Annotated in this window: 87 protein-coding genes (1 of these 87 only partly in view); 29 read left to right on the top strand and 58 right to left on the bottom strand. The window is 66.1% G+C overall.

Translation table 11 applies throughout. The annotated features are described in order from the left end of the window. Positions 1–2,340, bottom strand: a 2,340-nt coding sequence (locus C5O79_RS16535; RefSeq protein WP_131931478.1) for a glycosyltransferase, incomplete at its 3' end; no start/stop codon positions are given. Between the two features lie 89 nt (positions 2,341–2,429). Here C5O79_RS16535 and C5O79_RS16530 point away from each other — a divergent pair. Continuing rightward, on the top strand, positions 2,430–3,482 hold the full coding sequence (locus tag C5O79_RS16530; protein ID WP_122477367.1) for an RNA-guided endonuclease TnpB family protein: 1,053 nt from the start codon (positions 2,430–2,432) through the stop codon (positions 3,480–3,482). Positions 3,483–3,495: 13 nt separating this feature from the next. Here the strand turns inward: C5O79_RS16530 and C5O79_RS16525 are convergent, their stop codons facing one another. Beyond that, positions 3,496–4,962, bottom strand: a complete 1,467-nt coding sequence (locus C5O79_RS16525; protein WP_122475344.1) for an oligosaccharide flippase family protein — start codon at positions 4,960–4,962, stop codon at positions 3,496–3,498. A 26-nt stretch (positions 4,963–4,988) separates the two neighbouring features. Beyond that, positions 4,989–7,181 (bottom strand): hypothetical protein, encoded by a 2,193-nt coding sequence (locus C5O79_RS16520; RefSeq protein ID WP_163009050.1) that lies wholly within the window; start codon positions 7,179–7,181, stop codon positions 4,989–4,991. 499 nt (positions 7,182–7,680) lie between these two features. Here C5O79_RS16520 and C5O79_RS16515 point away from each other — a divergent pair, with 499 nt between their 5' ends. Genes C5O79_RS16515 through C5O79_RS16505 form a run of 3 tightly spaced genes read left to right on the top strand, consistent with a single transcriptional unit; the run spans position 7,681 to position 10,776 of the window. Continuing rightward, positions 7,681–8,745 carry an acyltransferase gene (locus C5O79_RS16515; protein ID WP_039358339.1) on the top strand — a complete coding sequence of 355 codons (1,065 nt, stop codon included), beginning with the start codon at positions 7,681–7,683 and terminating at the stop codon, positions 8,743–8,745. Positions 8,746–8,780: 35 nt separating this feature from the next. Further along, positions 8,781–9,827 (top strand): GDP-mannose 4,6-dehydratase, encoded by a 1,047-nt coding sequence (gmd, locus tag C5O79_RS16510; RefSeq protein WP_047850264.1) that lies wholly within the window; start codon positions 8,781–8,783, stop codon positions 9,825–9,827. Continuing rightward, the gene (locus C5O79_RS16505) at positions 9,814–10,776 is read left to right on the top strand and encodes an NAD-dependent epimerase/dehydratase family protein (protein WP_122475339.1); all 963 of its coding nucleotides are present in this window, start codon (positions 9,814–9,816) and stop codon (positions 10,774–10,776) included. The genes gmd and C5O79_RS16505 overlap by 14 nt, the downstream gene beginning before the upstream one ends. 96 nt (positions 10,777–10,872) lie before the next feature. Here C5O79_RS16505 and C5O79_RS16500 read toward each other — a convergent pair whose 3' ends face one another. From C5O79_RS16500 to C5O79_RS16445, 12 genes are all read right to left on the bottom strand, one after another. Beyond that, complete coding sequence (locus C5O79_RS16500; protein WP_039358331.1) at positions 10,873–12,063, bottom strand: O-succinylhomoserine sulfhydrylase; 1,191 nt, start codon at positions 12,061–12,063, stop codon at positions 10,873–10,875. Between the two features lie 245 nt (positions 12,064–12,308). Next, positions 12,309–13,841, bottom strand: a complete 1,533-nt coding sequence (gene purF, locus C5O79_RS16495; RefSeq protein WP_021158732.1) for an amidophosphoribosyltransferase — start codon at positions 13,839–13,841, stop codon at positions 12,309–12,311. Between the two features lie 51 nt (positions 13,842–13,892). Continuing rightward, positions 13,893–14,387 (bottom strand): CvpA family protein, encoded by a 495-nt coding sequence (locus C5O79_RS16490; protein ID WP_039358324.1) that lies wholly within the window; start codon positions 14,385–14,387, stop codon positions 13,893–13,895. A gap of 6 nt (positions 14,388–14,393) precedes the next feature. After that, the gene (locus tag C5O79_RS16485) at positions 14,394–15,239 is read right to left on the bottom strand and encodes an SPOR domain-containing protein (RefSeq protein WP_122475336.1); all 846 of its coding nucleotides are present in this window, start codon (positions 15,237–15,239) and stop codon (positions 14,394–14,396) included. A 29-nt stretch (positions 15,240–15,268) separates the two neighbouring features. Further along, on the bottom strand, positions 15,269–16,579 hold the full coding sequence (folC, locus tag C5O79_RS16480) for a bifunctional tetrahydrofolate synthase/dihydrofolate synthase (protein WP_039358319.1): 1,311 nt from the start codon (positions 16,577–16,579) through the stop codon (positions 15,269–15,271). 100 nt (positions 16,580–16,679) lie between these two features. Next, positions 16,680–17,552, bottom strand: coding sequence for an acetyl-CoA carboxylase, carboxyltransferase subunit beta (gene accD, locus C5O79_RS16475; RefSeq protein ID WP_039358317.1), 873 nt, complete (start codon positions 17,550–17,552; stop codon positions 16,680–16,682). Between the two features lie 64 nt (positions 17,553–17,616). Then, positions 17,617–18,432: a tryptophan synthase subunit alpha gene (trpA, locus tag C5O79_RS16470; RefSeq protein ID WP_122475334.1), complete on the bottom strand. Its 816-nt coding sequence runs from the start codon at positions 18,430–18,432 to the stop codon at positions 17,617–17,619. 89 nt (positions 18,433–18,521) lie between these two features. Further along, positions 18,522–19,373, bottom strand: a complete 852-nt coding sequence (locus C5O79_RS16465; protein ID WP_039358312.1) for a site-specific DNA-methyltransferase — start codon at positions 19,371–19,373, stop codon at positions 18,522–18,524. A 9-nt stretch (positions 19,374–19,382) separates the two neighbouring features. Continuing rightward, positions 19,383–20,576, bottom strand: a complete 1,194-nt coding sequence (gene trpB, locus C5O79_RS16460) for a tryptophan synthase subunit beta (RefSeq protein WP_046549894.1) — start codon at positions 20,574–20,576, stop codon at positions 19,383–19,385. Between the two features lie 55 nt (positions 20,577–20,631). Further along, on the bottom strand, positions 20,632–21,333 hold the full coding sequence (locus tag C5O79_RS16455; protein ID WP_046549895.1) for a phosphoribosylanthranilate isomerase: 702 nt from the start codon (positions 21,331–21,333) through the stop codon (positions 20,632–20,634). Further along, positions 21,330–22,142, bottom strand: a complete 813-nt coding sequence (truA, locus tag C5O79_RS16450) for a tRNA pseudouridine(38-40) synthase TruA (protein ID WP_039358302.1) — start codon at positions 22,140–22,142, stop codon at positions 21,330–21,332. The genes C5O79_RS16455 and truA overlap by 4 nt, the downstream gene beginning before the upstream one ends. Next, on the bottom strand, positions 22,142–24,340 hold the full coding sequence (locus C5O79_RS16445) for a FimV/HubP family polar landmark protein (protein WP_122475331.1): 2,199 nt from the start codon (positions 24,338–24,340) through the stop codon (positions 22,142–22,144). Before C5O79_RS16445 ends, truA begins: the two co-directional genes overlap by 1 nt. An 849-nt stretch (positions 24,341–25,189) precedes the next feature. Between C5O79_RS16445 and flgE the strand changes: the two genes are divergently transcribed. After that, complete coding sequence (gene flgE / locus C5O79_RS16440) at positions 25,190–26,434, top strand: flagellar hook protein FlgE (protein WP_046549897.1); 1,245 nt, start codon at positions 25,190–25,192, stop codon at positions 26,432–26,434. Between the two features lie 104 nt (positions 26,435–26,538). Here flgE and asd read toward each other — a convergent pair whose 3' ends face one another. From asd to C5O79_RS16400, 8 genes are all read right to left on the bottom strand, one after another. Next, on the bottom strand, positions 26,539–27,660 hold the full coding sequence (gene asd / locus C5O79_RS16435; protein WP_027791140.1) for an aspartate-semialdehyde dehydrogenase: 1,122 nt from the start codon (positions 27,658–27,660) through the stop codon (positions 26,539–26,541). 81 nt (positions 27,661–27,741) lie between these two features. Continuing rightward, positions 27,742–27,861, bottom strand: coding sequence for a hypothetical protein (locus C5O79_RS38935; RefSeq protein ID WP_047850271.1), 120 nt, complete (start codon positions 27,859–27,861; stop codon positions 27,742–27,744). A 98-nt stretch (positions 27,862–27,959) separates the two neighbouring features. After that, on the bottom strand, positions 27,960–29,027 hold the full coding sequence (leuB, locus tag C5O79_RS16425; protein WP_046549898.1) for a 3-isopropylmalate dehydrogenase: 1,068 nt from the start codon (positions 29,025–29,027) through the stop codon (positions 27,960–27,962). Between the two features lie 79 nt (positions 29,028–29,106). Further along, positions 29,107–29,757, bottom strand: coding sequence for a 3-isopropylmalate dehydratase small subunit (gene leuD, locus C5O79_RS16420; protein WP_047850272.1), 651 nt, complete (start codon positions 29,755–29,757; stop codon positions 29,107–29,109). Between the two features lie 67 nt (positions 29,758–29,824). Next, the gene (locus tag C5O79_RS16415) at positions 29,825–29,971 is read right to left on the bottom strand and encodes an entericidin A/B family lipoprotein (RefSeq protein ID WP_039358289.1); all 147 of its coding nucleotides are present in this window, start codon (positions 29,969–29,971) and stop codon (positions 29,825–29,827) included. A 3-nt stretch (positions 29,972–29,974) separates the two neighbouring features. Then, positions 29,975–31,384, bottom strand: a complete 1,410-nt coding sequence (gene leuC / locus C5O79_RS16410; RefSeq protein WP_039358286.1) for a 3-isopropylmalate dehydratase large subunit — start codon at positions 31,382–31,384, stop codon at positions 29,975–29,977. Positions 31,385–31,619: 235 nt separating this feature from the next. Further along, positions 31,620–32,378, bottom strand: coding sequence for a hypothetical protein (locus tag C5O79_RS16405; protein WP_047850273.1), 759 nt, complete (start codon positions 32,376–32,378; stop codon positions 31,620–31,622). A gap of 32 nt (positions 32,379–32,410) precedes the next feature. Next, complete coding sequence (locus C5O79_RS16400) at positions 32,411–33,232, bottom strand: hypothetical protein (protein WP_122475328.1); 822 nt, start codon at positions 33,230–33,232, stop codon at positions 32,411–32,413. Between the two features lie 411 nt (positions 33,233–33,643). Between C5O79_RS16400 and C5O79_RS16395 the strand changes: the two genes are divergently transcribed. Beyond that, complete coding sequence (locus C5O79_RS16395; protein WP_122475326.1) at positions 33,644–33,967, top strand: cupin domain-containing protein; 324 nt, start codon at positions 33,644–33,646, stop codon at positions 33,965–33,967. 128 nt (positions 33,968–34,095) lie between these two features. After that, positions 34,096–34,821, top strand: coding sequence for a glutathione S-transferase (locus C5O79_RS16390; protein WP_122477364.1), 726 nt, complete (start codon positions 34,096–34,098; stop codon positions 34,819–34,821). Between the two features lie 102 nt (positions 34,822–34,923). On the opposite strand, the gene C5O79_RS16385 is transcribed toward C5O79_RS16390, so the two are convergent. The 5 genes from C5O79_RS16385 to C5O79_RS16365 all read right to left on the bottom strand — a co-directional run bounded on the left by C5O79_RS16385 (position 34,924) and on the right by C5O79_RS16365 (position 39,840). After that, the gene (locus C5O79_RS16385) at positions 34,924–36,456 is read right to left on the bottom strand and encodes an amino acid permease (RefSeq protein ID WP_046549905.1); all 1,533 of its coding nucleotides are present in this window, start codon (positions 36,454–36,456) and stop codon (positions 34,924–34,926) included. A gap of 102 nt (positions 36,457–36,558) precedes the next feature. Further along, positions 36,559–37,023, bottom strand: coding sequence for an Lrp/AsnC family transcriptional regulator (locus C5O79_RS16380; RefSeq protein WP_071332888.1), 465 nt, complete (start codon positions 37,021–37,023; stop codon positions 36,559–36,561). A gap of 98 nt (positions 37,024–37,121) precedes the next feature. After that, entirely contained in the window at positions 37,122–37,880 is a 759-nt protein-coding gene (locus tag C5O79_RS16375; RefSeq protein WP_046549907.1) for an arginine deiminase family protein, read from the bottom strand. Positions 37,881–38,071: 191 nt separating this feature from the next. Then, complete coding sequence (locus tag C5O79_RS16370) at positions 38,072–39,340, bottom strand: DUF1479 domain-containing protein (RefSeq protein WP_122475323.1); 1,269 nt, start codon at positions 39,338–39,340, stop codon at positions 38,072–38,074. A 110-nt stretch (positions 39,341–39,450) separates the two neighbouring features. Continuing rightward, on the bottom strand, positions 39,451–39,840 hold the full coding sequence (locus tag C5O79_RS16365) for a VOC family protein (protein ID WP_046549909.1): 390 nt from the start codon (positions 39,838–39,840) through the stop codon (positions 39,451–39,453). A 71-nt stretch (positions 39,841–39,911) separates the two neighbouring features. Between C5O79_RS16365 and C5O79_RS16360 the strand changes: the two genes are divergently transcribed. Beyond that, a complete protein-coding gene (locus tag C5O79_RS16360; RefSeq protein WP_122477362.1) occupies positions 39,912–40,889 on the top strand; it encodes an AraC family transcriptional regulator in 978 nt (325 codons plus the stop codon). Between the two features lie 90 nt (positions 40,890–40,979). On the opposite strand, the gene gltA is transcribed toward C5O79_RS16360, so the two are convergent. The 7 genes from gltA to C5O79_RS16325 form a co-directional block, all read right to left on the bottom strand. Beyond that, positions 40,980–42,281 carry a citrate synthase gene (gltA, locus tag C5O79_RS16355; protein ID WP_011355741.1) on the bottom strand — a complete coding sequence of 434 codons (1,302 nt, stop codon included), beginning with the start codon at positions 42,279–42,281 and terminating at the stop codon, positions 40,980–40,982. 66 nt (positions 42,282–42,347) lie between these two features. After that, on the bottom strand, positions 42,348–42,617 hold the full coding sequence (locus C5O79_RS16350) for a succinate dehydrogenase assembly factor 2 (RefSeq protein ID WP_046549911.1): 270 nt from the start codon (positions 42,615–42,617) through the stop codon (positions 42,348–42,350). A 7-nt stretch (positions 42,618–42,624) separates the two neighbouring features. Then, entirely contained in the window at positions 42,625–43,326 is a 702-nt protein-coding gene (locus C5O79_RS16345; RefSeq protein WP_011355743.1) for a succinate dehydrogenase iron-sulfur subunit, read from the bottom strand. Positions 43,327–43,347: 21 nt separating this feature from the next. After that, the gene (gene sdhA / locus C5O79_RS16340; RefSeq protein WP_047850278.1) at positions 43,348–45,126 is read right to left on the bottom strand and encodes a succinate dehydrogenase flavoprotein subunit; all 1,779 of its coding nucleotides are present in this window, start codon (positions 45,124–45,126) and stop codon (positions 43,348–43,350) included. A 3-nt stretch (positions 45,127–45,129) separates the two neighbouring features. After that, complete coding sequence (sdhD, locus tag C5O79_RS16335; protein WP_011355745.1) at positions 45,130–45,498, bottom strand: succinate dehydrogenase, hydrophobic membrane anchor protein; 369 nt, start codon at positions 45,496–45,498, stop codon at positions 45,130–45,132. Between the two features lie 4 nt (positions 45,499–45,502). Continuing rightward, the gene (gene sdhC, locus C5O79_RS16330; RefSeq protein ID WP_034185792.1) at positions 45,503–45,919 is read right to left on the bottom strand and encodes a succinate dehydrogenase, cytochrome b556 subunit; all 417 of its coding nucleotides are present in this window, start codon (positions 45,917–45,919) and stop codon (positions 45,503–45,505) included. A 170-nt stretch (positions 45,920–46,089) separates the two neighbouring features. Then, on the bottom strand, positions 46,090–46,914 hold the full coding sequence (locus C5O79_RS16325; protein WP_039358249.1) for a GntR family transcriptional regulator: 825 nt from the start codon (positions 46,912–46,914) through the stop codon (positions 46,090–46,092). Between the two features lie 288 nt (positions 46,915–47,202). On the opposite strand from C5O79_RS16325, the gene C5O79_RS16320 reads away from it, so the two are divergent. The 5 genes from C5O79_RS16320 (at position 47,203) to acnA (ending at position 54,376) form a co-directional block, all read left to right on the top strand. Then, the gene (locus tag C5O79_RS16320; RefSeq protein WP_046549914.1) at positions 47,203–48,189 is read left to right on the top strand and encodes a malate dehydrogenase; all 987 of its coding nucleotides are present in this window, start codon (positions 47,203–47,205) and stop codon (positions 48,187–48,189) included. Positions 48,190–48,378: 189 nt separating this feature from the next. Beyond that, on the top strand, positions 48,379–49,386 hold the full coding sequence (locus tag C5O79_RS16315; RefSeq protein WP_046549915.1) for an aldolase/citrate lyase family protein: 1,008 nt from the start codon (positions 48,379–48,381) through the stop codon (positions 49,384–49,386). A 230-nt stretch (positions 49,387–49,616) separates the two neighbouring features. Further along, a complete protein-coding gene (locus C5O79_RS16310; RefSeq protein WP_046549916.1) occupies positions 49,617–50,132 on the top strand; it encodes a hypothetical protein in 516 nt (171 codons plus the stop codon). A gap of 22 nt (positions 50,133–50,154) precedes the next feature. Next, positions 50,155–51,606: a bifunctional 2-methylcitrate dehydratase/aconitate hydratase gene (locus C5O79_RS16305; RefSeq protein ID WP_122475320.1), complete on the top strand. Its 1,452-nt coding sequence runs from the start codon at positions 50,155–50,157 to the stop codon at positions 51,604–51,606. A gap of 52 nt (positions 51,607–51,658) precedes the next feature. Continuing rightward, positions 51,659–54,376 carry an aconitate hydratase AcnA gene (gene acnA / locus C5O79_RS16300; RefSeq protein ID WP_122475318.1) on the top strand — a complete coding sequence of 906 codons (2,718 nt, stop codon included), beginning with the start codon at positions 51,659–51,661 and terminating at the stop codon, positions 54,374–54,376. Between the two features lie 122 nt (positions 54,377–54,498). On the opposite strand, the gene C5O79_RS16295 is transcribed toward acnA, so the two are convergent. The 4 genes from C5O79_RS16295 to C5O79_RS38135 form a co-directional block, all read right to left on the bottom strand. Then, a complete protein-coding gene (locus tag C5O79_RS16295; RefSeq protein ID WP_122475316.1) occupies positions 54,499–54,936 on the bottom strand; it encodes a DUF1801 domain-containing protein in 438 nt (145 codons plus the stop codon). Further along, positions 54,933–55,364 carry an SRPBCC domain-containing protein gene (locus tag C5O79_RS16290; RefSeq protein ID WP_122475314.1) on the bottom strand — a complete coding sequence of 144 codons (432 nt, stop codon included), beginning with the start codon at positions 55,362–55,364 and terminating at the stop codon, positions 54,933–54,935. The genes C5O79_RS16295 and C5O79_RS16290 overlap by 4 nt, the downstream gene beginning before the upstream one ends. Continuing rightward, a complete protein-coding gene (locus C5O79_RS16285) occupies positions 55,364–55,687 on the bottom strand; it encodes a metalloregulator ArsR/SmtB family transcription factor (protein ID WP_034180131.1) in 324 nt (107 codons plus the stop codon). Before C5O79_RS16285 ends, C5O79_RS16290 begins: the two co-directional genes overlap by 1 nt. Before the next feature lie 74 nt (positions 55,688–55,761). Beyond that, complete coding sequence (locus C5O79_RS38135; RefSeq protein ID WP_163009019.1) at positions 55,762–56,349, bottom strand: hypothetical protein; 588 nt, start codon at positions 56,347–56,349, stop codon at positions 55,762–55,764. Between C5O79_RS38135 and C5O79_RS16275 the strand changes: the two genes are divergently transcribed. Further along, on the top strand, positions 56,336–58,069 hold the full coding sequence (locus tag C5O79_RS16275) for a S53 family peptidase (RefSeq protein WP_131931476.1): 1,734 nt from the start codon (positions 56,336–56,338) through the stop codon (positions 58,067–58,069). The two genes, C5O79_RS38135 and C5O79_RS16275, sit on opposite strands and share 14 nt — an antisense overlap. 55 nt (positions 58,070–58,124) lie before the next feature. Here C5O79_RS16275 and C5O79_RS16270 read toward each other — a convergent pair whose 3' ends face one another. From C5O79_RS16270 to C5O79_RS16250, 5 genes are all read right to left on the bottom strand, one after another. Beyond that, complete coding sequence (locus C5O79_RS16270; protein ID WP_174242135.1) at positions 58,125–59,543, bottom strand: MFS transporter; 1,419 nt, start codon at positions 59,541–59,543, stop codon at positions 58,125–58,127. A 222-nt stretch (positions 59,544–59,765) separates the two neighbouring features. Continuing rightward, complete coding sequence (locus C5O79_RS16265; RefSeq protein ID WP_027791109.1) at positions 59,766–60,602, bottom strand: ABC transporter permease; 837 nt, start codon at positions 60,600–60,602, stop codon at positions 59,766–59,768. Positions 60,603–60,639: 37 nt separating this feature from the next. Further along, positions 60,640–61,896, bottom strand: coding sequence for an ABC transporter permease (locus tag C5O79_RS16260; RefSeq protein WP_046550015.1), 1,257 nt, complete (start codon positions 61,894–61,896; stop codon positions 60,640–60,642). Between the two features lie 102 nt (positions 61,897–61,998). Beyond that, positions 61,999–63,045, bottom strand: a complete 1,047-nt coding sequence (locus C5O79_RS16255; protein ID WP_039358217.1) for an ABC transporter substrate-binding protein — start codon at positions 63,043–63,045, stop codon at positions 61,999–62,001. 78 nt (positions 63,046–63,123) lie between these two features. Continuing rightward, positions 63,124–64,230 (bottom strand): ABC transporter ATP-binding protein, encoded by a 1,107-nt coding sequence (locus C5O79_RS16250; protein WP_047850284.1) that lies wholly within the window; start codon positions 64,228–64,230, stop codon positions 63,124–63,126. Between the two features lie 108 nt (positions 64,231–64,338). Between C5O79_RS16250 and C5O79_RS16245 the strand changes: the two genes are divergently transcribed. Beyond that, positions 64,339–65,862, top strand: a complete 1,524-nt coding sequence (locus C5O79_RS16245; RefSeq protein WP_039358212.1) for a PLP-dependent aminotransferase family protein — start codon at positions 64,339–64,341, stop codon at positions 65,860–65,862. 27 nt (positions 65,863–65,889) lie between these two features. Here the strand turns inward: C5O79_RS16245 and C5O79_RS16240 are convergent, their stop codons facing one another. The 5 genes from C5O79_RS16240 to C5O79_RS16215 all read right to left on the bottom strand — a co-directional run bounded on the left by C5O79_RS16240 (position 65,890) and on the right by C5O79_RS16215 (position 71,527). Continuing rightward, the gene (locus tag C5O79_RS16240; protein WP_122475308.1) at positions 65,890–66,924 is read right to left on the bottom strand and encodes a lipase secretion chaperone; all 1,035 of its coding nucleotides are present in this window, start codon (positions 66,922–66,924) and stop codon (positions 65,890–65,892) included. Positions 66,925–66,927: 3 nt separating this feature from the next. Beyond that, positions 66,928–68,022: a triacylglycerol lipase gene (locus C5O79_RS16235; protein ID WP_047850286.1), complete on the bottom strand. Its 1,095-nt coding sequence runs from the start codon at positions 68,020–68,022 to the stop codon at positions 66,928–66,930. A 228-nt stretch (positions 68,023–68,250) separates the two neighbouring features. Then, a complete protein-coding gene (locus C5O79_RS16230; protein ID WP_122475305.1) occupies positions 68,251–70,383 on the bottom strand; it encodes a TonB-dependent copper receptor in 2,133 nt (710 codons plus the stop codon). An 82-nt stretch (positions 70,384–70,465) separates the two neighbouring features. Next, entirely contained in the window at positions 70,466–70,834 is a 369-nt protein-coding gene (locus C5O79_RS16220; RefSeq protein WP_122475303.1) for a DUF2946 domain-containing protein, read from the bottom strand. Between the two features lie 156 nt (positions 70,835–70,990). Next, on the bottom strand, positions 70,991–71,527 hold the full coding sequence (locus tag C5O79_RS16215) for a cytochrome b (RefSeq protein WP_046549930.1): 537 nt from the start codon (positions 71,525–71,527) through the stop codon (positions 70,991–70,993). A 225-nt stretch (positions 71,528–71,752) separates the two neighbouring features. On the opposite strand from C5O79_RS16215, the gene C5O79_RS16210 reads away from it, so the two are divergent. Further along, positions 71,753–72,391, top strand: coding sequence for a Pr6Pr family membrane protein (locus C5O79_RS16210; RefSeq protein WP_122477359.1), 639 nt, complete (start codon positions 71,753–71,755; stop codon positions 72,389–72,391). A gap of 48 nt (positions 72,392–72,439) precedes the next feature. On the opposite strand, the gene C5O79_RS16205 is transcribed toward C5O79_RS16210, so the two are convergent. Beyond that, positions 72,440–73,174 carry a peptidoglycan DD-metalloendopeptidase family protein gene (locus C5O79_RS16205; protein ID WP_122475300.1) on the bottom strand — a complete coding sequence of 245 codons (735 nt, stop codon included), beginning with the start codon at positions 73,172–73,174 and terminating at the stop codon, positions 72,440–72,442. A gap of 425 nt (positions 73,175–73,599) precedes the next feature. On the opposite strand from C5O79_RS16205, the gene C5O79_RS16200 reads away from it, so the two are divergent. Next, positions 73,600–73,920 (top strand): hypothetical protein, encoded by a 321-nt coding sequence (locus C5O79_RS16200; RefSeq protein ID WP_046549932.1) that lies wholly within the window; start codon positions 73,600–73,602, stop codon positions 73,918–73,920. Between the two features lie 118 nt (positions 73,921–74,038). Here C5O79_RS16200 and C5O79_RS16195 read toward each other — a convergent pair whose 3' ends face one another. The 4 genes from C5O79_RS16195 to C5O79_RS16180 all read right to left on the bottom strand — a co-directional run bounded on the left by C5O79_RS16195 (position 74,039) and on the right by C5O79_RS16180 (position 77,628). Then, complete coding sequence (locus C5O79_RS16195; protein WP_043177725.1) at positions 74,039–74,383, bottom strand: DUF4148 domain-containing protein; 345 nt, start codon at positions 74,381–74,383, stop codon at positions 74,039–74,041. A 200-nt stretch (positions 74,384–74,583) separates the two neighbouring features. Then, positions 74,584–75,996, bottom strand: coding sequence for an NADP-dependent phosphogluconate dehydrogenase (gndA, locus tag C5O79_RS16190; RefSeq protein ID WP_039358189.1), 1,413 nt, complete (start codon positions 75,994–75,996; stop codon positions 74,584–74,586). 97 nt (positions 75,997–76,093) lie between these two features. Continuing rightward, a complete protein-coding gene (locus C5O79_RS16185; RefSeq protein ID WP_046549933.1) occupies positions 76,094–76,735 on the bottom strand; it encodes a DUF938 domain-containing protein in 642 nt (213 codons plus the stop codon). Continuing rightward, a complete protein-coding gene (locus tag C5O79_RS16180; RefSeq protein WP_047850289.1) occupies positions 76,732–77,628 on the bottom strand; it encodes an NAD-dependent protein deacetylase in 897 nt (298 codons plus the stop codon). Before C5O79_RS16180 ends, C5O79_RS16185 begins: the two co-directional genes overlap by 4 nt. 1,046 nt (positions 77,629–78,674) lie before the next feature. On the opposite strand from C5O79_RS16180, the gene C5O79_RS16170 reads away from it, so the two are divergent. Then, positions 78,675–79,406 carry a GNAT family N-acetyltransferase gene (locus C5O79_RS16170; RefSeq protein WP_122475297.1) on the top strand — a complete coding sequence of 244 codons (732 nt, stop codon included), beginning with the start codon at positions 78,675–78,677 and terminating at the stop codon, positions 79,404–79,406. Positions 79,407–79,433: 27 nt separating this feature from the next. Here C5O79_RS16170 and C5O79_RS16165 read toward each other — a convergent pair whose 3' ends face one another. Beyond that, the gene (locus tag C5O79_RS16165; protein WP_053060233.1) at positions 79,434–79,832 is read right to left on the bottom strand and encodes a lysozyme inhibitor LprI family protein; all 399 of its coding nucleotides are present in this window, start codon (positions 79,830–79,832) and stop codon (positions 79,434–79,436) included. A gap of 185 nt (positions 79,833–80,017) precedes the next feature. Here C5O79_RS16165 and C5O79_RS16160 point away from each other — a divergent pair, with 185 nt between their 5' ends. Next, positions 80,018–80,977 (top strand): LLM class oxidoreductase, encoded by a 960-nt coding sequence (locus tag C5O79_RS16160; RefSeq protein ID WP_122475294.1) that lies wholly within the window; start codon positions 80,018–80,020, stop codon positions 80,975–80,977. A gap of 299 nt (positions 80,978–81,276) precedes the next feature. Beyond that, positions 81,277–83,748 (top strand): mechanosensitive ion channel domain-containing protein, encoded by a 2,472-nt coding sequence (locus C5O79_RS16155; protein ID WP_122475291.1) that lies wholly within the window; start codon positions 81,277–81,279, stop codon positions 83,746–83,748. A 27-nt stretch (positions 83,749–83,775) separates the two neighbouring features. Here the strand turns inward: C5O79_RS16155 and C5O79_RS16150 are convergent, their stop codons facing one another. Further along, positions 83,776–84,606 (bottom strand): CerR family C-terminal domain-containing protein, encoded by an 831-nt coding sequence (locus tag C5O79_RS16150; protein ID WP_122475288.1) that lies wholly within the window; start codon positions 84,604–84,606, stop codon positions 83,776–83,778. A gap of 92 nt (positions 84,607–84,698) precedes the next feature. Between C5O79_RS16150 and C5O79_RS16145 the strand changes: the two genes are divergently transcribed. The 8 genes from C5O79_RS16145 to C5O79_RS16100 all read left to right on the top strand — a co-directional run bounded on the left by C5O79_RS16145 (position 84,699) and on the right by C5O79_RS16100 (position 96,884). After that, positions 84,699–85,820, top strand: coding sequence for an HlyD family secretion protein (locus tag C5O79_RS16145; protein ID WP_122477357.1), 1,122 nt, complete (start codon positions 84,699–84,701; stop codon positions 85,818–85,820). Beyond that, entirely contained in the window at positions 85,813–87,399 is a 1,587-nt protein-coding gene (locus C5O79_RS16140) for an MDR family MFS transporter (RefSeq protein ID WP_047850294.1), read from the top strand. The genes C5O79_RS16145 and C5O79_RS16140 overlap by 8 nt, the downstream gene beginning before the upstream one ends. Positions 87,400–87,412: 13 nt before the next feature. Continuing rightward, the gene (locus tag C5O79_RS16135; protein ID WP_047850295.1) at positions 87,413–88,900 is read left to right on the top strand and encodes an efflux transporter outer membrane subunit; all 1,488 of its coding nucleotides are present in this window, start codon (positions 87,413–87,415) and stop codon (positions 88,898–88,900) included. 309 nt (positions 88,901–89,209) lie between these two features. Further along, entirely contained in the window at positions 89,210–90,745 is a 1,536-nt protein-coding gene (locus tag C5O79_RS16130; RefSeq protein WP_131931474.1) for a catalase, read from the top strand. Between the two features lie 75 nt (positions 90,746–90,820). Beyond that, positions 90,821–91,432 (top strand): ankyrin repeat domain-containing protein, encoded by a 612-nt coding sequence (locus C5O79_RS16125; RefSeq protein ID WP_046549942.1) that lies wholly within the window; start codon positions 90,821–90,823, stop codon positions 91,430–91,432. A gap of 79 nt (positions 91,433–91,511) precedes the next feature. Beyond that, on the top strand, positions 91,512–91,982 hold the full coding sequence (locus C5O79_RS16120) for a VirK family protein (RefSeq protein ID WP_122475283.1): 471 nt from the start codon (positions 91,512–91,514) through the stop codon (positions 91,980–91,982). A 977-nt stretch (positions 91,983–92,959) separates the two neighbouring features. Next, on the top strand, positions 92,960–94,792 hold the full coding sequence (locus C5O79_RS16105) for a S53 family peptidase (RefSeq protein ID WP_122475281.1): 1,833 nt from the start codon (positions 92,960–92,962) through the stop codon (positions 94,790–94,792). A 451-nt stretch (positions 94,793–95,243) separates the two neighbouring features. Next, positions 95,244–96,884, top strand: coding sequence for a DUF3300 domain-containing protein (locus C5O79_RS16100; protein ID WP_122475278.1), 1,641 nt, complete (start codon positions 95,244–95,246; stop codon positions 96,882–96,884). A 141-nt stretch (positions 96,885–97,025) separates the two neighbouring features. On the opposite strand, the gene C5O79_RS16095 is transcribed toward C5O79_RS16100, so the two are convergent. Continuing rightward, on the bottom strand, positions 97,026–97,676 hold the full coding sequence (locus C5O79_RS16095; protein ID WP_046549946.1) for a pyridoxamine 5'-phosphate oxidase family protein: 651 nt from the start codon (positions 97,674–97,676) through the stop codon (positions 97,026–97,028). Between the two features lie 314 nt (positions 97,677–97,990). On the opposite strand from C5O79_RS16095, the gene C5O79_RS16090 reads away from it, so the two are divergent. Then, positions 97,991–99,457 carry a PLP-dependent aminotransferase family protein gene (locus tag C5O79_RS16090; RefSeq protein WP_122475275.1) on the top strand — a complete coding sequence of 489 codons (1,467 nt, stop codon included), beginning with the start codon at positions 97,991–97,993 and terminating at the stop codon, positions 99,455–99,457. Positions 99,458–99,479: 22 nt separating this feature from the next. Here the strand turns inward: C5O79_RS16090 and C5O79_RS16085 are convergent, their stop codons facing one another. Beyond that, positions 99,480–100,937, bottom strand: partial view of a phospholipase D family protein gene (locus C5O79_RS16085; protein ID WP_122475271.1) — the 3' portion only. It continues 93 nt past the right edge of the window; only the last 1,458 of its 1,551 coding nucleotides appear in the window; the start codon falls outside the window, past its right edge; it ends in the stop codon at positions 99,480–99,482.

The raw sequence follows: 100,937 nt of genomic DNA, 5'->3' as shown, positions 1-100,937 counted from the left end.
GCGCTGGCCGTCGCGCTTCAGCGTATCCAGCGCGTCGGCCAGCGCGGCCGCATCGCCCGGCGCGCAGAGCAGCCCGTTGTCGCCGTCCTCGATGATCTCGACGACACCGCCCGCGCGGGCCGCGACGACCGGCCGGCGCGCGAGCATCCCCTCGACGATCACGCGCCCGAACGGCTCCGGCGTGATCGACGTATGCGCGACGACGTCGACCGCCGTCATGCAGGCCGCCACGTCGCGCTGGAACCCGAGGAAGTGCACGCGCTCGTCCATCCCGTGCCGCGCGACGTATTCGTGCAGCTGCGCCGCATATTCGTCCTCGCCGAACAGCGGCGCACCGACCAGCACCACGTGCATGTCGGGATGCCGCACGGCGGCTTCCAGCAGCACGTGCTGCCCCTTCCAGCGCGCGAGCCGGCTGAACGAACCGACGAGCCACGCGTTTTCGGGCAACCCGAGGCGCGTGCGCAGCGCGGCCTGGCTGACGCCTTCCAGCGCATCGAACGGTTCGGCCGAAATGCCGTTGAACACGACGTCGACGTGCTGCGGCGTGAATCCCGTCAGCGTGCGGAACGCCTGCGCGGATGCATCGGAATTCGCGATCACGCGCGTGACGCCGAGCCGCGAGCAATACTTGATCGCCAGCAACTGCTTGCTGCCGAAATGGTCGGTACTGACGATGTCGCGCAGGTGCCAGACCACCGGCTTGCGCGCGAGCCGCCCGGCCAGCGCGGCGACCACCATCGCGCGCTGCGTGTTCGCGTAGATCACTTCGGCACGGCGTGCGCGGCGCGCGACATCGCGCACCAGCCGCACGAGCTGCTTCACCGCGCCGAGCGACACGCCGCCCTGCTTGCGCACGCCCGCGAGCGCGCCCTGGTCGACCACGTCGACGCGCGCGCCGATCTCGTCGAGCGCCGCGCGGAACGGGCCGTCGTCGAACAGCAGCACGTCGGCGTTCGCGCGCATGTGCTTCATGATCTCGAGCAGCGACAGCTCGGCGCCGCCGAGCACGCCGCTCTGGTCGAGCACGAGCGTTGCCGGGCCGCGCGCGGCCGGCATCGGCGCGATGGCCGCACCGCGCTGCGCGGTCGAGCCGGGCAACGCGGCTTCCACATAGTCGAGAAAGCGCCGCCGGAACGTATCGGCGGAAAACCGCTCCGCATTCGTGCGGCAGGCAGTCGGCGTGAAGCGCTGCGGCGCACGCTCGAAATCGTCGACCGCCGCGACGATCGCGTGCGGCGTCTGTTCGTCGAAAAAGAGCCCGGTCGGATTCAGGTCCGATTGCGGGTCGAGCACGGTTTCGAGCGCGCCGCCCTTGCCGTACGCAATCACCGGCGTGCCGCACGCCTGCGCCTCGACCACCGAGATCCCGAAATCCTCCTCGGCCGCGAACACGAACGCCTTCGCGCGCCGCATCCGGTCGTGCAGCACCGCGAACGGCTGGTAGCCCATGATCTCGACGTTCGGGCCGGCCTTCGCGCGGATCTTCTGCATCTCGGGGCCGTCGCCGATCACGACGAGCTTGCGCTCGGGCGTCCGCGAGAACGCATCGACGATCAGGTCGATCTTCTTGTACGGCACCATCCGCGACGCGGTCAGGTAGAAATCCTCCTTCTCCGCATTCAGCGAAAACGCATCGACGTCGACCGGCGGGAAGATCACCGCCGCATCGCGGTGGTAGACCTTCTTGATACGCCGGGCGATGAACGCGGAGTTCGCGACGAAACCGTCCACCGCGTTCGCGGTGCGCGTGTCCCAGTTGCGGATGTAATGCAGGATCATCCGCGCGAGCAACGATTTCGGCCCGTGCGTGAGGTTCGACTGTTCCAGGTACTGGTGCTGCAGATCCCACGCATAGCGGATCGGCGAATGCACGTAGCTGATGTGCACCTGGTCCGGCCCCGTCAGCACGCCCTTCGCGACCGCGTGGCTGCTCGAGATCACCAGGTCGTACTCCGACACGTCGAGCTGCTCGATCGCGAGCGGCATCAGCGGCAGGTAGCTGCGGTACTTGGTGCGCGCGAACGGCAGCTTCTGGATGAACGACGTGGTCACCGGCTTGCCGCGCACGAACGCGCGATCGTCGAGGAAGTCGACGAGGCTGAACAGGTCCGCGTCGGGAAAGCACGCGACGATCTGCTCGAGCACGCGTTCGGCGCCCGCATAGGTGACGAGCCAGTCGTGGACGATCGCCACGCGCAGCGCCCGCGATGCATGGCGCGCGCCGGCACGTTCGGCCGGCACGGACCGGCGCAGCGCGGCGGCGTCGCCCGCTTCGGCCACGGCCGCATCGGCGGTGGCGAGATTCAATACGGCGTGTTCCGCCAGATCGCGATTCATCAGTCGCTCCAAGAAACGGTGCCATTGACGGCGGGGAGGACAGGTGTGTCCTTGACAGCCAGCTTGGTCTGCAGGCTAGGATGGCCGGCATGATCCTTGTCTATCGCTACCGGGTTAAGTCGCTCAACGGACTGCTTAACAAGCAAAGCCGTGCGGTGAACTACGTCTGGAACTTCTGCAACGACACGCAAAAGCACGCGCTCAAGTGGCGCAAGAAGTGGCCGACGGGTTTCGACCTGAACGTGTTGACGACCGGTAGCAGCAAGGAACTCGGCATCCACTCGGGCACCGTCAACGCAACGTGCGAGCAATACGCGAAGTCGCGCAGCCAACACCGTCGGCCTTACCTGCGTTATCGCGGCAAGAAATCGCTGGGCTGGGTGCCGCTGAAGGGCCGTGACCTGAAGCGTGAGGGTGACGCGTTCCGTTTCGCTGGCAACACGTTTCGCGTGTTCAACAGCCGGGCGCTTCCCGAAGGCAAGATCAAGGACGGGACCAACTTTGCGCAGGATGCGCGCGGCAACTGGTTTCTCAACATCGTGGTCGACATGCCCGATGTTCAGGCTCGCCCGATCCGGTCCGGCGTCGGTATCGATCTCGGACTGAAAGACTTCGTCACACTTTCGACCGGCGAGAAGCTGCCTAACGATCGGTTCGGTCGACGCGCGGCCGAGAAGCTCGCGAAAGCGCAACGGGCGCGAAAACACAAACGGCATATCGCGAAGCTGCACGCCAAGGTCGCGAATGCCCGTGCCGATTTCCAGAACAAGCTCGCGCTCGATCTGGTGCGGCGTTTCGATTACATCGCGGTCGGCAACGTGTCGGCTGCCAAGCTCGCCAGAACCAGGATGGCGAACAGCGTCTACGACGCGTCCTGGTCGTCCTTCCGAAACAAGCTCCGCGACAAGGCGATCGCGCACGGAGCCATGTTCGAGGAAGTCGACGAAAGCGGTTCTACCCAGTCCTGTTCGGCGTGCGGATCGAAAGACAGCACGACGCGGCCGAAAGGTATCGCGGGACTGCGAATAAGAGAGTGGGCCTGTAGTGACTGTGGTGTCTTGCATGATCGTGATACCAACGCTGCTTTGAACATTCTCCGATGCGGACGTGCATCGCCAGGTGTGGGAATCTCCCGCCGTTAGTCGGGGGAGGACGTCAAGCGGTTTTCCTCGCATTGAGACGGACAAACAGGTCGCGCACGAGCGCACGCAGCCCCGGCGTCATCGTGAGCGACCACGCGACGTTCAGCACCAGCACGATCGCGCACATGCCGATCGACTCGCCGAGCCCCGGCCACGTCTGCGCCAGAAACAGGCTCGCGAGCAGGAAGGCCAGGTGCGCGAGCATGTCGAGCACGATCGCGCGCATCCGGATCGCCGACAGGTACAGCAGCACGCCGTAGTCGACGAGCGCGCGCGCCGCGACGACCACCGCCGCGCCGATCAGCCCGAAGTGATGAATGCCGAACCACAGGCCGCCGACGAAGAACGGCATCTCGACGAGCCCGGCGAACGCCGCGCGGGCCGGGTTGACCTGCGACTGGATCAGGATTCGCGTGACGCTCGCCTGGCCGACGAGCCACACGCTGATCACCAGCACGCGGCCGACCGGCGCCGAATGCGCGGCGAGATCCGCGCCGACCCACAGCGTGAGAAACGGCGCGAGCGCGAAGATCGCGACGATGCCGACCGGCGTGAACACGCCGTTCAGGAATTCGAGCGACTGGCGCGCGAGCGTATCCGCATGGTCGCGGCCCACGGCCGACAGGCGCGGGAACAGCGTGCGCACGAGCGCGTTCGGCAGCATGTTCAGGCGCGTGACGAGGTTCTGCGGCACCGTGTAGTACGTGACGAACTTCGCGCCCATCCCGGCGCCGAGCATCACGCGGTCGAGCGTGTCGGCGATCATGCTCGTCGTGCTCGCGATCAGCATCCAGCCGCCGAAGTTGAACAGCCCTTTCGCGGTGCCCCACTGCGGCGGATCGATACGCCGGATCCCGAGCACCTTGATGCTGGCGTGGCCGAGCATCACCGCCGCGACCAGCCGTGCGACGACCGCCGCGGCGAGCACCGTCTGCAGGTTCGGCGCGATCCACCACGCGGCGCCGAGCGGCAGCAGCTGGAACAGGAACGTGCCGATCGTCTGGTTCGTGTTGAACACGCCGAACCGTTCGGCGCCATTGATCGCGCCGGCGAATACCCACGACACGTTCGCCAGCGGAATCGCGAGCGCGAGCCACGGCAGCGCGAGATACACCTCGTGCTGCATCGCCGCCGACACCTTCGTGAAGTACGCGGTGTAGACGAACGCGCCGAAATAGATCAGCAGCCCGCCGACGATGCCGGTGCCGAGATTCAGCCAGAACGCGCTCCAGAACACTCGCGCGCTCTCGTCGGCGTTGCCGCTCGCGAGCGCCTTCGAGATATGGTTCTGCGCGGCCATGCTCATCCCGAGATCGAGGATCCCGAAATAGCCGATCAGCGTCCACACGAGGCTGACGACGCCGTAGCGTTCGACGCCGAGCGCGTGGATATAGGCGGGCACCGTCACCAGCGACACGAAGGTCGGCAGGATCAGCCCGATGAAGTTGATCGAAACGTTCTTGAGTATGCCTTTGTCCATGCTTCTGCCTTGTGTGACGTCGCGCGTCACGGTTTCCAGCGATACATCAGCACCTTGCCGCGTGCGTCTTCCTCGACGAACACGAGGTACTCGCCGTTCTCGCGCCGGAACGCGCTGATGCCGAACGGCACGTCGACCCAGCCGGATGCCTTGCCGACCTCGGCGCCCGGGCTCATCACGCCGACTTCCTTGCCGGTTTCCTTGTCGTACACGTGGATCTTGCCGACCGGCTCCACCCCGAACAGGTAACGGCCCTCGGCCGTGAGCCCGATCAGGTCGAAGATCGGCTTCGCGTCGAGCTGCCACGGCAGCGCGACCTGATAGCGCACGACCGGCGAGCCCGTCGACCACTTGTCGAAGCGGATCAGCACGCGCCCCACTTCCTTGTTGATGCCCGGCTGCGGCGGTGCGTCGGCCGTGTAGCCGGTCACGTACAGCGTGTCGGTCTGCGGCTCGTAGATCGCGCGGCGCAGCTGCGTGAACGGCTGCGGCATCGGATAGGTCGTGACCTTGTCGTACGAGTAGATCGGGTTGCCGGCCTTGTCGACGCCGCCGTACTGGAAGCGGTGGATCCCGCGCACGTCGCTGGTGCGCCAGATGTCGCCCTTCGTGTCGACCCACCAGCCCCAGCCGCCCGCCCTCGCCTTGGCCGTCGTGTTGATCTCGGCCTCGTCGGCATCGATCCGGCCGTTGCCGTTCGCGTCGCGCCACAGCCAGTCGCCGCCCGGCGGCTTGTTCGGCACCTTGTCGACCGGTCGCGCACGCCCCGCGATCAGGCCGGACGGAATCGCGACCTCGCCGTCGCGCTTCGCGTCGAAGCGGTAGATCTTCAGGTGATCGGCGTACATGTCGGTCAGGTACAGGAACGTGCGGCCGTCGAGGCGCCGTGCGAACGGCATGCCGGGATACTGGTCCGTGTGGAACACGGGATCGTCCGGATACTTGAAGCGGTTCGACAGGAAGCCGACGTATTTCCAGTCCTGGCCCGGCGGCTTCGACAGGTCGAGCTCGAAGCGCTTGTTGCCCGTGTACACGCTGTTCGGCCGCGCCGGGTCGAGCCACGCGCCATCGACGAACAGGAGCCCCTGCACCTGCCAGCGCTGCTTGCCGTCCGGCGTGTAGCTTTCCAGCACCGCGCCGAGCCCTGCACCGATGGTGTCGTGTCGCGGCCCGATGCCGTTCATCGACACATAGATGTTGCCCGCACGGTCGACGCCGACGCCCGTCAGCCCGTTGAAACGCTGCGGCCCCGGCCGGCCCGGCACCGGGCCCGCGAAGATGCCGCCGCGCTCGCCGAGCGTGCCCGACTGCGCATAGCCCTTGCCGCCTTTCGAGAAGATCAGGATCTGCTGGCGCGGCCCGTTGTCCGCGACGAGCACGCGCCCTTTCGCGTCGACGGCCACGTCCACCGCGTCGGTGCCTTCCGGCAGCGCGGGCGCGTCGTCGAGCTTGCGGCCGTCCGCACGCACGTGCACGAGGTGCGCGGGCCCGTTGAGCGTATCCGTGAGCAGCCACAGCGTGCCGTCGCCCGCGAGCGCGATGCGGCCCGGCTCGTGCGCGCTCCACGTGCCCTTCTGCTGCATCGTCTCCGCGTCGTACACGTCCACCGCGTCGCGCGACGGATTCGTCGCGAACAGCGTCTTGTCGTCGGCCGCGAGGCCGCCGACTTCCGCTTTCTGCTCGCCCACTTCCGAGCGCGCGGGCGCCGCCACCTCGTTCATCACCATGAAGCTCGCGGCCATCCGCGCGCGGCCGGTGTCCGCGCGGCCGCCCGGCGCGACCTGCGGCGCCGCGCGGAACGGCGCGGGCTGCTTCAGGTCGCCGATCGTGCGACGCGAGATGCCGAACCACTGCTTGCCCTTGTCCGGCCAGATGCCGGGCGACTGCAGGTGGCCGCGCTCGTTGCCGACACCGATCGCGACGTATGCGTACTTGCTGTTCACGGCGATCGCGCTGCCGCCGAGGTTGCCCCAGCCGTGCGTGCCGCCGGCGAAGCCGAGCATCTTCCCGTCCTGGTAGACGCTGGCTTCGGCCCCGCTCTCGTCCCACGGCGCATTCGTATACACCTTGCCTTCAGGCGTCACCGCGATCGCGCGGATGTCGATCTGCGTCCAGCTGCCATCGCCATAGCCGAACGTATTGCCGATCCACGACGTCGTCGCGGGCAACACAGTTTCGGCCGGTGCGGCGCTCGTCAGCAGCATCGCGCATACCGTCATGCCTACCAGAATCAGACGTCGCAATACGCTTCTCCAGACTTGATGCAACAGCGACCGGGCCGCCGCAAGAACTGCCGCCAGCGCACCCTGTCGCCAAATGGGTTTCAAACGTCGCGATGCAGGTTACAAGCAAAAATAATCACAAGAAATTTGGAAATATTTGGGGATGTTTCCGCCTGAAATATCGAACCGGAACAGAGGCGAAAAGGCGCCCGAAAGCGGCAATAACGACCGCCTTTCGTTTTCCATCCCGTAGAAAATGCCGCCCTCCACCGCCTGACGGGGCCGTCCGGGCGCCGACCTTTCATCCCGCGACAGAAGTAATCGCCATTTGAATGTTTGTCGTCAGATAAATGACGCGCGTTTTTTTGCCGATTTCTTTTCCCTAGAATCGATTTCGATTCGATATTTCATTTAATGGCATGCATTACGTTCACGTTTACGCATCGGATGTGCGACACGCGCCGGCTCACGCCGCGCGTCGCGAAGGAGCGGCGCGATGACGGGCATCTCGCGACCTGCGGATCTCACCCCACCGCAACACGGCCGCATCGTGCAGCTCGACGGGCTGCGCGCGATCGCGGTGGGCGCCGTGTTCCTGCAGCACGCGCTGAAGGCGCCGCTCTGGATGGGCGTCGACCTGTTCTTCGTGCTGAGCGGGCTGCTGATCACCGGCATCCTGCTCGATCGCAAGGCACGCGGGCAGTCGTACTTCAGCCACTTCTACGCGCGCCGCGTGCGGCGCATCCTGCCGCCGTACGTGCTCCTGCTGGTGGTGTCGACGATCCTGTTCGGCGCGGGCTGGCTGCCGCACTGGCCGTGGTTCGCGTTCTTCTCGACCAACATCGGGCTGTCGCTCGGCAGCATCGGCCATGACAGCCTGAACGTGCTGTGGTCGCTCGCGGTCGAGGAGCAGTTCTATATCTTCTGGCCGTTCGTCGTGCTGTGGTGCTCGGAGCGCGCGCTGCTGTGGGTCGCCGCCGCGCTGATCGTCGCGGCCCCCGTGCTGCGCGCGATCGCGACGCCGTGGTTCGACTCGTTCTGGCCGATCTACTACCTGACGCCGTTCCGAATGGACCTGCTCGCCGCCGGCGCGCTGCTCGCGATCGTGCTGCGCCGCGACCGGCGCGCGCTCGAGCCGTTCTATCCGCTCGCGATCGTCGGCGCGCTCGTATCGCTCGCGATCCTCGGCTGGCTGCACCTGTCGTTCCCGCGCTTTCGCGCCGCCAACACGCCGCTGTCGAATGCGGCGCTCTACAGCATCTCGCTGCTGCTGTGCACGTCGATCGTCGTGATCGCCCTGCGCGGCCGCGGCCTCGTGCAGCGCGTGCTGACGAACCCGATGCTCGTCTACGTCGGCACCGTCAGCTACACCGTGTACCTGATTCACCTCAGCGTGCTGTACGCGCTGTGGCCGCTGCACCTGAACCGCTTCGTCACGGCCGCGCTGGCGCTCGCGATCACGCTCGCGTACGCGACCCTGAGCTGGTACGGCTTCGAACGGCGCCTGACGCGCGGCCCCGCACGCCGCGCGCTGCCGGCCGCGGCCGGCACGACCGCCTGAATTCCATCCTCCATCGTTTCTACCAGGACAACGTCATGAGCCAAACTCGCAAGAAGGCCATCATCACCGGGATCTCGGGGCAAGACGGCGCCTACCTGACCAAGCTGCTGCTCGACAAGGGCTACGAGGTCACCGGCACCTACCGCCGCACCAGCTCGGTGAATTTCTGGCGCATCGCCGAGCTCGGCGTCGACACGCACCCGAACCTCACGCTCGTCGAGCACGACCTGACCGACGCCGGCTCGAGCCTGCGCCTGCTCGAACGCACGCAGCCCGACGAGCTGTACAACCTCGCCGCGCAGAGCTTCGTCGGCGTGTCGTTCGACCAGCCGGCGACGACCGCCGAAGTGACGGGCCTGGGTCCGCTGAACCTGCTCGAGGCGATCCGCGTCGTGAGCCCGAAGACCCGCTTCTACCAGGCATCGACTTCCGAGATGTTCGGCAAGGTGCAGTCGATTCCGCAGACGGAAGCGACCTCGTTCTATCCGCGCAGCCCGTACGGTGTCGCAAAGCTTTACGCGCACTGGATGACGGTGAACTACCGCGAGTCTTACGGCCTGTTCGGCAGCAGCGGCATCCTGTTCAACCACGAATCGCCGCTGCGCGGCCGCGAGTTCGTCACGCGCAAGATCACCGACACCATCGCGAAGATCAAGCTCGGCAAGGCGACCCGCCTCGAGCTCGGCAACCTCGACGCGAAGCGCGACTGGGGCTTCGCGCTCGAGTACGTCGAAGGCATGTGGCGCATGCTGCAGGCCGACGAACCCGATACCTTTGTCCTGGCGACCAACCGCACCGAGACCGTACGCGACTTCGTGCGGATGGCGTTCGCGGCGGCCGGCTATCAGATCGAATGGACCGGCAAGGGTGAACAGGAACGCGGCCTCGACACGTCGACCGGCAACGTGCTCGTGGAAGTGAATCCGAAGTTCTACCGCCCTGCCGAGGTCGACCTGCTGATCGGTTGCGCGGACAAGGCCAAAGCCAAACTCGGCTGGGAACCGAAGACGACGCTCGAACAACTTTGCCAGATGATGGTCGAAGCGGATTTGACGCGGAATCAACACCATGACACGTTCTGAAGCCGGACGCCCGTCGCGCCGCGCATTCGTCACGGGCCTGACGGGCTTCACCGGCCGCTACATGGCCGAACGCCTGCAGGCGGCCGGCTATGAGGTCTGGGGCACGGTCGCGCCCGGTTCGCCGCCGTCCGACGATCCGGTATTCGCGAACTGCACGCTGCTGCCCGTCGACCTGCTCGATGCGGATGCGATGCGCGCGGCGGCGGCCGACGCGCGGCCCGACGCAGTCGTGCATCTCGCCGCCCGCGCGCACGTCGCGCAGGACGAGCCGTCGCAGACTTACGCGGTCAACATCGTCGGCACGCGCAACCTGCTGGCCGCGCTCGCGGGCCTCGACCACCGCCCGTCGGCCGTGCTGCTCGCCAGCAGCGCGAACATCTACGGCAATTCGACGGCCGGCGTGCTCGACGAAACCGTTGCCCCGGCCCCGACGAACGACTACGCGGTCAGCAAGCTCGCGATGGAATACGCGGCGAAGCTGTGGGCCGACCGTTTGCCGATCGTGATCGCGCGGCCGTTCAACTACACGGGCGTCGGCCAGTGCGATGCATACCTGCTGCCGAAGCTCGTCGCACACTACGCGCGCAGCGCACCGCGCATCTCGCTCGGCAATCTCGACGTGAGCCGCGATTTCTCCGACGTGCGCGACGTGACGGCCGCATACCTGAAGCTGGTCGAGGCCGCGCCGGCCGGCGAGACGTTCAACGTCTGCTCGGAGCGCGCGTATTCGCTGAAAGAAGTGCTGGCGATGCTGTCGCGCATCGCCGGTTACGTGATCGACGTCACGATCGATCCGCGTTTCGTGCGGCACAACGAGGTGAAGAGCCTGAGTGGGTCGCGCGACAAGCTGCGGCGCGCGGTGGGCGAGCTGCCCGTCACGCCGCTCGACGAAACGCTGCGATGGATGGTCGACGCGATGCGCGACACGCCGCACGGGCACGCCGGCTGATGCCGGCGCGCGCGTTCATCGCCAGCCTGAAAAGAAAAACGGGCCGCTCTGTCGAGCGGCCCGTCGTCATGTCGACCTTGAAAACGGCCGCCGCGCTCAGCCTTCGAGGCCGCGTGCGAGATCCTTGCGCAGGTCGCCCGCGTCTTCGAGGCCGACCGACAACCGGATCAGCCCTTCGCTGATCCCTGCTGCCGCGCGCGCTTCGGGCGTGATGCGGGCGTGCGTGGTCGTCGCCGGATGGGTAATGGTCGACCGCGTGTCGCCGAGGTTGCCGGTGATCGAGATCAGCTTCGTGTTGTCGATCACGCGCCATGCATTCGCGCGCTGCTGCTCAGGCGTATCGCCCTTCAGCTCGAACGACAGGATCGAACCGCCCGCCTTCTGCTGACGCTTCGCGAGTTCGTGCTGCGGGTGCGATTCGAGGCCCGGGTGAAACACGCGCGCGACGGCCGGATGCGAATCGAGCCAGCGCGCGATCTCCAGCGCGTTTGCCGACTGCTTCTCGACGCGCAGCGACAGCGTCTCCATCCCCTTCAGCAGCACCCACGCGTTGAACGCCGACAGCGTCGGGCCCGCGCTGCGCACGAACGGGAACACCTTGCCCATGATGAATTCCTTCGAGCCGACCAGTGCGCCGCCGAGCACGCGGCCCTGGCCGTCGAGGAATTTCGTCGCCGAGTGCATCACGACATCCGCGCCGAGCTTGAGCGGCTGCTGCAGCACCGGACTGCAGAAACAGTTGTCGACGACGAACAGCGCGTTCGATGCCTTCGCGATCTTGCCGATCGCCTCGATGTCGGCGAGTTCGGTCAGCGGATTCGACGGCGTCTCGAGGAAGAACATCTTCGTTTCCGGACGCACGGCTTCCTTCCATGCGTTCAGGTCGGTCGGGTCGACGAAGGTCGTCGTGATGCCGAACTTGCTGAAGATCTGCGAGAACATCCCGAGCGTCGAGCCGAACAGGCTGCGCGAGCTGACGAGGTGGTCGCCGGCTTGCAGCGCGGCCATCACGACCGACATGATCGCGGCCATGCCCGACGCCGTCGCGATGCAGGCTTCGCCGCCCTCGAGCGCCGCGAGACGCTCCTGGAACATGGTGACGGTCGGGTTCGTGAAGCGCGAATAGGTGAAGTAGTCTTCCGAATTCGCGAAGCGCTCGGCCGCATCGGCCGCGCTCTGGAAGCAGAAGCTCGACGTGAGGAACAGCGCTTCCGAGTGCTCGTTGAAGTCGCTGCGCAGCGTACCCGCGCGCACGGCAAGCGTGTCGAAGTTGAGGGAGTCGTCCATGTTCCGTTTTCCGTATTCGATGGCCGCGCGCATGGCGCGAGCCCAGTCAAAACCAGGCCAAAACAAAAAGCCCGCTATGCGTCGGCATCAGCGGGCTTCGGTGCGGTACGACAGCGATCGACTCGGGCCGGTTGCCACCGGCCTTCGCTTTAGCTGTTTTGGGAAGTCGCCCCGCGTCCGCAAGCTGATATCAAATCGACGCAAGGCCACATCCTATCACGCTTCGTCAAAAGCGTGAGCCGGTGTCACTCGACCGACAGCTGCAGATTCATCTGCGAGCGTTCGGTGTCGCCCGCCGTGTCGCGATCGGCCTGCGATGCCGGCGTGAGGCGCGCGCGCTCGATCGCATCGAGATACTCGGGCGTCACGTCACCGGTGATGTAGTTGCCGTCGAAGCACGACGCCTCGAAGCGCTCGAGCTTCGGGTTGATGTCGCGCACCGCGCGGCGCAGATCGTCGACGTCCTGATAGATCAGGTGGTCGGCGCCGATGATCTTCGCGACGTCTTCGTCGGTGCGGCCATGCGCGACCAGCTCGCCGCGCGTCGGCATGTCGATGCCGTACACGTTCGGGAACTTCACGGGCGGCGCAGCCGATGCAAAGATCACCGACTTCGCGCCCGCATCGCGCGCCATCTGCACGATTTCATGCGAGGTCGTGCCGCGCACGATCGAATCGTCGACGATCAGCACGTTCTTGTCCTTGAACTCGATGCTCATCGCATTGAGCTTCTGGCGCACCGACTTCTTGCGCACGGCCTGGCCCGGCATGATGAAGGTACGGCCGACGTAGCGGTTCTTGAAGAAGCCTTCGCGATACTCGACGCCGAGCTTCGCAGCGACCTGCATCGCGGCCGGGCGCGACGAATCGGGAATCGGCATCACGACGTCGATCGGCACGTTCGGCAGCTCGCGCTTGATCTTCTCGGCGAGATAGTCGCCCATGCGCAGGCGCACGTTGTAGACCGGCACGCCATCGAGGCACGAATCCGGACGCGCGAGGTATACGTATTCGAACATGCACGGATTCAGCGTCGGGTTCTCCGCGCACTGCTGGCTGTGGAAATTGCCGGCCTTGTCGATGAAGATCGCTTCGCCCGGCTCCAGGTCACGCACGAATTCGAAACCGATGCCTTCGACCGCCACCGACTCCGACGCGACCATCCATTCGGTGCCATGCTCGGTCTCGAGCTTGCCGATGCACAGCGGGCGAATGCCGAACGGATCGCGGAACGCGAGCAGGCCGTAGCCGGCGATCAGCGACACGATCGCGTACGAGCCCTGCAGGCGGCGATGCACGCCCGAGACAGCCTTGAACACCGAGGCCGGATCGAGCTCGAGGCCCGTGGTCGACAGTTGCAGCTCGTGTGCGAACACGTTGAGCAGCACTTCGCTGTCGGAATTGGTGTTGATGTGCCGGCGGTCGATCCGGAACATCTCGTCCTTCAGTTGCTGCCAGTTCGTCAGGTTGCCGTTGTGCGCGAGGATGATCCCGAACGGCGCGTTCACGTAGAACGGCTGCGCCTCGGCTTCGCTCGACGCCGAGCCGGCGGTCGGGTAGCGCACCTGGCCGATGCCGTAGGTGCCGGGCAGGCTGCGCATGTTGCGCGTGCGGAACACGTCGCGCACCATGCCGTTCGCCTTGTACATGTGGAAATTGCTGCCGTCCGCCGTCGCGATGCCCGCCGCGTCCTGACCGCGATGCTGCAGCAGCAACAGGCTGTCATAGATCAGCTGGTTGACGGGGGATTGGGAGATAACGCCTACGATGCCGCACATGGCATGTCCTTCAGAATGACAAAATCGGTTCCGTCCTGCCCGGCCGCGTCGTCACACGCGTACGTACTGGGCCATGCCGTCGGGCAGGAGCTGCTTCAGCTCGTGCACGCCCTGTTCGGCAAAAGGACGCAATAGCGCATTGCGCCAGAAATCCTGTTTGGGCAGTTCGGTCAGCCCGGCCGCCGCGACCAGCAGCACCACCAGCACGCAGCCGCGGACGAGCCCGAACATCATGCCCAGCGAGCGGTCGACGCCGCCCAGGCCACTCGCCTGCGCGATCCGCGACAGCAACGCATTCGCCACGCCGGCGACCAGCACCACGCCGATCACGACCAACGCGAAAGCGATCACCCACTGCGTCAGCGCACCGCCCGGCCAGTTCGCCGGGATATACGGCACGACCAGTCCGACGTAGCGGCCCGCGATCACGATCGCCGCGATCCAGCCGATCAGCCCGAAAATCTCGGACACGAAGCCGCGCCACGCGCCACGCAGCGCAGACAACGCGATCACCGCCAATACAGCGTAGTCGAAAGCCGTCAGCATCGTGCGTTACTGCGTCAGACCGGCTTCGCGCACCTTCGCGATCGCGGCGGAAGCCGCCGCACGATCCGCGAACGGGCCCGCACGCAACAGTGTAGCCGTGCTGCCGTCTGCCTGCTTGCGATGCTCGACATATGCGGGCACGCCCGCCGATTTCAACTTGGTGGCCCACGAACGGGCTGTCGCGTCGTCCTTGAACGACCCGAGCTGCACCGCGAAACGCGCACCGGCCGGCGACGACGGCGACGAAGCATCGCTGGTGTCCGGGCTGGCGGCGTCGGTATTCGCGACGGCTGCGGGCGCAGGCTTCGGCGCAGCCGGCTTCGCCACGGGGGCTGCCGGTTTCGGCGCGGGCTTCGGCGGCGTCACGCCTGCCGTGGTCGTGGTATCGGGCTTCGCGGCCGGCTTGTCGGCCTCCTTCGGCGCGGGTGCGGGTGCCGGTGCAGCCGCAACGGCCGCATCGGATGCCGGCGGTTCGTCGTGCGCGACGCCTGCCTGTACGTCGGAGGCGTCATCGTCACGCGATGCGACCGCCTGGTGCGCGGGCCGGTTCGGAATGTCGATTGCGATGTCGTCCGTGACCGGCTTCGGGTGCGAGTCGAGCGCCATCGGCAGCACGATCACGGCGGCGACGACGAGCGCGATCGCGCCGACGAGGCGACGGCGCGCGCGTTGCTTTTCTGGAAGGGTCGGATCGAGGAGCAGTGCGTCCGATTCCGGACGCTCGGTGCGGCGCGAGCGTCGCTCGACGCGTTCAGTGGTGCGCTCCGTGCGCACGTTCCGGGAGGTCCCGGTGCGACCGCCGCGCCGCGGGGGCGCGTCGTCGTCTTTCTTGCCGAACGAGAAAATTCCCATGAATGGCTGAGTCCGAAACTGCCCGTCAGTCAGTGTTGCTGCGATTTACGGTAGGCCAGCACGCCGGCAACCGTATGGAAACTGCCGAAAACCACGATTCTATCATTCTCGGATGCTCTTTTTAGTGCATCGCGAAACGCTTCGGCAGGCGACGTGTAACGCGTGACGCTCGAATCGGGCCCCTCCTCCACGCCGGCCTTGCGCAGCGCGGCTTCGAGCTGCTCCGCGGAGGCCGCGCGCGGCAGCGGCAGGTCGGTCACGCACCAGTGGTCGATCTCGCCTTTCAGGTGCTGCAGCACGCCGTCGATGTCCTTGTCGTGCATCGCGCCGAACACGGCGTACGTGTACGGGAAGAAGCCCATGTTGCCGAGGTTCTGCTCGAGCACGGCCGACGCATGCGGGTTGTGCGCGACGTCGAGCACGATCGCCGGCTTGCCGGGCAGCACCTGGAAGCGCCCCGGCAGCTCGACGTTCGCGAGGCCGAGCCGGATGTCCTGCGCGGACACCGGCAGCACCGGGCGCAGCGCCTCGAGCGCGGCGAGCGCGGCCGATGCATTGATCAGCTGATTCGCCCCGCGCAACGCCGGATACGCAAGCGCCGGATAGCGCTTCTCGCGGCCGAGGTAGCTCCACTGCTGGCGCTCCGCGCCTGCCTGCGCCTCGTAACGGAAATCGCGGCCGACCAGCCACAGGTCGGCGCCGATCGCTTCGGCATGGTCGATCAGCGTTTGCGGCGCGGCCGGATCGCCGCAGATCGCCGGCTTGCCCGAGCGGAAGATCCCGGCCTTCTCGAACGCGATCTTCTCGCGCGTGTCGCCGAGATATTCGGTGTGGTCGATGTCGATGCTCGTGACGATCGCGCAATCGGTATCGATGATGTTCACCGCATCCAGCCGGCCGCCGAGGCCGACTTCGAGGATCACCGCGTCGAGCCCGCGCGACGCGAACAGGTGCAGGATCGCGAGCGTCGTGAATTCGAAGTACGTGAGCGACACCGGCTCGGCCAACGACGTGCGCGCGGCTTCGACGGCCTCGAAGTGCGGCAGCAGCTCGTCATCGGTGACGTTCTGCCCGTTCACACGCGCGCGCTCGTTGAATTCGAGCAGGTGCGGCGACGTGTGGCAGCCGACCTTGTAGCCGGCGCGCACGAGGATCGTCTCGAGGAACGCGCAGGTCGAGCCCTTGCCGTTCGTGCCGCCGACGGTGATGACGGGGCACGCGAATTCGAGCTGCAGCGCCGCCTTGACCTGCCCGATGCGGGTCAGGCCCATGTCGATGCCGACCGGGTGCGCGCGTTCGAGATGCGAAAGCCACGCGTCGAGAGTGGGAAAAGTGCTCATCGGTTCAAATCTGGATCGGTGCCGCCACTACGCCAAAAAACGAAGCGCGCCGCCTGACGCTGAAGCCAGGCGACGCGCAGTGTTCACAACCTCGCGCCCGTCAGGCCAGCGCGTCGGCCGGTTGCCGCTGCAGCAGCGCGAGCAGCTGTGCGATCTCGTCGCGCATCTTGCGACGGTCGACGATCATGTCGATCGCACCCGTCTTCAGCAGGAATTCGGCGCGCTGGAAGCCTTCCGGCAGCTTCTCGCGAACCGTCTGCTCGATCACGCGCGGGCCGGCGAAGCCGATCAGCGCCTTCGGTTCGGCGATCACGACGTCACCGAGGAAGGCGAAGCTCGCCGACACGCCACCCATCGTCGGGTCGGTCAGCACCGAGATGAACGGCAGCTTCGCTTCGGCCAGCTTGGTCAGCATCGCGGTGGTTTTCGCCATCTGCATCAGCGACAGCAGGCTTTCCTGCATCCGCGCACCGCCCGAAGCGGTGAAACAGATGAACGGCACCTGCTGTTCCAGCGCGTTCTGCGCGCCGCGTACGAAGCGCTCGCCCACCACCGAGCCCATCGAGCCGCCCATGAACGAGAACTCGAAGCAGGCCGCGACCACCGGCAGCGTGTGGATCGCACCGCCCATCACGACCATCGCGTCGGTTTCGCCCGTATCGTCCATCGCTTCCTTCAGACGATCGGGGTACTTGCGGCTGTCCTTGAACTTCAGCGTGTCGACCGGCACGATTTCCTGGCCGATCTCGTAGCGGCCTTCCGGATCGAGCAGCCCGTCGAGGCGCTCGCGCGCACCGATGCGCATGTGGTGATCGCACTTCGGGCACACGTGCAGGTTCGCGTCCACGTCGTTGCGGTACAGCACGGCCTCGCAGGACGGGCACTTGACCCACAGGCCTTCCGGAATGCCCTTGCGGCTTTTCGGGTCGGTCTGCTTGATCTTCGGCGGCAACAGTTTGTCGAGCCAGCTCATCGTATGGTTTCCTGTTCCGTGGCGGGGCGGGCCAACCGGCCCGTTCCCGCTTCCTGTGTTGTGTTTATCGCGCCGTCTTGCCCACGCCGTCCAGGGCGGCACGCAGCTCGGCGATGAAAGTCTTCAGCGCGGCCGCGGCACCTTCCGGCGCAGCGGTTTCGAGCAGCTGCACGAGGCGGCTGCCGATCACGACGGCGTCCGACACCTCGGCCACCGCACGCGCCGTTTCGGCGTCGCGGATACCGAAGCCGACGCCGACCGGAACCGGCACGCGCGACTTGATGGCCGGGATTTTACCCGCAATGCTCGAAACATCCAGATTTCCTGCGCCGGTCACGCCCTTGAGCGACACGTAATACACGTAGCCGCTCGCGATCTTGCCGACGTCGGCGATGCGTTCGTCGGTCGACGTGGGCGCGAGCAGGAAGATCGGATCGATCTGCGCGGCGCGCATTTTCTCGGCGAACACGCCCGCTTCTTCCGGCGGATAGTCGACGACGAGCACGCCGTCGACCCCGGCCGCCTGTGCATCGGCCGCGAACGTGTCGACGCCCATCCGCTCGATCGGGTTCGCATAGCCCATCAGCACGACGGGGGTTTTGGGGTCGGTTTCGCGAAAGCGCTTCACGTCGGCGAGCACGCTCTTGAGCGTGACGCCGCGTGCGAGCGCGCGTTCCGACGAGCGCTGGATCACGGGGCCGTCGGCCATCGGGTCCGAGAACGGCACGCCGAGTTCGATCACGTCCGCGCCGCCTTCGGCGAGCGCGTGCATGAATTCGACGGTCTTGGCCGGATCGGGGTCGCCGGCCGTGATGAACGGGATCAGGCCCTTACGGCCTTGTTCGGCGAGCGCGGCGAAGGTCTGCTGAATACGGGACATGGCAATTTTTCCTGTGTCGATCGGAGTGAGTGCTTCAGCGCTTGCTCCGATTCCATACAAAGTAGCATTCGGCGATGCAGCGGCGCGATTCACGCGCACGCCGGCGCAGCGAGCGCGTTCACGCGCTCGTGCGCGATCGCACAATAGCTTTCGTTGATCTCGTAGCCGACGAAGTCGCGCCCCTGCCGTGCGCAGGCCACCGCGGTCGTGCCGCTGCCCATGAACGGATCGAGCACGCGGCCGCCCGGCGGGCAGCTTGCGAGCACCATCCGCTCGATGATCTCCAGCGGCTTCTGGGTCGGATGATCGACGCGCTCCGCGTGCTGCCGGTGCAGGCGCGAGACCGACCAGACGTCCTTCGGGTTGTAGCCCATCTCCAGCCACTTGCTGCCCTCGAACAGCTTGCGCGAGCGGGCCTTCTTCGTGTCGGCGTCGTACGGGATGCGGACCGGATCGAGATCGAAGTAATACGACTTGGAAACCGCGAAAAAGCCGATGTTGTCGTGCACCGACGTGAAACGGCGCGTCGTGCCGCCCATGCTCGGCACGCGCCGGTCCCAGATGATCTCGTTGACCATCGTGAGTTGCGTCTTCAGGAAACTGAAGATTTCCGGCGCGTACTGCCACGTGCAGAAGATGTACATCGACCCGCTCGGCTTCAGCTTCGGAATCGCGAGCTCGAGCCACCCGCGCGTCCACGCGAGAAAGTCGTCGCCCGAACGCTTGTCCGAATCGTTGCCGTAGTCCTTGCCGAGCCCGTACGGCGGATCGGCGACGATCAGGTCGATCGACGCGTCCGGCAGGTGCGCGGCATGGGTCAGGAAATCGCGGTTATGCAGTTCGATACCGGACGGCAGCGCGCGCGGCTCGGCAGCGGCGGGCTGAACCGCCCCCGCCTCGCTCGCGGCGCCGCCGCCCGGTTCTTCGATCAGGTCACGCATCGGTCGGGGTCAGAGCTCGATGCCCGATCGCTCGGCGACCGTGTGCATGTCCTTGTCGCCGCGGCCCGACAGGTTGACGAGCAGGATCTTGTCCTTCGGCAACGTCGGCGCGAGCTTCACGCCATACGCGATCGCGTGGCTCGACTCGAGCGCGGGAATGATCCCCTCGATCCGGCAACAGTCGTGGAACGCCTTCAGCGCTTCCTCGTCGGTGATGCCGACGTACTGTGCACGGCCGCTGTCCTTCAGCCATGCGTGCTCGGGGCCGACGCCCGGATAGTCGAGGCCCGCCGACACCGAGTGCGTCTCGATGATCTGGCCGTTGTCGTCCTGCAGCAGGTAGGTCCGGTTGCCGTGCAGCACGCCCGGGCTGCCGGCGATCAGCGACGCCGCGTGATGGCCCGTGTCGATGCCGTCGCCGGCTGCTTCGACGCCGATCAGCTGCACCGAGGTGTCGTCGATGTACGGATAGAAGATGCCCATCGCGTTCGAACCGCCGCCCACGCAGGCGATCACGGCGTCAGGCTGCCGGCCTGCGAGCTCGGGCATCTGCACCTTGCACTCGTCGCCGATCACGCGCTGGAAGTCGCGCACCATCATCGGGTACGGGTGCGGGCCCGCGACCGTGCCGATGATGTAGAACGTGTTCTCGATGTTCGTGACCCAGTCGCGCATCGCTTCGTTCAGCGCGTCCTTCAGCGTGCGCGAACCCGATTCGACCGGCACGACCGTCGCGCCGAGCAGCTTCATCCGGTAGACGTTCGCGGCCTGGCGGCGCACGTCTTCCGAACCCATGTAGACGACGCATTCCATGCCGAAGCGCGCGCAGATCGTCGCGGTCGCGACGCCGTGCTGGCCGGCGCCCGTCTCGGCGATCACGCGCTTCTTGCCCATGCGCTTCGCGAGCAGCGCCTGGCCGATCACGTTGTTGATCTTGTGCGCGCCGGTGTGGTTCAGGTCTTCGCGCTTCAGGTAGATCTGCGCGCCGCCGAGCGTCTCGCTCCAGCGTTGCGCGTGATAGATCGGCGACGGGCGGCCGACGAAATGCTTCAGCTCGCGCTCGAATTCGGCGACGAAATCGGGATCGTTCTGGAATTTTTCATACGCCGCGCGCAGTTCGTCCAGCGCGTGAATCAGCGTCTCGGCGACGAACGTGCCGCCATACGGACCGAAATGGCCGCGATCATCAGGAAGGTTGTACATGGTGTCTCTCTCGATCGGTCGGCGCGCCCCGCTTTCGGAGCCGCACCGGCTTGCATCACCCGGCGTCCGCTTCGCGCACCGCGCGTACGAACGCCGCCATCCGGGCGTGATCCTTCACGCCCTTCGCGCCCTCCACTTCGATGCCACTCGAGACATCGACAGCAAACGGGCGCAACTGGCGAATCGCATCACCGACGTTTTGCGCGCTCAAGCCACCACTCAAAACGGCCCGATGCGCGAGCTCTGCGGGAATAAGAGACCAATCGAAGACCTTGCCGCTACCACCGTAATCCGGCACCAGGGTGTCGAACAGGAGGCCGCGCGCTTTCGAATAATGAAGACCCGATTCTACCAAATCGGCCGATTGCGTCGAGGGGCCGACGCGCACCGCGCGCAGCCACGGCAGGCGCGCCGCGCGGCCGAGCGCATCGCACTGCTCGGGCGTCTCGTCGCCATGGAACTGCAGCAGCGTGAGCGGCACGTCGCGCACGACGGCCCCGATCTCGGCTTCGGTCGCGTTCACGAACAGCCCGACCACCGACACGAACGGCGGCGCGAGGCGTGCAAGCTCCGCCGCCTGCGCGATCGACACCGCGCGCGGGCTCTTCGGATAGAACACAAGGCCGATCGCATCGGCGCCGAGCGCCGCCGCGTGCAGCACGTCCTCGGGACGCGACAGCCCGCACAGCTTGATGCGGGTGCGCGGCGGCAGGCCGGCTGCGGCGGGATTCGGGAGAGACACGGCGTGATCCGTCATGATTGCGGGTCCAGATCGGCCCAGACGCTGCTCCACGGCACACTGCCGAGCTGCGCGGGCGGGACGGCGAATTCCGCCGGGTAGCCGACGTGGGCGAGGTACAGCCCGTCGGCCATGAACGTGGGCGCCGCAAGCTTGCGGTCGCGCCCGGCCAGCACGTCAGCGAGCCAGTCGGCCGGATAACGGCCGCGACCGACCGCGACGAGGCAGCCCATCAGGTTGCGCACCATGTGGTGCAGGAACGCGTTGGCGCGGAACCGGAAATGGATGAAATGGCCCACGCGCCGCACGTCGATCTGGTACAGGTGTTTGACCGGCGTCTTCGACTGGCATTCCGACGACCGGAACGACGAGAAGTCATGCTCGCCGATCAGGTGCGCGGCGGCGGCGCGCATCGCGTCGTCGTCGAGCGGCGTATGGATCCAGCCCGCGCGCCCCGCCAGCATCGGCGAGCGCACGGGATGCACGTACAGCGTGTAGTAATAGGTGCGCTCGAACGCCGAGAAACGCGCGTGGAACGTGTCCGGCATCGGCTTCGCCCATTGCACCGCGACGGTCGGCGGCAGGAACGCATTGGTGCCGCGCACCCACGAGAAAACCTCGCGATCGAGGTCGGTATCGAAGTGCACGACCTGCCCCAGCCCGTGCACGCCCGTGTCGGTCCGCCCGGCCACCGTCGTATGCAGCGGCACGCGCGCGAACTCGGCCAGTGCGTGCTCGAGCCGATCCTGCACGGTCTTGCCGTGCGGCTGCGCCTGCCAGCCGCAGAACGCCGCGCCGTCGTACTGGATGCCGAGCGCGATCCGCATCACGCCTCGTCCGCCAGTTTCGCGAGCAGCGCGCGCGCCTCGTCGCGCGTCGCGGCGTCGTTCGCGTCGACCACCTCCTGCAGCAGCGTCCGCGCACCGGACAGGTCGCCCAGCTCGACATACTCGGACGCGAGGTCGAGCTTGTTGCGCGCGATGCGGGCGAGTTCGTCCGGCGTCAGCGCCGGCAGCGCAGCACCCGGCGCGGACGGCAGGTCGAGATCGAAATCGAGCTTCAGCGCGCCGAACTGCGCGCCGCCGAGCGGCGGCAGCGACGACGCGAACTGGCCGCCCGCCTGGCTCGCCGGCGTCGCTGCGTCCGGATCCCAATCGAACTCGTCGTCCTGGGCGACCGGATGTTCCGGGGCCGGATCGATCGAGCCAATCGGGGGGCGGTGGGCGGTCTGACCGTTAGTTGCGATTTCATTGGTGTCGGACTGCCCTGCTTGCGCAGCCGGCTCGTCCGCCGCCAGCGACTGCTCGTCCGGCGTGCGCGGCGGCAGCGGCATGTCGAGGCTGCTGAGCGCACTGATCGCGTTCTGCATCAGCGCCGCGTGCTGCGCTTCAGTGGCCGCGGGTGCGGCCGACGTCTCCGCCGGCATCGCTACCCGTGGCTCCGCCGACGTCTCGATCGGCGTACCTGACGACGTTTCGGCCGGCTTTTCGGCCTGCGTTTCGGCGTGCGTTTCGGCCGCGACCTTTTCAACCGGCTCGGCATCGTGCGAAACCGGAGCCGTCTCGCTCGCGGGCGGTACTGCGGCGTGTGCGATCGGCAACTCAGGCTGCTCGACATGCGCCGCCGTCACTTCCGGTGTCGGCGATACATCCGTAGCCGGCATCTCGACCGGCTCCGCCGCTGCGGCAGTCGCCGCGGCAAGGTTCAAGTCGGAAGCGGCATCGCGCGCGACCGGCATCTCGGGCCGGATCGGCAGTTCCGGTTCGACGGACGGCGCGGCTTCGGCTTGCGCAGTGGCAGCCGCGACCCCGCCCGCAGCCGTAGCGGTAGCCGCCGTGTCCGTACCCGCATCGTCCGTGCGTCGGCTCTTCCTGCGCTTGCGCCACGCGAAACCTGCCGCGAGGACGATCACGGCCGCACCGGCCACCGCGGCCGGACGCCAGTCCATCTGCTCGTGACTGGGTGCAGGCGCCACCACCGGCGCGGCCGGTTGCGCGGGCGTCGATACCGATGCCGATGCCGGCTGCACTGCGCTGGCAGCAACGCCGGACGCCGCTTCGCCTGTCGTCGACGCAGTTGCGGACGCGCCCGCATCGTTCGCGGCCGGACGCGGCGCGACAGGTGCCGGCGCCGGAGCCGGCGTAACCTCGTTCGTCGTGGCCGGCTTGCCGATCCCGTGCTTCTGCAGTTCCATCAGCACGCGGTTCTTCAGCGCCAGCAGTTGCTGCAGGCTCGACGGCCGCGGCTGCGACGCACCCGTGGCAGGCGTCGCGCCGGCCGGTTCGTACATGCCCGGAACCTGGCTGCCCGACGCAGGCGGGATCCCGGCACCGCTCGCGGACGACGGCACCGACTGGATCGCGCCGCTCCACACATGCGGACCGCTGGCACCGGCAACGGGTGCCGCCGGCTGCATGCTTTCGACAGCCGATGCGCCGTGGGTAGCCGAAGCACCGACCGATGCCGACGCGCCGGCGGCCGTCGCGGCGCTCGCACCGCTGACAGGCGCCGCATGCGCGGGCGGCGCCACCGGCGCGGATTGCACGGTCGACCCCGGATGCGGTGCGGACGCACCATGCTGCGCGACTGCCGTGCCGCCCGATGCGGCGGCGGGAGCGGACGCGGCCACTGCACCGGACGCCGCGGACGCTGCGGATGCAGCGGCCGGCACGACTGCCGCGCCTGTCGCATCGAGCGCCGGCACGGTCAGCGTCGCGCCGACTTTCAGGCGGCTCGCGTCGTGCTTCATGAACGCCTGCGGATTGGCGTCGAACAGCGCGCGACCGGCGCGCGCGAGCACGCCGGGATCGCGTGACTGCGTGGCCGCCTTCGCGATGTCGTTCAGCGACTGGCCCGGCTGGACCGTCACGGTAAGCGGCGCGGCGCCGTCGGCAGCGGACGCCGGCAGTTCGCCGGTGCCGGCCGCCCAGGCCGATGCGGTTGCGCCGAGCGCCAGGATCGCCAGCGCGCCACGCACGGCGCGCGACAGACGGGACTGACGCGGAAACAAGGAAATTCGGGACATCGTTGGCTCTATCGCCGCGCGCGGGCGCGGCTCGGATTCGCGGTTGAAAGCATCAATAAAGTTGCCGCAGAAATGCAAAAGCGTCGCGTTCCACGCGACGCTTTCGGCGGGTCTGTGCGTCGTAACCGCGTAGTTTACTTCACGTGATCAGGTTCGGGCCGAATTCATCGCCGGCGGGTGCAACCGATTGCGTTCGCACGTCGGGGCATCCCGCGATCGGGCCGCGTGGGTGCCCAGCTGCGCACGCTCGGACCTGCGCCCGCGATCGACCGGACGCGCACCTGTCTCGGATGAAAAACCGTCCGGCCGCATCGCCTGCCGAACGCATCCCAGATACCCTTGCTCACTCGACGATGCGGTTCGCACAACCCGGGGTTCGATACAGAACCACGACCGGGATATCAGGTACGTTTGCTCAATAATTCGCGCTGCCCACCGTTAATGGACTAACAAGCGCCAATCAAAATAAATCCATTCGGCCACCACCCCATTCAAATGAATTTCAATTGATCGATAAGAGGTCAATTCTCTCCTCTGATCGTCGAATTGAGTATCCGCTCCGTCAACCCCCCGCCCCACAAGGCTTTCCAGCCTCACCCCCGTTTCATTACTCATACGAAATCAATCATTTCGACAACAATTCAATTAAATTACACAAGATTACACAGATCGAATAATTGCCGTCGTTAGGATCGTCTTCAAACAAGAATCGGCGCAGTTCGACCATCGCGCTCGCACCCGCCGTAAAAGCGGGAACGCGGTCGGGCTGGCTGACGCCGTGAGGTGCCAGGGAGGCATCCCGCAGTCGCACGACTGCATTTACTCACCAGCTCGTTACGGGGATCGAACATGGGCTATCAACAGGGTTTGAGCGGGTTGGCCGGCGCGGCGAACCATCTCGACGTGATCGGCAACAACATCGCGAACGCAAACACGGTTGGCTTCAAGCAGGGCCGCGCGAACTTCGCCGACATGTACGCGAATTCGGTCGCGACGTCGACCAACACGCAGATCGGCATCGGCACGCGGCTCACGTCGGTGCAGCAACAATTCGGCCAGGGGACGATCAACACGACGAAGTCGTCGCTCGACATCGCGATCAACGGCAATGGTTTCTTCCAGATGTCGAACAACGGCGTGACGACGTACTCGCGTGACGGTGTATTCCACCGCGACAAGAGCGGCGCCATCGTCGACGCGCAAAACCGCAACCTGATGGGTTATGCGGCCGGCCCGGGCGGGGCCATCAACACCGCGGCGACCGTGCCGCTGCAAGCGCCGACCACCAACATCGCGCCGCAGGCGACGACGAAGATCACCGGCCAGTTCAACCTGAACTCGCAGGACAAGGTGCCGGCCAAGACACCGTTCAATGCGGGCGACAACACCACGTACAACTACAATTCGTCGATCCAGGTGTACGACACGCTCGGCGGTGCGCAACAGGTCTCGATGTACTTCACGAAGAACGCGGCCGGCACCTGGCAGGCCTATGCGGGCGTGCAGGGCCAGACGCCGACGAATCTCGGCACCGTCACGTTCGACGCATCGGGCCGGATCAGCTCGACGACGTCGGCCGCAACCGGCCAGCCGACGCCGAGCCTCGGCCAGTTCGCGTTCTCGATCCCCAACGCGTCGGGCGGCGCCAATCCGCAGAACCTGACGCTCGACCTGACCGGCACGACGCAGTTCGGCGGAAAAAGCGGCGTGAACAACCTCGCGCAGGACGGCTTCGCGAGCGGCACGCTGACGACGTTCTCGATCGGCGCCGACGGCAAGCTCACCGGCAATTACTCGAACGGCCAGAGCGCGTTGCTCGGCCTGATCGCGCTCGCGAACTTCAACAACCCGAACGGGCTCGTGAACATCGGCGGCAACCAGTATGTGGAGACCGCCGCGTCGGGCGTGCCGCAGATCTCCGCGCCGGGCAGCACGAACCACGGCACGCTGCAGGGGAGCGCACTGGAAAACTCGAACGTCGACCTGACGACCGAGCTCGTGAACCTGATCAAGGCGCAGCGCGATTACCAGGCGAACGCGCAGACGATCAAGACGCAGCAGGCCGTCGACCAGACGCTCCTGAACATGCGCTGACCCGCACATGAAAAACGCGCCGCGCCAGCCTTGATATCGTCAAGGCCGACGCGGCGCGCAATCTCGTGCACCGCGGCCCGCATCTCGCGGGCCGGTCATGCAGTTTACTTGTCGAGCAGGATGCGCAGCATGCGGCGCAGCGGCTCGGCAGCGCCCCACAGCAGCTGGTCGCCGACCGTGAATGCCGACAGGTATTCACCGCCCATCGCGAGCTTGCGCAGGCGGCCGACCGGCACCGTCAGCGTGCCCGTGACGTTCGCCGGCGACAGGTCGCGCATCGACGCTTCACGCTCGTTCGGCACGACCTTCACCCAGTCGTTCGCCGACGCGAGGATGCCGTTGATCTCGTCGAGCGGCACGTCCTTGTTCAGCTTGATCGTCAGCGCCTGCGAGTGGCAGCGCATTGCGCCGATCCGCACGCACAGGCCGTCGACCGGGATCGAACCCGGCTCGCCCATGGCCGGCTTGCCGAGGATCTTGTTGGTTTCCGCGCCGCCCTTCCACTCTTCCTTCGACATCCCGTTGCCGAGATCCTTGTCGATCCACGGGATCAGCGAACCGGCGAGCGGCACGCCGAAGTTGCTCGTCGGCATCGCATCGCTGTTCATCGCGGCCAGCACGCGGCGGTCGATGTCGAGGATCGCGGAAGCCGGATCGGCGAGCTGCTCCTTCACCGCGCCGTTGAGCGTGCCCATCTGCGACAGCAGCTCGCGCATGTTCTGCGCGCCCGCGCCCGATGCGGCCTGGTAGGTCATCGCCGTCATCCAGTCGACGAGGTTCTCGCGGAACAGGCCGCCGAGCGCCATCAGCATCAGGCTGACCGTGCAGTTGCCGCCGATGAAGTTCTTCGTGCCCTTGACGAGCGCGTCCTTGATCACGTCGAGGTTGACCGGATCGAGGATGATGACCGCGTCGTCCTTCATCCGCAGCGACGATGCCGCATCGATCCAGTAGCCGTTCCAGCCGGCCGCGCGCAGCTTCGGGAACACGTCGTTCGTGTAATCGCCGCCCTGGCACGTGATGATCACGTCGCACTTCTTCAGCTCGTCGACGTTGGTCGCGTCCTTGAGCGTAGTCTCGTTTTTCGCGAACGACGGCGCTTTGCCGCCCGTGTTGCTGGTGCTGAAAAACACCGGTTCGATCAGGTCGAAATCGCCCTCTTCCTGCATGCGCTGCATCAGGACGCTGCCGACCATGCCGCGCCAACCTACGAGACCTACGTTCATGACTAACCCTTTGATGGAGCTTCCCCGCCATTTCCGTCCCCGGTGTGACCGCGCGGGGAAATAGGCGGGCACGACGGACGATCAGCGTTTAATGATCGTTTTCGTGGTAATGGTTTTCGTGATGACGATGGCGCGCGCACCCGCACGGGCTGTGTTGCCGTGGAGTTTCAAGACCGGGGAGATCAGGGAAAGATGCGCCATCGTTCGAGTTTACACAAAGCCGGTGGCCCGCACAACGGCCAACCGCATGCGAACCGGCCGATTTCGCGGCCTGTTCGCACCCTTTCTACATGATTGCGTTACAGCGCCGCGACCACCGCGTCGCCCATCGCCGTCGTGCCCACCTGCTGGCAGCCCGGCGTCGCGATGTCGCCCGTGCGGTAGCCCTGTTCGAGCACCGTTTTCACTGCGCGCTCGATGCGATCGGCCTGCTCCGCGCGATTCAGTGAGTAGCGCAGCATCATCGCGGCCGACAGGATCGTCGCAAGCGGGTTCGCGATGCCCTTGCCCGCGATGTCCGGCGCCGAACCGTGCGACGGTTCGTACAGGCCCTTGTTGTTCTTGTCGAGCGACGCCGACGGCAGCATGCCGATCGAGCCCGTCAGCATCGACGCTTCATCCGACAGGATGTCGCCGAACATGTTGCCCGTGACGATCACGTCGAACTGCTTCGGCGCTTTCGCGAGCTGCATCGCCGCGTTGTCGACGTACATGTGCGACAGCTCGACGTCCGCGTATTCCTTCGACACGTCGATCATGATGTCGCGCCAGAACTGCGACGTCTCGAGCACGTTCGCCTTGTCGACCGACAGCAGCTTCTTCGCGCGCTTGCGGGCCGCCTGGAACGCGACGTGCGCGATGCGGCGCACTTCCGGTTCCGAATAGCGCATCGTGTCGAAGCCTTCGCGCTCGCCGGCGAACAGGCCGTCCGGAGCAGCGCGCACGCCGCGCGGCTGGCCGAAGTAGATGTCGCCGTTCAGTTCGCGCACGATCAGGATGTCGAGGCCCGCGACCAGCTCGGGCTTCAGCGGCGACGCATCGACGAGCTGCGGATAGCAGATTGCCGGGCGGAAGTTCGCGAACAGCTCGAGGTGCTTGCGCAGCCCGAGGATCGCCTGCTCGGGGCGCAGCGCGCGCTCGAGCGAGTCGTACTTCCAGTCGCCCACGGCGCCGAACAGGATCGCATCGGCTTCCTTCGCGAGCTTCAGGGTCGCGTCGGGCAGCGGATGGCCGCTCGCCTCGTAGCCCGCGCCGCCGACCGGCGCCTGTTCGAGTTCGAACTTCTCGTCGAGTGCGTTCAGCACCTTCACGGCTTCATTGACGATTTCCGGACCGATGCCGTCGCCGGGCAGCACTGCAATCTTCATGCGAAATTCCTGACTGGGTAGGTTTTTATGGAGGCAGGCCGGCGAACGCGCCGCCGGCGCGCCCGCCCGAAAGGCGATCTCAGCCGACCAGCTTGGTGTTGAGCCACGGCTGCTTCACGAGGCGCTCGGCTTCGAACTGGCGGATCTTGTCCGCGTGGCGCAGCGTGAGGCCGATGTCGTCGAAGCCGTTCAGCAGGCAGTACTTGCGAAACGCGGCGATCTCGAACGGATACGCGCGGCCGTCGCCCGTGCGCACGACTTGCGCGTCGAGGTCGACCGTCACCTCGAAGCCGTTGAACGCGACCGTCTCGTTGAACAGGTGATCGACCTGCTGCTCGGTCAGCACGATCGGCAGGAGGCCGTTCTTGTAGCAGTTGTTGAAGAAAATGTCAGCGAAGCTCGGCGCGATGATCGCGCGGAAGCCATACTGCTGCAGCGCCCAAGGTGCGTGCTCGCGCGAGCTGCCGCAGCCGAAGTTCTTGCGCGCGAGCAGCACGGATGCGCCCTGGTAGCGCGGCTGGTTCAGCACGAAGTCGGGATTCAGCGGACGCTTCGAGTTGTCTTGGCCCGGCTCGCCGTGATCGAGATAACGCCATTCGTCGAATGCGTTCGGACCGAAGCCCGTGCGCTTGATCGACTTCAGGAACTGCTTCGGGATGATCGCGTCGGTGTCGACGTTCTCGCGATCGAGCGGCGCCACGACGCCGGTATGCACAGTGAATTTTTCCATGATCCGTCTATCCGGTTGAAGGGCCGGCATCCAGCCGGCACCCATCGCAAATTCTCGGTCGGCGGCGTCAGTCCGCGGCGCGCTGAAGCGCGTTGCCGGCGGCATTGACGTCCTGGCCGAAGCCTCGGACGGTATTGCAGCCCGCGAGGCCGAAAACCAGCCCCGCCAGCGCCAGCGCGGCAACCCGCCGCGCAATGACTTTCGATGCCGTCACGCGTTACCCCAACTGGCGAATGTCGACGAAGTGACCTTCGATCGCCGCGGCCGCCGCCATCGCGGGGCTCACGAGGTGCGTGCGACCGCCCGCGCCCTGACGGCCTTCGAAGTTGCGGTTCGACGTCGACGCGCAGCGCTCGCCCGGCTCCAACCGGTCGGCGTTCATCGCGAGGCACATCGAGCAGCCCGGCTCACGCCATTCGAAGCCCGCATCGGTGAATACCTTGTCGAGCCCTTCGCGCTCGGCCTGCGCCTTCACGAGGCCCGAGCCCGGCACGACCATCGCGAGCCGCACGTTCGACGCGACACGACGGTTCAGCTTCTTCACGACATAGGCGGCCGCGCGGATGTCTTCGATACGTGCATTCGTGCACGAGCCGATGAAGATCTTGTCGACCTTGATCGATTCGATCGGCGTGTTCGGCTCGAGCGCCATGTACGCCAGCGCGCGCTCCATCGCGTCGCGCTTGACCGGATCCTTCTCGCGCTCGGGATCGGGCACGCGGCCGTCGATCGACGTGACCATTTCCGGCGACGTGCCCCACGTGACCTGCGGGACGATCTCGGCCGCGTTCAGTTCGACCACGCGGTCGAACTGCGCGCCGTCGTCCGACTTGAACTGGCGCCAGTATTCGACGGCCTGATCCCATTCCGCGCCGGTCGGCACGAACGGGCGGCCCTTCAGGTAGTCGATCGTCGTGTCGTCCACCGCAACCATGCCTGCGCGCGCGCCGGCCTCGATCGCCATGTTGCAGACGGTCATCCGGCCTTCCATCGTCAGCGCGCGAATGGTCGAGCCGCCGAATTCGATCGCGTAGCCCGTACCGCCGGCCGTGCCGATCTTGCCGATGATCGCGAGCACGATGTCCTTCGCGGTACAACCGCGCGGCAACGTGCCTTCGACCTTCACGAGCATGTTCTTGCTCTTCTTCTGCAGCAGGGTTTGCGTGGCGAGCACGTGCTCGACTTCCGACGTGCCGATGCCGTGCGCGAGTGCACCGAATGCGCCGTGCGTCGACGTATGCGAATCGCCGCACACGATCGTCATGCCCGGCAGCGTCGCGCCCTGCTCCGGCCCGATGATGTGGACGATGCCCTGGCGCACGTCGTTCATCTTGAACTGCGTGATGCCGAACGCATCGCAGTTCGCGTCGAGCGTGTCGACCTGCAGCTTCGAGACGGGATCGGCGATGCCGTGGCTGCGATCGGTGGTCGGCACGTTGTGGTCCGACACGGCCAGGTTCGCGCTGATGCGCCACACCGGACGCTGCGCCATCTTCAGCCCTTCGAACGCCTGCGGGCTCGTGACTTCATGCAGCAGCTGACGGTCGATGTAGAGCAGAGTCGTGCCGTCTTCCTCGGTGTGGACCACGTGGGTGTTCCACAATTTGTCGTAGAGAGTCTGTGCCATGGGTATGCGGGGTCGTTGTGACTACAAGCCTTGCGGATGCGGTCGATTATGCCACGCAGAACGCGTCACGGCGCAGGCCGGACGCGAAAAAACCCATTAAAAACAGTGGTTTGGCTGGTAGTCCCAATACCTGTATCGGCATTACCCGGCAAACGGGGCACGCACGGTCCGGTGCGGCGCGACGGCGAATCGCGGATCGCGCCGCCCGGATCGCGTGCGCCGATGCGTCGCGGCGTCAGCCGTTCGGGTACTCGCGATCGATCAGGGCGAGGCGCAGCATGCCGAGCTGCACGCCCGCGTTGCTGATCAGGTAGAGATCGCGCCGTCGCATGGCCGGCATCAGCGCCGACGTGTCGTAGAGAGACGGCAGCGTGAGGCCGGCCGGCACGGCAGCCTGCATCCCTGCCGCGGTCGACACGCGCACGGCCATCGACGCCTGATCCGCATGCGTGACGATGCCGACCTTCCCTGGCGCCGCGGCCGAGCCGGCCTGCTTGACGATCGCGGCCGCCACGCCATCAGGTGTCGGTATCGGGCTGCCGGCAGTCAGGGCCGGTGTCGCGATCGACGTCACGCCGGCCGTCAGCCCGTACTTCGATGCGAGCACGCTCGCGACTTCCTGCTGCGCGTAGATCGGAGCCGCGACCTTCTGTCGAAGCTGGAATACGGCGTCGGCGATCGCCTCGTTCACGGGGCCAGGCACCGGCGTGGCGCCGGATGTCGCAGCACGATTGCCGAAGCTGAACGCGGCAATCGTATTGATGCCGGCAGCGTCGACGGTCGGCGGCGTCCACGAGAAAAACGTGTCGAACAGGTAGCCGGTTTCGTCGGCGGCGGTCGCGCGATCGTTCAATTCGTTCGTCAGCTTGCCGAGCATCTGGCGCTGCAATTCCGCATCGGAAACCGGGGCATCACTCGCGAAAGCCGGGGCAACGGATGCACACGAGGCGGCGAGCAACGAAGTGGAAGCCAGGAAATGGCGGCGGGTCGTCATGGTCATGAGATTCGAGTGAGGAGCGGAAGGCATCAGCCCTTCGGGAACGCCTGCATCGTCGCGGTCACCGCGCGGCCAAGCATCTGCGCATACATGTCGTGCACGAGATAGAGGCTGCGATTGCGCGTCCACGGCTGACCCGATTGCGGGTCGTATATCGTCGGCAGCGACACCTCGGCCACCGCGGCGGCCTTCATGCCCGCCTGCTGCGAGGTCTGGATGCAGCGCTTCGCATGGTCGCGATGGCCGACCACCGCGACGGCGCCCATCGCCGCCGCGCCGCCCGCGCGCGACACGGCCACGGCCGCGACGCCGGCCGTGCTCAGGTACACGATCGAGCCATCGCTCGCGATCACCGGCTCGATCGACGACAGCACGTCGGTTCCCATCCCGCACTTCGACACGAGAAAGCGCGCGATCTCCCACTGCGCGTACACCTTCACCGGTTTCAACTGGCGAATCCGGTACACGGCATCCGCGAGCGCTTCGTTGACGGGCCCCGGGTCGGGCAGCGCGGTCTGGTTGCCGCCGGTGCTCGACGTGTTGCCGCTTGCCGCGTTCGGGCGATTGCCGAAGCTGTACGCGACGATCGCGCCGACCTGCGCGGCCGGCACGGTCGGCAGGGCCCACGTGAAGCCGACGTCGGTCAGCGCCGGCACGATCGCATTGACCGTCGCCGCGTCGCCGAGCTGCGCATCGAGCTTCGCGGACATCTGCGCGGCCAGCGCCGCATCGGTGACGGGCGCCGACGTGACGTCGTCACCGCCGCACGCACTCAGCAACGGTGCCACGGCAACCGCGGGTGCGGCAGCAAGAATTTTTCTGCGTAAAGAAGCCGACGGGTTTCGATTCATGAGAAATACGAAATGATGCGAGCAACGCCGGCAGCCGGTCACGGCATTGCAAGTCGCGGGTTCACGGGAAACGACAATCTGACGCGTCGCGCGGTTGGGCGATGGCGATGGATGGCACGGTCGACGCTCGAATCGAATCGCTGCACATCGGACGATTGACGATCCGCGATCGTAGTGGGCGTTTATTAAATCGCGGTGAACCTGTCGATCGAATGCGGACGATCGTCACGCTGTTTCATCGATGGACACATGCGTTTCATCCATGGCGAGCGTGTGCCGGCGCCGTTTCATCGGTGGCGAGCGACGTGATTCGCCTGCCTCGTCGGGCGCAGAACATCGCGCTCCCGATTTCGAGATACGATGGCGCAACGCCTGCCCTAGCTCCCACGATCCGGATCCGGAGCCCCCACCATGAAGCTCGGCCTGAACGAATCGCTCGCCCGCCTCGACGATGAAGGCACGCTGTTCACGACGCTGTTTCGCCACGGTACGCTCGACGTCGAACTGTACCGGCCGCGCATCGAGGACAAGCAGAAGCCGCATGCGCGCGACGAGGTCTACGCGATCGCCACGGGCACGTCGCGCTTCGTCGTCGACGGACGCGAATGCGACATCACGGCCGGCGACGTACTGTTCGTCCCGGCACACGCCGAACACCGCTTCGTCGGCTTCTCCGAGGACTTCTCGACCTGGGTGTTCTTCTACGGCCCCGAAGGCGGCGAGCGCGGCGCGTAACGCACGACGCACGCGGCACTTTTCCTGCGATCGCCTAGACTGTCTATTCGCAGCGGGTGGCCCGCGACGCGTGGCCGCCCGGTCGTCACGATGCCGGTGGCAGCCGGTTCAACGAACGGGAAAACAGCATGCGATATGAACTGTATTACTGGCCCGAGATCCAGGGCCGAGGCGAATACGTGCGGCTCGCACTCGAAGCGGCCGAAGCCGACTATGTCGACGTCGCACGTGAATCGGGGCGCGGCATGGGTGTGCCGGCAATGATGCGCATGATGGACAGCACGAAGGCGGAATGCGTGCCGTTCGCGCCGCCGTTCCTGAAGGCCGGCGAAATCGTCATCGGGCAGACCGCGAACATCCTGCTGTTTCTCGGCGCGCGGCTGGGACTCACGCCCGACGACGAAGCCGGCCGGCTGTGGGTGCACCAGCTTCAGCTGACCGTCGCCGATTTCGTCACCGAGATCCACGACACGCATCATCCGATTGCAAGCGGCCTCTACTATGAGGATCAGCAGGCGGAAGCCGCCGAGCGTTCGGCCGATTTCCTGGAAAACCGGCTGCCGAAATTCCTCGGTTACTTCGCGCGCGTACTCGACCAGAATCCGCACAAGAGCGGCTACCTAGCCGGCAACGCACTCAGCTATGCGGACCTGTCGATGTTCCAGTTGATCGAGGGCCTGCGCTACGCGTTTCCGAAAGCGATGAAGCGCGAAGAGCGGAAGATCGCGGCGCTGGTTGCACTGCACGACCGCGTTGCACTGCATCCGCCTGTCGCGCGCTATCTCGAGTCGGAACGCCGCATTCCGTTCAACGACATGGGCATCTTCCGGCACTATCCGGAGCTGGACAAGTAGCGGAGAACGGCATCCGAGCCGCTTCGTGCATGGCCGCCCCCGCATCGGCACCGGCCGCACGACACGGCCGGCCCGCGATACCGCGCTTTCGATACCAGGCAGTCAGTGCGACTGCCCGTGCTGCGTAGCCGCTGCATCGACGGCCTCGACCGAACGCGTCAGCCATGGCCCGATGTCCATCTCCTCGTAGCGCACGAGCCGGCTCTTGCGCGCACGGCGATACGCCCACCAGATCGCGACGAACAGCGGAATCCACACGTAGATCGACAGCACCTCCATCCAGTCGATGCGGGCCGCGAAGAACGCCTGGTAATCCTGCCCGAGCGAGATCACGATGCAGATCGCGATCGCGAACAGCGGCCCGAACGGGAACCATTTCGCGCGGTACGGCAGCTGATCGAGCCGGTAGCCCTGCTTCAGGAATCCCTTGCGAAACCGGAAATGGCAGACCGCGATGCCGAGCCACGCAATGAAGCCGGTGATGCCAACCGTATTCAGCAGCCACAGATAGATGCTCTGGTTGCTGGTCAGCGACGTGAGGAAGCACAGCCCGCCGACGGCCATCGTCGCGTACAGCGCGTTGCGCGGCACACCGCCCGGCGACAGCGTCGCGAACATGGCCGGCGCGCGCCCTTCCGCCGCGAGGTTGTACAGCATCCGCGTGGCCGCGTAAGTCCCGGAATTGCCGGCCGACAGCACGGCCGTCAGGATCACGAGATTCATCGCGCCGGCCGCGAGCCGGAATCCCGCGTGGCTGAACACCAGCGTGAACGGGCTCACGCCGATGTCGGTCACGTCGCTCTTCAGCAGGTTCGGATCCGTGTACGGCACCAGCAGCCCGATCACGAAGATCGCGAACACGTAGAACAACATGATCCGCCAGAAGATCTGCTTCACCGCACGCGGGATCGTCTTGCGCGGGTTTTCCGATTCGCCGGCCGTGATCCCGACCAGCTCGGTGCCGAGAAACGAGAAGCCCGCGATCAGCGCGACGCTCATCATCGCGTGCACGCCGCCGACGAACGGCGCGTCGCCGGTCGTGAAGTTGCGCAAGCCGACCGGATGTCCGTTCCCGATCAGGCCGGCAGCGATCAGCAGCCCGGCCGCGATGAACGCGACCACGGTGACGACCTTGATCAGCGAAAACCAGTATTCCGATTCGCCGAAGCCGCGCACCGACAGCGTATTCAGCAGGAAGATCAGCACGAGGAAACCCGCGCCCCACCAGATGCCGGGTATGGTCGGAAACCAGTAGCGCATCACGATCTGCGCGGCGACCAGCTCGATCGCGATCGTCACGGCCCAGCTGTACCAGTAGGTCCAGCCGAGCGCGACGCCGAAGCCTTCGTCGACGTACTTCTCGCCGTAGATCGCGAACGAGCCCGATACCGGCATCAGCGCAGCCATCTCGCCGAGGCCCGTGACGACGAAGTACACCATCATCCCGATCGCGATATACGCGGCGATCGCCCCGCCCGGCCCCGCCTGCGCGACCGACGCACCCGACGCGACGAACAACCCCGTGCCGATCGAACCGCCGATCGCGATCATCGCGATGTGGCGGCCCTGCAGACGCCGCTTCAGCGTCGTTCCGGACGGTGCGGCCGTCTCCGCTGCCGCTTGCAAAGCATCCATAGTGTTCACCCTGGTTCGATTGGAGCCTGACGATTTGATTCGGAATGCAAATCGTCAGGCCCGGTCATTCGCATCGAAACCGGCCCGTTCCGGCCGGCCGCATCACACGATGCTGCGCTTGATCGCCTGCAGTTCGGCCGTCGTCACGATCTTCTCGATCCGGAACCGCGGGCTTTCCAGCCATGCGTTCGCGATTCGCCGGTACTCGTCGAGATCCTCGCACGCGAGCCGTACGAGAAAATCGAACGTGCCGCTGACGAGCCAGCAATCGAGCACGGCCGGATTCGCTCGCATTTCGTCCTCGAACGGCGCCTGCGAACGCCCGTGGTCGGCCAGCGTGACCTGCGCGATCACGACGATCGGCTTGGTCGCGCGCGGCGCCTTGATTACCGCGCGGTACCCTTCGATCACCCCAAGCGCCTCGAGCCGCTCCACGCGCGCCTGGCACGGCCGCGGCGTGAGGTTCACGAGCTCGGACAGCTTCCGGTAGGAAATCCGCCCGTCGGTGCGCAGGATGTCGAGGATCCGGAGATCGATCTTGTCGAGCTGCATCTTCTTGTCGGTCATCCGCGTTCGCTCCGGTCGGGTCGTGGGTGGTGCGCGGAACGTCTCCTGTTCCGCGCGGGGGCCACATTATCCGGCCGAAGCGACCGCGCGCCAATCGGCTAGAACCGCAGCGACAGGCAGGTCAGGCCGCCGTCCATCTTGCGGAACTCGCTCGTATCGATCACGTGCAGCGGCAACCCGAGCGACGCGATCGCGTCGTGCACGCGCGGGTAGCCGGCCGGGGTGATCAGCGTGCCGTTCACGCGCAGCGTGTTGCCCGCGTATTCGTCGGCGGCCGAGATCGCGATCCGGCGATAGTCGGCGAAGGCCGGATGCGCGGCCAGCGCTTCGGTCACGAGCAGCGTGTCGTCGCCAAGCGCGTTGACGACCGACTTGAGATGCAGGCCAGCGCCCACCGGCACCGCGACGACCGAATAGCCGTAGCGCGCCACGAGCGATTCGAATGCGGCGATACCATCGGCGTCGGTGCGGCCCGTCAGGCCGATGTAGAAGCGCTTGCCGACCTGCATCACGTCGCCGCCGTCGAGACGGCCGTCCTGCATCGGCAGCAGATCGCGATGCGCGGCCAGCGCCGCTTCGATATGCACCGTCTCGCCCCGCCGCGCCGGCGCACCGGGGCGCGTGATCACCGCGAATTCGGGCGTCACGACCGCGGTGTCCTCCACGAAATGCGAATCGGGAAAGGCCTCCAGCGGCGGCAGTTCAGTCAACGCGACGCCGAGCGTGCGCAGCGCTTCGCAGTATGCGTGGAACTGGGTGAGCGTCTTGTCGTAATCGGGCGCGCCGAGTTCAGCCGTGGTCAGGCCCGCGCCACAGGACGGCGCGGGACGGCGAACGATCGCTTGCGTGAATTGCATCGACTCCTCCATGGTCAGCGCCACACCCGTGCTTCACACGGGGCGGCTGCGTTGTGTCCGGACCATTATCGGAAGCCAAATTGCGCAATTCGCGTCGATTTCGGCTGCGCCGACAGCCGATTGCGTCGAATTGCGCGCCGCACGCAGCGGATTCGGCAGCCCGCCGTTCGCCGCCCGGCAAGCCGCCGCTTTCACATGCGGCACGCTTGCTGCACGCCCGCCCCGAACCCCATCTGCGAACGGCCGAGCGCCGTGAGATCGCCCTCCCCGCCGCGCCCGTCGAATTCGACCTCGAAATGATCGGCCGGGAAATCGGGCGGACTCTCGCCGCGCAGGAACGCAGCGCGCTGGCGCTGCAGGTACGCGTCGTTCTTCGCGCAACCGGGCGCGGCCGCGATGTACATCACGTTGCTGTCGCCGCTGCCGCGGTGCGCATCCTCGACCGCGTGCACGACGTCGCCGTGCCAGAACACCGCGTCGCCCGGCTCCATGTGCGGGATCGGCACCAGCGCGTCGAGCAGCAGCGCGTGCCATTCGGGCCGGATCGACAGCGCGCGTCCCGGACGCGCGCCGCACAGGTCGTCGTCGGCCACGTCGTCCTGCAGCGCCCGCAGGACGACGTAGGCCATCGCATTCGCAACCGGGATCAACTGCAGCGTACCGTCGCCGGGCCCCTGCGGCGTCAGTGCGGTCCAGCCCTGGAACGTGCGGAACATCGAGCACACGGCCGGCGACGGAATCTCCTCGACATCGGGACGGAACGCCGCATCGAACGGGTCGTAATCGCGCCAGCGGCCGGCCAGCACGTGACGGTAGACCTGCCGGAAATTCGCGCCAAGCCAGCGCTCGACCGAACCGCCATCGACATGCGGTGACAGCCCGAGCGACGTCGAGCCGGGCGGGCGGCGGCGAATCCGATCCGCATAGGCCGGCACCTGGTCGGGATCGAAGTGCGTGCGGCCGCCGTCCGCGTGCCGCCACAGGCGGTTCAGGAACACGCGCGCCCGGGTCAGTGCCGGCGACTGGCGCGCAGCCACCTGCGGCTTCGACCAGTAGACGCCGTAGATCTGCGGCTTGCCCGACGCGAGGTTGCCGAAATAGCGGTCCTCGGCACGGGCATGCAACCGGTCGGTGAAGCGGTTCGCGTCAAGGTAGGCGCCGATCTCGTCGTTCCAGTCGCGCGCCTGCCGTGGGTCGAACACGCCACGGATCACGACCGCGCCATGCGTGCGGATCGCGGCGATCGCGCGCGGATCGACCGTCCCGCCCGCTATATCCGCGAACGGCACCACCGGAATGACGTCAAGACCATGCGCATGCGCACGGCGAATCACGTCGACCTGCCGCGCGATATCGCCCTCCAGCTCGCGAAACGTGGCCGTATAACCGGGCAGGTCGGCGCGCAGCGCCCTTTTCGCGTCGCGAATCGCGGCAGGCAGGTCGTCAATCGTCAGTTGCATCGTGGTCTCCTCGCTGACAGGTGTCGTGATGTGCTGTCAGCGTACGACCAGCGCGCGATCTCGATTACCACTATCCAGCCAACTATCGATACAATCCTGACAACCGTGCATCACGCCGGACGATGGCAGACCACGCATAGCTTGTTGCCGTCCGGATCGCGGAAATACGCGCCGTAGTAGTCGCGGTGATAGTGCGGCCGCAGGCCCGGCGGCCCTTCGCAGGTGCCGCCATGACGCAGCGCGAGCGCGTGGCAGCGATCGACGTGCGCGCGGGTCGGCGCATCGAACGCGATCGTGTGGCCATTACCCGGTTCGGGCGCGCGGCCGTCGAGCGGGTGGCCGAAGAAGAACAGCGGCCGGTCGGCGTCGGCCGGCATCCAGCCCGACCAGCCGTCCGGCTCGCGGAATTTCAGGCGCAGCCCGAGTTCCGCAAACAGCGGCGCATAGAAATCGTAGGCGCGCGAAGTATCGGTCACCCCCACGCAAACATGTGAAAACATGGCATTGCTCCTTCGTGACGATCGCTCACGATCATGCCACGGCGCGATGCCGGCTCCCTCCGGAGGCCGCGATGAAACCGCAGTACGAGCACGTGACGTTCGCCTCCGGCTGTTCGATCCGCGTGTATCACCGTCAGCTCGCGCGCATTCCATTCGAATGGCATCGCCATCCCGAATACGAGCTGACGCTGACGCTCAACAGCCGCGGCCGACGCTTCATCGGCGATCACGTCGCGCACTACGCCGACGACGACCTGGTGCTCGTGCCGCCCAACCTGCCGCATACCTGGTCGTCGAATGCACGCATCGATCGCGATGCACCCGAAGTCGCGCTCGTCATCTGGTTCGACGGCGACTGGGCGCGGCGTCTGGCCGACTGTTGCCCCGAATACGCAGCGCTGCGCTCGCTGCTGCGGCGTGCCGCACCGGGCCTGCACTTCGGCACGGACGCGGCCCGCGCGATGCGCGCACGGCTGCCGCAGTTGCTCGATCCGTCGCCACGCACACGGCTCTCGGCCGCACTCGACACGCTCGCCGATCTCGCGGAAGCCGGTGGTGAACCGCTCGCCACCGCGCACGCGTACGACCAGGCCGACGGTACGACACCGCCCGCCAACGTCGCCGCCCCCGAAGCCGAACGCCTCGACCGCGTGCTCGATGCGATCGACCGGCACTTCCACGAACCGTTGCGCATCGACGCGCTCGCCGCCACCGCGCACATGTCCGAACGCACTTTGCAGCGCCTGTTCGTCCGGCACCTTGGCGAAAGCGTCGGCCGCTACGTACAGCGGCTGCGGCTCGCGCACGCGTGCCGTCACCTCGTCGGCACCGACTGGCCGATCGCGACCGTGGCTGCGCGCTGCGGCATTCCGAATGCCGCGAACTTCAATCGCCAGTTTCTCGCCGCACGCGGGATGACGCCCGGCGCATACCGGCAATTCTTCGTGCAGCACGGCCACGCGCCCGATCATGACGCACCGGCACTCGACACGCGCCCGCCGTCGCTGGAACGCCGCGCGGGCCCGAGCAAAGCTCGGCCGCACAAATGAAAACACCCCGACGGGATGACCCGTCGGGGTGTCGTGGCGTTGCGATCGCCCGACGCGAACAGCCTGTCGGCCGTTCGCGCCGCGCACGACTTAACGTGCGTTGAGCGGCTTCGCTTCGCGCGGCGTATCGCCGATGAACAGCTGACGCGGACGGCCGATCTTCTGTTCCGGATCGCCGATCATTTCGTTCCACTGTGCAATCCAGCCGACCGTACGTGCCATCGCGAAGATACACGTGAACATCGACGTCGGGATGCCCAGCGCGCGCTGGACGATGCCCGAGTAGAAGTCGACGTTCGGGTACAGCTTGCGCGACACGAAGTATTCGTCTTCCAGCGCGATCTTCTCGAGCTGCATCGCGAGCTTGAACAGCGGGTCGTCGTGCAGGCCCAGTTCGTTCAGCACTTCGTAGCACGTTTCGCGCATCAGCTTCGCACGCGGGTCGTAGTTCTTGTACACGCGGTGACCGAAGCCCATCAGCTTCACGCCCGAATTCTTGTCCTTCACCTGCTTGATGAATTCGGGGATGTTGTCCGGCGAACCGATCTGCTCGAGCATGTTCAGTGCGGCTTCGTTCGCACCGCCGTGCGCCGGGCCCCACAGACAGGCGATACCGGCAGCGATACAGGCGAACGGGTTCGCGCCCGACGAACCGGCCAGGCGGACGGTCGACGTCGATGCGTTCTGCTCGTGGTCGGCGTGCAGGATCAGGATACGGTCGAGTGCGCGAACGAGCACGTCGTTGACCTTGTACTCTTCGCACGGGTTCGAGAACATCATGTGCATGAAGTTCGCGCTGTACGACAGCGAGTTCTTCGGATACACGAACGGCTGGCCGATGCTGTACTTGTACGCCATCGCGACGAGCGTCGGCAGCTTCGCGATCATGCGGATCGCCGACACTTCACGGTGACGCGGATCGTTGATGTCGAGCGAGTCGTGGTAGAACGCCGACAGCGCGCCGACTGCGGCGACGAGGATCGCCATCGGGTGCGCGTCGCGACGGAAGCCACGGAAGAAGAAGTGCATCTGCTCGTGCACCATCGTGTGCTTCGTGACGGTGTCGACGAATTCCTTCTTTTGCGCTGCATTCGGCAGCTCGCCCTTCAGCAGCAGGTAGCAGCTTTCGAGGAAATCCGCGTTTTGCGCGAGGTTGTCGATCGGGTAGCCGCGGTACAGCAGCTCGCCCTTGTCGCCGTCGATGTACGTGATCGCCGAATTACAAGCTGCCGTCGACATGAAGCCCGGGTCGTACGTGAACTTGCCGGTCTGGCCGTACAGCTTGCGGATGTCGATCACGTCCGGGCCCATCGTGCCCTTGTAGATCGGCAGTTCGACGCTCGGCGAGTTGTCGCTGAACGATAGCGTGGCTTTAACATCAGACGGAGTCATGGCACATCCTCAATCGAAATAAAGAAACGGGATTCGATAACGGGCACAGCGTGTTACGCCTTGGCGTTACACGTTGCGCAGCATCTCCAACAGCCGGCGAATATCCGGGCTGTCTAGGTCGCCTTCTGGTTCCTTGCGCGCGAGGAGCAAGTCCATCAGGTCGTTGTCGCTCAGATCGAGCAGGCGCGACAACGCGCCTACGTCTGCATCGGTGAGGTCATGCTCGTATCTGCTGAAGAAACGCTCGAAAATGATGTCGTTCTCCAGCAGACCCCGCCGCGCACGCCAGCGGAGGCGTGCGCGACGGTGCGGGTCGGATTGATGCGAATCGCTCATCTCGACCTTAAACAGCGCGGCGAACCATCAGTTCCTTGATCTTGCCGATCGCCTTCGTCGGGTTCAGGCCCTTCGGGCAAACGTCGACGCAGTTCATGATCGTGTGGCAACGGAACAGACGGTACGGGTCTTCCAGGTTGTCGAGACGCTCGCCGGTGGCCGTGTCGCGGCTGTCCGCGATGAAGCGGTAAGCCTGCAGCAGGCCCGCCGGGCCGACGAACTTGTCCGGGTTCCACCAGAAGCTCGGGCACGACGTCGAGCAGCTTGCACACAGAATGCACTCGTACACGCCGTCGAGCTCGTCGCGCTCTTCCGGCGACTGGAGGCGTTCCTTCTCCGGCGGCGGCGCGTCGTTGATCAGGTACGGCTTGATCGAGTGGTACTGGTTGAAGAAGTGCGTCATGTCGACGATCAGGTCACGCACGACGGGCAGGCCCGGCAGCGGACGCAGCACGATCTTCTGCGGCAGGTCGTTCAGGTTCGTCAGGCAAGCGAGACCGTTCTTGCCGTTGATGTTCATCGCGTCCGAACCGCACACGCCTTCACGGCACGAACGACGGAACGACAGCGTCTCGTCCACGGCCTTCAGCTTGACCAGTGCGTCGAGCAGCATGCGCTCGTGCTCGAGCTCCAGCTCGTACGTCTGCATGCGCGGCGCTGCGTCCTTGTCCGGATCGTAGCGGTAGACTTCAAAAATGCGTTTTGCCATTTCGGATTCCTTTGACTCGGCTTAGAACGTGCGCGGCTTCGGCGGCACGGATTCGACCGTCAGCGGCTTCATTTGAACCGGCTTGTAGTCGAGGCGATCGCCTTCGCTGTACCACAGCGTGTGGCGCAGCCAGTTCTCGTCGTCGCGGTGTTCGTAGTCGCTGTGGGCGTGAGCGCCACGGCTTTCCTTGCGTGCTTCCGCCGACACCATCGTTGCGCGAGCGACTTCGATCAGGTTCTCCAGCTCGAGCGCTTCGACGCGCGCGGTGTTGAACACCTTCGACTTGTCCTTCAGGTGGATGTTTTCCACGCGTGCCTTCAGGCCGGCCATCTGGTCGACGCCTTCCTTCAGCAGTTCCGACGTGCGGAACACGCCTGCGTGCTTCTGCATCGTCGAGCGGATGTCGTTCGCGACGTCCTGCGTGTATTCACCCGCGGTCGACTTGTCGAGCTTCGCCAGGCGTGCCAGCGAGAATTCGCCTGCATCGGCCGGCAGCGGCTTGTGTTCCTTCTGGTTCTTCACGTGCTCGACGATGTGGTTGCCGGCCGCACGGCCGAACACCACGAGGTCCAGCAGCGAGTTCGTGCCGAGGCGGTTCGCGCCGTGCACGGACACGCACGAGCATTCGCCCACTGCGTAGAAACCGTTGACCGGATCCTTGTGACCGCCGCGCGACGTGCCGACGACCTGACCGTGGATGTTGGTCGGGATGCCGCCCATCTGGTAGTGGATCGTCGGGACGACCGGGATCGGTTCCTTGATCGCGTCGACGTTCGCGAACTTCAGCGCGATTTCGCGGATCGACGGCAGACGCTTCATGATCGTCTCGGCGCCGATGTGCGACAGGTCGAGCAGCACGTGATCCTTGTTCGGACCCACGCCGCGGCCTTCCTTGATTTCCTGGTCCATCGAACGCGACACGAAGTCACGCGGCGCCAGATCCTTCAGCGTCGGCGCATAGCGCTCCATGAAGCGCTCGCCGTTCGCGTTGCGCAGGATACCGCCTTCGCCGCGCACGCCTTCGGTGATCAGCACGCCCGCGCCGGCCACGCCGGTCGGGTGGAACTGCCAGAACTCCATGTCCTGCAGCGCGATGCCCGAGCGGGCCGCCATGCCGAGGCCGTCGCCGGTGTTGATGAACGCGTTGGTCGATGCCGCGAAGATCCGGCCTGCGCCGCCCGTCGCGAACAGCGTCGTCTTGCCTTCCATGATGTAGACGTCACCCGTCTCCATCTCGAGGGCCGTCACGCCGAGCACGTCGCCTTCCGCGTCGCGGATCAGGTCGAGTGCCATCCATTCGACGAAGAACTGCGTCTTCGCTTCGACGTTCTGCTGGTACAGCGTGTGCAGCAGCGCGTGACCGGTACGGTCGGCGGCCGCGCAGGCGCGCTGAACAGGCTTCTCGCCGTAGTTCGCGGTGTGGCCGCCGAACGGGCGCTGGTAGATCGTGCCGTCCGCGTTACGGTCGAACGGCATGCCGAAGTGCTCGAGTTCGTACACGACGTTCGGCGCTTCACGGCACATGAATTCGATCGCGTCCTGGTCGCCGAGCCAGTCGGAGCCCTTGATCGTGTCGTAGAAGTGGAAGTGCCAGTTGTCTTCGCTCATGTTGCCGAGCGATGCACCGATACCGCCCTGCGCGGCCACCGTGTGCGAACGCGTCGGGAACACCTTCGACAGCACGCCGACCGACAGGCCCGCGCGCGACAGTTGCAGCGCTGCGCGCAAGCCCGAGCCGCCCGCGCCGACGATCACCACGTCGAACTTGCGGCGCGGGAGGTTAGTTTTGATTGCAGCCATTCTTTACACTCTCCAGAGAATCTGCGCGGCGTAGCCCGCACATGCGAGCAGCCAGACGATGGTCAGCGATTGCAGCAGCAGGCGCACACCGACGGGCTTCACGTAGTCCATCCAGATGTCGCGCACGCCGACCCACGCGTGGTAGAAGAGGGAAAGCAGCATCACGAAGGTCGCGAGCTTCATCCATTGCGCGGCGAAGATCGATGCCCAGCCTTCGTACGAGAAATCGTGCGCGCCGAAGAACAGGACGAGCAGAATGACCGTGTAGACCGCCATGATCGTGGCGGTGATGCGCTGCGCAAGCCAGTCGCGCAGGCCGTAATGAGCGCCGACGACGAGGCGCTTCGAGCCGATTCGGTTATTGGCTGCCATTTTCTTAGAATGCTCCGAACAGTTTGAGTGCCATGGCGATCGTCAGCGCGATCGAGACGACAAAGACGACGACTGCCGTCCGCTTGCCGCCTTCCTTCGTGACGGCGTCGTGGTTGACGTCCATCAGCAGGTGGCGAATGCCGGCGCAGAAATGGTGGAAGAAGGCCCACGACAGTGCGAGGACGATCAGCTTGACGATGATGTTGGAGAGGAAAGCCTTGAAGACTTCGAAGCTGAGCTCGGACGTGAGGCTCTGGTCGAAGAGAAACAGCAGGAAAGGCAGGAACAAGAACAGCAGCGCGCCGCTGACTCGATGGAGAATCGACAATATCGCTGCCAGCGGCATGCGATATTTCATCGTGATATCGCCGAATCCGATGTTCCGGTATTCCGGCCTCGGCTTTCTTACTGCATCAGTCATGCTAGACCCCTACTATGTTGTCACACTAATCCGCGATTTTAGCGCCTTTTTATATCGCGCTGCAGCGAAAGTCTGCTCTGGATAGTTGCGCGAACAAGAACAAAGGCGGCCCGAAACGTGCTTCGCGAACGTGGGGAACGCGAACGCACTCGGCTTGAGCCGATACTCCGTCAACTCAAGTCATTCTGATAGTAGTACCCGGTTGTGACATACCAGCCGCGACGCACTTCCACCGGCCGGTCTCCGTATGTATAGGACACGCGCTCGACCGACAGCAAAGGGAAACCTGCCGGCACGTGCAGCAGGTCGGCCACCGCCGGCTCCGCCGCCACCGCGCGGATCTTTTCCGTCGCGCGGATCATCCGCGTGCCGAACTCCGTCTCGAACATCGCGTAGAGCGGCCCCTTGTACTCGCTCAGCCGCTCGAACGTGAGCCCGCGGAACATCGCACCCGGCAGCCAGATCTCGTCGAGCACCGTCACTTCGTTCTCGAACTCCAGCAGGCGGCGCACCTGCACGACGGGATCGGCCGGCTTCAGGTCGAGCTGCCGCGCGATCTCGGCCGGCGCACGCAGGCGGCGGCATTCGAGCAGGCGGCTCACGTGCGGATGCTCGGCACCGTCGTCGGCCAGCAGCCGCAGGAAGCGGAACTGCGCGCGATCTTCATTGTGCGTTGCAACAAAAGTGCCCTTGCCCTGCCGCCGGACCACGAGGTTCTCGGCGGCCAGCTCGTCGATCGCCTTGCGGACGGTGCCCTGGCTGACCTTGTAACGGGCCGCGAGCTCCACCTCGCTCGGGATGATCTCGCCCGGCTTCCACTCACCGGTTTCGAGACTTTGCGTGATCAATGACTTAATCTGCTGGTATAACGGGCTGAACGTCGGCGACGGAGCAGCCGCAGGCGAGGGTGCGGGATCGCTCGCGCCCGGCTGCCCTGGGCCGCCTGCGCCGGTCTGATTCGCGGTATTCGCCTGGTTCGATGTCATGGCGCGCATTTCATCACAAACCGCACTTTTAAGTCCACTCAATTTCCGCAAAACATCTGTCTTATATAAGACATATGATACCGTTTGACTTTGAGCCGGACGGCTCCTACACTCCGGGTCGAGCAAGGGTTCGCGGGTGCAAAAGCGCGTCCCCGGCTACGTGCCACGGCCGTCTCCAGGTTCACCGCGTCTGCCATCGCGAGTCCTCCGCCCTGCTTCAATGCAACACTCAGCACAACGCGCATAAAATGGCGTTTTCGCGAGTGTCCAACGCTTCACCCGTCTTGGAGATTTTCAATGGCTAAGCCCGCAAAGCGCGTTGCCGTCACCGGCGCCGCAGGTCAAATCGCTTACTCCCTGCTGTTCCGCATCGCGAACGGCGACCTGCTCGGCAAGGACCAGCCGGTCATCCTGCAACTGCTCGACCTCCCGCAAGCCCAAGGCGCCGTCAAAGGCGTCGTGATGGAACTCGACGATTGCGCGTTCCCGCTGCTCGCGGGCGTCGTGATCACCGATGATCCGAAGGTCGCATTCAAGGATGCCGACGTCGCACTGCTGGTCGGCGCACGTCCGCGCTCGAAGGGCATGGAGCGCAAGGACCTGCTGTCGGCAAACGCAGAAATCTTCACGGTCCAGGGCGCCGCGCTGAACGAAGTCGCGAGCCGCGACGTGAAGGTGCTGGTCGTCGGCAACCCGGCGAACACGAACGCCTACATCGCGATGAAGTCGGCACCGGATCTGCCGAAGAAGAACTTCACGGCCATGCTGCGCCTCGACCACAACCGCGCGCTGTCGCAACTCGCAGCGAAGTCGGGCAAGCCGGTCGCATCGATCGAGAAGCTCGCCGTGTGGGGCAACCACTCGCCGACGATGTACCCCGACTTCCGTTTCGCGACCGCCGAAGGCGAATCGCTGCTGAAGCTGATCAACGACGACGTGTGGAACCGCGACACGTTCATCCCGACCGTCGGCAAGCGCGGCGCGGCGATCATCGAAGCGCGCGGCCTGTCGTCGGCGGCATCGGCAGCGAACGCAGCGATCGACCACGTGCGTGACTGGGTCCTCGGCACGAACGGCAAGTGGGTCACGATGGGCATCCCGTCGGACGGCTCGTACGGCATCCCCGAAGACATCATCTACGGCGTGCCGGTCGTTTGCGAAAACGGCGAATACAAGCGCGTCGAAGGCCTGGAAATCGACGCATTCTCGCGCGAGAAGATGGACGGTACGCTGGCCGAGCTGCTCGAAGAGCGCGATGGCGTCGCCCACCTGCTGAAGAACTAAGCATTGCGCACCTCGCCGGGCTGCCCTCGGGCAGCCCGGTTTCGGCACGGGCCGGCATGCCGCCGGCCCGGCCGACCGATCCGATCCGCGCACGTTTTGCCGCCCCGCCCCGCGCCCGCCGCGCACCGGCCCAGAACGCGCCCGAATCCGATTTTCTCCACGTTGACCCGCTTCCCTGACGTAGACGAGATGGCCGCGCTCACTCCTGCACAAGTGCTGTACGACGGGGCGTCCCCGCCCGCGATCCTGCCCTGCTGCGATCACTACGCGGGCAGCGAAAAGCTGATGCGCAAGTCGCTCGCGCTGCAGGCCGAGCTGGGCCCCGTGTTCGACATCACGCTCGACTGCGAAGACGGCGCCGCCGTCGGCCAGGAAGCCGCGCACGCGGCACTCGTCACAGAGCTGCTCGGCAGCGACGAGAACCGCTTCGGCCGCGTCGGCGTCCGCATCCACGATTTTTCCCATCCGCACTGGCGCGACGACGTGCGCATCGTGCTGCGCGCATCGCGTGCCCCCGCCTACGTCACGCTCCCGAAGATCGCGAGCGCCGCCGATGCCGCCGAAATGACCGCGTTCATCGAAGGCACGCGCCGCGAGCTCGGCATCGCGCAGCCGATTCCCGTCGACGTACTCGTCGAGACGCACGGCGCGCTCGCGCACGCGGCCGCCCTCGCCGCGCTGCCGACGGTCGGCACGCTGAGCTTCGGGCTGATGGATTTCGTCTCCGCGCACCATGGCGCGATTCCCGATTCCGCGATGCGCTCGCCGGGCCAGTTCGAGCATCCGCTCGTGCGCCGCGCGAAGCTGGAAATTGCCGCGGCCTGCCACGCGCACGGCAAGACGCCGTCGCACAACGTGACGACCGAGGTGCGCGACATGAGCATCGTCGCCGGCGACGCACGCCGCGCGCGCGACGAATTCGCGTTCACGCGGATGTGGAGCATCCACCCCGCGCAGATCCGCCCGATCGTCGACGCATTCGCGCCGCGCACCGACGAGGTCGTGCTGGCCGCCGAAATCCTGCTGGCCGCGCAGGCCGCCGACTGGGGCCCGACGCGCCATGGTGATACGCTGCACGATCGCGCGAGTTACCGCTATTACTGGTCGGTGCTGCGCCGCGCACGGGCCACCGGCCAGCCCGTGCCGGCCGAGGCCGCGCCGCTGTTCGGCCCGGCCGCCGAGGGCAGCGCGCCGTAAGCGCGCGCCGCCGGCCGATACACGAGTTTCATGCATTCGACGAGGCGCGAACCGGATAGAGGTTTGCGAAACGACAAAAAACGTAACGGAGCCCGAAAACCTGATATACACGCGGCCAAATAGGTGAAAATAGCGGCCGCTGCGCGCTTTCGGGGCGCGTGCAGTTTCAAACCGGCCGGCAGCGCAGATTGCCGGCCCTTGTCAACTGATTATCGAAAGGTTCTGACTCCATGAAGAAACTCCTGATCGCTACCGCCATCGGCGCCTTGTCCGCCACGATGCTGGTGTCGGCTCCGAGCGCGTTTGCCCAGGGTACGGCCACGACGACCGCGAAGAAGGCAGCGGCCAAGCGCCCGGCGCCGGCCAAGCGCATCATCCCGCGCAGCAAGAAGGCGCAGGCACGTGCCGCAGCGAAGGTCGATCCGGTACCGGACGGCGCAGTCAAGTGGTCCTGCAAGGAAGGCCTGTCGTTCGACCTCGCCGGTGACATGAAGCGCGACCAGGTCGTCACGGTTCACTGGGCGAAGAAGAACTACAAGCTGCCGCGTCAGGCCACGACGACGGGTGCCGACACGTTCTACGATCCGGCCGCAGGCTTCAAGCTGATCGTGATCCCGACCAAGGCGATGCTGTTCTCCGACGCGAACGGCGGCGAACGCCTCGCAGACGAATGCGTGACGCCGGAAATGGCGCAAGGCACGCCGGCACCGACGCAGTCGAACGAGCTGAAGCCGGCAACGAACTAAGCGCGTTCCCATCGGCCCCTCGATGTCCGCCCCGGTCTCCAACGTCCGCCCTGCTCCGGATACGGTACTCGTCGATATCGTCGACTACGTGCTGAATGCCGGCATCGACAGCGCGCTCGCGCTGGAGACGGCGCGTCATTGCCTGATCGACACGCTCGGATGCGGACTCGAGGCGCTGTCCTACCCTGCCTGCACCAAGCTGCTCGGCCCCGTCGTGCCGGGCACGATCGTGCCGAACGGCGCGAAGGTGCCCGGCACGTCCTTCCAGCTCGATCCCGTCCAGGCCGCCTTCGGCATCGGCGCGATGATCCGCTGGCTGGACTTCAACGACACCTGGCTCGCCGCCGAATGGGGTCATCCGTCCGACAATCTCGGCGGGATCCTGGCGACGGCCGACTGGCTCTCCCGCACGGCCCGCGCGGCCGGCCGGAAGCCGCTCACGATGCGCGACGTGCTGGTCGCGATGATCCAGGCCCACGAGATCCAGGGCTGCCTCGCGCTCGAGAATTCGTTCAATGCGGTCGGGCTCGACCACGTGCTGCTCGTGAAGGTCGCGTCGACGGCCGTCGTCGGCAGGCTGCTCGGGCTCACGCGCGACGAGCTGATCAACGCGGTGTCCAACGCGTTCATCGACGGACACGCGCTGCGCACCTACCGCCACGCGCCGAACACGGGCTCGCGCAAATCATGGGCGGCCGGCGACGCCACCTCCCGCGCGGTGCGCCTCGCGTTGATCGCGAAAACGGGTGAAATGGGCTACCCGTCGGCGCTCACCGCCAAGACCTGGGGCTTCTACGACGTGCTGTTCGACGGCAAGCCGTTCCGCTTCCAGCGCCCGTACGGCACGTACGTGATGGAAAACGTGCTGTTCAAGATCGCGTTCCCCGCCGAATTCCACGCGCAAACGGCCGCCGAGGCCGCGCTGCAGCTGCACGCGCAGCTCGCCGCCGCGGGCCGCACGACGGACGACATCAGCCGGATCACGATCCGCACGCACGCGGCCGCGATCCGCATCATCGACAAGCAGGGCCCGCTCGCCAATCCGGCCGACCGCGACCACTGCATCCAGTACATGGTCGCCGTGCCGCTGCTGGTCGGCCGGCTGACCGCGGCCGACTACGAAGATTCGGCCGCCGCCGATCCCCGCATCGACGCGCTGCGCGCGAAGACCGTGTGCGTCGAGGATCCGCAGTTCACGAAGGATTACCACGACCCGGACAAGCGCTCGATCGCGAATGCACTGACGATCGAGTTCACGGACGGGTCGAAGCTTGCCGAGGTGGCGGTCGAATACCCGCTCGGCCATCGGCGGCGCCGGACGGAAGGCGTCCCGCTCCTGGTCGAGAAGTTCAGGACCAACCTTGCCCGCCGCTTCCCGGCCAAGCAGCAACAAGCGATTCTCGACGTGTCGCTGGACCAGGCAAAGCTCGAAGCAATGCCGGTCGATGAGTACGTCGACTTGTATGTGATATAGCCGTCATCTACAGGACACGTAGTTTCCTAGCCTTAAACCCAGGAAAATCACCATGGCCCACAATCTCCACAAGACCCTCAAGGAATTCGACAGCGGTTCCGGCAAAGGCAAGTTCTACTCGCTGCCGCAGCTCGGCAAGGAACTGAAGACGAAGATCGAACGCCTGCCGGTGTCGATCCGTATCGTGCTCGAGTCCGTGCTGCGCAACTACGACGGCAAGAAGATCACCGAAGAGCACATCCAGCAGCTCGCGAACTGGAAGCCGACCGACAAGCGCGTCGACGAGATCCCGTTCGTCGTGTCGCGCGTCGTGCTGCAGGATTTCACGGGCGTGCCGCTGCTCGCCGACATCGCGGCCATGCGCGGCGTCGCCGAGCGCACGGGCAAGAACCCGAAGAAGATCGAGCCGCTGGTCCCGGTCGATCTCGTCGTCGACCACTCGGTGCAGATCGACTACTTCCGCCAGAAGGACGCGCTCGACCTGAACATGAAACTGGAATTCCAGCGCAACAACGAGCGCTACCAGTTCATGAAGTGGGGCATGCAGGCATTCGACACGTTCAAGGTCGTGCCGCCGGGCGTCGGCATCGTCCACCAGGTGAACCTCGAATACCTCGCGCGCGGCGTCCACAAGAAGGCGGACGGCGGCGACACCGTGTACTACCCGGACACCCTCGTCGGCACGGACAGCCACACGACGATGATCAACGGCATCGGCGTGGTCGGCTGGGGCGTGGGCGGCATCGAGGCTGAAGCCGGCATGCTCGGCCAGCCGGTGTACTTCCTGACGCCGGACGTCGTCGGTGTCGAGCTGAAGGGCAAGCTGATCGAAGGCGTGACGGCCACCGACCTGGTGCTGACCATCACGGAAATGCTGCGCAAGGAGAAGGTCGTCGGCAAGTTCGTCGAATTCTTCGGCGAAGGCACGAAATCGCTGTCGCTGCCGGACCGCGCGACGATCGGCAACATGGCGCCGGAATACGGCGCGACGATGGGCTTCTTCCCGGTCGACGAAAAGACGATCGAGTACTTCGAAGGCACGGGCCGCACGAAGGCCGAAATCGCCGCGTTCGAAAACTACTTCAAGGCGCAGAAGCTGTTCGGCATCCCGAAGGCCGGCGACATCGACTACACGAAGGTCGTCACGCTGGATCTGACGACGGTCGCGCCGTCGCTGGCCGGCCCGAAGCGCCCGCAGGACCGCATCGAGATCGGCCACGTCAAGTCGACGTTCACCGACCTGTTCTCGAAGCCGGTCGCGGAAAACGGCTTCGCGAAGAAGGCAGAAGACCTCGGCGCGCAATACACGACGAGCAACGGCGTCGACGTGAAGAACGGCGACATCCTGATCGCCGCGATCACGTCGTGCACGAACACGTCGAACCCGAGCGTGCTGCTGGCCGCCGGCCTGCTCGCGAAGAAGGCGGTCGAGGCCGGCCTCACGGTCGATCCGAAGATCAAGACCTCGCTCGCGCCGGGATCGCGCATCGTCACCGAGTACCTGACGAAGACGGGCCTGCTGCCCTACCTGTCGAAGCTCGGCTTCGAAGTCGCGGCCTACGGCTGCACGACCTGTATCGGCAACGCGGGCGACCTGACGCCGGAGCTGAACGAAGCGATCACGAAGAACGACATCGTCGCGGCGGCCGTGCTGTCGGGCAACCGTAACTTCGAGGCACGTATCCACCCGAACATCCGCGCGAACTTCCTCGCGTCGCCGCCGCTGGTCGTCGCCTACGCGATCGCCGGCAACATCACGCGCGACCTGATGACCGAGCCGGTCGGCAAGGGCAAGGGCGGCCGCGACATCTACCTCGGCGACATCTGGCCGACGAGCGAAGAAATCCACGCATTGCTCAAGTTCGCGCTCGACCCGAAGAAGTTCGAGGACAACTACTCGAAGCTGACCAAGAAGGGCGACCTCTGGAGCAAGATCGAGGGCGAATCGGGCCAGGTCTACGACTGGCCGAAGTCGACGTACATCGCCGAGCCGCCGTTCTTCGGCAACGACTTCTCGATGGAACCGGCTGCATCGATCCCGACGGTCAACGGCGCGCGCGCACTGGGCATCTTCGGTGACTCGGTCACGACCGACCACATCAGCCCGGCAGGCTCGATCAAGGAAGACTCGCCGGCAGGCAAGTGGCTGAAGGAAAACGGCGTGCAGAAGGCCGACTTCAACAGCTACGGCTCGCGCCGCGGCAACCACGACGTGATGATGCGCGGCACGTTCGCGAACGTCCGGATCAAGAACCTGATGATCCCGGCGAAGGCAGACGGCACGCGCGTCGAAGGCGGCCTGACGATCCACCAGCCGAGCGGCGAACAGCAGTCGATCTACGACGCGGCGATGCAGTACGTCGCAGCCGACACGCCGACCGTCGTGTTCGCGGGCGAAGAGTACGGCACGGGCTCGTCGCGCGACTGGGCCGCGAAGGGCACGCAACTGCTCGGCGTGAAGGCCGTGATCGCACGCAGCTTCGAGCGCATCCACCGCTCGAACCTGGTCGGCATGGGCGTGCTGCCGCTGCAGTTCAAGGGCTCGGACAGCGTCCAGTCGCTCGGCATCACCGGTGAAGAAACGTACGACATCGAAGGCCTCGGCGACGACTTCAAGCCGCAACAGGACGTCACGCTCGTGATCCATCGCAAGAACGGCGAATCGCAGCGCGTGCAGGTGCTGCTGCGTATCGATACGCCGATCGAAGTCGACTACTACAAGCACGGCGGGATCTTGCCGTTCGTGCTGCGCTCGCTGCTCGCAGCGTAAGCGCCCTGCACCTTGCAGGTGCCGCAGCCGCCTCGCGGGCGGTTGCGGCCGATTTGGATGCCCGACCTCGTGTCGGGCATTTTTTTGCCTGCGCTACGCCGCGTGACCGGTCATGCGGCGCGTCATGCCGCCTTGTCGGCCCGCGCCTTCGTGCCTGGGCCCGCTCGCCGCGCGTTCTTCTTCAGATGCGTGCGGTTGTATTCGATCGCCGCGCGCACGAGGTTCTTCAACGCCCGCTTGTCGATCCGGTCGCCTTCGAAAAAATCGATCGCGCGTCGCGCATTGCCGTCGAGGCCGTCGTTGAACAGCTGGTCGGGATCAGGGAGCTGCGCGCCGTGCATGAAGGTCAGCTTCACCTTGCCCTTGTGCGCGTTCGCGACCGCGATCATCCCGTCGCATTCCCACACGGGGCTGCCCATCCATTTCCATTCCTCGACGATGCCGTCGTCGGACGCGAGGATCGTCTGGCGCAGATCGGCGAAGGTCTTGCCGCGCCAGTCGGCGATGCCGGCAATCAGCGCGTCGATGCGCGCCGACGGCGTGAGGTCCGTTGTGCTCATGCGCGGGCCTCCGTTGCTTCGTCCGGGCGCGCCAGCACCTGTTCGAGCGACTCGAAGAACCGGGCCCAGCCATGCTGCGCGCCGCGGTACGCCTGCTCCTGATCCGCGCGGAAACCGACCTGCTCCATGCGCAGGTGCGTACCGGCCGCCGTCGGCGTGAGCGTCCACGTGACGACGCTTTCGAGGCCGTACGCAGCCCACGTGTAGGACAGCGTGCGCGGCGGTTCGATCGTCAGCACCGTACAGTCGACCGAGCCCCAGTCCGCACGGAAGCTGAAGGCGCGGCCCGCGACGGGCTCGAAGTCGCTCTTCATCAGCCACGCCTCGATCAGGTGCGGCTGCGTGAGCGCGCGCCAGATCTTCTCCGGCGGATGAGGCAGCTCCCGGTCGACGACGACGGAGCGCGTTTCGGTAGTGGCCTGGTTCATTACTGATCCATCCTTTTCAGAAGATCTTCGAGGGCATCGAACCGGTTCTGCCAGAAGCCGGCCATCTGGCTCGTCCAGTCGATCAACGGGGCCAGCGCTTGAGGCTGCGCGCTGTAGTGCGTCTGCCGGCCTTCGTGACGGTCATTCACGAGCCCGGCCTGCTTCAGTACACCGAGGTGCTTCGACACGGCCGGCTGCGAGACGCCCGCATGGGCCGTCAGCGCGGCTACCGTCAGTTCGCCCTCCTCGCACAGCCGCTCGAAAAGCGCGCGGCGCGTCGGATCGGCAAGCGTCCTGAAAAGCATGTCGTGAGCATTCTGCATATCGTCCAAAATCCATAACCCGATGGTTATGGATTGAAGCATATCCGCTGATCGACACGCGTCAAGGCGGAATTTCACGAACGACGCCGCGCGATCTTGCGCGAGCCGGCTGTCCGCCTCGCCGAGGTGTCCACGCCGCCGAATTCGAGCCCTTCCTCTAATCCGCAAATGCCGCATGCGATCCGAAAGTCGCCTGCAAGACTGCCGGAAGCACCGTTCCACAATTCGGGAAACGTTTGCGATCGCCGCCCCCTTTTCTTGTGCACGCGCGCATCCGTTCCTGCCGTGTCGCTGCGTTTGACCACATAGTGCGACGCGGCACGCGACAACGAGCGGTCGCGCGCGATCCGCTCACGCGACGATCCGCTCCGTGATCGCGCACGTTTCGATGCCGCGACGAGCAACTCGTGCGCGCGAACGTCGCGCGTGGCCGCGCTGTCGTGCCGCGAACCGGTTCCGTTCGCCATGCTCACCATCGCACGCGCTTCGGGCACCGCGCCTGCATCGGCACGCGCCGATGTCAGAACTGACAGCTGTGGAAAATGGCAGCTACCCGAACGACATCGACGCCCTACGCTCGTCACCGCTCGCGGCCCCACAAGGGCCGGGGGTTCCAGTAACGTCGCCTCTCCTAAAAAAGGACTCCCGATGAAAAGGAACACCTGGTTTGCCCTTCCCCTTCCGTCGCCCCGCCGCCTCGCGTGCGTGGCACCGTTCGTGTTCGCCGCCGCCGCGGCGCATGCGACGACGGATTGGGTCGATACGCATACGAAGGCCTTTCTGACCGGCCCGCAGTTGATGGCGCGCAGTGCGGCGCCGTCGCTCGAACTGGCAGGCGGTGAAACGGCCAACGTCGTCGTCAGCCTGCAGCTGCGCAACGCCGCGCAGCTCAAGCAACTGGCGCGCGACGTGAACCGGCCCGGCAGCGCGCATTACCGCCAGTACCTCACGCACGAGCAGTTCCTCGCCAACTACGCGCCGACCGATGCGCAGGTCAAGTCGGTCGTCGACTATCTGCACAAGAGCGGCTTCGTGAACGTCGAGGTTGCACCGAACCGCCTGCTGGTTTCCGCCAGCGGTACGGCCGCCACGGTGAAGACCGCCTTCAACACGTCGCTCGTGCACTTCGACTACGCGGGTCACTCGGGCTTCGCGAACACGTCGACTGCGCAGGTGCCGCGCGCGCTCGGCGACGTCGTCGGCTCGGTGCTCGGGCTGCAGAGCGTCGCCCACGCGCGGCCGCTGCTGCGCATCGGCAACGTGTCGAAGCCGCAAGCGCTCGCGGCCGGCACGGCGACCGGCCACTATCCGAAGGAATTCCCGGGCCTCTACAACGCGACCGGCGTGCCGACCGCGGCCGGCGTGACCGTCGGCATCATCACGATCGGCGGCGTGTCGCAGACGCTGCAGGACCTGAAGCAGTTCACGTCGAGCAACGGTTACGGCGCGGTCACGACGCAGACCGTCAAGACCAACGGCTCGGGCGGCAGCTACACCGACGACCAGGACGGCCAGGGCGAGTGGGATCTCGACAGCCAGTCGATCGTCGGCTCGGCCGGCGGCCAGGTCGGCAAGCTCGTGTTCTACATGGCCGACCTCAATGCGAGCGGCAACACGGGCCTCACGCAGGCGTTCAACCGCGCCGTGTCGGACAACACCGCGAAGGTGATCAACGTGTCGCTCGGCTGGTGCGAGACCGACGCGAGCGCGGACGGCACGCTCGACGCCGAGGAGCAGATCTTCACGACCGCCGCGGCGCAAGGCCAGACGTTCTCCGTTTCGTCGGGCGACGAAGGCGTGTACGAGTGCAACAACCGCGGCTATCCGGACGGCTCGAACTACACGGTATCGTGGCCGGCATCGTCGCCGCACGTGCTCGCGATCGGCGGCACGACGCTCTACACGACGTCGTCGGGCGCCTTCTCGAACGAGACGGTATGGAACGAAGGGCTCGACGGCAACGGCAAGCTGTGGGCGACGGGCGGCGGCGTCAGCACGATCCTGCCCGCGCCGTCGTGGCAGTCGGGCAGCAACCGCCAGTTGCCGGACGTCGCGTTCGACGCCGCGCAAAGCACCGGCGCGTACATCTACAACTATGGCCAGTTGCAGCAGATCGGCGGCACGAGCCTCGCCGCGCCGATCTTCACCGGCCTCTGGGCGCGCCTGCTCGCGGCGAACGGCACGGGCCTCGGCTTCCCGGCCGGCAACTTCTACGCGGACATTCCGTCGCATTCGTCGCTCGTGCGCTACGACGTGGTGTCGGGGAACAACGGCTATCAGGGGTATGGCTACAACGCAGGCACCGGCTGGGATTACACGACCGGCTTCGGCAGCCTGAACATCGCGAACCTCAACCAGCTGATCAAGTCGGGCGGGTTCTGAGCGAAGCGTGAAGGCCGGCGCGCGGCGGTGGTTGCCGCGCGCCGGCTTGTCTCTCCTACTCCGCAGCCGGCTCCTTCACGCGTTCCGGCGCGGCCGGCACGCCCGCGCGATGCGACGGCGCGAACAGCCGCAATCCGCTCGCGATGCTCGCCGCTCCGGCGAAACCCGCACCGAGCATCAACGCGAGCGTCGGCCCGTGGCGCCCCGCGATCCCGAACGACAACGCGACGAGCGCCGCGCCCGTCGCCTGCCCGATCAGCCGCGCGGTCGCGATGATCCCGCTCGCACCGCCGCTGCGCTCGGGCGGCGCACTCGACATCAGCGCCTTGAGGTTCGGCGACTGGAAGAAACCGAAGCCCGCGCCGCACAGCATCATCCGCCAGCCGATGTCGATGACGCCGGGCGCCGCCGGCAACGCGGCGAGCGACACCATGCCCGCGCTCAGCAATGCCAGACCGATCGCACCGAGCAGACCCGGCGGATAGCGATCCGACAAGCGCCCCGCGATCGGCGCGGCGAACGCGACGATCGCCGACCACGGCGTCATCAGGAACCCCGTCTCGACCGCGTTGCGATGCAGGACGGTTTCGAAATAGAACGGCAGCGACACGAACGCGAGCCCCTGCGCGGCAAACGCACACACGGCGGTCAGCGCTGACAGCGTGAACACCGGCCGGCGAAACAGGTCGACCGGCAGCATCGGCGCCGGGTGCCCGGCCTGGCGACGGATCAGCAGCCAGCCGAAGGTGAGCGCAACCGCGGCCGACGCGAACACGATGGAAAGCGGCCCGCGCTGCGCGAATTCGCCGAGCGCGAAGATCAGCGACGCGAACGTGATCACGTTGAACAATGCGGCGACCGGATCGAACACATGCTTGCCGCGCGCCGTCTGCGGCAGCGACGGAATCGCCACGGCAAGCGCGAACACGCCGAGCGGCACGTTCACCGCGAACAACCACGGCCATGCGGCGACCGACAGGATCAGCGACGCGATGGTCGGCCCCACCGCGAACGACACGCCGACCACGAGCGCGTTGAAGCCGACGCCACGGCCGAGCCGGTGTGCGGGAAACAAGCCGCGGATCAGCGCGACATTGACGCTCATGATCGCGCTCGCGCCGAAGCCCTGCACGATCCGCGCGGCCGTCAGCATCGGCAGCGTCGACGCGAGCGAGCAGCCGAGCGACGCGAGCGTGAACACCGCGAGCCCGGCGACATACACGCGCTTGTGGCCGACGATGTCGCCGAGAGACGCGAACGGAAGCAGCGTCGCGACCATCGCGAGCTGGTACGCGTTGATGATCCAGACGGACGCGGCCGGCGATGCATGCAGGTCGGCGGCGATCGCGGGCAGCGCGGTGTTCGCGATCGCGGTGTCGAGCGTCGCGAGCGCGACGGCCAGCAGCACGGCGGACATCGCACGCCAGTTGACGGCCGGCTCATGGGCGCCGGCGGGGGAAGCGAATTCGGACAAGGTGAGGCTCGGCTGACGAGCGACGCATTGCGCTGCGTCGCGGATTGGACTCGCGGCGGCGTTCCGGACGCACCGCACGGAACGCACACCGCCGCGCCCCGTATTGTTGCAGAGCCGCACCGAACGTGCAGGCGGCCGCCTCGTCAGTCAGCGAAATGAAAGCAAAATGCGTCGCCGAGCAGTACGCACGGCAACGCAGGCGCGGAAGGCAAGCTCGCTGCGTCAGCTCACCGCGCGCCGCGCATTGCGACCGCGCAGCCATTCGAGCGCCAGCAGCAGGCTCGTCGAGAAGATGATCAGGATCGTTGCGAGCGCAGCGATCGTCGGGCTGATGTTCTCGCGGATGCCCGTGAACATCTGGCGCGGCAGCGTCGTCTGGTCCGCGCCCGCGAGGAACAGCGTGACGACGACTTCGTCGAACGACGTCGCGAACGCGAACAGCGCGCCCGACATCACGCCCGGCGCGATCACCGGCAGCGTCACGCGGAAGAACGTCGACACCGGATTCGCGCCGAGCGACAGGCTCGCGCGCACGAGGTTCTGGTTGAAGCCCTGCAGTGTCGCGGCCACCGTCGTCACGACGAACGGGACGCCGAGCGCCGCGTGGGCGGCGATCAGCCCCGTGTAGGTGTTCGCGAGCCCGAGCGGCGCGAAGAACAGGTACATGCCGACGCCGACCACGACGACCGGCACGATCATCGGCGACAGCAGCACGGCCATCAGCAGCCCCTTGCCGCGGAAGTCGGCCTTCGTGAGACCGATCGCGGCGAGTGTGCCGAGCACGGTCGCGACGACGGTCGCCGACGGCGCGACGATGAAGCTGTTCTTCGCGGCCATGCGCCACTCGTCCGATGCGATCAGGTTCTCGTACCAGCGCATCGAGAAGCCCGGGATCGGATAGACGAGGAACGTGCTCGACGAGAACGACAGCGGCACGATCGCGAGCACCGGCAGGATCAGGTACAGCAGCGTCAGCACGACGAGCACGCGCAATGCGACGTACCACGCGCGCTCGACGAACGACATGTGCGGCGCGAACAGCGGCCTGGCGAGTTTCATGGTTCGAATCCCCTTCCCGTATCGTTGCACGCGGCGCTCAGCCGAGGCTCACGTTGGTGCGCGTGAAGCGCCCGTACACCGCGTACAGCACGAGCGTCGCCGCGAGCAGCAGCCCGCCGAGCGCGCACGCCATGCCCCAGTTAATCGTCACGTTCGTGAAGTACGCGACGTAGTAGCTGACCATCTGGTCGTTCGGCCCGCCGAGCAGCGCGGGCGTGATGTAGTAGCCGATCGCGAGGATGAACACGAGCAGCGCGCCCGCGCCGACGCCCGGGTAGGTCTGCGGCACGTACACGCGCCAGAACGCGGCGAACGGATGGCTGCCGAGCGAGACGGCCGCGCGCTGGTAGGTCGGCGGGATCGACTTCATCACGCTGTACAGCGGCAGGATCATGAACGGCAGCAGGATGTGCGTCATCGAGATGTACACGCCGACGCGGTTGAACAGCAGCGTCAGCGGATGCGAGATCAGCCCGCTGCCGATCAGCGCCGTGTTGATGAGCCCTTCGCTCTGCAGCAGCACGATCCACGCGGCGACGCGCACGAGCACCGACGTCCAGAACGGAATCAGCACGAGGATCATCACGAGGTTCGCGCGCCGCTCCGACAGCGTCGAGATCCAGTACGCGAGCGGATAGCCGAGCAGCAGCGCGAACAGCGTGACGGCGACGCCGATCACGAACGTGCGGCCGAAGATCGCCAGGTAGATCGACTGGTCTGGGTCGGCCTGCACGACGTGGCCGAAGCCGTCCTGCTTGTGATCGAGCGCGGCGAGCAGGTAGAACGGCGAATACGCGCTGCCGTTCTTCGCGATCGCCTGCCAGTACGCGGCATCGCCCCAGCGCGAATCGAGCTCGACCAGCTTGTCGCGCGTCTGCGCGGGTGTCAGCGCCGCATCGTTGTCGCCCTTCAGCGGCATCGCGCGCGCCGTCTTCGCGACGAGCGAGCGATAGCCGGGAATCTCGGTGTTCAACCGCCGCGCGAGCGCACCCATCGCCTCGCTGTCGGCCACCTTCGTCATGTCGGCCGCGAGTGCGACATACGCGGCGTCGGCCGGCGGCGCCTTGCGGTCCCAGCTCGACAGCGCCCTGACCGTGTTCGGCAGCGCTGCGGCGATCTCGGGGTTCTGCACCGCGCGCGTGAGCAGCGCGCCGATCGGCACGACGAAAATCAGCAGCAGGAAAATCGCGAGCGGCGCGACCAGCAGCAGTGCCATCGTGCGCTTGCGGGCCTCGGCAGCCTTCAGCTCGCGCTTGAGCGCGGCGTTCGACGGCGAGGAAGGCGCGATCGTCATCGTATTCAACGGTTCTCTCCGGCCGGGCACGATCCGGCGGCAGGCCGCGCGACACGATCGACGCGTCGCGCGGCCGGTTGCATCAGGATGCCTGAACGACGGTTACTTCGTCGCCCACGCGGCGAAACGCTGCTCGAGCTCGTCGCTGTGGTCGGTCCAGAAGCCGATGTCTTCCAGCACCGCGTTCTTGCCGTTGGCCGGCGAGTTCGGCAGGTTCGCGAGCGTCTTCGCGTCGAGCGACTTGATCGCCGCGATGTTGGTCGGGCCGTACGCGATGTGCTGCGCGTAGCCCTGCTGCGGCTTCGGCGTCAGCGTGTACGCGATGTACTGCTCGGCCAGCGCCTTGTTCGGCGAGCCCTTCGGAATCGCCCAGTAGTCGAGGTCGTAGATGCTGCCGTTCCACACGACCTTCAGGTTCTTGCCTTCCTTCTGCGCGGCGTCGATGCGGCCGTTGTACGCGGTCGACATCACGACGTCGCCGGCGACGAGGAACTGCGGCGGCTGCGCGCCCGCTTCCCACCACTGGATGTACGGCTTCAGCTCGTCGAGCTTCTTGAACGCGCGATCCTGCCCGGCCTTCGTGCCGAGCACCTTGTACACGTCCTTCGTCGGGACGCCGTCGGCCATCAGCGCGAATTCGAGGTTGTAGCGTGCGCCCTTGCGCATGCCGCGCTTGCCCGGGAATTTCTTCACGTTCCAGAAATCGGCCCAGCCGGTCGGCGCCGATTTCAGCTTGTCGGCGTTGTACGACAGCGCCGTCGACCACACGAAGAAGCCGACGCCGCACACCTGCGGCGATTCCGGAATCAGGTCGGATTTCTTCGCGATCTTCGACCAGTCGAGCTTCTCGTACAGCCCTTCGTCGCAGCCGCGGTTCAGGTCGCCCGATTCGACTTCGACCACGTCCCAGTTGACGTGCTTCGCCTCGACCATCGCCTTCACTTTCGCCTGCTCGCCGTTGTATTCGACGGCCGTGACCTTGTTGCCGGTCGCCTTCTCGAACGGCTGGTTGAACGCGGCCTTCTGTGCGTCGCCGTTCGCGCCGCCGAAGTTGACGACCGTGAGTTCGGCAGCCGATGCCGATGCGCCGACGACGGCGAGCGCCAAAGCCAGCGCGGTGCGCCGTGCGGTAATGCGTGCTCGGTTCATGATGGTTCCTCTCCTCTCGTGGTGGAAGTGGGCAGTTGTTGTTGACGACGTGCTACGGAAAATCGGGGGAAACGCGGCTCATGCGAACACGCGCAGGTGTTCGGGCGAGAACGCGAGCGCGACCGGTGCGCCGGGCGAGAACGCATCGAGCGCGCCGGTGCCGAGCGGCACCTTCACGAAGCATTCGTCCTGGCCGGGCAGCGCGCAACGCATGCGCACGTGGTCGCCGAAATAGATGAGGCTGCGCGCCTCGCCGCTCAGCTGGTTGGCGGCCGAGCCGTTCGCGTGCCCGTTCGCGCCGTGCGCGGCGAGGCTCATGCGTTCGGGGCGGATGCACGCGACGGCCGGCGCCCCCTCGGCTGCATCGCCGATGCGGCGGCCGACGAGTTTCGTGCCGTCGTCGAGCCGGAATTCGCAGAATTCGCCGTCGACGCGCGCGATGGTGCCGCGCAGCCGGTTGCTGTCGCCGATGAAGTTCGCGACGAACTCGTTGCATGGCGATTCGTACAGGCGGTCGACGGTATCGAGCTGCTGCACGATGCCCTTGTCGAACACGGCGACGCGATCGGACATCGTCAGCGCCTCGCCCTGGTCGTGCGTCACATACACGAAGGTCACGCCGAGTTTTTCGTGCAGCGCCTTCAGTTCGTACTGCATGTGTTCGCGCAGCTGCTTGTCGAGCGCACCGAGCGGCTCGTCCATCAGCACCAGCTTCGGCTCGAACACGAGCGCCCGCGCCAGCGCGATGCGCTGCTGCTGGCCGCCCGACAACTGCGCCGGGTAGCGTTTCGCGAAGCGCTCCATCTGCACCATCTTCAACGCGTGCGCAACGCGCTCCGCGCGCTCGGCGGCCGGCAGCTTGCGCACGGTCAGCGGATACGCGACGTTCTGCTCGACCGTCAGGTGCGGAAACAGCGCGTAGTTCTGGAACACCATGCCGATGTTGCGCTTGTGCGGCGGCACGCTGTTCAACAGCTCGCCGTCGAGACGGATCTCGCCGCCGGTCGGGAATTCGAAGCCGGCCAGCATCATCAGGCAGGTGGTCTTTCCCGAGCCGGACGGCCCGAGCAGCGTCAGGAATTCCCCGCGGTGGATATCGAGGTCGAGCGATTTGACGACCAGCGTTTCGCCGTCGTAGGTCTTCCGCACGCCGCGAAAGCTGACGATCACATCATCGGACTTCATCGTGGCTGTCCCCTTGCTTCGCGACAATTGATTTTGAGATGCGAGCCACTATACGGCGCGCACGGTTCTATACTAGGGAACCATTTCAATATTCCAAGTAGGACCACTTTGGATACCGTGATCCTCGCCGACTGGCTCTCCGCCCGCCTCGACCGCGGTTCGCCCGAGCCGATGTACCGGCAGTTGCTGCAACAGATGCAGCAGGCCATCCTGACCGGGGAATTGGGGCCAGGAACAAAGCTGCCGAGTTCTCGCACGCTCGCGGCCGACCTGTCGATCGCGCGCAATACCGTGCTGCACGTGTACGACCAGCTGACGGCCGAAGGCTACGTGCTGACGACCACCGGCAGCGGCACCTATGTCGCGGACACGCGGCCGGACGCCGCCGCGATCCTCGTGCCGGGCGCCGCGCCGCCGCCGTCGAGCGCCGATGAACCGCCGCTGCCGGACGCGCAGGGCAGCCTGTCGATGCGCGGCCGGCAACTGATCGAGCATGCGGGTGTGTCGCGGCGCCAGTGGGGCGCGTTCATGCCGGGCGTGCCGGACGTGTCGGAATTCCCGAGCCGGACGTGGAGCCGCCTGCAGGCGCGGCTGTGGAAGGAAGCGAATCCCGAACTGCTGACCTATGCGCCGGGCGGCGGCTACCGGCCATTGCGGCGGGCGCTCGCCGATTACCTGCGCGTCGCGCGCTCGGTCAAATGCTCGCCGGACCAGGTGATCATCACGACGGGCATCCACCAGTCGATCGATCTCGCGGTGCGGCTGCTGTCCGACATCGGCGATCGCGCATGGGTCGAGGAGCCGTGCTACTGGGGCGTGCGCAGCGTATTGCAGGCGGCCGGTCTCACGCTGACACCGGTGCCGGTCGACCAGGAAGGGCTCGACCCGCGGGCCAGCGACATGCAGCATCCGCCGCGGCTCGTGCTCGTCACGCCGTCGCATCAGTACCCGCTCGGGATGGTGATGAGCCTTGCGCGACGCCGGATGCTGCTCGAATACGCGCGCCAGCACCGCTGCTGGATCATCGAGGACGACTACGACAGCGAGTTCCGCTACGGCAGCCGCCCGCTTGCATCGCTGCAGGGGCTCGACGACGGCGGCCGCGTGATCTACGTCGGCAGCCTCGGCAAGATGCTGTTCCCGGGGCTGCGGATGGGCTACATGGTCGTGCCCGAGCATCTGGTCGACACGTTCCGCACCGGGCTGTCGGAGCTGTACCGCGAGGGCCAGCTGATGCAGCAGGCCGTGCTCGCCGAATTCATCATGGACGGCCACCTGACTTCGCACGTCAGACGAATGCGCACGCTGTACGGCGAGCGTCGGCAACTGATGATCGACGCGATCCGCACGCGCTTCGGCGACGCGCTGCCCGTGATGGGCGACGAGGCAGGCCTGCATCTCGTGCTCGGCCTGCCCGACGCCTGCGACGATCGCGCGGTCACGCAGAGCGCGTTCGACGCGGGCGTGATCGTGCGCCCGCTCACCAGCTATTACAGCAGCCTCGACACCGCGCGGCGCGGCCTGCTGCTCGGCTATGCATGCGTCCCGCACGAAGGCATCGGCCCTGCGTTCGACACGCTCGCGAATACCATCGAGCGACACCTGCCGCAGGACCTCACGCGCGCGGCATAGCGGCGGTCATGCGCCGCGCCACCCGCATTACCGGGCGCTGCCCGCCCCGCGATCGAGCGATGCCGCGCGCACCGCTTCGCCGGGCTTCGTGAACACGCGCTGCCGCAGCGCGGCGATCTGCGCGTCGCGATCCTGCGGCGTCAGGCCCGCCGACTCGATCTGCGCACGCTGGGCCGCATAGTCCGCATAGCGGCTCTGCCACGACGCGTCGTCCTGCTGCATCTGCGCGACGCGCGCAGCGGCCTCAGGGCCGAGCGTCTGCGTCAGTTGCGCGCGCATCGCATCGGGCGTCGCCCCGCTCTTCTGCAATTGCGCGATCTGGTCGATCGCCGCCCGCTGCCGGTCGATGCGTTGTTGCGCCGCGCGTTCGTCGGCAGGCATCTGCTGTTCGAGCGCGGCGAGCCGCTCGGCCTTCTGCGCATCCGTCAGCGTCCGATCCTGCGTGATCTTCAGCCGCGCGAGGTCGTAGCGCTGCCGCCACTGCTCCGCACCGAAAAACGGCTGGCTCCACTCACCGAGCGTGCGATATGCAATCGACGCGCGCTGGTCGAGCGCGAGTTGCAGCGCGCCGAGGTCGGACTTGTCGACCGCGCCGGCATCGCGCAGTTTCGCGAGTGCGTCGAGATAGGCGCGATAGCGATGCCATACGTCGAGCGCTTCGGCCTGCGCAACGGTGCCGTCGAGTTGCGCGGCAATCTCGCGCACGACGAACGCATCGAGCGCGGGCGCGCTCAGGTCGCTCTGTGCGGTCAGGCAGTAGTCGAAGAAATCGCGCACCGCACGCGACTTCGCGAGGTGGCCGCCGGCATCGAGCGGCAACCGGGGCGCGCTGGAGCCGGCCAGTGACGGCGGCAGGCCCGCGCTTGCCGGCACGGCGGCCTGCGGCGGTGCGGCAGCCAATCCGCCTGCCACCGGCGCATCCGGCGCATCGCCGGCAGCGCCTGTCCCGCGATGCCAGCCCGCACCGCTCCACATCGCCGCGCCGGCAATCGCCGCCAGCCCCACGACACCATAAATCATGGCGCGCCGCGCCAGCGGCGCGCGTCCTTCACGTACCGTCATCGATTACACGCCCGCCAGTTTCAGCCGGTTCGCATGCGTGCGGATCACCGCGACCGGATCTTCCGCATACGCACCGCGCACGCCGAGCAGCTGGTTGATCTCGTCGAGGTGGTTCCACTTGTAGCTCGTGCTCAGCACCTTGCCGTACAGCGCACTGCACTTCGACACGAGCCCGTCGTTCTGCCCGGAGCTACGATTGATCATCACCGTACCCGTGCCGAACAGGGCAAGCGTCGACAGGTCGAGCGCATTCGCCGGATCGACGAGCGGAACGGTGCTCGTATCCGTTGCGCCCGTCACGCCGAATGCGGAGAGCGTGGGCTGGATCGCCGTGCCGGCCCATGAATACAGCAGGTGCGTGTTGCCGCCGACGGTTTCCGTCGGCGCGCCGGTCTGGCAACTGCCGGGCGCACCGAGGCCCGCACTCGGATAGTTCTGGTTGTAGGTGGCAGCGCGTGCGGTCGTCAGCGTCTGCAGCGCGGCGAGCGCGTCCTGGTTCGTGTTGTGGCTGCTGCTCGTCAGGATGCCGAACACATTGACGAACGCGGCGATCACCGATGACGAAAGTCCGGTCGGATCGTATGCCAGAACGTTCTGCACGAAGTCGGCGAATTCGGAGCCGCGATGCGGCGTACCGATCGTCGTCACCGACGCAACGAGATCGGGCGCGACGGCCGCAACATAGCGCGACGTGAGGCCGCCCTGGCTGTGGCCGACGAGATTGACCTTGGTCGCCCCCGTCGCCGCGAGCACCGTCTTCACGTAAGCGAGCAACTGCTCGCCGCGCCCGTTCGGGCCGTCGTCACTCTGGAACCCCGACAGGTTTGCGACGTAGACGGTCGCACCGTTCTGTTGCAGGTCCTCCTGGATCCCGTACCAGTACTCGAGCACGCCGGCGTACTTGTCGGTACCCGTCAGCCCATGCACGAGGATGATCGGATAACGCGTCGCCGCGTAGCCATCGGCGGGCGCGGTCGCCGCCATCGCCGCGTGCGTCGTCGCGAGCGTCATTGCCACAGTCGTCCCCGCGAACGGCGCGATGCTCATCGCGCATGCCACTGCCCCTGCCACCACCCTGGAACGCATCGTATTGGCCATGCATGTTCTCCTGATTATTGTGCTGCCGGTGCGAATGAAGCCGGATCGACACGCACTATGCGTCGCCAACATCGCGACCACCGTGTGCATCGAATGCGGGAGTGAATCACGAGTCGCGAACGTTTGCGCCCTGACTAGACACGGTTCTCTAATCGGTTGACGCGCCCCGCCCGTTCGGGCGGGGCCGCGTTCATGCGCGTGCATGCTGCAATGCACACGCGCGATGCGTCAAAGCTTCGCACTCACACGCACCCATGCGGTCCTCCCCGGCTCCATCACCGGCGAGTTCGCCGGATAACCGAAGCCCGCGTTGCCGGCAAGGTTCAGGTGCTCGGTGTAGGCCTTGTTCAGCACGTTGTCGACGCCGACCGAGATCTGCACGGTCTTGCTGACGTTGTATTGCGCATGCAGCGAGAGCACACCGAATCCGGCGCTCGGGCCGAAGTCCTTGCCGACCACGTTGCCCTCGTTCAGCGCATAGCGATGCTGCGGCGCAACGATGCGCCACAGCCCCCCTGCCGACCACGCACCGCGTGTGTATTCGAGCCCGATGCGCGCCTCGAGCGGCGGCATCTGCGGCAATGGATCGCCGGTTGCCACGTTGCGCCCCCACGCATACGCGAGCGACGTCTCGACGCGCAGCGGCGAAACCGGTTTCCACGAGACGCCCGCTTCGCCCCCCATGATCTGTGCGTTGACGTTGCTTGCCTGCGTGGTCGGGCCCATCATGCCGGCCGCGTAGTTGAACAGGATGAAGTCCTGAACATAGCCCGCATACGCCGACACCCATGCATCGAGCCGTTCGCTCTTGTATTGCGCGCCGATGTCGAGCTGTGTGGTCTTCTCCGGCTGCACCGCCGAGAACGCGTTGACCGACCCGGCCGGCCCGCGCTTCGCGGAAAACAGCTCCCAGTAGTCAGGATAGCGTTCCGTATGGCCGACACCCGCGTACCACGTGACAGGCAGCGACGCGAGATCGCGCTCGTAGCGGATGAAGCCGCTCGGCAGCACGCGCGTGCGATCGTCGTCGAAGGTCGGGTTCGGCTTGCTCTTCATCATGCCGCTCGTCGTTGCGCGCTTGTCGCGTGCGCTCGCATAGTCGATGCGCGCACCGCCGATCACGCGCGACACGTCGCTCGCATACCACGTCAGCTCGCCGAACACGCCGGCGTTCCACATCGTCGCCTGCGCATCCCACGGCTTGTCGCCATAGTTCTGCCGCCCCATCGCCGAGCGCGAGTCGAGCCGGTTCGATTGCGCATCGACGCCCGTCACGAGCTTGAAGTGGTCGGCAAAGCGGAAAGTGGCGGCCGCGCGCGCGCCGAACGTGCGACGCCGCACTTCCGACGCCATCCGCATCGGCATGCTGCTGGTCGGGTCCGGTTGCCGTAACGTGTAGTTGTCCATCACGTGATCGGCTTCGTTGTAGTACACGCGTGCCTCGATCCGGTCGAGCACGTCGCCGAGATGCTTCCTGTCGAACGACAGGCCGAACGTCTCGCGGCGGAAATGCGCGCCGTCCATCCCGCGCCCCGCGTAGCGCGCATAGCCGTCGCCGGTGCCGGCGGTCAGCTCGACGCGCGTGTGGTCGTCCGGCGTCCAGCCGAGCGCCGCATCGGCGTTCCACTTGTCCCACTGCGACGGCACGGTGTTGCCGTTGCCGTCCTTGTAGTCCTGCGAATGCGCGTGGTTCGCGGTCACACGGCCATAAATGTCCGGCGTGCCGGCCGTCACGTCGATGTTCTGGTCGTTGCGGCCGAACGACCCGCCGACCAAGCTGCCCTCGAAGCGCATGCCGGGCTTGTCGAAGCGGGGCGTCATGCGCTCGAACATCACGGTGCCGGCCGACGCACCGGGACCGTACAGCACGGTCTGCGGCCCCTTCACGACGGTGACCTTGTCATAGCTTTCCGGCGCGATATACGACGTCGGCGCATCCATCCGGCCCGGACATGCACCGAGCGTCGACATCCCGTTCGCCAGGATGTTCAGCCGCGAGCCGAACATCCCGCGCAGCACGAGGTCGCCGTTGGTGCCGCCGCTGCGGATCGACGTGAAACCGGGGATCGTTTTCAGGTAATCCGCGCCGTCGCTGGCGGGCAGCGGCTGGCGCGGCGTCTTCGGATCCGTGACGACGACGAGCGGCGTCGATAGCGGCGATGCGACGACTTCGATGGCCGGCAGCGGCGCGGCCGTATCGTCGGTCGGCGCGCCGGGCGCGCGCATCGTTTCGGCAGCCGCGGCGCTTGCAGCCAATGCACTGACAGCCAGTGCGGGAACGGTGAGTTTCAGCACGCGCGGCACCCGCCGCGCACAGGCATTGCGTGACGCCCGCGGCGCACGCAACTGGAAAATAGTCATGATCGAAAGCCCGAGTGACGCCCTCCACGCGGCCTCGACGGGCCGCACGGATATCGGCGGTGAATGGAACGGAAACAGCGCGTCAGGCGCGCTCGGGCGGGGCGCGCGGGTACGCGCGCGGATAGCGGTCGGCGCGCGCCGCGACGGCAGGCGGCGCGGCGGCGGAAACGGAAACGACGGGAACGGAAGCGAGTGCCGCGGCGGCAGGCCCGCCGATCGCGGGGCTGTGTGCGAAGAAGCCGCAGTAGCCGCATGCATCGAGATGCAGTGCATGATCGTGCATGCGGCCCGCATCAGGCGACTGATGCGCCCCATGCTCCGTACTGCAGACGATTGCGACGGGCGTGGCCGCCTGCGCGACGCGCCACTGCGACACCAGCGGCGCCGCGATCGCAAACCAGATTGCGAGCACGCCAAGCCAGGCGGTCAGGTGACGATGTCGGTGCAGCATGCTCGGCAACGAGTAAGCGGAATGTAAAAACAGCCGAGATGTTACAGAATGTTCAATGCGATGGCCAGCGCGGATGGCGGTAAACGAACCGGGGGCGCATGGTTGTCAGCACAACCATGCGCCCCCGTCTTGCTGCATGCTTCCGGAACGTGCCGCTCAGGGCGCCATGCGCCGCAGCACGTCGTCGCGCCGGATGAAATGATGGTAAAGCGCGGCCAGCGCGTGCAGGCCGATCACGAAGTAGAACGCGTTGCCGATCAGCTCGTGCGCTTCCTTGATCGTCGGCCGCAGCGCCTTGTCGGGGCCGAACAGCGTGAACGATATACCGAGCCAGTCGAGCGACACCGGCTTGCCGCCCAGGTTGATCATCATGATGCCGAGCAGCGGCTGCGCGATGATGAACACGTAGAGCGCGACATGCGCGAGCTTCGAGAGCCAGCGCAGCAGCGCCGCTTGCGGAATGGCCTGCGGCACGCGGCTGACGGCTCGCCACAGCACGCGCAGCACCGACAGCACGAGCACGAGCGTGCCCGCCGTGAGATGCACGTTCATCCAGAACACCCGGCTGTCGCTGCCTTTCGGTCCGCGGATTTCGATGGCCAGGTAGGCCAGCGCCACCAGCAGGAAGACGGCCCAGTGGAAGAAGATCGCGGGCGAGCTGTAGCGCGTCTGTTTCGCGAGGATGTTTCTCATGCTTCGTCTCGTGTTGTATGCGGGGATGGGCGCATGCGGCCATCGGCCGGCGCCCGGCAAAACTGCCCCGATTGTAGCCGCACGGGCGCACGGTTTTACACGACGCGCGCAAATATCCGACGAATCGTCCACGCACGCCGTGCAGCGCACCATATGGAAAGTCCGCATCGCGCGCCCGGACGGCTGTGGCACGATGAAGCTTTGGTGCGACGGCGCGCGGGCATCATGAGCAAGGCGTTCTTCGTTGCGGCCTATCGGCTGACCGCCGCGTTGCTCGCGGTATCCACCACGCTGCACAGCGTCGCCGACTACTGGCACTTGCCGGGCTTTCATCTCGGCAACTACCTCAGCTACTTCACGCAACTGAGCAGCCTCTACGCGGCCGCGATGCTCGCCGTGGGGCTCTGGCGCATCGCGCGCCCCGGCTCGGCCCGCTACGAGTCGATGCGCGGCGCCGCGGTGCTGTACGTATTGATCACCGCGATCGTCTACGAACTCCTGCTCGCGCGGCTCGATGCGCTGCGCCACGTCACGCCGGCGTTCAACAACTGGGTGCTGCACCGGATCGTGCCGCTCGTCATGCTGTGTGACTGGCTGTATGTGGAGCCGCGCCTGCCGATCCCGCGGCGCAGCGCGTTCGCGTGGCTCGGCTTCCCGATCGTCTATCTCGGCTATACGCTCGTGCGCGGCTCATTCGAGAACTGGTATCCGTACCCGTTCGTCGATCCGCGGCCGCACGGCTACTTGCCGGTCGCGATTCAGTGTTCGCTGATCGCGCTGGGCGCGGCGGCGCTCGCAATGGGTATTCGCTGGCTCGGCAATCACGCGAGACAGTCCGGTGCGGTGACGCTCAGGAAAGGATGAAGGCGGGAGCGTGTGCGCCGTCCGGCGCACACGGGGTGAAGAGGGTCGTCAGCCGCCGTTGCGCGGCAGGAAGTTCATCGGATCGACGACCTTGCCGTTCTGGCGGACTTCGAACTCGAACGTCGAGCGGCCGCTCGGGTCCGTGCCCATTTCGGCGACAGGCTGGCCCTGGCGCACCGCGTCGCCCTCGTTGACGAGCAGTTTGCCGTTGTGTCCGTAGGCAGTGATGAGCCCGTTCTCATGCTTCAGGATCACGAGCGGGCCGTATGCCTTGACGCCGGATCCGGCATAAACCACGCGCCCGGCCGCCGCGGCCCGCACCGAATGGTCGGGCCCGGATGCGACGATCACGATGCCGCGCGTCTTGCCGGCCGAGAACGGCGTCGCCACGGCACCGGTGGCCGGCCAGGCGAGCGAGCCCGGCTGCGCGGCCGCCGCGGGCAGCTGCCCGAGCGACGTCGCGGCAGGCGGCGGCGCGACGCGCAGCACTTGACCGGGATAGACGGCATCGGTCGGCGCCATGTGGTTCCAGCTGGCTACGTCCTGGACGCGCTGCCCGTAGGCGTTCGCAACGCCCGCGAGCGTATCGCCCGGATTCACGCGGTAATAGCCGGCGATCACGCCCGGCGTCGCGGCCGACGTGGGCGCCGACTGGCGCGCCGGCTGCCAGCTGTCGGTCCACGGCGTCATCGTGCAGCCCGTCAGCGCGATGGCTGCGGCAACGAGCGCCGCCTGCGGCAGCCGGCGCGTCAGCGCATCGTGGATGGGAATAGTTTCTCTCAAGGGTCCTCCCGGATTTGCGTCGTTGCGCCGCCCACCGCCCCCCGGCGCGCGACGCACGATGTCCGGCCGAACGGCCGGACCAATCAGTATCCGACCGCGCTCGCGGCCGTCAGTTTCCACACCGGGACGTTGGTGCGAATGGACTCATCGGCCCCCTTTTTCGCGTGTCCCGATCGGCAAAGATACCATTTGTGGCGGTCAAGGCCGCGTCAGGCGCCTGATCCGGCAACAATCTTGCGGCGCCGCACCGGCGCTCCGGTGGCCTGCAAGCCCCGCCACGCGGGCCGTCAGCCATGTCTGAAGCGGCTCTTCCGCATGCCGTGCCGCCCTCGCGGGCAGTATCGATCCCGTCACATTCTTCCCTTCGATCGCCACCTATACTCGGTGATGCACTGCGCGATCCAACGATAACGAGGAGCATGACAATGAACAATGCGACGTTTCTTTCCGTGCAGCTCGACGCCGACGACTTCTCCGGTTCCAGCGGCCTGGTCGAATTGCTCAACCGGCACCTGCTGTTCGCAACCGACGTCGCCGAGGCGGCCGATGCGCTCGTCCAGCTGGCGAGCGTCTCGCATATGACCGGCGCCACGCGCCACAGCGTCGAGTTGCCGATCCTTGCGATCGAGCGGCTGCGCGATGCGCTCGACACGCTGAGCGGCTACGACGAAACGTGGCTGCAGGTGCTGGAACCGGCCGAAGCGCTGTACCGGGATATCGGGCGCGGCCGGCGCGCACTGCACTGAACTGACGGCTCGCGCGACACGCGCACCGCCAATGGAAACAGCCCGCCGTTCCGGGTGACGGAACGGCGGGCTGTTCGTACTTCGGGGGTCGGATCAGGCCGCCGGGGCGGCCCAACCATTAACGACCCTTGTAGATCGGAGCGTCGTCAGCGATGCGCTTGACTTGCCAGCCGGTCTTGGCCTTGGCCGGTGCGCCGGATTCTTGCGCAGCGGCCGGTTGCGCGCCGTAGCCGGTCGTGTCGGCGGCGGCGACGTTCTGTTGCGGGTTCAGGCGGGCTTCAGCAGCCTGGATGCCTTCCGGGTAGTTCGTACGGTCGCTGCCCAGCTTGTAGCCGGCCTGTTGCACGGCGACCAGGTCGGCCTTCACTTGTGCACGGGTAACGGGCGCGTTCTGTTGGGCGAACGAGACGGCGGGAACGGCGAGGACAGCAGCTGCGGCGAACGTTGCGATCAGCGATTTCATGATTACCTCCGGGATTTTTTTGCTCCGCCGCACACACCATGTCTGCAGCGATGGAACAGAGTTTAGTCCCGGCAGCACCTAGGGAAAACCATGAAAGAACGAAAACACTGTTTCCCCGGAGCCAACAATGTCGGCATCCGGGATAGAAAAACCCTATTCAAAGAATAGATTTTCGCAACAATGTTGCCGCCGCCGGCCCGTTACGACCAGTTCGCGTGGAAGCTGCCCGGCTTGTCGGTACGCTCGAACGTGTGCGCGCCGAAGAAATCCCGCTGCGCCTGCACGAGGTTCGCCGGCAGCCGCTCGGAGCGGTAGCTGTCGAAGTACGCGACCGCCGACGCGAACGCCGGTACCGGCACGCCGGCCTTCACCGCGGCGACCACGACGTCGCGCAGCGATGCCTGGTAATTCGCGGCGATGTCCTTGAAGTACGGATCGAGCAGCAGGTTCGCGAGCGCCGAATCCTTCGCATACGCGTCCGTGATCTTCTGCAGGAAGCGCGCGCGAATGATGCAGCCCGCACGGAAGATCTTCGCGATCGTCCCGAGATCGAGGTTCCAGCCGTACTCTTCCGACGCCGTGCGCAGTTGCGCGAAGCCCTGCGCGTACGAGATCACCTTGCTCAGGTACAGCGCGCGACGCACCGCTTCGACGAACGCGGCGCGATCGCCTTCGAACGGCGCGGCGGCCGGGCCCGACAAGACCTTGCTGGCCGCGACGCGCTCGGTCTTCAGCGACGACAGCACGCGCGCGAACACCGATTCGGTGATCAGCGGCAGCGGCACGCCGAGATCCAGCGCATTCTGGCTCGTCCACTTGCCGGTGCCCTTCTGCGCGGCGCGATCGAGGATCACGTCGACCAGGTGCTTGCCGGTTTCCTCGTCCTTCTTGCCGAAGATCTTCGACGTGATCTCCATCAGGTAGCTGTCGAGCTCGCCCTGGTTCCACTCGGTGTACACCGCGCCGAGTTCGTCGTTGGTCAGGCCCGCGACATCCTTCAGCACCGCATAGCTTTCGGCGATCAGTTGCATGTCGCCGTATTCGATGCCGTTGTGGACCATCTTCACGTAATGGCCTGCACCGTCCGGGCCCATGTAGGCGACGCACGGCTCGCCGTCCGACGGCGCCTTGGCGGCGATCTGCTTGAGGATCGGCTCGACGAGGTCGTATGCGTCACGCTGGCCGCCGGGCATGATCGACGGGCCGCGCAACGCGCCCTCTTCGCCGCCCGACACGCCGGTGCCGATGAAGTGCAGGCCCGATTGCGCGAGTTCCTGGTTGCGGCGGATCGTATCGGTGAAGTGCGTATTGCCGCCGTCGATCAGTACGTCGCCCTTCTCGAGCAGCGGCTTGAGCGACGCGATCGTCGCATCGGTCGCCTCGCCGGCCTTCACCATCATCAGGATCCGGCGCGGCGTTTCGAGCGACGCGACGAACTCCTCGAGCGTATAGGTCGGCACCAGATTGCGGCCGGGGAATTCGGCGATCAGTTCGTCGGTTTTCTCGCGGCTGCGGTTGTACACCGACACCGCGTAACCGCGGCTCTCGATATTGAGTGCGAGATTGCGGCCCATCACCGCGAGCCCGATCACACCGATTGCTTGTTTGCCCATTAGTCAATTCTCCGGAAAAAACGGGGCGCGACCCGAACCGGGTCGCGCGCACAGGCGAAAGGATAGTGGAAACCCGGCGGCGATGCGCGCTTGCGTGTCATTGCTCCGCGTGCGGCAGCCGCCGGAACACGACGCTCAGGTTGTTCGCCGGCATCTCGACCACCTCGATGCAGTCGAGCCCGCGATCGAGGCCGAGCGCGACGACGGTCTCGAGATCGCGCACGCCCCACGACGGGTCGCGGCTGCGCAATTGCAGGTCGAACGCTTCGTTCGACGGCGCCGTATGCCGGCCCTCGCGGCGATACGGCCCGTACAGGAACAGCACGCCGCCCGGTCGCAGCAGGCGCGACGCCCCCGCGAACAGCGCGTCGGTGCAGGCCCACGGCGAGATATGGATCATGTTGATGCAGACGATTGCATCGAGCGCGTCGACCGGCCACGACGCGTCGCGCACGTCGAACGCGAGCGGCCCGGCAACGTTGGCGAGACCCGCATGGGCAACCCACGCGGCGATCGAGCGCCGCGCCTGCTCATCGGGATCGCTCGGCTGCCAGTGCAGGCCCGGCAGCGCCTGCGCGAAGTGGACCGCGTGCTGCCCCGTGCCGCTCGCGATTTCGAGCACGCGGCCACTTGCCGGCAGCACACGGCGCAAGACGTCGAGGATCGGCCCGCGATTGCGTTCGGCCGCCGGCGCCGACAGCCGAGCGGACGGATCGGGAGAAGAGGTCGGATCGGTCACGACGCAAGCTCCGGTGCGTGGCCCGCGAGACCCAGCCGAGCAGTCAGCGCGTCGAGCGCGGGCGCGCAGCGCGCCTCGACCTTCAGCGTGAGCATCGGATCGGCACGCGTATGGCCGAGATTGAGCGCGGCGACCGGCTTGTTCCGTGCCTGAGCCCACACGCAGAAGCGGTAGCCGGAATACACCATCAACGACGAGCCGACGACCAGCAGCGCATCGGCCGCATCGAGCGCCTGCGACGCGAGCGCCACGCGCTCGCGCGGCACGTTTTCGCCGAAGAACACGACCGCGGGCTTCAGCAGCCCGCCGCACGCGGGGCACGCCGGAATGCGGAACGTGTCGAGCGCGGCCCATTCGAGGTGCGCGTCGCCATCCGCGGCCGGCTCGGCCTCCGCGCCCAGCAGTTCGGGATTGTCGGTCTCGAGCATGACCTGGATCGTCGCGCGCGCATGATGCGCGCCGCAACCGAGGCACGTGACGCCGTCGATTCCGCCGTGCAGTTCAATGACGTCGCCGCTGCCCGCGCGCTGGTGCAGGCCGTCGACGTTCTGCGTGACGAGACGCTCGATCCGTCCCGCGCTGCCGAGCCGCGCCAGCGCCACGTGCGACCCGTTCGGCTGCGCACGGCCGACGACGGGCCAGCCGATCATGCTGCGCGCCCAATAGCGCCGCCGCGCGGCATCGGAGCCGAGGAATTCGTGGAGCTGGATCGGCGGCGAACGCATCCATTGACCATTGCGGTCGCGATAGCCGGGAATGCCGGAATCGGTGCTGATGCCCGCGCCGGTCAGCACCAGCAGGCGCGGATGACGCTCGACGAACGTGTGCAGCGCATCGAGTGCGGCCGGATCGACGTCGGCGGTTGAGGGGTCGTTCTGAGCTTTGTCGTTCATGTTGGCAACGCGTGATCGGGCGCGCCCGCAAGCCGTGCGCCCGCACGGGCGGCCAGGCACGCCAGCACATGATACAGAACGCCGCGCGATCGGGCCGATGGCCCGCATCGCACACCGGCGCACAAAAAAAGACGCCCATCCGCCACTCGGCGATGGGCGCTTCAACAATTGATCCATCGGGGTAGTGGATCAACTGACAGCACAATTTCGCGGCGTCCGCCTCGCTGCGGCTGGTGAACGCTTCCCCTGGACTCCATGTGTTCCGCGATGCCGAATGCATCGATGCGCTGCCGGCTTTCCGGTGCGTTCCGGTTCGGCCCGTCGCGCCGCCACGATGCACGGCACGCACATGCCTACGCCGCGAGACGACTCGCGTTGCGCGCGGCAGATTGACGAACCGGGATCCGGGATCCGGGCCGGGCCATCCGCAGTCATTCGCGGTTCATCCCCGACGGCCGACCGGCACCCAGTCGGCCTCGTGCGTCATGCCAGCACGTCGTCGTTCAGAACAAACCCGATTGCTCGGATGGAACGGAAAGCCGCGCGCTCACGTCGCCTCGACAAACGGCGAAGCGAATAGCCCGGCAGGTCGGCGATTCATGTTTGCAACACGACACGTTGCGATTCGGTCTGTTTTCATTGTCTTGTCCCCGTCTCCGATACGTCCGACCCACTGAAGCGATCGCCGGACCGACTGCGTCCGCGACCGCGCTCACGGCGTGCACAGTTATGCAAGGAGCGCACCATGCTTCATGCCGCAAGGCTGCGCGGGCCGATACGGGGCCATCGACGCGCATCGTGCCCCGACAAGCAGCGCGAACGTTTCGAAACTGAAACGCAGGCTGGAGCGGCTGCCGTTGGCCGGGCGAGCTGTCGCGCGGCACCGGACCGGCCCGCGCGGGTGGCGCGGCTTTGCATCCGCGCGCGATTGCCGAACGGCTTACAATCGCCCCACAGTGCCGCGTTTGCGCGAATGGACGTGCGGGCCCGCCCCGGCATTCCTCGTGCTGCTCCCCGCCACCTGACTGGAGACGCCTACCCGCCGCATGCCCGATACACACGACTGGCTGGATATCGACTACCGCACGCTGTTTTGCCTGCATCCGGACCGCCGGATTGAACGCGAAAATGATCCCGACCGCTCGCCCGCTCCCCGCTTCTGGCTCGGCCGATGCGCGGACGGCAACCTGGCAGGCGTACGCGCCGACGTGCCTCCCCCTGTCGCCGACGCACTCGCGCGCCTGGCCAGCAGCGAACCGCCGTTGTCAGGCCCCATGCACCCCGCGCATCTCGAGCGCTATCTCGCGCTGCTTGCGCCCGTTCCGCACTGGAACATCGGCCTCGTCTACCCGCTGCCGCACGCACTCGATTTCGACATCGACGCGCGCGTCGCGCTGATCGACGGCGACAGCGACGCGGGCCGGCAACTGCTGCATGCGCTGTCCACACGCGGGATGCCCGGCGGCCTGTTCTCGATGGGGTTTCGGAGCGTCGCCGACCTGTGGGCGCCGTGGTGCGCGGCCGTCGTCGACGAAGAAGTCGCATCGGTCGCGTTCGCCGCACGGCTGTCCGACGTCGGTGCCGAACTCGGTCTCGCGACGGCCCCTGCGTTTCGGGGGCGCGGCCTCGCGGCGGCGGTGACCGCCGCGTGGACGCGCCTGCCGTCGCTTCGAACGCGCACGCTGTTCTACAGCACCGACAGTGACAACCGCGCGTCACAACGCGTGGCGTCGCGCCTCGGCCTCACATTGCGCGGCACGACGCTGCGGGTGGGATAGTGCCGGGGCCGGGGTCGGCGCAACACCTCAGCGAAAGGCTTCGATCGTCCTGATGCGACGCTCGGTTTCGTTGACGAAGCAACTGTCGACTTCCACGAGCCCGAGCGTGCCGCCTGCATCGGGCTGCCGCGATTCCGCGCAGGCGGCATCCCGCGCCTTGAGCCAGCGGCGCTCGTCGTTGCGCAACCTCGCCTTGCCCTGCTCATCCAGGTTCGCCATCTTCGTCTTGTAGACGGCATTCAAGCGCTTGTCGGCCGCTTCGTATTTCAGCGCCAGGCAATTGCGGATGTCGGCCGTGTAGCCCGTTTGCTCGGCCGTCTTGCAGATAGCGGCGCGCTCCGCATCGTCCGCGAGCGCGTTAGACGCGACCGCGAACAGCATCGCGCTCGCCGCCAGGCCAATCGCCTTGTGTTGAAGCGTGTTCATCCGGATTCGTTGTTTGCAATGACGGAAGGCACCGATTATGCACGGCCCGCTACCCGCATGACCTGCGTTGCCTCGACGTCGACCGGTCACCGCGCATGCCGCGCCGCGCAACCGTCGTGCAAACACGCTAGCATTCGGACACGCAACGTCGCACGTTCGCTTCACGCCGCCGCCAAGGACTCGACATGACCACGCCCGCTCCTGCCCGCCCCAATGTCGCGCATCGCGTCTTTTCGGACGGACGGTTGTCGATCGGCCTCACGCTTCCGCTGCTTCGCACCGGCCACATCGTCGCCGACTTCGACGAGCAGCTCGAGCTCTCGGCGCTGGCCGACACGCTCGGCTTTCGCGCGCTGTGGATTCGCGACGTGCCGCTGAACAGCGCCGACTACCCCGATCCGGTCGGCCATCTCGACCCGTGGGTCCTGCTCGGCGCACTCGCGTCACGCACGCGGCGGATCGCGCTTGCCAGCGGCGCGATCGTGCTGCCGCTGCGTCATCCGCTGCATATCGCGAAAGGCGCGCTGTCGGTCGCGACGCTGTCGGGCGGCCGCTTCATCCTCGGGCTCGGCTCCGGCGACCGGCCGCCCGAATATGCGGCGTTCGGTGTCGATGCGCAGACGCGGCGCGACCGCTACCGCGCACACTGGGACGTCGTCGCGGCCGCGCTCGGCGTGCCATCGCGCGTACTGCCCGACGAAGCGCCGCCCGATGCGCCCGAATTCACGCTGCTGCCGCGCGGCGCCGACGCAGTGCCGATGCTGGCGGTCGGCTCGGGCGGGCAAAGCGTCGACTGGATCGCACGGCACTCGATCGGCTGGATGACGTACCACCGCGATCCGGACACGCAGCGCGCGCGCTATTCGATGTGGCGCGCGGCGGTCGACCGGCTCGCGTCGCCGGCCTTTCGCGCATTCGCCGTGTCGATGCGGCTCGATCTCGTCGCGGATCCCGACGCGCCGGCCACCGCATTGCCGCTCGGCTATGCAGCCGGCCGCCGCGCATTGATCGGCATCCTGCGGGACATGCGCGCGGCAGGCACGCATCACGTCACGCTGAATCCGGGCTCGGACCGGCCCGTGCGCGAAGTCATCGAAGAAATCGCGGAACACGTTCTACCGGTTTTTCACGACGAGCCAGCGTGATTCAGCAGGATTCCAGATTAATTTGATCCGACGCGTGCGCGGCTCATCGTGGCAGACGAGCCGACATTACAAATGTCTTACGCGCTGGCGATTGAAACGACCCACGCTACCCGACGACCTGCAGTCTGCGTCGGACACATGACTGCGCAAACGCGCCGCAAACGCCCGCGCCACGTCGGGTATGCCCGATTCGAATGGTCGTCGGTGGAACTATTCGGTTCCAATCGCAATCATGTTAACTTCCGTCCATCGTTCAGCCTGGCGGGCCGCGCGCCAATGCGCGCCCGCATGCCTACTCCATGCGACATTTCCTCCTCGGCTGGCTGCTGGCCGCCGTCGTCTCGGCCGCCCATGCGGCTGCTCCCGTCCCTGCCGCCGTGTCGGCCGCTTCCGGCACCGCGCCCGCGCTGACGCCGCAACAGGCTCAGCAGGCACTCAATGTGCTCGAAAATCCGCGCGATCGCGCACAGGTAGAAACGACGTTGCGTGCGATCGCGGCCGTCGGTGCACTGAGCGCACCCGCAATCGCGGCGAGCGATGCGGCTGCGGCCAGCGCCGCGTCGGCCGCCGCGACCCCGGCCGCACTGACATCGAACGGGCTCGCATCGATGCTCGTCCGGCAGGGATCGCGCTGGACCATCGAAATCGGCGGTGCGCTGAAGGAGTCGCTGCACTCGCTGCTCGACGTCGGCTCGGTCGGCAGCTGGTGGCATGACAAGCTGGTGCGCGCCGACGAGCGCGCGGATCTTGCACACGCGCTCTGGATCATCATCGCCGTGCTCGTGCCCGCGCTCCTCGTCGAATGGTTCGCGAAGCGGCTGCTGCGACGTGCGCTGGCCGCGGTGGCCGCTCGCCGCGTCGACACGTCGCGCCGCACCGCGCCCGAGTCCGTTACACCCGGCTCCGCGACGCTCGATGACGACGACGCACCACCGGGCACGACCGCCCCGTCAGACGCTCCCGACGCCGCGCCCGCGTCCGCGTCGTCGCAAAGCCGCGGCCACGCGCGCCGCCAAACCACGCTGCTGCACCGGATGCCGCGCGCACTCGTCAGCCTTGCGTTGCGTGCCGTGCCGCTGCTCGTGTTCGTCGGCGTCGCGAGCCTGACGATGTCGGTGATCGGCGATACGGGCGCGCCGATCGAATCCGCGCTCGAAGCGCTGATCGACATCTACGTGATCTGCCGGCTCGTCACGATCGTCAGCCGGCTGTTCTTCCAGCCCGATGCGCGGCAATTGCGGTTGCTGCACATCAGCGACGCATGGGCCGACTTCGCGCAACGCTCGATCGCGCGGATCGTGATCGTGGTCGGCGCCTGCACGGCCGCGGTCGAGATCGCCGCGAACTTCGGCCTCAGCGACGCCGGTCACGTCGCGCTGCTGAAAGCCGTCGCGCTCATCGGGCACCTGATGATCTCGGCGCTGATCCTCCAGTGCCGCCTGCCGGTCGCCGCGCGAATCCGCGCGACCGGCGAGGATCGCCCGTCGTTCACGATGATCGCCAATGCGCTCGCGGACGCGTGGGCGCCCGTATCGGTCTTCATCGTGATGGCCCTGTGGTTCGTGTGGGCACTCGACGTCCACAACGGCTACCGCGTGCTGATCACGCTCGGCGGCCGCTCGATCGCCGTGATGATCGGCATGCGGATCGTGTCGATCGTCGTGTTCGGCGCGCTCGCGCGGCTGTTCCAGGGCCGCGACGAAGATCGCACGCTCGTCCATGCGCACGCGTACCGCTACTACCCGCTGCTGCGCCAGATCGTGTCGGGCGCGATCGGCATCGTGACCTTCGTGCTGCTGCTGCAGATCTGGGGCGTGCCGATCTTCCGCGCGTTCGAAACCGGCACGATCGGACACCGGCTCGCGTCGGCGCTGGTGACGATCGCGATTGCAGCCATCGTCGCGCTCATCGTGTGGGAAGCCGCGAACATCGCCATCGAGCGCCGCCTGCAACGATGGACGCGCGAAGGCAATCTCATGCGCGCGGCGCGGCTGCGCACGCTGCTGCCCATGCTGCGCTCGCTGCTGTTCGTGATGATCGCGCTCGTCGTCGTGCTGACGGGCCTCAGCCAGCTCGGCGTGAACGTCGGCCCGCTGCTTGCAGGCGCCAGTATCTTCGGTGTCGCGCTCGGCTTCGGCTCGCAGAAGCTCGTGCAGGATTTCATCACCGGGATCTTCCTGCTGATGGAAAATGCGATGCAGGTGGGCGACTGGGTCACGCTCGCCGGCGTGTCGGGCACGGTCGAGTACCTGTCGATCCGCACCGTGCGGCTGCGCGCCGGCGACGGGTCGTTGTACACGATCCCGTTCAGCTCGGTGACAACCGTCAACAATACGAATCGCGGGCTCGGCAACGCGGCCGTCAAGATCAGCATTGCCTACGGCGAGGATATCGATCGCGCGATCGCGACGCTGAAGGAGATCGGTGCCGCATTGCGCGACGATCCGAAGTACCGCGACGGCATCCTGTCGGACTTCAGCTACTGGGGTATCGACCAGGTCGACGGCGCGACGCTCGCGCTGTCCGGACAGATGCAATGCACGGACTCGACGCGCTGGAGCGTGCAGCGTGAATTCAACCGGCGGATCGCGGAGACGTTCCGCGAACGCGGCATCCGGATCGCCAATCCGCAGCGCAGCGTCGTTGCGTACGCGGACGGATCGCGGCCTGTCGTCGAAGAGGCAAACGGCAGCAACGGCGACAACGGCCATGTTGCCGAAGCGTCGGCCCGGCCGCCGTCGCCCGCCGAACCGGCGCGCAAGCCGGATTGACCGGCCGGGGCTGACGGCGCACCGCGCTCAACGCGCGGCGGGCTTGTTCCGGCGCCGGGCGCCTTTCACGGCGGGCGGCGATGCCTTCGCCTTTGCGCTGCGCTTCTCCGTCGCGCCGTGCCCCCGCTTCGAGCCTTGAGGGCCGGCAGCCGATACGTCGCGCTGCGCGTGCCATTGCTCGAGCAGTACGCGCGTCTGTTCGGCGATCGTGTCCGTCAGCAGCGCCGCGCGCTCGCCTTCGAATGCCTCCCATTCGAGCAACTGCAGTGCCGAACGCTGCGCGATGTGGAATACCGTGATCTGCCCGAACAGGCTCAGCGCGCGCAACCGCGTGACAGGATCGTGGGCCGGCCGCCCCGAGATACGGCCGATCAGCTCCGCACTCACGTCGTTGAGCGGCTTGCGCATGCGCTTCATCAGGATCTCGCTCGCGCTCGCCGGCTCCTGGCCGCCTTGCTCGCGCGCGAAGAACATCCGCTGGTTCATCGTCTTCGGCGCCGTAAACATCCGGTCGGCGAGCGCACGCAGCAACCCGACGAATGCGTCGATCAGCACGTCGACGTCGGCGTCCGCGTCGAGCATCGCCCACGCATGGCCGACTGCCGGTGCGAACACTTCCCAGCCGTGCTCCGCGATCGTCTCCACGCACGCGCGGTACACGCCTTCCTTGTTCTCGAAGTAGTACTGGAGCGCCGGCGCGTTCACGCCCGCCATCGCGGCGATCTCGCGTGTCGATGCCCCCGCGAACCCGCGCTCGCCGAACAGTTCGATCGCCGCCTCGATGATCCGCTGGCGCGTTTCGTCGCCGCGGGCGTAGCCGCCCGCCGACGCACGGCGCAGCTTCTTCGCTTCGTTCATGCCTTCCTCGTCATTCGATCGATCGACATTCTACTTGACACAATTTTATCAACTGGAATAATTCTTCCAATTGGAATAAATTGGACGAAAGCATGTCGACGCTGCAAGACTCGCCACAGAAAGCAAATCGTCAGGAAAACGGAACAACGCCGCGAAACGGCAACGGCACGAAGCGGCGCGTCCTGCTCGTCGTCGCCGTGCTCGCGGCCCTCGGCGGCGCCGTCTGGCTCGGCCGCTGGTGGACAGTCGGCCGCTTCATCGAAAGCACCAACGACGCGTACCTGCAGGCCGACAGCATGACCGCCGCGCCAAAGGTCGCCGGCTACGTGACCGACGTGTATGTGCGCGACAACCAGGCCGTGAAAGCCGGCGACCCGCTCGTGCGGCTCGACGTCCGCCAGTACCAGGTCGCACTTGCACAATCGCTTGCGACCGTCGACGCGCGCCGTGCCGACATCGCCCGCGCCGAGGCCGACATCAGCCAGCAGCATGCGAATCTCGAGCAGGCCGACGCACAGGCGAAGGTGTCGCGCATCAACGCGCAGCACGCCAGCGACGAATACGCGCGCTATGCGCCGCTCGCCGCGACAGGTGCGGAAACGCACGAACGCGTGGCCGACCTGAAGAGCACGCGCGATCAGGCGGCCGCGACGCTCGCCGCGAACAATGCGTCGATCGCTGCCGCCCGCACGCAGATCGCGTCGTACACCGCGCAGCTCCAGCAGGCGCGCGCGCAGCTCGAAGCCGCGCAGGCCAGCGCCGCCCAGGCGCAGCTCGACCTCGACAACACGATCGTGCGCAGCACCCTCGCCGGCCGCGTCGGCGATCGCACGGTGCGCGTCGGTCAATACGTGCAGCCCGGCACACGCCTGCTGACGGTCGTGCCCGTCGATGCGATCTACCTCGTCGCGAACTTCAAGGAAACGCAGATCGGCAACATGCGCATCGGCCAGCCCGTCGAACTGCACGTCGACGCACTGCCGGACGGCGCGCTGTCCGGCGTGGTCGACAGCTTCGCCCCCGGCACGGGCGCGCAATTCGCGCTGCTGCCGCCCGAGAATGCGACCGGCAACTTCACGAAGATCGTCCAGCGCGTGCCGGTGCGCGTCCGCCTCGCCGCGAACGCCCGCGCACAGCGCATGCTGCTGCCGGGGCTGTCGGTGACGGTCGACGTCGATACGCGCTCGGCCCGCGACGAGACGCATCATGGCTGAGCCGTCCGCCACGATGCCCGTGCCGCCGCACGAAGGACGCGCGAGCGTGACCGACTGGATCGCGGTCGCGGCCGGCGCGCTCGGCGCGCTGATGGCGACCCTCGACATCTCGATCACGAACTCCGCGCTGCCGCAGATCCAGGGTGAAATCGGCGCGACCGGCACCGAAGGCACGTGGATCTCGACCGGCTACCTGATGTCGGAGATCGTGATGATTCCGCTCGCCGCATGGCTCACGCGCGTGTTCGGGCTGCGCAATTTCCTGCTGACGAACTCCGCGCTGTTCATTGCCTTCTCGATGATGTGCGGCTGGTCGCATTCGCTGCCGATGATGATCGCCGGCCGGATCGGCCAGGGCTTCACCGGCGGTGCGCTGATCCCGACGGCGCAAACCATCATCCGCACGCGGCTGCCGCTGTCGCAGTTGCCGGTCGGCATGACGCTGTTCGGCCTGATCGTGCTGCTCGGGCCGCTGTTCGGCCCCGTGCTCGGCGGCTGGCTCGCGGAAAACGTGAGCTGGAGCTGGTGCTTTTTCCTGAACCTGCCGGTGTGCCTGTTGCTGATGGCGCTGTTGATATTCGGGCTGCCGTCGGACCGCCCGCAATGGCATTCATTCCTGAACGCGGACTGGCTCGGGATCTTCGGTCTAGCGATCGGCCTGAGCTCGCTCACCGTCGTGCTCGAGGAAGGCCAGCGCGAACGCTGGTTCGAATCGCAGATGATCGTCACGCTGAGCCTCGTGTCGCTTGCCGGGATGATCCTTATCGCGTTGTCGCAGATCTTTGCAAAGCGGCCGATCATGCGGCTGTCGCTGATGCGCAACCCGCGCTATGCGAGCGTGATCGTGATCGTGTCCGCGGTCGGTGCCGGGCTGTATGGCGTGTCCTACCTGCTGCCGCAGTTCCTTGCGATCGTCGCCGGCTACAACGCGGAGCAGGCGGGCGCGATCATGCTGCTGTCGGGGCTGCCTGCGTTTCTCATAATGCCGATCCTGCCGCGCCTGCTCGGCAAGGTCGATTTCCGCATTCTCGTGATCTCGGGGCTGCTGCTGTTCTGCCTGAGTTGCATGCTCGACATCAGCCTGACTGCGCAAAGCGTCGGCCACGATTTCGTCTGGTCGCAACTCATCCGCGGCGTCGCGCAGATGCTCGCGATGATGCCGCTCAACCAGGCATCGATGGCAGCCGTCGCACGCGAAGACTCGGGGGATGCAGCCGGGCTCTACAACATGGCGCGCAATCTCGGCGGCTCGATCGGGCTCGCGATCATCGGTACCGTGATCGACCGGCGCACGACCTTCCATACGGCCGCGCTTCGCGAATCGGTGACGGCGAACTCGCTGATCGGGCAGGACCGGCTATCGGCCTACGCGGCCAACTGGTTCTCGCACACCGGCGATCTCGCGTATTCGAACATGCGCGCGCTCGGACAGCTGGCGCAGCAGATCCAGATCCAGGCCGTCGTGATGACCTATTCCGAAACCTTTTATCTGCTGGGCCTCGCGCTGCTCGCCTGCGTGCCGCTCGCGCTGCTGCTGAGAACGCCGCGCGGGCCGCAGCCGATGTCGTCCGGCCACTGAACCGTCTTACGCAATGAAACCCTTCTCCCTCCCCCGCCGCCCTGCGCTCACGCTGTGCGCGGCCGCGTGCCTGCTCGCCGGCTGCACTGTCGGCCCCGACTACCGCGGCGCGCCCGCCGCACCGGATGCGCCGACCTTCGTGCGCGCGCCGGCCACCGGCGTCGACCCCGCTGCGCCCGCGCCGAGCGCATGGTGGCATGCGCTCAACGATCGCCAGCTCGACGACCTGATCACCGCCGCGCTCGCGTACAACCCCGATCTGCACGCGGCGCAGGCCCGCTTGCGCGCCTCGCGCGCGCAGCTCTCGCAACAACGTGCGGCCCAGTTGCCGAAGTCGTCGGCCACCGTCGCGGCCATCCGCATGCGCGAGCCGGACGTCAGCGCGCTCGGTTCGCTGCTGCCATCGAACGGCTCGAGCCAATCGAGCGGCACCTCGCCGTCGCTGGGTGGCTCGGGCCCGCTACAGCTCTATTCGGCGGGCTTCGACGCAACGTGGGAAATCGACCTGTTCGGCGGCACGCGCCGCGCGGTCGAAGCAGCATCTGCGCAGGCGGAAGCGGTCGATGCCGATCTCGCCGACACGCAGGTGTCGATCGCGGCCGAAGTCGCGAATGCGTACGTCGACCTGCGCGACCAGCAGCAGCGGCTTGCGCTGTCGCGACGCACCGCCGAGTTGCAGCAACAGATGCTCGAACTCACGCAGCAGCGCCGTGCACGCGGCGTCGCGGCCGACGTGGATCTCGAGCGCCTGACCACACAGGTCGAAACCACACGGGCGTCGCTGATCCCGCTCGATGCTCAAGTCACGGAATCGCTCGACCGGCTTGCGATCCTGACGGGCCGCGCGCCCGGTGCACTCGACGCAGCACTGTCGACACCGGACGCGCTGCTGCCGACACTGCCCGGCAGCGTCGCGATCGGCGATCCGGCCACGCTGCTGAAGCAGCGCCCAGACATTCGCGCGGCCGAACGCCGGCTTGCATCGAGCAACGCGCAAATCGGCGAGCACGTCGCCGATTATTTCCCGAAGGTGACGCTGCTCGGCGATCTCGGCTTCAGCGCGACCGACCCCGGCCACCTGTTCCGCAAGCAGAATTTCACGTGGGTCGGTGCGCCGTATCTGCAATGGAACATTCTCGACTTCGGGCGCACGCGCGGCGCGGTGCGCGCGGCCGAAGCGTCGCGTGACGAAGCGGAAGCGAATTATCAGAAGGCGGTGCTCGGCGCCCTGCAGGATGCCAACACGGCGTTACAGCGTTACGGGCACCAGCGCGAACACGTCGTTGCGCTCACCAAGGTGCAGACGTCGGCCGTGCATTCCCGGTCGCTGATGGACGAGCGCTATCGCGCGGGCGTCGCGTCGATGATCGACCTGCTCGATACGCAACGCGAAGCGCTGTCCGCGCAACAGAACGTGATCGCCGGGCAGGCCGAGCTGATCAAGGACTACGTGTCGCTGCAGAAGAACCTCGGGCTCGGGTGGCAGGCGGGCGCGGGCTGATGCCGAGCTGATCGGTGCCGCGCGGCCGTGTTGGTCGAGGCTGTTGCGGCGCCGATGCTCGAGATGCGAATCGCAAGACTTCAATGCGTCCACGTTCGACGCTCACGGCCCGCTTCACGATGCGCGACGCAACAACCCATTGCACACACAACAATATTCATCGTCTGCGCCGATGAAAACCGCGCTCACGCCGCATCGACGCCACCGCTATCGGAAACATATCCAATATCAATTAGCCAATCGTCTGACGATCTCTTCTAATTCAGTCGGCTTCCCCACCACCGATCGGATTCAAGGAGTTCCATCGTCATGTCCTCATCCTCCCATCGCGTGCTGAGACACGCAATCGCTGCGATCTGCGTTGCACTTTCCGCGTCCCCCCATGCCGCCGAACTCACGCGAGACACGGGTGCCCCCGTCGGCGACAACGAGAATTCTCAGACGGCGGGCCCTGCCGGCCCCGTGCTCCTGCAAGACTCCGCACTCATCGAGAAACTGCAGCGCTTCGATCGCGAACGCATCCCTGAACGTGTCGTGCATGCACGCGGCACCGGTGCATTCGGCGAATTCGTGCCGACCGCCGACATCTCGAACCTGACAAAAGCGAAGGTGTTCACACCCGGCACCCGCACCCCCGTGTTCGTGCGCTTCTCCACCGTGATGGGTTATCGCGGCTCGCCTGAACAGGCGCGCGATCCGCGCGGTTTCGCGGTGAAGTTCTATACGCAACAGGGCAACTGGGACATGGTCGGCATCAACTGGCCCGTGTTCTTCATTCGCGACGGCATCAAGTTCCCCGACTTCGTTCACGCGAACAAGCCGAGCGCCGTGACCGGCGTGCAGGATCCGAACCTCGCATTCGACTTCTTCGCACACACACCCGAAGCGACGAACATGCTGACGATGCTGTACACGAATGCGGGCATGCCCGATTCGTATCGTCACATGGACGGCTTCGCGGTGCATGCGTTCAAATTCGTCAATGCGCAAGGCGACGTGCACTACGTGAAGTTCCACTGGAAAAGCCAGCAAGGCGTGCACGGGCTGCGTCCGCAAGAGATCGACGCATCGATCGGGCGCGACTGGAACATGATGACGAACGACCTGTACGGCGCGCTCAAGCAAGGCGACTTCCCGAAGTGGGATCTGTGCGTGCAGGTGCTGACGCCGCAGGACCTGAACCGTTTCGACTTCGATGCGCTGGACGACACGAAGGTATGGACCGGTGTGCCCGAGCGCAAGATCGGCACGATGACGCTGAATCGCGTGCCCGACAACTACTTCCAGTCGACCGAGGAATCGGCGTTCGCGCCGTCGCGACTCGTGCCCGGCATCGAACCGTCCGAAGACCGGATGTTGCAGGACCGGCTGTTCGCGTACGCCGACACGCAGATGTACCGGCTCGGCGCGAACTACATGGACCTGCCGATCAACCGGCCCGTCGTGCCGGTCGTCAACAACAACCAGGACGGCAAGATGAACGCCGGCGACCGCAAGGGCGAGGTGAACTACGAACCTTCCACGCTGCATGAACTCGCACCTGATCCGCAGTACAAGTCCGTGCGCATGGCGCTCAACGGCACGACGCAGCAGGAAGCGATCCACAAGAAGCTGAGGTTCCGCCAGGCAGGCGAGTACTACCGCGGCCTGTCGCAGCAGGACAAGGACGACCTGATCACCGCGCTGTCCGGCGATCTCGGCAAGGTGACGAACGCGCGCAACCAGTACGCGATGCTGTCGTACTTCTACAAGGCCGATGCCGACTACGGCACGCGTCTCGCGCAGGCCGTTCACGCCGACGTCGGGCAAGTGCAAGCGCTCGCGGCGAAGCTGAGCGAGAACTGATCCCGCGACTGCGGTCGCCGTCGACGTGCGCGGTTGTACTGTGCACGTCGAGCCTCCCCCCATCAGGACATCTTCATGCAATCCAAACGCCTGACACACGCGATCCGCGCGGCCGCAACGGTCCTGGCACTGGCCGCGATCACCGGTTGCGCGCACCTTCCCGACCAGCCGGCATATTCGCCGGCCGACCCTGCCGCGCTGCGCCGCTACGACGGCGACTGGTTCGACGCCGCTCGCGTCGGACGCATCGACATCCTGCGTGCATTGCACGACGCCGGCTATCCCGTCGATGCCACCGACAGCCACGGCTATACGGCCGTGATACTCGCGTCCTACGACGGCCAGCCCGCCGCGCTCGACTATCTGCTGTCGGCCGGCGCCAACGCGTGCACTGGCGACCGGCACGGCAACACCGCGCTGATGGGCGCCCTCTTCAGGAACGAACCGGACATCGCGCGGCGCCTGATCGACACGCCATGCCCGATCGACCAGACGAACGGCGCGGGGGAAACCGCGCTGGGATTCGCCACGCTGTTCAATCGATTCGACCTGATTCCGCTCCTCGTCGCGCGTGGCGCGAATCCGAATCACGTCGATCGGCGCGGCCAGTCGCTGCTGCAGCTCGCACGGTCGCACGACAACACGGAAGCCGCGGACGCACTGCGGCGTGCTGGTGCGGGGCAGTAAGTGCCGTGACCGAACCGTCTGAACAATGCCTGCTCACCGTGCTATCGTGCGCGTGGTTTCATCGCACGGAGACAGGAAAATGCTGAATCGCTTCGCCATTGTTCTTGTTGCCGCAGGCGCGGCAACCAGTCTCGCGGCAACAGCCGCGAGCCCCCAGCCGGACAACGTCAATTCGTATCGACAGTTGCGCACGCGGCTGTTTGCCGGCGTGACCGTGACTGCAATCTTTTCACCGAACCAGTGCCAGAGCGCGCAGCCGGCTCAGGCGAAGGCAACGGTGCCCACCGTATCGGGTGGCTTCGCGATACGCGACTTCATGGAAGTCGGTGGCAATACGCTCGCATTCGCCAATCAGCACCTTACCGTCCAGCCCAGCGGCTCGCCGGTCCTGGAGCTGATCCAGTACCGCGTCATGCAGGATGAAAGCGCGACGGTGACGGTGCGCTCGCTTTCGCCAACCACGTATCAGCCGGTCGCGCCGGCCCAGGTCTTCCAGTGCACGCTCGGCGACGGCCTCCGTTTCGCCTACGCAGGACGCGAGCGCGACTGACGACGGAGATACGTAGAGAACGTGAAAATTCTCTCCAGAAAAGCAGGAGTACTACGAAACAATACGATGCACGGGACAGGAAATCTGTTTCGTGCGTCGCCCGCGAGCACCCGAGGAATCGGAAAAACTCGTCGAGCAGCCGGTAGAACGCGATCCGGCCGGGATCGGGCTGATCGATTCCATACCGGGCAAAAGAAAGGCGCGACCCACGTCAGGTTCGATCCTCGTTGACTCGGCCGCATGTGTAACGTCGGAGACTTCGCGACTTCATGCTCCGCTTGCTGCCGCCCGCTGATCGGGCTTTCTCCAGCATGCCCTGCAATTCGAGTCCGGCCTCGAACCCGATCGGCCAATTGCACCCATTACGCATCGAACCAGAAACGATCGGCAAAACGAATTCCGCATTACTTTCTTTGGCGGCTTCGAATATTACAAAACACTGCCAATATTTTCAAAAACATTGCACATATTCGCTTTAATTTAGTTTCATATAATCAAAAAAAGTTTGACACCCCGCTTTCGTTCTTGATACCGTCCGATGCAATCTGACGAATTGCTCACGACGCAATCGCTTCCGCTCTACGTTTTTTCGCTTCTGCCGCACCGCAGTGCTCGCCGCCGGCTGTATCGTTCGCGCGCCGGCGCATGAAACATCCCGATGCATCTCATTGGACGACTGCCATCCGGCAGCGGGCCGAAGGACCGAATCAAATGAGCAGGACAACGAAACTATTGCTCTAGCAATCTCGCCCGCGTCACATCCGGCGCAGTTGCGTCGCGTCGAGGCGCAGCCTTCCCGTTACCGCGTTTTCCGTATTTCGCCCCCGGAGAAAAAACACCTTTCCGGATCGGGCGAAAGGCCCTGTCGCGTCCGTGCCATCCGCATGCGTGCGACAGAAATCGGCGGTGCATGACCCGCACCGCTGTCGACCGTTGTTGTTCGTGCTGTTCGATGTTCAACCGGAGGGGTAATTCAAATGAATCAGGTTGCAGACAAGAATCAAAAGCACAATCGCTTCGTCAAACTCGCATTCGCCGCCGCAGCCGCCGCATCGTTCGGCATGGCGACCGCCCACGCCGCGCCTGCGGCGGGCTGGACGGAAACGCACACCAAGGGTTTCCTGCCGCTCGTGCAGCAAAGCGAAGCCGGTACGGCCGGCGCGCCCGCCGCGAGCACGGCCGCCGCTGCAGCAGCAGCCGTCGAGATGGCGCCGGGCGAATCGGTGGACATCGTGCTCGGGCTGAACCTGCGCAACGAGGCGCAACTCGACCAGTATCTGCACGACCTGCATACGCAGGGTTCGCCGCACTACCGGCAGTTCCTCACGCCGGCGCAGTTCGCGGCGCAATATGCGCCGACTGACCAGCAAGTTGCCTCGGTCGTCGCGCATCTGCGCAAGGAAGGCTTCGTGAACATCGTGGTCGCGCCGAACCGTCTGCTGGTCTCCGCGTCCGGCACCGCGGCCACCATCAAGTCCGCGTTCCGCACGACGCTCAAGCGCTTCACGCGCAACGGCCGCAGCGTCTACGCGAATACCGACGCCGCGCAAGTGCCGAACGCGATCGGCGGCATCGTGGGTTCGGTGCTGGGCCTGCAGAACGTCGAACTGATGCACACGGGCGCCGGCAGCCAGCCGCAAGGCAACACCAGCAACCTGGCGATTCCGGCCGGCGCGTCGGCGGTGCCGCACAACCCGACCGAATTCTCGTCGATCTACGGCGGCGACGGCACGCCGACCGCCTCGCAGACCACCGTCGGCATCATCTCCGAAGGCGACCTGTCGCAGACGGTAAGCGACCTCAATACGTTCGCCGCAAACAACAGCCTCGGCACGATCAGCAGCAGCATCGTGAAGACGGGCCCGTCCGGCAGTTCGTACACCGACACCGACGGCACCGTCGAATGGAACCTCGACAGCCAGTCGATCGTCGGCGCGGCCGGCGGCAGCGTGAAGCAGGTCGTGTTCTACGTCGCGCCGTCGATGACGCTCACGGCGATCACCGCCGCCTACAACAAGGCCGTAACCGACAACGTCGCAAAGGTGATCAACGTGTCGCTCGGCGTGTGCGAATCGTCCGCGAACAGCACCGGCTCGCAGGCCACCGACGACACCATCTTCAAGCAGGCAGTCGCGCAAGGGCAAACCTTCTCGGTATCCGCCGGCGACCATGGCGCGTATGAATGTGCGAGCGGCACGCCGTCGCGCTCGACCTACACGGTGAGCGAGCCGGCAACGTCGCCGTACGTGATCGCGGTGGGCGGCACGACGCTGTTCACCAATACGTCGACCAACGCGTACAACAGCGAGATCGTCTGGAACGATCCGAGCTGGCAGCCGGGCACCGTGTGGTCGACGGGCGGCGGGTACAGCAAGTACGAAGCCGCACCTTCGTGGCAATCGTCGAGCCTCACGGGGTCGACCAAGCGCGCACTGCCTGACGTCGGCTTCGACGCGGACCTGCGCACCGGCGCGATTCTCGTCGTCAACGGCCAGACCTCCGACACGCTGTGGGGTTCGGGCTACCTCAACAACGAAGGCGGCACGAGCCTCGCCGCGCCGATCTTCACGGGCATCTGGGCGCGCTTGCAGTCCGCCAACAACAATGCGCTCGGGTTCCCCGCGTCGAGCATCTACAAGTACTTCCCGAGCAACGCGGCACTGTTGCACGACGTCACGTCCGGCAACAACGGCAGCGGCACCTACGGCTACAAGGCGAAGGCCGGCTGGGACGCGACGACGGGCTTCGGCAGCGTGAACATCTCGAAGCTGAACACGTTCATCCAGGGCACGTCGGATTTCGCACGCTGATGGATCGATGACTGCTCCGGTTCCGCATGCGCACCGCAGCGCATGCATGGAACCGGATGTGATCGCTTGAGCAACCCGCGAGGGCCGCAAGGCCTTCGCGGGTTTTTTGCGTTCCGCTTACTCTCGCGGAGCAGCTTCCGGCGCGACGACGCCCTCACCGACCTTGCAATCGTTGCGCAAGCAACTTTCATGTTCATTACCCCGGCAGCACCGCCCGCTTACGAACTGCAAGGCACACACACTGTTACACAACACGCAGACAACTTCCGCGCGTGTCGTGCGTTTAACTGGATATATCGATTCGTCGCGGAACAACCACCATGCGAACACTGCCTCACCGCCTGCCCCGGTCGATGCCCCCGGAGCATGCGGTAACGGTCGCGATACCGGGCTCAAGCCGGTCGCGTGGCCCGCGTGCCTGCCAACGCCGACACAACACCGAACGAACAACATGAACGACACACGTGCACACCGCCCCGTCAGAACGCTGATCGCGTCGTCCCTCATCGTGTCGCTGCTCGGCCTCTCGGCCTGCAACAAGAACGGCGACAGCAGCGCCGCCACTCCGGCCAGCGACGCGAGCGCGGCCGCGGCGGCGCAGCCCGCGTCGACACCCGTTGCCTACACGCCGCCGACTGCCGACCAGCTCTACCAGATGGTCGCGCCGATCGCACTGTTCCCCGACAAACTCGTCGCACTCGTGCTGGCGGGGGCAACGTACCCGGACCAGGTCACGGCCGCAAATAACTGGATCATGCAGAATCCGTCGTTGAAGGGACCGGCACTCGCAACCGCCGCCGATACGCAGCCGTGGGATCCGTCCGTCAAGGCATTGACCGCGTTCCCCGCGGTGCTGTCGCAGATGGCGTCGAACCCGGCCTGGACCATGTCGCTCGGCCAGGCGTACTACAACGATCCGACCGACGTGATGAACGCGATCCAGGTGATGCGCCAGCGCGCGCAGACGTCCGGCCATCTCCGCTCGAGCGGCCAGATGCGGGTCACGCAAGTCGCGCAGGCCGCACCGACCGGTTATACCCCGGCTACCGACGCGCCCGTAGTCTACGCCGGGCCGGCGATCGTGCCGCCCCCCGCGCAGGCCATCGAGATCGAATCGGCACAGCCGGAGGTCGTCTATGTCCCGTCGTACAACCCGACGGTCGTCTACGGCGAGCCGGTTTCGGCCTACCCCGGCTACGTGTACCGGCCGCCTTCATACAGCACGGGCGAAATCGTTACCGCCGGCGTGATCACGTTCGGCGTCGGCATCGCCGTCGGCGCCGCGATCTTCGGGCACCACGACTGGGGCTGGCATGCATGGGGCATGAACTGGGGCGCACCTCGTCCGGAAGGCCCCGGCTGGCATGGCGGCTGGCAGCGCCCCGCCGTGGTGTACAACCACACCACGTACGTGTCGAAGTCGACCACCGTGATCAACAACATCACCAACATCCGCAACACGCGAATCACGAACAACTACGGCGGCAACGTCACCAACAACACGACGAACACGACGATCGAACGCAACACGATGCAGCCGGGCGCGGAGCCGATGCGCGGGCAGGCCATGGAGCAACACCCGGGCGCCGTGCCGATGACGATGCCGCACTTCGGCGCGAACGACGCGCGCCCCGGCGCGCGGCCGTCGCCGGACGCATTCGCGCAAAACCGTGCGAACGAACTGCATGCCGAAGCTCCGGGACAACATGCGTCCGGTGCGATGCGCGAGGAGCGGCCGCACGCAATGAAGCAGGAGCACACCGCGCAGGAAAATCGTGCGGCCACTCAGCAACAGCAACAGCAACAGCGCGACACGGTACAGCAGCAGCAACACAACGCAGCGGAGCAACAGCAACGCGAGGCGTTGCAGCAACACAATGCGGAGCAGCAACGGCAGCGCGAAGCCATGCAGCAACGCAACGAAACCCCGCAGCAAGTGCACAAAGAGGCGCCACCGCACAACGAAGCGCAACCGCGAGAACACGCTGCACCGCAATCGCGTCAACCGGCTCCCGAGCACGCACCCGCGCAGCATCCGCACCCTGCGGAGTCGCATCCGCCACACGAGACGCATGAGCATCGCACCGAGTGAAATGCACGCCGTGACGGCAGCGCGGCATTCGCACTGCCTGCCGTCCGGCAAAAACGCGTCTCGTTGCCGTGCGAACGCAGCACGGCACAAAATTCGGCGCGCCACCGGTTTCAGCGAAGCCGCACGGCCTTGCCGTGCAACTTACTCCTCCCAGTTCCGGACATAATCCGGTACCGGCACATTGCCCTCGGCATGGACCGGCGCACCGCGCGTCATCTTCAGCGGCAGGATCCCCGTCCAGACAGCAAGCGCAAGATCTTCTTCCTTGTCGGACGGCATTGAATCGCTGACCTTTACTGCTGCTTCCGCAAGCGCAATCCGCAGCACGCTGGTCGCATTGATTTCCTTCTCGTTGCCGGGCCGCGCGGCATGCTTGCGGCCGGGCGCGATCTTGTCCATCAATGCATCCAGGGCCGCCAGCTTGTCCGCACTGCCTTCCACCGTCTCGAATCGCCCGTAGATCACCGCGGATCGGTAATTCATCGAATGGTTGAAGGCCGACCTGGCCAACACGAGACCGTCCAGCAACGTCATCGCGACCGAGGCCTGTGCACCCGCCGCCAACGCCTTGATCATCCGGCTGCCGTTCGACCCGTGAATATAGAGGTCATCGCCCCGCCTCCAGTGCGCGGTCGGGATACAGTGCGTGTCCTCGCCCGAACCGAATGCGATGTGGCACACGTAGGCCTCGTCCACGATGCGATGAAGCATCTCGCGATCGTGGCTTGCCAGTTCGGGCAGGCGGCGAATGGTGGTGCGGGACGTGGGGGAGATGACGGCCTGGTCTTTCATGTTTCGTTTTCCTGTTTGCGCGCCCTTGCGCGCATCGAGCGGCCCACGTTTCGGCAAAGCACGGGCATTCACTCCAAATATATTTGCACTACGAAGTTAATCGAATCGAACGCGACAGCTTTCACGCGCGAATGACCTTCCGATCATCCCACCGACAGTCGCTTGCCAAATCGATCAAAATACGCGCGTGCCGCTATCCGTGACGATCGCTGGACATGCCCGCGCACCGCGCCAGCACCACGTGAACGTGAAAGATACGACGCGGGTCGAATCTTCAAAAGAACCAGCTCAACGAAAAAATCTGGAACCAGCCCATGGATCTCTCGCTGCTCGTCTCATCGCTTTCCAGGCAGGACGGCTCGACGCGCCACAGCCAGCAGGAAGCCCTCTACCGGAGCCTGCGCAACATGCTGCTGGACGGGCACATCCCGCCCGGCACGCGGCTCGTGTCGACGCGCGTGCTCGCGGCCGAGCTCGGTATCGCGCGCAACTCGGCGGTCTATGCGTACGAGCGCCTTGCCGAGGAAGGCTTCGTGGCGGCCACGCGCAACGGGACGATCACGCAATGGGACGGGCGCGGCCGTTCCAGCGCAGCGGCGGAACGCGGCCCGGCCCCGGTTCGATTGTCCGAGCGCGTGCACGGGCTGGAGAACGCCGATCCCGAACCCGAACGCATGTTGCCATTCATTCCCGGCCTCCCATCGCTCGATGAATTCCCCGTTGCCCAATGGCGCCGTTGCATCGAGCGCGCATGGAGAGCCGTCAAGCCCGCGCAGCTCGCCTACGGGCCGGTCGAAGGGCTGCCCGAATTGCGGCGTGCCGTGGCCGCCTACATCCGGGTCTCGCGCGGCGTGCGCTGCGAAACAGGCCAGGTATTCATCACCGACGGCACGCAAAGCAGCCTCGAACTGTGCGCACGCATGCTGGCGAATCCCGGTGAATATGGCTGGCTCGAGAACCCCTGCTACAACGGCGCCCGAACCGCATTCCGGTCGACCGGCCTGGAGCTCGTGCCGATCGAGGTCGACCACGAAGGAATGGCGCCAACCGACGAACAGTGGCACACTCGCCCGCCCAGGCTGATCTATACGACACCGTCGCACCAATACCCGCTCGGCGCACTGATGAGCCCCCGGCGGCGCGCGGCGCTCGTCGAGCACGCACGGGCGTGCGGTGCGTGGATCATCGAGGACGATTACGACAGCGAGTTCCGCCACGGCGGCCAGCCGCTGCCCGCGATCCAGGGCCTCGATGCCGACGCACCGGTCTGCTATCTCGGCACCTTCAGCAAGACGATGTTTCCCGCCCTCCGGCTCGGCTTCATGGTGGTTCCGCCGATCCTGGTTGACCGCTTCACCCGCACGCTGCGCGAACTCGTCCATCGCGGCCACTCGGCCGATCAACTGGCAATGGCCGAATTCATCGACGCCGGCCTCTTTGCGCGACACCTGCGCAGGATGAGGACGCTGTACGCCGAGCGGCGGCGCAGCCTCGAAGCCGCACTCGCCCGCCACCTCGGCGCCGTGCTGAGCGTTCGCGAGAGTCCGGGCGGCATGCATCTTTCGGCGGATCTCGCGCTGCCGCTGCACGATACCGACGTCGCCCGCGCCGCAGCCGCGCATGGCGTGCTGCTTCAGCCGCTGAGCAGCTATCGGGTCGGCGACGGCCGGCCGTACAACGGTTTCGTGCTGGGATACTCGGGGCTCAGCGACACGACGATCGAGACCGCGACGATGCAGTTCGCGGCCGTCATCGAGCAGCACGGCCGCACACGTTGCTGAATACCGCGCGCGGCATCGTCGCTCATAGTTGCGATTCGATCGGAAACAGCCCGAGAAACCAGACTTCCATGCGCCGCGCGGCGGACACTTCCGGTTCGTGATCGAGCTCGGTGACCTTGCCGTCCGAATCGGTCTGAATCCACTTGAGCCGCCCCTTGCCCGCCGGATCGGTCCTCGGCTCGACCCGCCACGCGATGCGATCGAGCCGTGCCTCCAGATCGTCGGCCACCTGCGACGCAATCGCCGGACTCTCGCAGTAAACGCCGATCTCCGTGTTGAGGTTCAGCGAGCGCGGATCGAGGTTCATCGACCCGATGAAAATGTTCTTGTGATCGAACACGTAGGTCTTCGCATGCAGCGACGCACGCGACGACCCGATGATGACCTGCTTCGAGATACTCTTGTCACCCGACGGCCGCCGCTCGTATAGCCGCACGCCGGCAGCCACGAGATCGCTTCGGTAGTGCCGGTAGCCGGCATGCACGGCCGCGACGTCGGTCGACGCGAGCGAGTTGGTCAGCACCGTGACGCGCACACCGCGCGCCGTGAGCGCGCGCAGCCGCTCGACGACCTCCTTGCCCGGCACGAAATACGGCGACACGATCAGCAGGTCATGTTCGGGCTGCAATGCGAGCGCCCGCAGCTGCGGCATCAGGTGTCCGTCGCTGTCCTTCGGCGCGTGTGCGATCTTCGACGGATCGTCGTACAGCACCGTCGCGTGCCCCCACGACAGTTCCGTGCCCTGCCCATGAACGATCCGGTCGAGCCGCTGCCTGGCCTCGAGCACGTACGGATTGTCTTCCATGGCCCTCAGGTAGTCGCGCAACCGTTCGCGCTCGCGGTCCAGCCCGCCCGGTGCCGCGTCATGCCCGACCAGCGCGCTGATCGGATACGCGTACGGGGAATTCCAGAACGTATCGAATTCGGTCGATATATCCTTCACGACCGGGCCATGAACGACGACGTCGAGATCGCCAAACTCCAGCATCGACGATGCGCCGAAATACTCGTCGCCGATATTGCGGCCACCGACGATCGCCGCCTGGTTGTCCGCGATCATCGCCTTGTTGTGCATGCGCCGGTTGACGCGCGAGAACTCGAACACGGTGCCGATTTTCTTGAACCGGCGCGTGGCGACCGGGTTGAAGAGCCGGATCTCGATGTTCGGATGTGAACTGATCTCGAGCAGTTTGCGGTCGTCCGCGTTCGTGCCGAGGTCGTCGAGCAGCGCACGGACGCGCACGCCGCGATCGGCCGCGCGGATGATCGCGTCGGCCAGCTCGTGCCCGGTCAGGTCGTCATGCCAGATGTAGTACTGAAGGTCGATCGAGCGGTCCGCGCGATCGGCCAGCAACACGCGCGCATCCAGCGCATCGACCGGATCGGTCAGCAGATGAAACGCGTCCTGCCCCGGATGCGTACTGGCCTGCTGCCGAAACGCGACACCCAGCCGCGTGTTGTCGGTATCGGTGTATGCGTG

Origin of the sequence: Burkholderia sp. SRS-25 (genome assembly GCF_004343765.1) — a bacterium.
Taxonomy (GTDB): Bacteria; Pseudomonadota; Gammaproteobacteria; order Burkholderiales; family Burkholderiaceae; genus Burkholderia; species Burkholderia contaminans.
The sequence above is the reverse complement of the archived record's forward strand: the minus strand, read 5'-3'. Positions and strand labels throughout refer to the sequence as shown.

What these genes read in the sequence shown, in the direction of transcription:
- gmd (WP_047850264.1), top strand. Translation starts at nt 8,781, where the DNA reads ATGAGCCAAACTCGCAAGAAGGCCATCATCACCGGGATCTCGGGGCAA.
- C5O79_RS16255 (WP_039358217.1), bottom strand. Translation starts at nt 63,045, where the DNA reads ATGAACCGAGCACGCATTACCGCACGGCGCACCGCGCTGGCTTTGGCG.
- C5O79_RS16305 (WP_122475320.1), top strand. Translation starts at nt 50,155, where the DNA reads ATGTCCGCCCCGGTCTCCAACGTCCGCCCTGCTCCGGATACGGTACTC.
- C5O79_RS16145 (WP_122477357.1), top strand. Translation starts at nt 84,699, where the DNA reads ATGTCGACGCTGCAAGACTCGCCACAGAAAGCAAATCGTCAGGAAAAC.
- C5O79_RS16135 (WP_047850295.1), top strand. Translation starts at nt 87,413, where the DNA reads ATGAAACCCTTCTCCCTCCCCCGCCGCCCTGCGCTCACGCTGTGCGCG.
- C5O79_RS16315 (WP_046549915.1), top strand. Translation starts at nt 48,379, where the DNA reads ATGGCCGCGCTCACTCCTGCACAAGTGCTGTACGACGGGGCGTCCCCG.
- trpA (WP_122475334.1), bottom strand. Translation starts at nt 18,432, where the DNA reads ATGTCCCGTATTCAGCAGACCTTCGCCGCGCTCGCCGAACAAGGCCGT.
- C5O79_RS16295 (WP_122475316.1), bottom strand. Translation starts at nt 54,936, where the DNA reads ATGAGCACAACGGACCTCACGCCGTCGGCGCGCATCGACGCGCTGATT.
- C5O79_RS16170 (WP_122475297.1), top strand. Translation starts at nt 78,675, where the DNA reads ATGCCCGATACACACGACTGGCTGGATATCGACTACCGCACGCTGTTT.
- C5O79_RS16265 (WP_027791109.1), bottom strand. Translation starts at nt 60,602, where the DNA reads ATGAAACTCGCCAGGCCGCTGTTCGCGCCGCACATGTCGTTCGTCGAG.
- C5O79_RS16140 (WP_047850294.1), top strand. Translation starts at nt 85,813, where the DNA reads ATGGCTGAGCCGTCCGCCACGATGCCCGTGCCGCCGCACGAAGGACGC.
- C5O79_RS16180 (WP_047850289.1), bottom strand. Translation starts at nt 77,628, where the DNA reads ATGAACGACAAAGCTCAGAACGACCCCTCAACCGCCGACGTCGATCCG.
- C5O79_RS16350 (WP_046549911.1), bottom strand. Translation starts at nt 42,617, where the DNA reads ATGAGCGATTCGCATCAATCCGACCCGCACCGTCGCGCACGCCTCCGC.
- asd (WP_027791140.1), bottom strand. Translation starts at nt 27,660, where the DNA reads ATGAACGTAGGTCTCGTAGGTTGGCGCGGCATGGTCGGCAGCGTCCTG.
- C5O79_RS16390 (WP_122477364.1), top strand. Translation starts at nt 34,096, where the DNA reads ATGCGATATGAACTGTATTACTGGCCCGAGATCCAGGGCCGAGGCGAA.
- C5O79_RS16215 (WP_046549930.1), bottom strand. Translation starts at nt 71,527, where the DNA reads ATGAGAAACATCCTCGCGAAACAGACGCGCTACAGCTCGCCCGCGATC.
- C5O79_RS16530 (WP_122477367.1), top strand. Translation starts at nt 2,430, where the DNA reads ATGATCCTTGTCTATCGCTACCGGGTTAAGTCGCTCAACGGACTGCTT.
- gndA (WP_039358189.1), bottom strand. Translation starts at nt 75,996, where the DNA reads ATGGGCAAACAAGCAATCGGTGTGATCGGGCTCGCGGTGATGGGCCGC.
- C5O79_RS16515 (WP_039358339.1), top strand. Translation starts at nt 7,681, where the DNA reads ATGACGGGCATCTCGCGACCTGCGGATCTCACCCCACCGCAACACGGC.
- C5O79_RS16150 (WP_122475288.1), bottom strand. Translation starts at nt 84,606, where the DNA reads ATGAACGAAGCGAAGAAGCTGCGCCGTGCGTCGGCGGGCGGCTACGCC.
- leuD (WP_047850272.1), bottom strand. Translation starts at nt 29,757, where the DNA reads ATGGAAAAATTCACTGTGCATACCGGCGTCGTGGCGCCGCTCGATCGC.
- C5O79_RS16360 (WP_122477362.1), top strand. Translation starts at nt 39,912, where the DNA reads ATGAAACCGCAGTACGAGCACGTGACGTTCGCCTCCGGCTGTTCGATC.
- C5O79_RS16125 (WP_046549942.1), top strand. Translation starts at nt 90,821, where the DNA reads ATGCAATCCAAACGCCTGACACACGCGATCCGCGCGGCCGCAACGGTC.
- folC (WP_039358319.1), bottom strand. Translation starts at nt 16,579, where the DNA reads ATGAGCACTTTTCCCACTCTCGACGCGTGGCTTTCGCATCTCGAACGC.
- C5O79_RS16275 (WP_131931476.1), top strand. Translation starts at nt 56,336, where the DNA reads ATGAAAAGGAACACCTGGTTTGCCCTTCCCCTTCCGTCGCCCCGCCGC.
- C5O79_RS16105 (WP_122475281.1), top strand. Translation starts at nt 92,960, where the DNA reads ATGAATCAGGTTGCAGACAAGAATCAAAAGCACAATCGCTTCGTCAAA.
- C5O79_RS16200 (WP_046549932.1), top strand. Translation starts at nt 73,600, where the DNA reads ATGAACAATGCGACGTTTCTTTCCGTGCAGCTCGACGCCGACGACTTC.
- C5O79_RS16155 (WP_122475291.1), top strand. Translation starts at nt 81,277, where the DNA reads ATGCGACATTTCCTCCTCGGCTGGCTGCTGGCCGCCGTCGTCTCGGCC.
- C5O79_RS16195 (WP_043177725.1), bottom strand. Translation starts at nt 74,383, where the DNA reads ATGAAATCGCTGATCGCAACGTTCGCCGCAGCTGCTGTCCTCGCCGTT.
- leuB (WP_046549898.1), bottom strand. Translation starts at nt 29,027, where the DNA reads ATGAAGATTGCAGTGCTGCCCGGCGACGGCATCGGTCCGGAAATCGTC.
- C5O79_RS16465 (WP_039358312.1), bottom strand. Translation starts at nt 19,373, where the DNA reads ATGCGTGACCTGATCGAAGAACCGGGCGGCGGCGCCGCGAGCGAGGCG.
- C5O79_RS16285 (WP_034180131.1), bottom strand. Translation starts at nt 55,687, where the DNA reads ATGCAGAATGCTCACGACATGCTTTTCAGGACGCTTGCCGATCCGACG.
- C5O79_RS16290 (WP_122475314.1), bottom strand. Translation starts at nt 55,364, where the DNA reads ATGAACCAGGCCACTACCGAAACGCGCTCCGTCGTCGTCGACCGGGAG.
- C5O79_RS16520 (WP_163009050.1), bottom strand. Translation starts at nt 7,181, where the DNA reads ATGACGGTATGCGCGATGCTGCTGACGAGCGCCGCACCGGCCGAAACT.
- C5O79_RS16400 (WP_122475328.1), bottom strand. Translation starts at nt 33,232, where the DNA reads ATGAATCGAAACCCGTCGGCTTCTTTACGCAGAAAAATTCTTGCTGCC.
- C5O79_RS16385 (WP_046549905.1), bottom strand. Translation starts at nt 36,456, where the DNA reads ATGGATGCTTTGCAAGCGGCAGCGGAGACGGCCGCACCGTCCGGAACG.
- C5O79_RS16455 (WP_046549895.1), bottom strand. Translation starts at nt 21,333, where the DNA reads ATGACGGATCACGCCGTGTCTCTCCCGAATCCCGCCGCAGCCGGCCTG.
- C5O79_RS38935 (WP_047850271.1), bottom strand. Translation starts at nt 27,861, where the DNA reads ATGGCGCATCTTTCCCTGATCTCCCCGGTCTTGAAACTCCACGGCAAC.
- C5O79_RS16120 (WP_122475283.1), top strand. Translation starts at nt 91,512, where the DNA reads ATGCTGAATCGCTTCGCCATTGTTCTTGTTGCCGCAGGCGCGGCAACC.
- C5O79_RS16165 (WP_053060233.1), bottom strand. Translation starts at nt 79,832, where the DNA reads ATGAACACGCTTCAACACAAGGCGATTGGCCTGGCGGCGAGCGCGATG.
- C5O79_RS16230 (WP_122475305.1), bottom strand. Translation starts at nt 70,383, where the DNA reads ATGACTATTTTCCAGTTGCGTGCGCCGCGGGCGTCACGCAATGCCTGT.
- C5O79_RS16405 (WP_047850273.1), bottom strand. Translation starts at nt 32,378, where the DNA reads ATGACGACCCGCCGCCATTTCCTGGCTTCCACTTCGTTGCTCGCCGCC.
- C5O79_RS16220 (WP_122475303.1), bottom strand. Translation starts at nt 70,834, where the DNA reads ATGCTGCACCGACATCGTCACCTGACCGCCTGGCTTGGCGTGCTCGCA.
- C5O79_RS16325 (WP_039358249.1), bottom strand. Translation starts at nt 46,914, where the DNA reads ATGCGCGCCATGACATCGAACCAGGCGAATACCGCGAATCAGACCGGC.
- C5O79_RS16500 (WP_039358331.1), bottom strand. Translation starts at nt 12,063, where the DNA reads ATGGACGACTCCCTCAACTTCGACACGCTTGCCGTGCGCGCGGGTACG.
- C5O79_RS16395 (WP_122475326.1), top strand. Translation starts at nt 33,644, where the DNA reads ATGAAGCTCGGCCTGAACGAATCGCTCGCCCGCCTCGACGATGAAGGC.
- acnA (WP_122475318.1), top strand. Translation starts at nt 51,659, where the DNA reads ATGGCCCACAATCTCCACAAGACCCTCAAGGAATTCGACAGCGGTTCC.
- C5O79_RS16525 (WP_122475344.1), bottom strand. Translation starts at nt 4,962, where the DNA reads ATGGACAAAGGCATACTCAAGAACGTTTCGATCAACTTCATCGGGCTG.
- C5O79_RS16505 (WP_122475339.1), top strand. Translation starts at nt 9,814, where the DNA reads ATGACACGTTCTGAAGCCGGACGCCCGTCGCGCCGCGCATTCGTCACG.
- C5O79_RS16130 (WP_131931474.1), top strand. Translation starts at nt 89,210, where the DNA reads ATGTCCTCATCCTCCCATCGCGTGCTGAGACACGCAATCGCTGCGATC.
- C5O79_RS16250 (WP_047850284.1), bottom strand. Translation starts at nt 64,230, where the DNA reads ATGAAGTCCGATGATGTGATCGTCAGCTTTCGCGGCGTGCGGAAGACC.
- sdhD (WP_011355745.1), bottom strand. Translation starts at nt 45,498, where the DNA reads ATGGCAGCCAATAACCGAATCGGCTCGAAGCGCCTCGTCGTCGGCGCT.
- C5O79_RS16370 (WP_122475323.1), bottom strand. Translation starts at nt 39,340, where the DNA reads ATGCAACTGACGATTGACGACCTGCCTGCCGCGATTCGCGACGCGAAA.
- C5O79_RS16485 (WP_122475336.1), bottom strand. Translation starts at nt 15,239, where the DNA reads ATGGGAATTTTCTCGTTCGGCAAGAAAGACGACGACGCGCCCCCGCGG.
- C5O79_RS16380 (WP_071332888.1), bottom strand. Translation starts at nt 37,023, where the DNA reads ATGACCGACAAGAAGATGCAGCTCGACAAGATCGATCTCCGGATCCTC.
- C5O79_RS16445 (WP_122475331.1), bottom strand. Translation starts at nt 24,340, where the DNA reads ATGTCCCGAATTTCCTTGTTTCCGCGTCAGTCCCGTCTGTCGCGCGCC.
- C5O79_RS16345 (WP_011355743.1), bottom strand. Translation starts at nt 43,326, where the DNA reads ATGGCAAAACGCATTTTTGAAGTCTACCGCTACGATCCGGACAAGGAC.
- C5O79_RS16260 (WP_046550015.1), bottom strand. Translation starts at nt 61,896, where the DNA reads ATGACGATCGCGCCTTCCTCGCCGTCGAACGCCGCGCTCAAGCGCGAG.
- C5O79_RS16235 (WP_047850286.1), bottom strand. Translation starts at nt 68,022, where the DNA reads ATGGCCAATACGATGCGTTCCAGGGTGGTGGCAGGGGCAGTGGCATGC.
- accD (WP_039358317.1), bottom strand. Translation starts at nt 17,552, where the DNA reads ATGAGCTGGCTCGACAAACTGTTGCCGCCGAAGATCAAGCAGACCGAC.
- flgE (WP_046549897.1), top strand. Translation starts at nt 25,190, where the DNA reads ATGGGCTATCAACAGGGTTTGAGCGGGTTGGCCGGCGCGGCGAACCAT.
- C5O79_RS16100 (WP_122475278.1), top strand. Translation starts at nt 95,244, where the DNA reads ATGAACGACACACGTGCACACCGCCCCGTCAGAACGCTGATCGCGTCG.
- purF (WP_021158732.1), bottom strand. Translation starts at nt 13,841, where the DNA reads ATGTGCGGCATCGTAGGCGTTATCTCCCAATCCCCCGTCAACCAGCTG.
- C5O79_RS16365 (WP_046549909.1), bottom strand. Translation starts at nt 39,840, where the DNA reads ATGTTTTCACATGTTTGCGTGGGGGTGACCGATACTTCGCGCGCCTAC.
- sdhC (WP_034185792.1), bottom strand. Translation starts at nt 45,919, where the DNA reads ATGACTGATGCAGTAAGAAAGCCGAGGCCGGAATACCGGAACATCGGA.
- truA (WP_039358302.1), bottom strand. Translation starts at nt 22,142, where the DNA reads ATGCGGATCGCGCTCGGCATCCAGTACGACGGCGCGGCGTTCTGCGGC.
- C5O79_RS16310 (WP_046549916.1), top strand. Translation starts at nt 49,617, where the DNA reads ATGAAGAAACTCCTGATCGCTACCGCCATCGGCGCCTTGTCCGCCACG.
- C5O79_RS16375 (WP_046549907.1), bottom strand. Translation starts at nt 37,880, where the DNA reads ATGCAATTCACGCAAGCGATCGTTCGCCGTCCCGCGCCGTCCTGTGGC.
- C5O79_RS16490 (WP_039358324.1), bottom strand. Translation starts at nt 14,387, where the DNA reads ATGCTGACGGCTTTCGACTACGCTGTATTGGCGGTGATCGCGTTGTCT.
- leuC (WP_039358286.1), bottom strand. Translation starts at nt 31,384, where the DNA reads ATGGCACAGACTCTCTACGACAAATTGTGGAACACCCACGTGGTCCAC.
- gltA (WP_011355741.1), bottom strand. Translation starts at nt 42,281, where the DNA reads ATGACTCCGTCTGATGTTAAAGCCACGCTATCGTTCAGCGACAACTCG.
- trpB (WP_046549894.1), bottom strand. Translation starts at nt 20,576, where the DNA reads ATGTACAACCTTCCTGATGATCGCGGCCATTTCGGTCCGTATGGCGGC.
- C5O79_RS16320 (WP_046549914.1), top strand. Translation starts at nt 47,203, where the DNA reads ATGGCTAAGCCCGCAAAGCGCGTTGCCGTCACCGGCGCCGCAGGTCAA.
- C5O79_RS16160 (WP_122475294.1), top strand. Translation starts at nt 80,018, where the DNA reads ATGACCACGCCCGCTCCTGCCCGCCCCAATGTCGCGCATCGCGTCTTT.
- C5O79_RS16090 (WP_122475275.1), top strand. Translation starts at nt 97,991, where the DNA reads ATGGATCTCTCGCTGCTCGTCTCATCGCTTTCCAGGCAGGACGGCTCG.
- C5O79_RS16240 (WP_122475308.1), bottom strand. Translation starts at nt 66,924, where the DNA reads ATGACGGTACGTGAAGGACGCGCGCCGCTGGCGCGGCGCGCCATGATT.
- sdhA (WP_047850278.1), bottom strand. Translation starts at nt 45,126, where the DNA reads ATGGCTGCAATCAAAACTAACCTCCCGCGCCGCAAGTTCGACGTGGTG.
- C5O79_RS16095 (WP_046549946.1), bottom strand. Translation starts at nt 97,676, where the DNA reads ATGAAAGACCAGGCCGTCATCTCCCCCACGTCCCGCACCACCATTCGC.
- C5O79_RS16210 (WP_122477359.1), top strand. Translation starts at nt 71,753, where the DNA reads ATGAGCAAGGCGTTCTTCGTTGCGGCCTATCGGCTGACCGCCGCGTTG.